Source organism: Pseudomonas sp. o96-267 (assembly GCF_003935465.1).
Lineage (GTDB): Bacteria > Pseudomonadota > Gammaproteobacteria > Pseudomonadales > Pseudomonadaceae > Aquipseudomonas > Aquipseudomonas sediminis.
Genome location: NZ_RHQP01000021.1, coordinates 1 through 89,005 on the forward strand (window position 1 = coordinate 1; position 89,005 = coordinate 89,005).

An 89,005-nucleotide genomic window follows, 5' to 3' on the forward strand; every position below is an offset into this window, starting at 1 on the left:
GGCGCAGCGGACGGGACTCGAACCCGCGACCCCCGGCGTGACAGGCCGGTATTCTAACCGACTGAACTACCGCTGCGCGTCGGTGGACTTTCGTCCTTCTCTCTAAGGCTATGGTGGGTGATGACGGGATCGAACCGCCGACCCTCTGCTTGTAAGGCAGATGCTCTCCCGGCTGAGCTAATCACCCATGTGCCTTAGCGAGGCGCGCACTTTATGCAGGCGGCGATGCTAAGTCAACACCCTGCTTGAATTTTTTCTGAAAAAGGCAGGTTCATTGCCCACCTCATTCCATCTCTCCGCACAGTTCGGCGGCGCGCAGCAGCGCGGCAGTGAGGCTGTGGCGCTCCCAATCGGCCAGCGCGGCAAAACGCTGGTTGAACTCCGGCGGCATCAACGACGGTGCCTGCTGGATCAGCTCACGTCCGGCGGCACTGATCAGTAGCCACTGGCGACGGCGATCCTGGTCATCACGCTGGCGCTGCAACAGGCCGTGCTCCTCGAGACGATCGAGCAGCCCGGAAAGCGTCGCCGCGGTGAGGCTGACGCGACTACTGAGCACGCTCGCAGTCATGCGCGTCTCGCTGGCCAGCACCTGCAGCACCATCAACTGCATGGGCGTCAGCCCGCCAAAACGGGCCAAACGCTTGGCATGCACTTCCCCCGCCTGCTGCAAGCGGCGCAGCGCCTGGAATAGTGGCATTTCAAAGGCCATGACAGATGACAAATCTATTTCACCAGGAACTTTTTTATCACTCATAAGCACCAATACACATTAACCAAAACTTTGACATGAAAGCATTTTCTTGTTTTGGTGTAAAAGGTTCGGCCTGTCCGAGCCACCATCCCCAACGGCAATACCGGTAAGGAACTATGTGCGGAATAGCTGGAGAACTACGTTTTGATCGACGTCCCGCGGACCTGGCGGCAGTCGAGCGCATCACCCACCACCTGGCCCCTCGCGGCCCCGACGCTCACGGCTTTCATAGCCAGGGCCCGATCGCCTTGGGCCATCGCCGGCTGAAGATCATGGATCTGGCCGAAGCCTCGGGCCAGCCGATGATCGACAGCGATCTCGGCCTCTCGATGGTGTTCAACGGTGCCATCTATAACTACCCCGAGCTGCGCGGCGAGCTGGAAGCGCTGGGCTATCGCTTCTTCTCCGGCGGTGACACCGAGGTACTGCTCAAGGGCTATCACGCCTGGGGCGAGGCGCTGCTGCCCAAACTCAATGGCATGTTCGCCTTCGCCGTCTGGGAGCGTGACAAGCAAAGTCTGTTCATCGCCCGCGACCGCCTCGGCGTCAAACCGCTGTACCTGTCGCGCACTGGTGAGCGCCTGCGCTTCGCCTCGTCGCTGCCAGCCCTGCTGCAGGGTGGCGACATCGCCAAGACGCTGGATGCCGTCGCCCTCAACCACTATTTGAACTTCCATGCCGTGGTGCCCGCGCCGCGCACCATCCTGGCGGGCGTGGAGAAACTGCCGCCAGCCACCTGGATGCGTGTCGATGCCGACGGCAAGGTCGAACAGCACACCTGGTGGACGCTGCAGTTCGGCCCGCAAGGCGAGGAAGTGAACTTCGGCTTTGAAGAATGGCGCGACCGCACACTGCAGACCATGCGCGAAGCAGTGGAGATTCGTCAGCGCGCGGCGGTCGACGTCGGCGTGCTGCTCTCCGGCGGCGTCGATTCGAGCATGCTGGTCGGCCTGCTGCGCGAAGCTGGTGTGGAGAACCTGCTGACCTTCTCCATCGGCTTCCAGGATGCCGGCGGCGAACGTGGCGACGAATTCCAGTATTCGGACCTGATCGCCCAGCATTTCGGCACCCGCCATCATCAATTGCGCATTGGCGAGCACGAGATTCTCGAGCAGCTGCCGCAGGCCTTCCGCGCCATGAGCGAGCCGATGGTCAGCCATGACTGCATCGCCTTCTACCTGCTCTCGCGCGAAGTCGCCAAGCATTGCAAGGTGGTACAGAGTGGCCAAGGCGCTGACGAACTGTTCGCCGGCTACCACTGGTATCCGCAAGTCGATGGTGCCAAGGATGCTTTCGCCGCCTACCGCGCCGCTTTCTTCGACCGCGAGCACGACGAATACGCGGCCTGCGTGCAGCCCGCCTGGCTGACCGGCGACATGGCTGGCGAGTTCGTTCGCGAGCACTTCGCCATGCCCGGCGCCGATGCGGCAGTGGACAAGGCCCTGCGCCTGGACAGCACAGTGATGCTGGTCGACGACCCGGTCAAACGGGTGGACAACATGACCATGGCCTGGGGCCTGGAGGCACGCACGCCGTTCCTCGACTACCGCGTGGCCGAACTGTCAGCGCGCATTCCCGCGCAGTTCAAGCTGCCAGAAGGCGGCAAGTACGTGCTCAAGGAAGCCGCGCGCAAGGTCATCCCCAGCGAGGTGATCGACCGGCCCAAAGGCTACTTCCCGGTGCCAGGGCTCAAGCATCTGGAGGGTGCCACCCTCGGTTGGGTGCGCGACCTGCTGCTCGACCCCAGCCAGGATCGCGGCCTGTTCAACCCGACCATGCTCGATCAGTTGCTGACCAACCCGCAAAGCCAGCTCACGCCGCTGCGCGGGTCCAAGCTATGGCAACTGGCAGCGCTCAATCTGTGGTTGAGCGAACAGGGTCTGTAACTCACATGGAGCGGCCCTCGGGCCGCTCCTGCTGGATCAATGGTCATAGCCCGGCAAAGCCGGGATGTGTCGCGACTCAATGACGATCCGGCCAAGACCGGACGTTGTGAACACGGACAGGGATTATTCCATGCGCTCCACTGCCTTCAACCAACGCCTGCTGCGAGGCCAGACACCATCCTACGAGCGTCTGCAGGCCCGCCTGGCCGAGGATCACAGCAGCCAGCCCAGCCAGCCACAAGCCATTCATTGCGGCTGGGGCCGCCTGCTGATCGGCCATACCTACCCCGACGCCACTGTCCTGGCCGAATCCCTGCTGGACGAACAGCCCGGTGAACGTGACATCGCCCTCTACGTAGCCGCCCCGCATCAGGTGCTGGCGCATGCACCGCAGCAACTGTTTCTCGACCCCTCCGACACGCTGCGCCTGTGGTTCACCGACTACCGCCCGGCGCGTCGCAGCTTCCGTGGTTTTCGTATTCGCCGGGCGCAGAACGATGCCGACTGGCAGGCCATCAACTGCCTGTACCAGACCCGCGGCATGCTGCCGATCGACCCGGCCAAGCTCACGCCTTACACCGAGGGCGGCCCGACCTACTGGCTGGCCGAGGACGAAGACAGCGGCGCGGTGATAGGCAGTGTCATGGGCCTCAACCACCAGCGCGCTTTCCGTGACCCGGAGAACGGCAGCAGCCTGTGGTGCCTGGCGGTCGACCCGCAATGCAGCCGACCCGGTGTCGGCGAAGTACTGGTGCGTCACCTGATCGAGCACGGCATGAGCCGTGGCCTGAGCTACCTCGACCTGTCGGTGCTGCACGATAACAAGCAGGCCAAGAAGCTCTACGCCAAGCTCGGCTTCCGCGAGCTGCAGACCTTCAGCCTCAAGCGCAAGAACGGCATCAACCAGCCGCTGTTCCTCGGCCCCGGCCCACAGGCCGAGCTCAACCCCTACGCGCGGATCATCGTCGACGAGGCGCTGCGCCGCGGCATCGAAGTGCAGGTGGATGACGCCGAGGCCGGGCTGTTCACCCTCAGTCACGGTGGCCGACGCATCCGCTGCCGCGAATCGCTGTGCGACCTGACCAGTGCCGTGAGCATGACCCTGTGCCAGGACAAGCGTCTGACCCACCGTGCCCTGTCGCGCGCTGACCTTAGCGTGCCGGCCCAGCGCCTGGCCGCCAGCGCCGAGGACAATGCCACTTTTCTCGCTGAACATGGCTCGGTCGTGGTCAAACCAGTCGATGGCGAACAAGGCCAGGGCGTGGCTGTGGATCTGCGTACACCGGGCGAGGTGCAGGAAGCCATCGAACGCGCCCGCGTGTTCGATCAGCGCGTGCTGCTGGAGAGTTATCACGAAGGTCACGACCTGCGCGTACTGGTAATCGGCTACGAGGTGGTGGCCGCGGCTATCCGCCGTCCGGCCGAGATCATTGGCGATGGCCGCCACAGCATCGGCGAGCTGATCGATGCGCAAAGCCGTCGCCGCCAGGCCGCCACCGGTGGCGAAAGCCGCATCCCCAAGGACGCCGAAACCCTGCGCACCCTGCATGGCGCCGGCCTCGACTACGACAGTGTGCTGCCCGCCGGCGAGCGCCTGGCCGTGCGCAAGACTGCCAACCTGCATACCGGCGGGACTCTGGAAGACGTCACCGCAATCCTCCATCCGACCCTGCGCGACGCTGCCATCAAGGCCGCGCGCGCCCTGGAAATCCCCGTGGTTGGCCTCGACCTGCTGGTGCCCGCCGCTGATCAGCCGGAATACGTATTCATCGAAGCCAACGAGCGCGCTGGCCTGGCCAACCATGAGCCACAGCCGACCGCCGAGCGCTTCGTCGACCTGCTGTTCCCGCTCAGCCAGGTATCGAGCTGACCACTCTCCCCCGGCCCTCTCCCGCACAGGGAGAGGGGAAACCCGAATGCCGAGGAGCTTGCATGCAACAACTACCCGAACCCGATCTCGACTACATGCAGAAGGTGCTGCTGGAGATGCTTGCCATTCCCAGCCCCACCGGTTTCACCGACACCATCGTGCGCTACGTCGCCGAACGTCTCGAAGAGCTGGAAATCCCCTTCGAGCTGACCCGCCGCGGCACCATTCGCGCCACCCTGCGCGGGCGCCAGAGCGAGTACGAGCGGTTCGACCGCGCCGTGTCCGTGCACTTGGACACCATTGGCGCCATCGTCCGCGAAATCAAGGACAACGGCCGCCTGGGCCTGGCCCCGGTGGGCTGCTGGTCGAGCCGCTTCGCCGAAGGTAGCCGTGTCAGCCTGTTCACCGACAACGGCGTGATTCGCGGCAGTGTGCTGCCACTGATGGCCTCGGGGCACGCCTTCAACACCGCCGTCGACACCATGCCAGTGAGCTGGGATCACGTCGAACTGCGCCTGGACGCCTACTGCGCCACCCGCGCTGATTGCGATTCCTTGGGCGTTTGCGTCGGTGATTTCGTCGCCTTCGATCCGCTGCCGGAGTTTTCCGAGAGCGGCCATATCAGCGCCCGTCACCTCGATGACAAGGCCGGCGTCGCCGCCCTGCTGGCGTCACTCAAGGCGATTCGTGATCACGGCCTGCAACCGATGATCGACTGCCACCCGCTGTTCACCATCACCGAAGAGGTCGGCTCCGGCGCTGCTGCCGCGCTGCCCTGGGATGTCAGCGAGTTCGTCGGCATCGACATCGCTCCGGTCGCGCCGGGCCAGCAGTCCAGCGAGCACGCCGTCAGCGTGGCGATGCAGGACTCCGGCGGCCCCTACGACTATCACCTGTCACGTCAGTTGCTGCGCCTGGCAGCCGAACAGGACGTACCGGTACGCCGCGACCTGTTCCGCTACTACCACAGCGACGCGCAATCGGCGGTCACCGCCGGCCATGACATCCGCACGGCGCTGCTGGCCTTCGGCTGCGACGCGACTCACGGCTATGAACGCACCCATATCGATAGCCTCAAGGCCCTCAGCCGCCTGCTCACCGCCTACATGATGAGCCCACCGGTGTTCGCCAGCGATGCGCAACCGGCACAGGGCTCGCTAGAGCGCTTCAGTCATCAGCTGGAGCATGACGCTCAGATGGAAAGCGATACCCGGGTCCCGCCGGTAGACAGCCTGGTTGGCCAACATGATCGGGACGCTTGAAGGCTTGAGCGCATAAAGGCAAAGTGACACACAGAACGACAGGGGAGCATCAGCTCCCCTTTTTCTGGCCTGCAGTCAGTGGCCAACCTTAGGGCCGTCGCCAAGCGACGTTGAACATGACACCCCGGCCATTTTCCTGGCCTTCTGAGGTTCACGGATGCCTCGCGTCTTTCTGGCCTTGCTGTTGCTCTGGCTCGCCTGCCCCAGTTGGGCGCTTACGCCTGCGTCGCTCGACAGCGACGACCTGCGCCTATCCCTGGGCCCTTACACCGGTTATTACGAAGACATAAAGGGCACCCTGAGCATCGAGCAGGTGCAGGCGCTGGATGATGACGCCTTCAAGGCCCTGGGCGGTGAACATGCCAACCTCGGCAAGAACGCATCGGTGTGGTGGTTCAAGGCTCGCCTGGTCAACGCCCTGAACCATGAGCTGGGTGGCTATCTCGAAGTCAACTATCCGTTGCTCGATCATCTGCAGGTGCACCTGATAGATCCGGACGGCAACCGCCTGGAACAGGAAAGCGGCGACAGTTTCGCCTTCTCCCAGCGGCCGGTGCAGGTTCGCAATTTCTGGTTCCCAATGCAGCTGGAGCCCGGTGTCAGTACCTTGCTGATCCGCGTCGAAACCACCAGCACGGTGTTCGTGCCGCTATTCTTCGCCACCTACGGTGCCAGCGCAGCCGCGCAGGAAAACCTGATGGGCTTCAACGGCGCGTTCTACGGCGTGCTGTTCGCCATGTTCTGCTACAACCTGTTCCTCTACCTGTCGCTGCGTGAATCGGCCTACCTCTGGTACCTGGCCTACAACCTCAACGTCGGCCTGCTCGCGGCGTGCTTCGACGGCATGCTGTTCAAGCTGCTGCCCGAGCACGTGGCCTTTCAGTCGGTCAGCATCTACATCCTGATGTACGCGCACTGCCTCACGGCCATCCAGTTCAGCCGTCATTTCCTGCATGCACGTCAGTATTTCCCGCGTCTGGATACCGGCCTGCGCCTGCTGATGTTGGTCTGCGTCGGCTGCCTGCTGTCGATACCGCTGATCGGCTTCGCTGCCTGGAACATCCTGGCCAGCGTCACCGTCTCCCTGGTGTCGCTGATCCTGCTGCTGACCGGCATCTACGTGTGGCGTCGTGGCGTACGTTATGGCTCCTACTACACCCTGGCCTGGGCCATCCTGCTGTTCGCCTTCATCCAGGCCACCACCGGTTCGCTGGGCCTGGAAGTGTTCGGCGTGTTCGGCGCCGCGGCGGTGAAGATCGGCGTGACCATCGAGCTGATCACCCTGTCCATCGGCCTTGCCGACCGCATCAACCTGCTCAAGGAGGAAGGCTTCCAGTCGCGCCGTGCGGCCGAGCAAGCCGCCTTCGAGAACCAGGCCAAGAGTCGCTTCCTGGCCAAGATGAGCCATGAAATCCGCACCCCGCTCAACGGCGTGCTGGGTATGTTGCAACTGCTGCGCGAAACACCGCTGGATCGCAGCCAGCGCTTCTACGTCGACACCATTTCCAGCTCCGGCAGCTCGTTGATGGCGGTGATCAACGACATCCTCGACTACGCCCGCATCGAGTCCGGCAAGCTCAGCCTGGAGCAGATCGAGTTCGACCTGGAAGACATGATTTCCGAGACGCTCAGCCTGTTCACCGGCCAGGCGCTGGACAAACGCCTGCGCCTCTACGTCAGCCTGGAAAACGGCGTACCCCGGCGTATTCAGGGTGATCCGACGCGGCTCAAGCAGGTGTTGATGAACCTGCTCAGCAACGCCCTCAAGTTCACTGCCGAAGGCCATGTGGCCGTCAGCGTCAGCCGCCGCAGCGACAGCCATGGCCGGCCGCATCTGGTGTTCGCCGTCAGCGACAGTGGCATAGGAATCAGTGAGCAGGCGCTGGCGCAATTGTTCGAATCTTTCGCTCAGGGCGACTCCAGCACTACTCACCGCTATGGCGGCAGTGGCCTGGGCCTGGCCATCAGCAAAGAGCTGGTGGAAATGATGGGCGGTAGAATCGAAGTACAGAGCACCCTGGGCCAGGGCACCCGCTTCGCGTTCGACATGCCGCTACTGGCCGAACAGGAAACAGCCGACGAGCTCAGCCGCCTGCTGGCCGGCCGCACCGCCCTGCTCGCCTCTCTCGATGGCCTGGGCCTGGATGCCATGAGCCGTCTGCTCGGGCGTTGGGGCATGCGCACCGAACGCTGCCAGACGCCAGAGCGCCTGCAGGACTATCTGGAGGATTTCGCTGCGCCGCCGTTGCTGGTACTGATGGCGCCCTGGCCAGGAGGCGTCAACCACTGGCTCGACTCGCTCCGGCCCAAGCTGCAGGCGCAACAGCGCGTGCTGCTGGTCTGCCCGCCCGAGGCCTGCCAACATCTGCCGGCGAGCCATGGTCTGCGCCTGCAACACCTGGCCCAACCCGTGGCGATCAACGCGCTGCGCCAGGCCTTGAACGGGCTGTATGAAGAACCCAGAGCACAGGTACATCAGTTGGTCAGAGAAATACGCAGCGACAACAGCGAAGCCCCCTGCATTCTCGTGGCAGAGGACAACCCGGTGAACCAACTGGTGGTTCAGGGCTTTTTGAAGAAACGTGGCTACAGTGTGCGCCTGGTAGGCGACGGCCAGGCGGCGGTGGACGAATACGCTCGCGACCCGGCAGCCGTGCATTTGATCCTGATGGATTGCGAGATGCCGGTGATGGACGGCTTCGAAGCCACACGGCAGATCCGCCGGTTCGAACGCGACCGGCAACTCGCTGCCGTCCCCATCATCGCACTGACCGCGCATATCCTCGACGAGCACCGTCAGCACGGTCTGGACGCTGGTATGGATGATTTCCTCGGCAAACCGCTGGATAGCGCCCTGCTCTACAGCACGCTGGAGCATCACCTCAAGCGGCCCGGCACGATGCACTGAGGAAGCTCGCAGCATGGAGCCCTGTGGCTCTATCATGGGCTCCAATAACTGGAGTCACTCGCTGTGCTGATCCCCGCTGACCTGCTGCAAGCCGACACCCTCACCGCCCTGATCGAAGACTTCGTCACCCGTGACGGGACCGACAATGGCGATGAAACCCCGCTGGAAACCCGCGTGCAACGCGTGCGTCGCGCCCTGGACAAGGGCGAAGCAGTGATCGTCTTCGACCCTGACAGCCAGCAATGCCAACTGGCGATGAAGCGTGACGTGCCCAAGGAATGGCTGGAGGCGTTGCAGCAATCGCTCAGTGATTGACCGTATGCGCCAGCATCACCGATAGCTGACACAGCGGTCGGCCGCTTTCGGCCTGCCACTGGTTGAACGCCGCCTGCACCGCGGCCAGGTCTTTCAAGCTGGTCGGCGCCTTGTCGATCACGTCCTGCGCTTTCAGCGCGGCGACCATGTCATCGGTGGGGATGAAGGTGTCCTTGCCCACCATGCGCAGAAAACGCGGCGCTGACAGACCACCAAGCTGACTGCCATGCTTGGCCAGGTATTTCCACAGACCGACGATGTCGGTCACCGGCCAGTCAGCGATCAGTGCACCAAAGCTACCCTTCTCACGACGCACATCGAGGATGAACTGGGCGTTGCGCGGCACACTTTTCAGCTTGCCCAGGTGGCGGATCAGCCGCGCATCCTGCATCAGGTTCTCCAGGCGTTCGGCGCCCATCAGCACCACCTTCTCCGGATCGAAGCCAAAGAACACCTGCTCGAAGGCCGGCCATTTGGCGTCCACCAGACTGTGTTTGAGGCCTGCGCGGAAGATGCGCAGGCTGATCAGCGACAGATAACGGTCATCACTCAGCGCCCGCAGTTCGGCATCGCTACGCGGCTGCGGCAGCATGGCCTCCAGTGCCTTCGCCGAGCCGAAGCGATTGAGGCAAAACTCGTGCAGCCACTTGTAATCACGCATGAATCAAATCCTTCATGAAACGGATGACAGAGCCTGCACGCAGCGCGTTGAACACTCAAGTCCCACAGCGATGACGCTCACGTAGGGCGGGTGAAACCTGCCAATCTCGAACCAGCGGCTTGCACCCGCCCTACCCACGCAAACGTTCGGCAGCCTGGCGCAACGCAGCCTCGGTACCGCTCCAGCCCAGGCAACCATCGGTGATCGATACGCCGTAACGCAGCTCGCCGGCAAGCGTCTGGCAGCCGTCGAACAGGTGGCTCTCCAGCATCACCCCGCGCAGGCTGTCATCGCCAGCCAGGCGCTGATCGATCACGCTTTCCAGCACCGCCGGTTGACGCAACGGATCCTTGCCGCTGTTGGCGTGACTGCAATCGACCAGAATGCGCGGCGCGATGCCCTGGCGCTCAAGTGCCTGCCGCGCAGCGGCGACGCTGACGGCATCATGGTTCGGTGCGCCGTGGCCGCCGCGCAGTACCAGATGGGTGTCGGGGTTGCCCGCGGTATGCAGCAGGGCCGGATGGCCGAGGTCATCGATGCCGAAGTGCTGATGCGGGTGCGCCGCCGAGCGCATGGCGTCGCAGGCGATGCCGACACTGCCGTCGGTGCCGTTCTTGAAGCCCACCGGCAAATCCAGGCCGCTGACCATCTCGCGATGCACCTGCGACTCGCTGGTACGGGCACCAACCGCTGCCCAGCCGAGCAGGTCGTCGAAGTAGCCGGCGGCCATCGGCTGCAGCAGCTCGGTGGCCAGCGGCAAGCCGCGAGCGAGGATATCCAGCATCAACTGCCGGGACTGTCGCAAACCCTCGGCCATATCACCACTGCCATCCAGATGCGGATCGTACAACAGCCCTTTCCAACCGACGGTGGTGCGCGGTTTTTCCACGTAGGCGCGCATCACCATCAGTAGTTGATCATCGACCTGCGGCGCCAGCTCGGCCAGGCGCTCGGCATATTCGAGGGCGCTGCTACGGTCATGCAGGGAACAGGGGCCGACCACCACCAGCAGGCGCGAGTCGCGGCCATCGAGCACGGCGCGAATGGCGTCACGGTCAGCGGCAATACGTTCGGCAAGTGCGGCGGGTAGCGGCAGGCGTTGACGCAGTACGGCGGGGCTGGGCAGCGGCTGGGCGCTGCGGCGGGCGGGGGTGGTGACGGAGGAGGCGAGTTGAGCGGAGCTGTTCATGATCTGGCGGTTCCTTGGCTGGCGCGGTCGATGCCGCGGCGGCGCTAACTGAGTGTTCGTGGCAAAGGTGTCAGGGCGGTGGTGACGCTGCTAAATCGCCAGTCGTAGCGGTAGTTGCGGTAGTAACGGTTCATCTGTGAGTCCTCGATCTGTGGCCGTTTTTCGGCCGGAAAAAACAAAACCCCCGGTCGGGTTGCCGACCGGGGGTTTTCTGGAAAACGTCTCTGGTGGCGACCCTGGTGTCTCAGGCCGCCTGTGGGGTATCAGGCGCGCCTGTGGCTAAACCAATACCCAAAGAAGTAATACGCCGCAGCCACAAGCGACTGCGCACGAGCCAACGCGGCGCGCGAGGCACCGGCTTGCAGCATGGACAGGAGGTTGAGGCTGGCGGACATGGAATTCTCCAAAGCGATGGCCGAACCATACTCCAGGCCTTTGCAGCCTGGCAAGCGTCGCGGCTAAAGCCCCTCCCACAGGTTCGAGTCACTTGTGGGAGGGGCTTCAGCCGCGATGGCTTACAGGCTCATCACATCGAGAAAGCGCGGTGTGGCGCTGTCGTCGATCTTCAGGCTCTTGAAGTCGAACAGGTTACGGTCGGCCAGCTGGGAGGGGTGCACATTCTGCAGGGCGCGGAACATGATCTCGACGCGGCCCGGGCTCTTGCGCTCCCACTCCTGCAGCATCTCCTTGACCACCTGGCGTTGCAGGTTCTCCTGCGAGCCGCACAGGTTGCACGGGATGATGGGGAATTCCTTGAGCTGGCTGTAGGCCTCGATATCGGCTTCGGCGCAGTAGGCCAGCGGGCGGATCACCACGTTGCGACCGTCGTCGGATAAGAGCTTGGGCGGCATGGCCTTCAGCGTGCCGCCGTAGAACATGTTGAGGAAGAAGGTTTCCAGAATGTCGTCGCGGTGGTGTCCCAGCGCCATCTTGGTCGCGCCGATCTCGTCGGCGTAGGTGTACAGCGTGCCGCGACGCAGACGCGAGCACAACGAACAGGTGGTCTTGCCCTCGGGGATCTTCTCCTTGACCACCGAGTAGGTGTCCTTCTCGATGATGTGGTACGGCACGCCGACGGATTCCAGATAGGCCGGCAACACGTGCTCGGGGAAGCCGGGCTGCTTCTGATCCATGTTTACCGCGACGATCTCGAACTTGATCGGCGCCACCTTCTGCAGATACAGCAGCACGTCGAGCATGGTGTAGCTGTCCTTGCCGCCGGACAGGCAGACCATCACCTTGTCGCCATCCTCGATCATGTTGAAGTCGGTGATGGCTTCGCCGGCCAGGCGGCGAATGCGCTTCTGCAGTTTGTTCTGGTTGACCGAAAGGGTGCCCATGGTGCGTCGAAATCCGAGGGAGTGGGAACGAAAGCGCGACATTTTACGCACAATGGCGCCGCGCCCCCACCCCAGCGACAACTAAATGCTAGGCTCGGCCGATGAACGACGACCTCGACCCCGATCTGGACCTCGCCGAGCAGGTACTGCAACTGCTGCAGGCAGCACCGGACGGCATTGCCGAATACACCCTGATCCAGCAATTGAAAGATCGCCACAGCGGTCATGTCCCCAATCTGCCTCTGGCCGACAAGCTGGTGCTGTTTCGCACTCATTTCCTGCTGTTCAACGCGCTTTATCGCCTGCGCGAGCAGCTATGGCAGAAAAAGAGTCACCTGCTGCAGATCAGCCCGCTGTGTATACGTCTGCTGCCCTATCAGTCAGGCAGTGCGGCGCTCAGTGAACGCGACGCCCTGCGTGACTACTACCTGGACATGAGCAACCTGCAGAGCACCGACGAACGCGACGTCGAGCGCCTGCTGACCAGCTTCTGGACGCGCATGCAAGGCGGCGAAGAGAAGCAGGCTGCACTCGAGTTGTTCGAACTGGCCCATGAACGGACACTCGACCTGCCACGAATCAAGCTGCGCTACCGACAAATGGTCAGCGAGCATCATCCGGACCGAGGCGGCAGCACAGAGCGGTTGCAATCGATAAACCTGGCCATGGAAATTCTTGAGCGCTATTACCACTGACTTCTAGAGAGCGATTTGCTCTAAAGCCAGACACCACGCCTGCTCCAGGCCCTGCCTATACTGCGACATAAGGTCGCATAGATTTGGCCTGACACCCGGTGGCGCTGTACACGCGTCCCGGGCGTTCGCTGGGGGGCGACCGTCATAAGAAAAGGAGGTGTCTGGCATGATCCACCACGTTTGGGGGCTCTTCACCCATCCCGATCAAGAATGGCAAGAAATCCGTGGCGAGGAAGAATCAATCAGCCACATGTACTTGACCCATGTGCTGATTCTTGCAGCAATTCCCGCTATTTCAGCCTACATCGGCACTACCCAGGTTGGCTGGGCGATTGGTGACCGAGCACCGGTAATGCTTACCGAAGGCAGTGCGATGGTGATGACCATCATGTCCTACCTGGCGATGCTCGCCGGGGTAGCCGTGATGGGCGCATTCATCCACTGGATGGCACGTACCTACGACGCCAATCCTAGCCTGACCCAGTGCATCGTATTCGCGGCTTACACCGCCACCCCACTGTTCATCGGAGGTCTCGCAGCGCTCTATCCGCATCTGTGGCTGGGCATGGTCGTGGGCACGGTCGCGATCTGCTACACGGTTTATCTGCTCTATGTCGGCATACCGACGTTCATGAACATTCCTGAAGATGAAGGCTTCATGTTCTCCAGCTCTGTACTGGCGGTCGGCTTGGTCGTGCTGGTAGCGATGATCGCCAGCTCGGTCATTCTCTGGGGCATGGGCGTCGGCCCGGTCTACACAAGCTGACAGCCGATAGTGACAAACCCACAGGCCGCCCTCGGGCGGCCTTTTCGTTGCCATGCACCAGAAAATTTGGGTTGAACCCTACGCTGCAACGGCTGCCGGACATTTAAAGGCAGCCAAGCGGATGGTCACACCATGTATGCGAACCTCTACACCCTTCTCACCCGCCCGGATCGAGCGTGGACGGCCATTCGCCAGGACGAGGAACGCAACAGCGCCAGCTACCTGCCCTACCTGCTGCTTTTCAGCCTGCTGCCAGCAGTTTGCCTGTTCATCGGCACCCACTGGGTAGGCTGGAGCCTGGTAGACGAAGAACGCATTCGCCTGGAGTTCGCCAGCGCACTGCAGTTGAGCGTACTGCTGTATCTGGCGGCGCTGGTCGGTGTCTTCATCATGGGCTACTTCCTGCGCTATATGTCGCGTACCTTCGAGGCCAGGCCCACCTTCAACCAGTGCATCGGCTTCATCGCTTATGCCTGCACGCCCTTCTTTCTCGCCGGGATCGCCGCGCTCTATCCCACGCGCTGGCTGGCAATCAGCGTCCTGCTACTCGCCTGTGCCCATGCCGCCTACCTGATCTATATCGGGCTGCCACGTTTCATGCGCATCGACAACCAACAGGGTTTCCTCTACGCCTCCTCGATGATTGGCGTGGGGCTGCTGGTGATCGTCACCATTCTGGTCAGCATGATCCTGTTCTGGACCTACACCCTGGAGCCGGAGTATCAGCGCACGGTGCAGCAGGATCAGAGCCGCGGCACGCAGGAACAGCGCATGCAGGCGCCAGTAGACGAGTGATACCTGCGCTGGTTGCTGGCTTGCGGCATAATTCCCGCTCAGCCTGCACCAGCGCCTGTCCATGCCCGAACAGATTCAAGCCCGCGTCGAAGCCTGCTATCAGCAGGCAGAAACCTTCTTCAAGCAACGCTTTGCCCGCCCCGAGATCAGCTTCAAGCTGCGTGGGCAGAAGGCTGGCGTCGCACACCTCACGGAAAACAAGCTGCGCTTCAACCTGCAGCTGTACCGGGCCAACCATGAGGATTTCCTGCGCCAGACCGTGCCTCACGAAGTCGCTCACATGGTCGCCCACCAGCTATTCGGCCCGCGCATCCAGCCGCATGGTGAGGAGTGGCAGTTGATCATGCGCGGCGTCTACGAACTGCCGCCACATCGCTGCCACAGCTATGAAGTCGAACGGCGCAAGGTCAGTCGCTTCATCTATCGTTGTAGCTGCGCGGACGGTGAATTTCCCTTCTCCGCCCAGCGTCACGCTCTGGTCGCCAAAGGCCGCCGTTACTACTGCCGGCGCTGCAAGGTGACGCTGACCTTCAGTGGCGAGCAGCGCCAGGAGTGATGGGGAAACTCTCATAGCCCCTTGGTGCGCGCGGCGCACCCTACGCCAGTATCGAAGCCCCGCAGGGTGCGCTGTGCGCAGCGACATTGCCAGACAGTGAGCCGTTCGACTCAACCCAGCGCCCTAGCACTCCTCAACGCCTCGATCTGTTCGGCGTCGTAGCCCAGCTCAGCCAGCACCTCGGCGGTATGCGCGCCAACTGCCGCACCGACATGCCTTGGCGGTGGTAACCCTTCGGAGAACTTCAGTGGACAGGCCAGTTGCGCCTGCGCCGGCAAGCCTTCGCGCGGCACCTCGACGACCAGTTCGCGCGCCCTGATCTGCGGATGCTGCACCGCTTCGGACAGCGGCAGCATCGGCTCGACGCAAGCATCCAGCTCGGCGAATACCGCGCACCATTGCGCGAAATCGCGCTTCTCGAACTCGATCTCGATCTCGCGCTTGAGCGCGCGCTGGTACTCGGGCTTTTGCGACAGACCACGCGCCGCCAACTCGGGGCGGCCGATGGCGACGCAGAACTGCTGCATGAACTGCGGCTCCAGGCTGCCAACGGAGAACCAACGACCGTCGCGGGTACGGTAGTAGTCGTAAAAGCTGCCGCCATTGAGCGCCTGGTTTTCCATGTCAGGCTCGACGCCGGCACCCAGGTAGCCAGCCCCTGCCATGCCGTGCAGGCTGAACGCACAGTCGGTCATGCTCACGTCGACCTGCTGCCCCAGGCCGGTAACCTGGCGCTGCACCACGGCCGCGAGCAGGCCGATCACGCCATGCAGCGAGCCACCTGCCAGGTCGGCCAACTGCACGCCAAGCGGTAACGGGCCACTGTCGCGGCGCCCTGTATAGCTGGCGATGCCGGCCAGCGCCAGGTAGTTGATGTCATGCCCGGCACGGTCACGGTACGGCCCGCTCTGGCCGTAGCCGGTGATCGACACGTAGATCAGCCGCGGGTTGATCGCCTTGAGCGCCTCGTAGCCGACACCCAGCTTGTCCATCACGCCGGGGCGGAACTGCTCGAGCACGATGTCGTACTCGCCAACCAGTTGCTTGACCACCTCAACGGCCTCTGGCCGCTTAAGGTCCAGGGCGATGCTGCGCTTGTTGCGGTTGAGGTAGGCGTGACTGGTGGAGGTTCCGCCGTCGTGCGGCGGCAGCACGCGTACCAGATCCATGCGCGTGGGCGACTCCACCCGCAGCACCTCGGCGCCCATGTCGGCCAACAGCAGCGACGCGAACGGCCCAGGCAGCAACGTGGAAAAATCGAGAATCTTCAGCGATGACAACGGGCCGGACATGGTGACTCCAAATGCGATGTTTGGCGTAGTGCTGGCAGGTTCGTACCCGCCCTACGAGGGTAGATGAAAGGCTCGCCTACAGCTTCATCCCGCGACTGATGATCTCCTTCATGATCTCCGAGGTGCCGGCGAAGATGCGCTGAATGCGCGCATTCGCGTACATCTTGCAGATCGGGTACTCCCACATGTAGCCCCAGCCGCCGTGCAGTTGCACGCCCTCGTCGACCACCTTGCCGAGCAGTTCGGTGGTGAACAGCTTGGCTTCGGCAGCCACTTCGGGAGTGAGCTTCTTCAGGTTGTGATCCATCACGCAGCGGTCGGTGAACACCTGCGCCACGTCGACCTGCGTGCGCATTTCCGCCAGCTTGAAGCGGGTGTTCTGAAAATGCGCCACCGGGCGGCCAAAAGCGTGGCGTTCCTTGACGTATTCGATGGTGGTCTGCAGCGCCGCCTCGGCGCCGGCCACTGCGCCACAGGCATTGGTCAGACGCTCCTGGGCGAGCATGTTCATCAGGTAGAAGAAGCCGCCCTTGGCGTCGCCCAGCAGGTTGTCCTTGGGCACCTTGACGTCGTTGAAAAACAGCTCGGCGGTGTCCTGGCTGTGCATACCGAGCTTCTTCAGTTTCTTGCCGCGCTCGAAACCGGGCATGCCGCGCTCCACCAGAAACAGGCCCATGGCGTGCTTGTTGGCCGGGTCGGTCTTGGCCGCGACGATCACCACATCGGCCAGATAGCCATTGGAGATGAACACCTTGGAGCCGTTGAGCAGCCAGTGGTCGCCCTTGTCCACCGCTGTGGTGCGCATGCCGGCCAGATCCGAGCCGGCAGACGGCTCGGTCATCGCTACCGCCAGGATGGTTTCACCGCTGATGATGCCCGGCAGCAGGCGCGCCTTCTGCTCGGCATTGCCGTACTCGGCGATATAGGGGCCGCACAGCGCCGAGTGCAGCGGGATCATGAACCCCGGTTCGTTGATGCGCGCCAGCTCCTCGCACATGATCTGCTCGTAACGAAAGTCCTTGAGCCCGGCACCGCCGTACTCCTCGTCCGCCCAGGGCAGCAGAAAACCCATCTCGCCGGCTTTGCGCCACACGCTGCGATCCACCACCCCAGCCTCTTCCCAGGACTCCTGATGCGGCACCACCTCTTTATCGAGAAACGCAGCGAAGGCGTCGCGGAACAGGTTGTGCTCGGTGTCGAAATGGTTGCGTTGCATGGGGCGGGTCCTCCGCTGTTGTTATGTCCTTGAGGTTAAGGGCCGCTCCGCCGCCCCTCAATGACCCATGCGCTCAGCCTCGGTTGACCCAATCGCTCGGCTGGCTTGCCCTGGCTGGGAGCAACTGCCTACCATCGACCACCCTCGCTTTCGGAAACCCAGCATGCGCGAACGCACCATTGCCAGCCACTTCGTCCGCGCCGCCCTGCGCGGTGCGGACCGCCACGGCCTGGCCTGCGACCCAATACTGCGTCAGGCTGGCATCCAGAGCGCCGTGCTGGTCGAGCCGCGCGCACGCATCGCCCCGGAGCAATTCTCCCGGCTGATGCAACTGCTGTGGGAAGCGCTGGACGACGAATACCTCGGCTTCGGCCGCCAGCCGAGCAAACGCGGCACCTTCGCCATGATGGGTCACGCCATCATCCACTGCCGCAGCCTGGAAAAAGCCCTGAGCCGTGGCGCAATGTTCTACGGCCTGTTTCCCGACGCACCGAGCATCAGCCTGCAACGCGAAGGCGACTGGGCGCGGCTGAGCGTCGACGACAGCACGCTGTGGGACCCGGATCATTTTCTCGTGGAGAGCCTGCTGGTGATCTGGCATCGCCTGGGCAGTTGGCTGATCGGCCAACGCATCCGTTTGGAAGAAGCCACCTTCGCCTACCCCGAACCCGCGCATGCCACCGAGTACGAACTGCTATTCCCCTGCAGCCGGCGCTTTGCCGCCGGACAAACCAGCCTGCTGTTCCATTCCCGCTACCTGGCCATGCCGCTGCTGCAGGACGAACGCACCCTCAAGCAGTTTCTCCAGCACTCCCCCGCCGACCTGTTGGCCCGCCCCGACGGCGGCGACAGCCTGATCAGTCAGATTCGTCGCCGGCTCGGCCGCGACTGCCGCACCTGGCCGGACCTTGAACAGGTCGCCCAGCACCTGCACACCAGCCCACAAACCCTGCGCCGCCACCTGCGCGAAGAAGGCACCAGCTTCCAGGAGCTCAAGGATCACCTACGCCGCGATCTGGCCATCTACCACCTGGGCCGCGACGAATTGGCGATTCAGGACATCGCCGAACAACTCGGCTTCTCCGAACCCTCGGCCTTTCACCGCGCGTTCAAGAAATGGACGGGGCTCACGCCGGGGACTTATCGGGCGCAGGAAGGTTAAGCCACACGAACCTAGACCGAATCAGTAGCAGGAGAGTTCGAATGAGAGCTCGTGTAAGCGTTATCACCCTGGGAGTAGAGGATCTTGAGGCTTCACTGCGTTTCTATCGTGATGGTTTGGGCTTCGCGACAGAAGGCATAGTCGGCCAGCAATTCGAACATGGCGCAGTGGTTTTCATCGACATGCAGGCGGGCCTGCGTCTAGCGCTGTGGCCGCGCGCCAGCATTGCGCATGACACCGGCCTAGCCGTGCATCCCAGCAGCCCTACCGAGATGACGCTTGGTCACAACGTGGCCAGTGCAGAAGAAGTCGATACGCTCATGACACAGGCCAAGGCGGCGGGCGCGGCGATCATCAAGCCGGCCCACACAACATTTTGGGGTGGCTACTCCGGTTACTTTCAGGACCCGGACGGTCACGTCTGGGAAGTAGTGTGGAACCCGCAATGGGTCTCTTGAGCCGGTCACGACTCAGTCGTACAACCGCACCCTGAAACAGGCGCCGCCCAGTTCGGAGTCTTCCAGGCTCAGCTCACCGTCGTAGCTTTCGACGATATCTTCCACCACCGCCAGGCCGATGCCCTGCCCCGGGTTCTGCGCGTCCAGACGCTCGCCGCGCTGTAGTACGCGCTCACGCTGCTGCTGCGGCACGCCAGGGCCGTCGTCCTCGATGGTGATCAGGCAGCCGCCAGCCAGGGGTTGCAGCCTGACACGTACGCGATGCAGGCAGAGGCGGTAAGCGTTCTCCAGCAGGTTGCCGAGCAGCTCCATCAGCGCGCCACGTTCCATGGTGATCTGACTGTGCTCGGGCACTTCCAGCGTCGCTTCGACACGTTTGTCGCGGTAGACCTTGTCCAGCGAGCGGCACAAACCGTCGAGCACCGGCCAGACCTGCTCGCGATGGCGTACCAGGCCGCTGCGACGCAGGCTAGCGCGCTGCAACTGATAGCCAACCTGCTGACTCATGCGTTCGATTTGCGCCTGCATCAGTTGCGCCTGCTCGCGATTCTCCTGCTGAGCGGCAAGGGTTTCACCTATGCCTTGCAACACGCTGAGTGGTGTTTTCAAGCTGTGGGCAAGGTCTTCCAGCGAGTCGCGATAACGCTCGCGCTGACGCCGCTCGCTGTCGAGCAGGCGGTTGAGGGAATTGGTCAGGCGCAGCAGTTCGCGTGGGTGTTCGTCACTCAGGCGCTGGCGGGTACCGGCCTCCACCCCATCGAGCTCGTCGCTGAGGCCACGCAGGCTGCGAAAACCCCAGGTCAGGCCAAACCAGAGCAGGCCCAGCAATACCAGCAGGGCGATGCCCAGCCACAGACGCAACTGCCAGGCAAAGCCGTTGAACAGCCCCTGGTATTCGCGCGTCGGCTGCATGGTCACGATGCTCAGCGCGGTCTGGTCGCCGCGCAGCAAATCCACTTCCACGTCGTATACGAAGTATTCCTGGCCGCTGTCGTCGCGAATGCGGATGAACTCGTGACCACGACCATCGTAGCGCGGCAGGTAGCGCACCAACTCGTCGATGGAGGAGCGTGAGCGCCAGATCATCTGGCCTTCACGGTCGAAGATGAAACCCAGCAGGTGCGAATCGAGGTTGTCGAATTCCTCGTCGGGCATCTTGTCCGGCATGTGCAACTGGCCGTCATGGATGCGCGCAGCAGATATCAGTGCAGCCGCATCGGAGGCCAGACGTTTCTCCACGGTCTGCTCCAGGGCCATGAGAAATACGCCCTGCAGCACGGGCATCAGCAACAGCATGAACAGCATTGCCAGTGCGGCACTGGCCAGCATCAGGCGCAGGCGTAGCGAGCCGAAACGCATGCGCAATTTGCGCAACGCGGCGCGCGCTCGACTCACTTGCAGCGCTCGTTGAACATGTAGCCCTGGCCACGCACGGTTTCTATGGGTTTACCGCCGAGCACACCTTCCAGCTTGCGTCGCAAGCGGCCGACCAACACCTCTATGACGTTAGGGTCGCGCTCGTCGTCGCCCGGATAGAGCTGCTCCATCAGGCGTTCCTTGGCCACCACCTGCTGGTGATGCAGCATGAGGTATTCGAGAATGCGGTACTCGTAGGCCGTCAATTGCAGCGACTGCTCATCCACTGTGGCCTGCTTGCGATTAAGGTCCAGCACCAGCGACCCCGCCTCGATGGTCGATTTGGTGAACCCGGAAGAGCGTCGCAGCAGCGCGTTCAGCCGTGCCTCCAACTCTTCGAACTGGAACGGTTTGACCACATAGTCGTCAGCGCCGCAGGAAAGCCCTTCGACCTTGTCCTGCCAGTTACCGCGCGCGGTGAGGATCAGAATTGGAAAGTTCTTGTCCTGGCTGCGCAGCTCACGGATCAGGTCGATACCGCTCATACCGGGCAGACCGAGGTCGACCAGGGCTAGGTCATGATTGAAGGACTCAGCTCGGTACAAGGCTTCTTCGGCGGTGCGCACGGCATCCACCACATGCCCGTTTTCACTGAGGCGAGTGAACAGATGGTGACGCAACAACGCCTCATCTTCCACCACCAGCAATTTCATGAGATTTCCCCTATTAAGTTGTGCGAAGGCCGGGCAAATCAGTCAGCGTGAAAACTACTGCGCTCGGCCATGCTGCGTTAAAACCCGGCTCAGAATGCTCATTTACAAGTCGTAAACTGCGCTTCTTCGCCGGCTTTTGCCTTGCCTGACCTTCGCTCGCTACGTTTTCACTCGGACTGATGCCCGGCCTGATAACGCTAAGCCGCCATTAGAAGGCGAAGTTGGCGCCGAGGTAGAGCTGCGAACTGCTATGCAGATCCAGCGACCCGGCCTTGCCCTCACCACGCGGTGCCATTTCTGTGCTGGCGTTGGTACGCAGATAACGATAGCCGGCTTCGATCGAGGTATTGCTGTTCAGTTCCTGCAGGATACCGGCCTGCAGACCCGCAGCAAATCCAATGTCGCTGTCACGGGAGAAGCCGCGGCTCTCCTGCTCGAGTTTGACCAGGCCGGCGGTTACACCACCGAACAGCTTGGTGTTGTTGCTGCCCAGCGGGGCGAACATGTCGCAGCTACCGAGCAGATTCTGCTGACGCAGTTTGTAGCCATTGTGACTGTCGGAGACATTCTCGTAGGTCGCGTAGTAGCGACCGTCAGCAGTCGTCTGGCCGGCGCGGACACCCCAGGTGCCCTCGCCATCGATCACTTTGTCCAACTTGGGGTTGCCGAGGTTGGCATTCAGCGCGTTGGATTTCTGGATGTTGTTGTCAGTCTGACCCCAGGTCAGGCCGACGAAATTGTCGTTGGCCTGGGCAGCGGTTGCGCCCAGGGCCAGGCAGGTGGCGAATGCGATACGGTTCAGGGTGATTTTCATTGAATCATTCCTCTCGTTGCAGTTTTGATCAACTCGGCAACAAGTCTGCGGGAAGACTACTGAATCCCTCCTGAACCCTCCTTGAACATGCACTGAACGAGCGGCAAACAGCCTAGATACGCCGTACCAGAGCGCTGGCGAGGATAAACAACGAGGCCAGAACGCCGAGTAACGCCAGCCAGCCGGCGTGCTCCCAGACATAACCACCAACGTAGCCCACCAGGCTGGAACCGAGGTAATAGGCACACAGGTACAACGCCGAGGCCTGCGCTTTGGCCCCCTGCGCATGGATACCGACCTGCCCGCTGGCAACCGCATGAGCCGCGAAGAAACCCAAGGTGAACAGTGCCAGCCCCACCACCGCAGCGCTCAGCCAGGGCGCAGCGCACAGGGCTACCCCCAACAGCATCAGGCCGATGCCGCCATGCAACACCTGGCGTGCGCCGAAGCGTGGCACCAGGCGCCCGGCCCAGCCAGCACTGAGAATGCCGAGCAGATAGACAGTGAACAGCAGGCCGATGACCGTCGCCGACAGGTTGAATGGCGCACCCGCCAGGCGAAAGCCGACATAGTTGAACAGCGCAACGAAGCCGCCCATGAGCAGGAAGGCCAGAGCGAACAGCACGCGCAAGCGCGGGTTGCTCAGATGCAGGGCGAAGTTGCGCAACAGGCCGCGCAAGGACAACGGCTGGGCGGTGAAATGCCGCGACGGCGGCAGCAGCCAGAGAAACAGCCCCAACGCCAACAGGCCGAGCCCGGCAATGCCGCCAAGGGCCCAGGGCCAACCGCCCAGGTCACTGAGCAGGCCGGCCAGCAAGCGCCCGAGCAGACCGCCCAGCGCCGTACCGCCGATATACAGCCCCATCGCTGCCGGTAGCGCTTCAGGGTCGAACTCCTCACCGACATAGGCCATGGCCAGCGCCGGCAAACCGCTCAGCGCCAGTCCCAGCAGCGCACGCAAAATCAGCAGGCTGCTCCACTGCTCCACCAGCGCACAGGCGATCCCCAGTAGCGCGGCCAGGCCCAGCGCCGCGACCATCACCGGCTTGCGCCCCCAGCTCTCGGCCAGTGCACCGGATACCAGCAGGCACAGGGCAAGGCTCAGGGTAGTCAGCGAAAGCGCCAGGCTGCTGCTGGCCGCAGACACGCGAAAGTGCGCAGCCAACAACGGCAGCAGGGGTTGCACGCAGTAAAGCATGGCGAAGGTGGCGAAACCGGCGCAGAACAGCGCCAGGGTGGCACGCCGATAACCGGCGCTGCCACGGCTCAGATGAGTCACGGACATGGGTGGACTGGCTCACGAAGCTGGATGCAAGCGATAGCCGGAACATGCCGCAAGACCGAACCGGGTGACGCCTGCAGGTGAATGAAACCAGACGAAATATTAGCACGCTATCGATAATCGCGAGCGCGTGCCATTACCGCTCGTGCAATTCCTTTTCCTTGATCCAGCTCAACAGACTTTGCCCTTACTAACGTTAGGGTCTAGCCTCAATTGCGAACGCAACGGAGAAGAGCGAATGGCTACCCCGCCCGAACGCAGCGCCATGAAAGGCAAGGAAACTCGCCTGTTCGTCTTTCTCGTGGTCTGCCTGTTCCCCATCCTTTCGGTCGCGCTGGTCGGCGGCTACGGATTCATCATCTGGTTCATGCAGATGCTACTCGGCCCACCTGGCCCACCCACCTGATCCTTCCTTACCTACGGAGCCACGGAACATGGCCGCCTCTATGCATATTTCCAGTCTGCTGGTGCACGTACGGCCCGAATGGCTGGCTGCGGTGAAAGCCAACCTGCGCCAGCTGGAAGGCCTCGAACTGCATCAGGAAAGCCCGCAAGGCAAGCTGGTGGTGGTGCAGGAAACCGAACACGAGCGCCACATCCTCGCCCGCCTCGAACAGATCAACGCGTTGCCAGGCGTGCTCAATGCCGCTCTGGTTTACCACGAACTCCTCGACACAGAAGGAGACTCAGAATGAAGCTTTCCCGCCGTGAATTTGCCAAGGCCAACGCTGCTGCCATTGCCGCCGCTGCCGCCGGTCTGCCGTTGGTGACGACCGCCAGCAACCTGATCACCGAAGCGGACATGACCCGCCTGGACTGGAACAAGGCGCCCTGCCGCTTCTGCGGCACCGGCTGCAGCGTGATGGTCGCCACCCGCGACAACCGCGTGGTGGCCACCCACGGCGACGTCAAGGCCGAGGTCAATCGCGGCCTGAACTGCGTCAAGGGCTACTTCCTGTCGAAGATCATGTACGGCGTCGACCGCCTCAACCAACCGCTGCTGCGCATGAAGAATGGCGTGTACGACAAGCAGGGTGAATTCCAGCCGGTGAGCTGGGAGCAGGCCTTCGACATCATGGAACAGAAGACCAAGGAGGCGCTGCGCGAGCATGGCCCCGAGGCCGTCGGCATGTTCGGTTCAGGGCAATGGACGGTGTGGGAAGGCTACGCCGCCAACAAGCTGATGAAGGCCGGTTTCCGTTCCAACAACATCGACCCCAACGCGCGCCACTGCATGGCTTCGGCGGTGATGGGCTTCATGCGCACCTTCGGCATGGACGAGCCAATGGGCTGCTACGACGACATCGAGGCCGCCGACGCCTTCGTGCTGTGGGGCTCGAACATGGCAGAAATGCACCCCATCCTCTGGAGCCGGGTCACTGATCGTCGCCTCAGCCATCCGAACACCAAGGTCGCCGTGCTGTCCACCTTCGAGCACCGCAGCTTCGACCTGGCCGATATCCCGCTGGTGTTCAAACCGCAGACCGACCTGCTGATCCTCAACTACATCGCCAACCACATCATCGAAAGCGGCGCGGTGAACAAGGACTTCGTCGGCAAACACACCAAGTTCGCCCGCGGCGCCGACGACATCGGCTACGGCCTGCGCGCCGACAACCCGCTGGAGATGCAGGCCAAGAACGCGGCCAAGGCCAATACCTGGGAGGACATGTCCTTCGAGCAGTTCGCCGCCTTCGTCAAACCCTACACCCTGGAGCGCACCGCCAAGGAAAGCGGCGTGGCGGTCGAGCGCCTCAAGGCCTTGGCCGAGCTGTACGCCGATCCCAAGCGCAAGGTCATGTCGTTCTGGACCATGGGCTTCAACCAGCACACCCGTGGCGTCTGGGCCAACAACCTGATCTACAACCTGCACCTGCTCACCGGCAAGATCAGCGAACCGGGCAACAGCCCCTTCTCCCTCACCGGCCAGCCCTCGGCCTGCGGCACCGCGCGCGAGGTGGGCACTTTCTCCCATCGTCTGCCCGCCGACATGCTGGTGGCCAACCCCAAACACCGTGCAACCGCCGAGAAGATCTGGAAGCTGCCGGCCGGCACCATCCAGGAAAAGCCCGGCTTTCATGCCGTGGAGCAGAGCCGCAAGCTCAAGGACGGCGTGCTCAAGGTCTACTGGACCCAGGTCAGCAACAACATGCAGGCCGGCCCCAACGTGATGCAGGAGATCCTCCCCGGCTGGCGCAACCCGCAGGCCTTCGTCATCGTCTCCGATGTCTACCCCACCGTCTCGGCCCAGGCTGCCGACCTGATCCTACCCAGCGCCATGTGGGTGGAGAAGGAAGGCGCCTACGGCAATGCCGAGCGCCGCACGCAGTTCTGGCATCAACTGGTCAAGGCACCGGGCGAGGCCAAGTCCGACCTGTGGCAACTGGTGGAGTTTTCCAAGCGCTTTACCACCGATGAAGTCTGGCCTGCCGAACTGCTGGCCAAGGCCCCGGAATACAGGGGCAAGACGCTGTACCAGGTGCTGTTCGCCAACGGCCAGGTCGACCAGTTCCCCCGCGAACAGATCGAGGCCGGCTATGCCAACGACGAGGCCGAGGCCTTTGGCTTTTACCTGCAGAAGGGCTTGTTCGAGGAATACGCCCAGTTCGGTCGCGGCCATGCCCATGACCTGGCGCCCTTCGACAGCTATCACGCCGAGCGTGGCCTGCGCTGGCCGGTGGTTGACGGCAAGGAAACGCGCTGGCGCTATCGCGAAGGCCTCGACCCCTACGTGGAAAAAGGCAGCGGCGTGCAGTTCTACGGCTACCCGGACAAACGTGCGCTGATCTTCGCCCTGCCCTATGAGCCACCAGCGGAGGCACCGGATGACGACTTCCCGTTCTGGCTCAGCACCGGCCGCGTGCTCGAACACTGGCACACCGGCAGCATGACCCAGCGCGTCGAGGAGCTGCACGGCGCCGTGCCCGATGCCCTGGTGTACATGCACCCGGACGATGCCAAGGCACTCAAGGCGCGACGCGGCAGCGAGGTCAAGGTGATCAGCCGACGTGGGGAAATCCGCGCGCGCATCGAAACCCGTGGTCGCAACAAGCCGCCGCGTGGCCTGGTGTTCGTGCCCTTCTTCGACGCCAACAAACTGATCAACAAGGTCACCCTGGACGCCACCGACCCGATCTCCAAGCAGACCGACTACAAGAAGTGTGCGGTGAAGATCGAACTGGTCAGCCTGGCCTGAGGAGAACCGTCATGACTCTGCGTTTTCTGCCTCTGTTACTGCTCGCCGCCTTTGGTCTGGCCATCGCCGGCGAGCTCAATTACCCGCTCGACGCTCCGGCACCGGACGGTCGCCGCCCTGGCGGCACCCTGAGCCAGAGCCTACCGGCGCCCGTGCTCGGCAATGAAGAGAACAAGGATATCAAGCGCGAGCGCAATTACCCCGAGCAGCCGCCGACCATTCCGCACAGCATTCGCGGCTATCAGGTCGACGCCAACGGCAACAAGTGCCTGACCTGCCACAGCCGCGCCGGCAGCGCCCGCAGCCAGGCGCCGATGATCAGCATCACTCATTACATGGATCGTGACGGCCAGGCCCTGGCGGCGGTTTCACCACGGCGCTACTTCTGTACCCAGTGCCACGTCACCCAGCAGGAGGTCAAACCTCTGGTCGGTAACGCCTTCCGCAATATCGACCAGTTGCTCGGCGACGAAGCCGCCGGCACGGCAAAACCCTGAGGAGGCCTTTCATGAAGTCGTTAATGGCCCTACTCAAGGAGTACTGGGGCATCCTGCGCCGCCCAAGCGTGCATTACAGCCTGGGTTTTCTCACGCTTGGCGGCTTCATCGCCGGGATCATTTTCTGGGGCGGTTTCAACACCGCGCTGGAGGCCACCAATACCGAGCAGTTTTGCATCTCCTGCCATGAGATGCGTGACAACGTGTACGTCGAGCTGCAGGACACCATTCACTACAGCAACCGCTCCGGGGTGCGCGCCACCTGCCCGGACTGCCACGTACCGCATCAGTGGACGGACAAGATCGCGCGCAAGATGCAGGCGTCCAAGGAAGTCTGGGGCAAGATCTTCGGTACCATCAGCACCCGCGAGAAGTTTCTGGAAAAGCGTCGCGAACTGGCCGAACACGAATGGGCACGGCTCAAGGCCAACGATTCACTGGAATGCCGCAACTGCCACAACTTCGACTACATGGACTTCACCAAACAGAGCCCGCGCGCCCGCCAGATGCACTCCAGCGCCCTGGCCAGCGGCGCAGCCACCTGCATCGATTGCCACAAGGGCATCGCCCACCAGCTACCGGACATGAGTGGGGTGCCGGGTTGGTAAGCGCCATGACTTCCCCGCACGGGGTGACAGGGCGCACCCTGCGCGTTTCTAGTTCTGGCGCAGTTGCTGCAAATGTTCGAGCAGGCCGGCGGCCGTCTGCTCGCCTACCAGGCGCTCACGCAGCCTGCCATCGGCGTCGACAATGTAGGTCACCGGCAGCACGTCATTGCGCGGCAGCTCAAAGCGCGCCGCCGGGTCCTGCGCCAGCACGGTGAAACGAATGTCGAAACTGTCCGCGGCACGCTTGAGGTCATCGCCCTGCAGGGCATCGAAGTTGACGCCGATCACCCGCGCCGACTGGGTTTTCAGCTGTTCTTCCAAGGCGTTGAGTTCGGGAATTTCCGTGCGACACGGCGCACACCACTCAGCCCAATAATTAATGACTAGCCACTGGCCATCCAGGCTCTCAGCCGTTACCTTTCGTCCATGCTGATCAAGGCCGTAATCTTCGGCACAAGCCGTCAGCAGCAGACCGGCGCAGATACCCATAACAGCCTTGCCGAAACTCCGGAGCCCTAAGCCCATGTACTCGATCCTCGCCCACCCGGGGTTGATATGACGCTGGATGCCCTGCGCCTGGAAGTACCGGACATCCGCGAGGACAACAGCGTATCGCCAGCGGAAATCGCTCAACGACTCGCGGCAGCTCGCCATCTGGAGCCGGAAAATGGCCTGCAACAAGTGCTGGGCCTGTTGTTTTCGCTCAATCGCAGCGCTCTGACCTTACTGGAAAGGCAGCGTGCGCTGCAAAACTTCAGTGACGAGTACCGCCATTACGCCAGCCTTGCCAATCGCCAGCATCCGCCAAGCACGCTGTTCGTGCGTTTCTGCGGCGAGTTGGCGATCGGCTTCAAACGCCTGCTGCTGCAAATCCTGCAGGGTCGCCAGCCGTCGATGCCGCACCTGGCCTGGTGCCTGTACATGGCCCAGCATTTCCTTGCCCAGCAGTTGCTGCGCCACTACCAGCTGTACCAGGAGCCACCTGCAGCGCTCTGGCGCGACAGCCACTTGCTGTACTGGATCGGCGAGCACCAGCAGTGTCTGGACGAACCAGTGGCGGCGGCCTTCGAGCCGAAACCGGCCAGTACCCTGCGCGGCCTTTACCAGCAGATGCTGCTCTTGGCCCTGAGCAATCCCTTCCATCTCGATGAAGGCGAATGCCTGACTCTGTTCAGCGCGCTGGCACCTCTGGCGGCGCTGGCCAGGTTGCAAGCCTGGGACGAGGAAGACGACGCCGAAGGCCCGGTAGTCGACCTCAGCGAATCACAGGCCTGCCTGAGTTTCGAACAGCGTATCGAAGGCAAAACCGCCAACCTGCGCCGCTTCGAACTGGGCGCGCTGCTGATCGCGTTGCATGAGCCAGCACCACTGCAAAGCATGCAGGAGCGCCAGTTGCTCGAACGGGTACGCCAGCACTGGCTGGGGCGCCAGCAACGCCGCCATGAACGCGCCGAACTGGACGGACAATGCAGCCTGCTGGTGGGCCTGCCGGCCATTCATGCGCAACTGCTGGACAAGCTGCCGCAGCGCACCGAGGCGCAGCTTCTCGATGCCAGTCCGGGTGGCGCGCGCCTGCTGTGCAACGCCAACGAGGGCGGACAACTGCAGGTTGGGCAACTGGTTCTGCTGCTTACCAATGCCACACCGACCCTGGCATTGGTGCGCTGGCGTCATCTCAATAGCGAAGGCTTGCACCTCGGGCTGCGCTATCTCAAAGGTCTGCCACGTCCGGTCTGGCTACGACGCGCCCCCAATGCGCAAACTCACCCAGGCGTGCTGCAGAGCACCCCGGCCCCCGGCAACGGCTGGCACCACGGCCTGTGGCTGCCCAATGGCCAGTTCAGCTCCGGCGAGCACCTCTGGCTGCAACTGGCCAGTGTGCATAACCAGGCGATCCTGCCGCTGCCCGACAGTAACCTGCAGACCTCATCGGTTACCCGCCACCCGCTGCGCCTGGCCTGATATGCGAAACTGCGACTCCAGTCACGCGGCCTGTCCGCCGAGTGCACAGTTTCGCCAGCAGGTGGCTGCTTATAATTCCTGGCACTCAAGTCTCACCCAGCCTGGAATTTCACCATGTCCCAAGCGCAAGACAAGCTGATTGGCTCCGTGCCCTCGCGCATCGTCGACGTCGCTCACCTGCTGGTCACGCCCTACGAGGGGCGCGTAGCCGAATACAACGTCGCCACCTGGCTGCAACTGCCGGGGCTGGCCAATCTGCCGGTGTCGCTGCTGGTGAGTTACCGCGACGGGGACAAGCGTCGCGAGGTGAATGTCGACCACGGCAAGGTCAATGCCCATGGCAAGATCCTGCTCTCCGGGGTCGCTCGCATGCCGGTGCGGCTGAAGATCGAAGACATGCAGGTGCGCCTGCGCTCGGCGGTGCCGGCGCAGAGCCTGGTAGTCGAGGAGTTCTTCGTTCAGGCCGTCGAATTGGCCAACAGCGAAAGCCGCCAGGCCATGGCCTGAACCAGAACGGCAACATCGAACCCCGCGCATCGACGCGGGGTTTTGCTTTCAGCCGGAGGAAACTCCAGGGCTGGGCGCGGCCTGTGGACTTGAATCGTCAGCGTCTGGCTGCAGGTTTTCGGCAGCCACGTGCTCGAGCAGCGACTTCGGCCAGCGTGCAAAGTGCAGCCCGGTGATTCGATTGAGCCGCGTCAGCGCTTCCTGCGGATCGCGTCGATGAAGGTGGATTACCCTGTTTTTAACCGTCATTACTGCCTGCATCCTCAGCGATCCCTGCCCTGCTGGCAGTTCGATAGCAACTGACCTTGCAGTTGCTAGAAGCGTGCCAGGCCTTCTGTAACGCATCCATTGACGCCTGCCCCTGCGCCCAGATCACAGCAGGCCTGGGCAACGCCTGAAACTGACGTTTTTTGTCACCCCTTTTCGGCGCCCTCTCTCATTCACCGTCGCCCACAATGTCGCGCAAGTGTGCTCAGCCCTTCCCCGGTAACCAATCCGCCAGACTGACTCCGAACTGCTCCTCGCGCTCCGCTTGCAGCCGCTCCAGTCCCTCGCGCAATGCCGGATACCAGGGTTCGTCGAGCTGAGCCGGTAGTTGCGACAGAGTCGGCAACGGCCAAGGGCTGCACTCGAGCAACTGATGCAGGGAGAAGTTGTGCAGATCGCGGCACAACACCCACCCTCCGCCATTGGCCTTGCATGCCAGGTGCTCGCGCTCGAGAAAATCCATCACCTGCGCCCACTCGTCTTCGGGCAACCGCCAGCCCGCACGTTGCATGTCGCCGTAATGCAGAGCCTCGCCCTTCTGCTGACGTTTGAGCAAAAGCCGCAATACCACCAGCACAATCAGCCCCTTGGGGATAGGCTCGCGGCGCCAGTGCCGCGGTTGCGACAGGCCATACACCAGCTCGGCGCCCAGCAGCACGATCAACCAGGACAGATAGATCCACACCAGAAACAGCGGCACCGTGGCAAAGGCGCCGTAGATCAGGTGATAACCGGGAAACAGCCGCACATAGAGGCCGAACAGCGCCTTGGCAACCTCGAACAGCACGGCGCTGAACAGGCCGCCCAGCAGAGCATGAGACAACGGCACCCGAGTGTTGGGGACCGCGGCATAGAGCAAGGTAAAGGCCGCGATGCTCGATAACAACGGCGTGAAAGCAAGCAGCGTCTTGGCGCCGATTACTGCGTCCGGCCCGGAGATCAGTGACAGCGAGGCGATATAGGTACTGACCGCGAAACCGGCCCCCAGCAGCAGCGGCCCAAGGCTGAGAATCGCCCAGTACAGCAGGAAGCTGGACATCCCGCGGCGTGGCTGACGTACCCGCCAGATCACGTTGAAGGTCTTCTCGATGGTCACCAGCATGAGGAAGGCGGTAACGGCCAGCAGGCCGACGCCGAACCAGGTCAGCTGCCGCGCCTGCGTGGTGAACTCACGCAGATACTCCTGCACCGTCTCGCCCGTAGAGGGTACGAAGTTGTTGAAGATGAACCCCTGGATTTCCTCGCCCACACCCTGGAACGCCGGAATTGCCGACAGCATGGCGAAGGTCACGGTCATCATCGGCACCACGGCGAACAAGGTGGTGTAGGTCAACGCCGCTGCGTTGCCTGCGCCGCGGTTATCCACGAAACGCTGATACAGGCTGAGCCAGAACCCCATCCAGTCCTTCAAACGACGCAGCATGACCTCTCCTTAGCCCTCAAACCTAAACAGACAGACAATGCGCCGCGTAAAAAGGTCGCAGCAAAGCTGCCCCAGCGATTTGCGTGCATCCTCGCATCAGGCGGTTAGAATAGCCGCCACTTCAAGCCGGATGCGAGCCACCATGACCGACCTGACCCTCTACCACAACCCGCGCTGCTCGAAATCCCGCGGTGCTCTGGAGCTGCTGCAAGCCCGCGGCCTGCAACCGCAAGTCGTGCGCTATCTGGAAACGCCACCCAGCGCCAGCGAGCTCAAGAATCTGCTCGGCAAACTGGGTATATCTGCGCGCGACCTGCTGCGTAGCGGCGAGGACGAATACAAGACGCTGGGTCTGAGCGATACCAGCTTGAGTGAGGCGCAACTGATCGAGGCCATGGTCACGCATCCCAAGCTGATCGAGCGCCCGATCCTCATCGCTGGCGAAAAGGCCGTGATCGGCCGACCACCGGAAAAAGTACTGGAGCTGCTGGCATGAGTGCGCCCTACATACTGGTGCTCTACTACAGCCGCCATGGCGCCACCGCGCAGATGGCCAAACAGATTGCCCGTGGCGTCGAGATGGCTGGCCTGGAGGCGCGCCTGCGCACGGTGCCTGCGGTATCCAGCGAATGCGAAGCCGTTGCGCCGAGCGTGCCGGCGGACGGCGCCATGTACGCAACCCTGGATGATCTGAAGAACTGCTCGGGTCTGGCCCTGGGCAGCCCGACCCGTTTCGGCAACATGGCGGCGCCACTGAAATACTTCATCGATGGCACCAGCAATCTGTGGCTCACCGGCGAACTGGTCGGCAAGCCGGCTGGCGTGTTCACCTCCACTGCCAGCCTGCATGGCGGCCAGGAAACCACCCTGCTGTCGATGATGCTGCCGTTGTTGCACCAAGGCATGCTGCTCTGCGGCCTGCCTTACAGCGAAGCGGCGCTGCTCGAAACCCGCGGCGGCGGTACGCCCTATGGCCCCAGCCACCACGCTGGCAGCGACGGTAAGCGTGCGCTGGACGAACATGAAATCACCCTGTGCCGTGCTCTGGGTCAACGCCTGGCGCAAACCGCCAGCAAACTGGAGCGCTGAACGTGGCCCGAGCGAAGAAACCCTTGCCCAGCCTCGAGTGGCTGGAGCCACGGGTCAAACTCAGCCGAGCGCTGAGCCTGTTCAGCTTCATCGCCCTGCTGACCCTGCTACTGGTATGGAATCTGGCCTTCGCTGACCTGCATGGCGCGCGGGTCGGGGTTGTATTGGCGATCCAGTTGCTGCCGCTTGCACTGCTCGCTCCCGGTATGTTGCTGGGTAACGCCCGCGCACATGCCTGGGCCTGCTTCGTGGTCAACATCTACTTCATCCAGGGCGTACTCGCCGCCATCGATCCGGCGCGTGCACTGTTCGGCGCACTGGAGGCCGTGATCAGCTTCGGCCTGTTCTGCTGCGCACTGCTCTACACCCGCTGGCGTTTTCAGTACGACCGCAAGCTGGCTGGGGAAACCTGATGCGCCTGGTGCTGCTGCCCGGTCTGAACGGCAGCAGCCACCTCTTTGCGCCATTGCTCGACGAGCTTCAGGACATCGATTGCCAGGTGCTGAGCCTGCCAGCGCAAGGGCCACAGGACTATCACAGCCTGAGCGAAGCACTTTATCCGCAGCTTGGCAGCACGCCTTTCGTCCTGCTGGGTGAGTCGTTTTCCGGCCCACTCGCTTACCAGCTCGCCCTGCGCCAGCCAACAGGAATGCGCGGCATGATCTTCGTTGCCTCGTTCCTGACCCGCCCTAATGTCGCCCTGCCGCTGCTCAGACACCTATCCGTGCCGCTGACATTGGCCACGCAGCCCAAGCTGCTGCGCGCACTGTGCCTGGGCAACACGGCAGAAGAAGACATCCTGCAACGGGTACGAAGGGAAATTCGCCGACTGGATCAGACACTGCTGCGCGCCCGCCTGGGAACCCTGGCCGCATTACAAGCACCAGCGCAAACCCTGGATCTACCCTGCCTGCACCTCTGGCCACAACAGGATCGCCTGGTTGCCAACACCGCGGCCCAGCGACTGCCCCAGTTTTGCAGCGACATCCGCCAGCATCGCTTAGATGGCCCGCACTTCATCCTGCAGGCGCGGCCAAAGGTCTGTGCCCAAGCAATCGCTGCGTTCATGCAGGAAATAGGCGCGAATAGAAAGCCTTTGGATCTGTAGGAGCGAGCTCTGCTCGCGAAGCTCTTGTGCAGCTAAAAGTTCGCGAGCAGAGCTCGCTCCTACACATGATTTCCCCAGAGAGCCCGTAGTCCGGATCACATTCGGGGATGCTATGCAGGGATTCCCGGATTGCATCCGAGTTACGCTCTTGCTGGCAGCTTGAGGCCTGCCGCCCCTACCAGCCCAGGGTTTCCTTGAGAAAGGGAATGGTCAGCTTGCGCTGGGCTTGTAGCGAGGCCTGATCCAGGCGTTCCAGCAGCTCGAACAACGCGCTCATGCTGCGTTCGCCACGGGTGAGGATGAAGCGGCCGACTTCATCGCTCATCTGCAGGCCACGACGCGAGGCGCGCAGCTGCAGGGCGCGCAGCTTGTCCTCGTCGGACAGTTCATGCAGTTGGAAGATCAGCGAAAGGGTCAGTCGCGACTTCAGATCAGGCAGTTGAATCGGCAACTCGCGCGGTGACATGGTGCCTGCCAGCAACAAGCGCCTGCCGCTGTCACGCAGACGGTTGAACAGGTGGAACAGCCCTTCTTCCCAGTCGCTGCGCTCGGCCACGGCATCGAGATCATCGAGGCAGACCAGCTCGCACAGCTCAAGGTTGTCGAGCAACTCCGGGCCGTGCTGCACCACTTCGCTGAGCGGCAGATACACCACCGCTTCGCCACGCTGTTCGAAACGCAGGCAGGCCGCCTGCAGCAGGTGGCTGCGCCCGACGCCTTCGGCGCCCCACAGGTAGATCAGGCTTTCCGTCCAGCCGGCGTCGGCCTCGCACAAGCGCTCGACATAGCCCAGGGCCGCAGCATTGGCGCCGGGGTAGTAATTGGCGAAGGTGGCGTCATCACGCAGACGCACCCCCAAGGGAAGCTGGATGGGTTTCATGTGGGGGGCTCGTGGGAACCGCTGCTCTCTCCGTAAAGGCCGGAAAGTTTATACAAATCATGGGCATGGCGCAGCAGAACCATGATCACGGCAGCAACTGGCAAGGCCAGCAGCACGCCGGTAAAGCCAAACAGCTGGCCACCCGCGAGAATGGCGAAGATCACCGCGACCGGGTGCAGGCCGATGCGATCGCCCACCAGCATGGGCGTGAGGACCATACCCTCTAGCAACTGGCCGATCATGAACACCACGCCGATACCGATCAGCGGATAGGGCTCGAGACCGAACTGGAACAGCGCAGCGGTCAGCGCCGCACCGATACCGACGATAAAGCCCATGTACGGCACGATACTGGCCAGACCCGCCAACACACCGATCAACAGCCCCAGCTCCAGCCCCACCGACATCAGGCCAACCGAATAGATGACGCTCAGCGCCAGCATCACCAGCAATTGGCCGCGCAGGAAGGCGCCCAGCACTTCATGGCATTCGCCAGTCAGTTTGACGATCAATCCTTCGCGCTGGCGTGGCAGCAGGCGGCGCACGCGCTCGACCAGCAGATCCCAGTCGCGCATCAGGTAGAAGCTCACCACCGGAATCAGCATCAGGTTGCCGAGCCAGGCCAGCAGTGCCAACCCCGAGGATGTCGCCTGGGCCAGCACCGCCTTGAGCACATCGGTGGTTTTGCCGATGTTGTCGGTAAAGACCTGCTTGAGTTGATCGACCTGCAGCAGGTCATCCTGCAACCCCAGATGCGACTGCGACCACGGCAAGGCCGTGCCTTGCAACCAATCGAGCATTTCCGGCGCCAGCTGATATAGACGCACCAGCTGTCGTCCCAGCATGGGCACCAACACCAGCAGCAGGATCAGCAATACCAGAGCGAACAGAGCGAATACCACCACCACGCCCCCCGTGCGCGACAGCCGATGCCGCTCAAGGCGGTCGACCAGCGGGTCGCCCATGTAGGCCAGCAGGATACCGATCAGGAACGGGGAAAGAATCGGGTGCAACAGGTACAGCAGCCAGCCGAGCAGAAACAGCCCAGCCATCCATAGCCAACGGGTGGAATCGGTCATGCTCGCGTCCTCGATGCGAAACGGCGCCAGGAAGGCGCCGCGTAACTGGGCTGTGGTCTACCCGGCGCAGATTCTACCAGCGAAAGCGCAATTGATCGGTGCGCGGCTTCACCTGCGGCGCCTCGGTTGCAGCGGCCTCCGGATTCTCTACTGGCTCAGCAGCATCGAGCGGCTCACTGACTTCCTGCAGTTGCCCCAATGCCAGTTGCGCGCGCAGCTGCTCCGGGCTGGCGCTGACCTGATAAACCAGGCGCTGGCCGTCGATTTCCTGCAAACGCGCGGCGAAGGGTTCGAGCAAGCGCTCCAGTGCCGCGAAACGGCCCAGGTCTGCGCCCTCGATCACCAGCGTCAGGCTCTGCGCAGCACCCGGTTTGACCAGGAAACGCGGCGCCAGGCGCTCGGCCACGGCCAGCAGCACTGCATCGGCCAGCGCAGCCTGATCGGCGGCCTCTGCCTTGCCCTGCTCGCGCTCGTCACCCAGCCACAGGCGCCAGGTCGCCTGCCAGCTGCCGCCGCTTTCAGTCGCCTGCACGGCCAGCAAGGCATCGGCGCCGTAGCGCTCGGACGCCTCGCGCAGGGCTTGTGGATCGTTGGCCAGCAGCACATCGGCAGTACCCAGCGCCTGCTCGCTCAGGTCCGCCAGCGGCAAACGCAGTGGCAAGCCACGGTGTTGCGCGGCATCGCGTAGCAGTGCCGATGCGCTCTGGCTTTCACCAACCAGTTGGCTGCCTTCAGGCGACTCGTTGAGCCACCAGGTCAGGATGGCCGGGCGATTGGCCCCCCACAGAGCCAGGCCGGCCTGCCGCAACTGGCGCTCGGTACTGCCCGGATCGAACTCGACCAGCAGCGCGTCGCCTTCATAACCGTACTGGCTGACGATCTGTTGCGGGTCCTTGCGCAGCCCTTCAAGCCCGGCACTCTGCAACGCCTTGGCGTCGCCGGTCAGGCGTAGCACCAGCGTCTGCAGGGCTTTCTGCATGGCAGCGTCGCGAGTTTCCGGCTGTTGGTCGGCCACCGGCTCGCGCACCTGGTACAGACCGGTAACCGGCGCGGCCAATACCGGCAGGCTCAGCAGCGACAGACAGAGGAACAACAGGCGGATGGGCAAACGCATTGGGGTGGACTCTCGCAAGGGATGGCCGCACGGCGGGCGGGCACAAAGGCCTATACCTTAAACAGCCGCTCAAGCCCCGGCAACCAGAGCCAGTGCCTGCGACGAAGCGCATGCACACGAGTGGCCGCTACCGGGCAAGCCTGATAAAATCGCGCGCCTTCGCCAGCCGGTACGCGCGCCGGGCTCCTTGGATGAGCCTGCGCCACGTCGGCGCCTACACGAACTCCCCATCCAAAGGCCCGGATCTATGAGCAAGCAACCCTCCATCAGCTACAAGGACGCAGGCGTCGACATCGATGCCGGTGAAGCCCTGGTCGAACGCATCAAAGGCGTCGCCAAGCGCACTGCGCGTCCGGAAGTCATGGGTGGCCTGGGCGGCTTCGGCGCCCTGTGCGAGATCCCGGCCGGCTACAAGCAACCGGTACTGGTATCCGGCACCGACGGTGTCGGCACCAAGCTGCGCCTGGCACTGAACCTGAACAAGCACGACAGCATCGGCCAGGACCTGGTCGCCATGTGCGTCAACGATCTGGTGGTCTGCGGCGCCGAGCCGCTGTTCTTCCTCGACTACTACGCCACCGGCAAGCTCAACGTCGACGTCGCCGCCACCGTGGTGACCGGCATCGGCGCTGGTTGCGAACTCGCTGGCTGCTCCCTGGTCGGTGGTGAAACCGCCGAAATGCCGGGCATGTACGAAGGCGAAGACTACGACCTGGCCGGTTTCTGCGTCGGCGTGGTGGAAAAGGCCGAGATCATCGACGGCTCCAAGGTCGTAACCGGCGACGCTCTGATCGCCCTGCCTTCCTCCGGCCCTCACTCCAATGGCTACTCGCTGATCCGTAAGATCATCGAAGTTTCCGGCGCCGACATCGAACAGGTGCAACTGGGCGGCAAGGCTCTGGCCGACCTGCTGATGGCGCCGACCCGCATCTACGTCAAGCCGCTGCTCAAGCTGATCAAGGACACCGGTGCGGTCAAGGCCATGGCTCACATCACCGGCGGCGGCCTGCTGGACAACATCCCGCGCGTACTGCCGCAGGGCGCACAGGCCGTGATCGACGTGGCCAGCTGGAATCGCCCGGCCGTATTCGACTGGCTGCAGGAGCAAGGTAACGTCGACGAGCATGAAATGCACCGCGTGCTGAACTGCGGCGTCGGCATGGTCATCTGCGTCGCTCAGGATCAGGTCGAAACCGCCCTGGCCAGCCTGCGCGCCAGCGGCGAGCAACCTTGGGTCATCGGCCAGATCACCGCCGCAGCAGAAGGCGCAGCCCAGGTTCAGTTGAACAACCTGAAAGCCCACTGATGCCCTGCAATGTCGTCGTCCTGATCTCCGGATCAGGCAGCAATCTGCAAGCGCTGATCGACAGCGTCGGCCACGACGGCAATCCGGCCCGCATCGCCGCGGTTATCTGCAACCGCGCCGATGCCTATGGCCTGGAGCGGGCGAAACAGGCCGGGATCGCCACCGGTCTGCTCGACCACAAGCAGTTCGATGGCCGCGACGCCTTCGATGCCGCCCTGATCCAGACCATCGATGCCCACCAGCCTGACCTGGTGGTGCTGGCTGGCTTCATGCGCATCCTCACGCCGGGCTTCGTTCAGCACTACGCAGGCCGCCTGCTGAATATCCATCCGTCACTGCTCCCCAAGCACAAGGGGCTGCATACCCATCAGCGCGCCCTGGAAGCCGGCGACAGCGAACACGGCTGCAGCGTGCACTTCGTGACCGAGGAACTCGATGGTGGCCCTCTGGTCGTACAAGCTGTGTTGCCGATCAAGGCAGACGACACGGCCGAAAGCCTTGCTCGCCGCGTGCACCAGCAGGAACACCAGATCTATCCGCTGGCAGTACGCTGGTTTGCCGAAGGCCGCTTGCGTCTTGGCGCTCAAGGCGCAATGCTGGATGGCCAGCCGCTGCCTGCCAGCGGCCACCTGATTCGAACCTAGGAGACTCTATGCGTCGTGCCCTGCTGTTCGCCCTGACACTGTTCAGCCTGTCCGCCTTTGCCGAGGACCTGCAGCCCTTCTCCGCCAGCTACACCGCGGACTGGAAGCAGCTGCCGGTCAGTGGCAGCGCCGAGCGCAGCCTCAAACGTGAAGACGACGGCCGCTGGACCCTCAACTTCGAAGCCTCGATGCTGGTCGCCGGCCTCACCGAAGAAAGCACCTTCCGCGTCGACAACGGCGCCCTGCTGCCACTGACCTACCGCCTCAATCGCAGCGGCCTGGGCAAAGGCAAGAAGGTCGAGCAGGACTTCGACTGGGAGCAGAAGCAAGGCATCGGCAGCGACCGTGGCGATGCCGTGCGACTGCCGCTCAACCGTGGCCTGCTGGACAAATCGACCTACCAGGTTGCCCTGCAAGAGGACGTTGCGGCCGGCAAGAAGAGCGTGAGCTACCAGGTGGTCGACGGTGACGAGATCGAAACCTATGACTTCCGCGTGCTGGGCGAAGAAGTGGTACGCACCAAGGCGGGCCTGATCGACGCAATCAAGGTCGAACGCGTGCGTGACCCCACGCAAAGCACCCGCAAGACCGTGCTGTGGTTCGCCAAAGACTGGGGCCACCTGTTGGTGCGCCTGCATCAGGTGGAAACCGACGGCAAGGAATACCAGATCATGCTCAAGGAAGGCACCGTCGCCGGCAAATCGGTAGAAGGTCGTCGCGACTGATCTACAACTGAATAAAAAACCGGGCCATTGCCCGGTTTTTTATTGCCCGCCGTAAACGCTGGCAAATAACGCCAGCCCTGGCCTCTCAATCCTGACTCACCGCACCGATCTTGTGAATCGACAGGTCAGCACCGTTGTATTCCTCTTCCTGACTCAGGCGAATACCCAGCGACACCTTGAGCAGGCCATACACCACGAAGCCACCGAGCAGCGCGACCACAACCCCCAACGCGGTGCCGATCACCTGGCTGGCCAGGCTCACGCCACCCAGGCCGCCGAATGCCTCCAGGCCGAAGATGCCGCAGGCGATGCCGCCCCAGATACCGCACAGGCCATGCAGTGGCCAGACGCCGAGCACGTCGTCGATCTTCCACTTCACCTGCGTCGCGGTGAATGCCCAGACAAACAATGCGCCGGCAATCGCGCCAGTGACCAGAGCACCGATCGGATGCATCAAGTCCGAGCCGGCGCAGATCGCGACCAGACCAGCCAGCGGGCCGTTATGCAGGAAGCCTGGGTCGTTGCGCCCTACCAGCAGCGCGGCGACGGTACCGCCAACCATGGCCATCAGCGAGTTGACCGCCACCAGGCCACTGACGCCCTCGAGCGTCTGCGCGCTCATCACGTTGAAGCCGAACCAACCGATGATCAGGATCCACGAGCCCAGTGCCAGGAACGGAATGTTCGAGGGCGCCATGGCCACCAGCTTGCCGTCGCGATAACGCCCGTTGCGGCGCCCCAGCAGCAGCACGGCGCCGAAGGCCAACCAGCCGCCCATGGCATGCACCACCACCGAACCGGCGAAGTCATGGAAGCCGGCACCGAAGCGAGCCTCGAGCCAGGCCTGGAAGCCGTAGTTGCCGTTCCAGATCATGCCTTCGAAGAAGGGGTAGACGAAGGCTACGATCAATGCCGTGGCGCACAGCTGCGGGCCGAACTTGGCACGTTCGGCAATACCACCGGAGATGATCGCCGGAATTGCCGCGGCGAAGGTCAGCAGGAAGAAGAACTTCACCAGGCCGTAGCCATGGTTCTCCGTCAGCACCGCAGCCGGCTCGAAGAAATTGATGCCGTAGGCGATCCAGTAGCCGATGAAGAAATATGCCAAGGCGGAAATAGCGAAATCCGAGAGAATCTTCGATAACGCGTTGACCTGGTTTTTCTGCCGCACCGTGCCCACTTCGAGAAAGGCAAAGCCGGCATGCATGGCCAGGACCATGATGGCACCCAGCAGGATGAACAGGGTATTGGAGCCGTGGATCAGGGTGGCCACGGCACTGTTGATGTTTTCCATCGAGAAAGAAAACTCCGGAGGCAGAAGAAAAGGCACCAAACAAAGGCACAAACCCGAAAACGCGCACCACAATGCAGCCAGACACAGTGAGGCGCCCTCGAAAAGTGCCGTCGAGTGGCCCTAAAATAGCGCCACCATATGTCGACATATCGATGCTTATTTCTTGTTAATCAAATGGTTATGCGCGAAATGGACCATCCTGAGCCGCCCCGAAAAAGCCCCATCACAGGGCATTTCTCGACCTTCGCGCACCAGCAAAATGCAATCGCTATACCAAACGCCAGGCCGGTCACTTCCCGACTATTCTTGCGGAACCCTCACGCTGCAGAGCAATCGTAAGTAGCACATACCAACGCAGAGGACTGCTCACTATGCCCCGCAAAGCCGCTACTCCAAGCACCAAGGACGCCCTGCTGGATGAATTCCAGGCTCTGGTCAGCGATACCGAGAAGCTCCTGCAACATTCCGCCAGTCTCGCCGGCGAACACGCCGAGGCCCTGCGTGATGACATTCGCGGCAGCCTAGATCGTGCCCGAGACACCCTGCACAAAGCCGAGTCTGGCCTGCGCGAGCAGGGCAAGATCGCCGTCGACGCCACTGAAGACTATGTGCACAAGCACCCATGGCAGGCACTGGGGTTGTCGGCCGCTATCGGCCTGGTGCTCGGCCTGCTGATCAGCCGCCGTTGACAGCGCCAATGTCCAATGGACCATCGCCACGGCGCCTGGGGGCGGCCCTACTGGGCCTCCTCCAGGGCCATGTGGCGCTGCTGGCCCATGAACTCGAAGACCAACGCAACCAGGCACTGCGCGCGCTGGTTCTGGGCGGCCTGTGCCTGGCCTTCGCCCTGCTTCTGCTGATAGGTCTGTCCGCACTGCTGCTAATCGTCTACTGGGACAGCCACCGCCTGGCGGTTGCTACGGGTCTTTGCCTGTTCTACGGTTCTGGCCTGGTAGGGTGTGCCACCTGGCTGCTGATCAGTCTGCGCAACGCCGAAACACCGTTCAGCGCCAGCCTGGAAGAACTGCAACGTGACCGCGAGCAACTGCTGCCATGACGTCCAACTTGCCACCAGGCGCCTCGCGCCGTCAGTTGCGTAAAGCCGTGCTGCGCATGCGCCTGGAGATGCACCGCCAGGAACTGCGCCATGAAGTGCTGCAAATCAGTCAACCACTCAAGCAGGTACGCGAGTTTGGCCAACGCCTGCGCCAGGGTAATGCACCCTTTTTGCTCACTGGCGGCGCATTGGCACTGGCCGGACTCCTCGGTGGTAAACGCGGTTGGCGTCGCTGGTTGCGCCTGGCATTGATCATTGCGCCACTACTTCGACGTCGGCAAAGCGGTATCGACTGAAACGCCGATTGGTCTAGACCTGGCCTGGCCGCGATCTTGCTTGGTTGAGTAACCCAACCGCCATCAGGCGGCTCAACCGCTCAGCGCTAAGGACAAACCAGGTGATCGACGGACTGCCTTTTGCCGTCTTCCAACCCTTTATCGACACCGCCACCGGTCGTATCGCCGGTGTCGAGGCGCTGGCTCGGCTGCGCGATGACAAAGGCCAGGCGCGCTCGGCCGGGCCGCTTTTCGCCGACCCGAAAACCCCACCCGCCGCCCTGCGCCGCCTTGATCGACAGGTCCGCGAAGATGCCCTGCAGCGCTTTCATCAAGCCCCGTCGGACTGGTTCCTGAGCCTGAACATTTCGCCACGCTGGATCAGCCGCTTGCGCCCGGCGCAACCTCTGCCCAGCTTGATCCAACTACAACGCAGCGGTATCGACCCGACGCGCATCGTTTTCGAGATCACCGAACTCGGCGGCGCCAGCCAACGCCTGCCCGACGTGGTATCGCGCTACCGCGACGCCGGTGCACGCATCGCCATCGACGATTTCGGCGCCGGCTATTCACAGCTCGACCGCGTACTGGCGCTGCAACCGGACATCCTCAAGCTGGATATGCGCCTGTTTCAGGAAGCCGCCCGTGGCGGCCCCAGCGGTGAAGTGGTCAAGGCCCTGGCGCAAATGGCCGAAAAAACCGGCTGCTGGATCATCGCCGAAGGCGTGGAAACCGAAGCCGAGCTGAACTTCGCACTGGAGTGCGGCGCCCGCTATGTGCAGGGATTCTTGTTCGCCAAGCCGGAAGAGGAGCTATTCGCCAGCGATGCCTTCGTCGGCCGCTTCGCGCGCCTGCGTGACAACTACGTGCAACAGAAACTTGCCGAACGCGCACGCCTGGTCAACCTGCGCCAGCAACTGGCCGAGCTGATGTCCGAACTGAGGTTCTGGGCCGAAAGCGGTGCCCCGACAACGAGCCTGAAAGCACCGGACAACTATCCCTGGCTGTTGCGCATCTATCAGTGCGACCGCCACGGCACCCAACTCACGCCAAACCTGGAATGGCGCCAAGGGGCTTGGCAGGCCGATGATCGCTACCTCGGCCACAATTGGTCATGGCGCCCCTACTTCTATCAACTGCTGGCCGAAGGCTGGGAAGAACGGCGCCTGACGCTCTCCACCACCTACCGCGACGCCACCACCAACCAATATTGCCTGACCGCCGGCCAGTTCATCGATAACGGCCGCCGGCTGCTGCTGGTGGATATCGACGCCGCCGGCCTGTAACCAACCGGGGTTGCAGCCGGCGGCATGAACACCCAAGCTAGGGGCCCGGATCAACCTGGCGAGGATAGGCCTTGGATTGGCACACCCTGCTCACCCGTGAACGTCTCGGTAAACCTGCGCCCAGCTCGGCAGAGCTAGGTCGCAGCCCCTTCCACAAGGATCATGACCGCATCATCTTCTCCGGCGCATTTCGCCGCCTGGGACGCAAGACGCAGGTGCATCCGGTTTCGAGCAACGACCATATCCACACCCGCCTGACCCACTCGCTGGAAGTCAGCTGCGTCGGCCGCTCACTGGCCATGCGTGTCGGTGAGATGTTGCGTGACGACCTGCCCAACTGGTGCACACCGAGCGATCTGGGCATGGTCGTGCAGTCTGCCTGCCTGGCCCACGATATCGGCAACCCGCCGTTCGGTCACTCCGGCGAAGACGCCATTCGCCACTGGTTTCAGCAGGCCGCCGGGCGCGGTTGGCTGGATGCGATGAGCGATGCCGAACGCGGCGACTTTCTCAATTTCGAAGGCAACGCCCAGGGTTTTCGCGTGCTCACCCAGCTGGAATACCACCAGTTCGATGGCGGCACACGGCTGACCTACGCCACCCTCGGCACCTATCTCAAATACCCCTGGACCGCTCGCCATGCCGACGCTCAGGGCTACAAGAAGCACAAGTTCGGCTGCTACCAGAGCGAGCTGCCGTTGCTCGAACAGATCGCCGCCAAGCTCGAGCTGCCGCAACTAGAGGCGCAGCGCTGGGCACGCCACCCGCTGGTCTACCTGATGGAGGCCGCGGACGACATCTGCTACGGCCTGATCGACCTGGAAGACGGCGTGGAGATGGAACTGCTCGACTACACCGAAGTGGAGGCATTGCTGCTCGACCTGGTGGGCGATGATCTGCCGGAAACCTATCGCCAGCTCGGCCCCAAGGACTCACGCCGACGCAAGCTGGCGATCCTGCGCGGCAAAGCCATCGAGCACCTGACCAACGCCGCGGCCGGCGCCTTTGTCGAGCAACAGCACGCCCTGCTGGGTGGTGGCCTGCAGGGCGATCTGGTCGAACACATGCACGGCGCGGCCAAGCACTGTGTGCAGAGCGCGAAATCCCTGGCGCGCGAGAAGATCTTCCACGACAAGCGCAAGACGCTGCATGAAATCGGCGCCTACACCACGCTGGAAATCCTCCTCAACGCCTTCTGCGGTGCAGCACTGGAGCTGCACAGTGGTCGTGCGCTGTCGTTCAAGCATCGGCGCATCCTCGACCTGCTCAGCTACTACGCGCCTGAACCCGGCTGGCCCCTGTATCGCTCGTTCATGCGGGTGATCGATTTCATCGCCGGCATGACGGACAGCTACGCTACGGAAATGGCGAGGGAGATGACCGGCCGTTCGAGCCCGATCTGACGAAAACAGCGCATGAAGAACCTGATTCGTAACAGTTTCACCTGGCATGCCGGCCCGCCGGCCTGGGGCCCTGCCGTGGTCGCGGTGCTGGGCTGCGCCCTGCCGCTGGTGCTCGGCCTGTTCACTGCTCACAGTGGTTTTCTCTGGGCCTCGGCAGGTGCTTTTCAGGCCGCCCAGGCCAACCCGCTGCACCGCTTCGGCATGCTGCGCATGCTGCTGCTCACCGGCCTGGGTGCCTGCAGTGCCGGCCTGGGTTTCTGGGCGGGTAGTCACCCCCTGCTCAGCTTGTGCATTTTTGCAGCGTTCGGCCTGCTGTTGGCCTGGCTGCAACGCTTCGGTAGCGAAGCCGGCAAGCTGGGTATCGGCCTGAGCATCTGCCTGTGCCTTGGCCAGGGACAGTTCGGCATCGGCAATCTGCACAACCCCTACGCAGTGGCCACGCTGTTCATCCTCGGCGGGCTCTGGGTCATGCTGCTGGCCTTCGGCCTGCGCGGCCTGCATGGTCTGCGCATGTGGCCGTACATGCCGCGCTTTCTCGCCATTCTCAAGGTGCTCAAGCGTCACGCGCAGCGCCTGCCGCGCCAACAGTGGCGCCTGCACGCCCTGGCCTGCATGCTGGCTTTCGCCGCCTCGGGGCTGATCGTCAACCTGGCCTGTCTGTCGCGCGGCTATTGGTTGACACTGACCGTCATCAGCACGCTGCAACTGGAATTCCAGGGCAGCCTGGTGCGCGCCCTGCAGGCCAGCCTGGCCAGCCTCGCCGCAGCCGGCCTGCTGATCATCTTCGGCCACAGCCTGCAGAGCCCACCGATGATGGTGATGACCCTGCTGGCGCTGGTGTTTCTCAGCCGCGCACTGCAGGCCAATCACTATGGCCTGTTCGTGCTGCAGACCAGCCTCTGCTTCGTGCTCCTGGCCGAGAGCCTGTCGCATGACTGGCACCTTGCCGAGGTTCGCCTGCTCAACGCACTGATCGGCGTCGCCCTGACCCTGACGATCGCCTTGCTGGTGCATGGCCTGCGCCTGCAACTGAACAAACCGGCCAAGACCGAAGAGAGTTCGCAACAGCCTTTATAACGCTTAGGCAGATTCGCCCACACTTCACTATGCTGTTGGAGCCTGCAGCGCCAGCAAGGAGTGAAGTGCGATGCCCAATACAGCGGTTGCGCGCGAACGCCGTTTTCCCCTGCATGTTCACATCAGCGTCCTGTTCACCTTGCTACTGCTGTTCACCGGCGTGGTGCTGGGGCTATTCAACTATCAACAGACCAGCCGACTGATCTTCTCCAGCAGTTCGACCCTGTTCGAGCGCATCCAGTACGACGTACAGAAAGATCTGGATAGCACCTATCGCCCGATACGCCATCTGCTCAGCCTGCTGGCGCTGCACCCCGCCACCCAGGCCGATACGCTCGACGAACGCCTGGAAATGCTGCCGCTGTTCGTTCAGGCCCTGCGCGACAACCCCAAGCTGGCCTCGATCTACCTGGGTTATGAAGATGGTGATTTCTTCATGGTCAGACCGCTGCGCAGCGACATGCTCAAGCAACGCTTCGACGCACCGGACAAAGCCGCCTACCAGGTCTGGGCCATCGACCGCAGCAGCGTCGGCACCGACAGCGACTACCTGTTCTATGACGGCTCATTGAACCCGCTCAGCCGCCGGCAGAACCTCAGCGAACCCTATGACCCGAGGCAACGCGAGTGGTTCAAGCGCGCCCGCGGCGACGGTGGGCAGATCACCACCGCACCCTATCTGTTCTTCTCCACCCAGGAAATCGGCACTACCCTGGCCAGGCGCAGCGGCCTGACCACGGTGATCGGCGCAGACCTGACCCTGGATGATCTGTCCGCCACCCTGGCCAGCCATCGCGTCACCCCCAACACCCAGGTGGTGCTTGCCGACAGCGATGGCAACGCCGTGGCCTACCCCGAGAGCAGCCGTCTGCTCAAGGATGTCGACGGCAAGGTATCGCTGGTCAAGGTCAGCGAGCTCAACCCTGCCCTGGGTGAACTGCTGGCCAGCCAGTTGAACGAACAGGACGCAGGCGTCATCGAGCTGGCCAAGCAGCGCTGGGCCATGGCCCATCGGCACATTCAGGAAGGAGGCCCGCAAGGTTTGCATCTGGCGCTGCTGGTCCCCGAGCAGGAACTGCTGGCCGAGGCATACCGCATACGCTGGCAGGGTGCCCTGATCACCCTCACCACCTTGTTGCTGTGCCTGCCCCTGGGCTGGCTGACCTCGCGCCTGGTGGTCAAACCGCTGCGCAGCCTGGTGCAGGAGGCACAGGCCATCCGCCGCTTCGACTTCGCCTATCCGGCCAGCGGGCGCTCGCCGATTCTCGAGGTCGACCAGTTGGCGGTGTCCATGAGCAGCATGAAGGACACCCTGTCGAGCTTCCTCGACATCGCCGCCAGCCTGTCTGCGGAAACCCAGTTCGAAGCACTGATCAAACGCGTGATGGACGCTACCGTCTCCATCAGCGAGGCCCAAGGCGGCCTGCTCTACCTGCTGGACAACGACAGCGACCGTCTGGAGCCCCATGGGCTGATCATCGACGGTCAGAGCCGCAACCTCGCCGACCTCGGCATCCACGGCCTGGCCCATGACGACCCAACCCTGCCCACCTGGTTACAACGCCCAGCCAGCGGTGGTAACAGCATCGCCACCTCCATCGGCTTTGATCAGGCGGGGAAATTCCAGGGGCTGCTGTCGGCCATGGATAGCCCGCGCCTGCACCTGATCGCGGCCGGCCTGCACAACCGTCAGGGCGATACCGTCGGCGTGCTGGTGCTGCTGCAACGTGACACCGGCGAGAACAGCGAGAGCATGCTCAGCCCCGACCGTGTCGCCTTCGTAGATGCCGTCTCAGGCAGTGCAGCCCTATGCATCGAGAGCCAGCGTCTGCTGGCCAGGCAGAAGCAATTGCTCGATGCCTTCATCCAGCTGATCGCCGGCGCTATCGACGCCAAGAGTCCCTATACCGGCGGCCACTGTCAGCGCGTACCGGAAATCACCCTGATGCTGGCGCGCGCCGCTGCCGAGAGCAACGCCCCCGAGTTTCGTGATTACCACCCAAGCGACGAAGAATGGGAGGCGCTGCATATCGCCGCCTGGCTGCATGACTGTGGCAAGGTCACCACGCCAGAATACGTGGTCGACAAGGCGACCAAACTGGAAACCCTGTACGACCGCATTCATGAAGTGCGCATGCGTTTCGAAGTGCTCAAGCGCGATGCCTGGATCGCCTATTGGCGTGCCCGCACCGAAGGTGGCGAGGAGGCGGCGCTGGCCAGGCTGCGTGACCAGTTGCTGAGCGATCTGGACGATGAGTTCGCCTTCATCGCCCGCATCAATCTGGGGGGCGAAGCCATGGCCGATGCCGACCAGGCGCGCCTGCAGCAGATCGCCGGACGCCGCTGGCTACGCACTCTGGATAATCGCCTCGGCGTGTCCTGGGAGGAAGCCAAGCGCCTGGAACGCTCGACACCTGCAAGCCTGCCGGTGGAAGAACCGCTGCTAGCCGACCGCCCCGAGCACCTGATCGAGCGCGTTGGCCAGGAGGTGATCGCACCGGACAATCCCTGGGGCTTCAAGCTGGAAGTACCGCCGTACAAGTTCAACCGCGGCGAGTTGCACAACCTGAGCATCGCCCGCGGCACATTGACGGCCGAGGAGCGCTACATCATCAATCATCACATCGTGCAGACCATCCTGATGCTCGACCGCCTGCCCTTCCCCAAGCATCTGCAGAGCGTCACCGAGATCGCCGGCGGGCACCACGAGAAGATGGACGGCAGCGGCTATCCCAAACGCCTGAAGCGCGAGCAAATGAGCCTGCCGGCACGCATGATGGCAATCGCCGATATCTTCGAAGCACTGACAGCGGTGGATCGCCCCTACAAGAAAGGCAAGACGCTGTCAGAGGCGCTGAACATCATGGTCGGCATGTGCAAGGGCGCGCACATCGACCCGCAGCTGTTCGCACTGTTCATTCGCGCCGGCATCTATCGGCGCTACGCCGAACGTTTCATGCAGCCCGAACAGATCGATCAGGTGGACGAACAGATGGTCTTGGAAAAGGCAGGAGTGCTGTAGGAGAGAGCTCTGCTCGCGAAACGTTGGTCAACGCTTCGACTCGAGAGCAGAGCCGCTCCTGCAGTCAGGTATCAGGCCGTGGCCTGGAGCAGCCAAAAGCTGAGGCGGCGCCTGGGAACCCGGCGCCGAGTAGCGATCAAGCCTGGTTGATCGGGTTTTCCGGGTACCAGACGTCCTGCAGCGGGCTGAGCTCGAACTTCTCCAGTTCGTCACGGCCTTTCAGCCAGGCCTCGACGGCAGCGCGCTGCTCTTCGTTGACCGAGCCACGCTTGGCCAGGCAGACCAGGCCGAAGTCTTCGCCACCGACGTAATCCAGACCATTGCCGGCGATGGCCTGATCGAGGAACTGATCGACGAAATCGTCAAGGGTCTGATCGCTCAGGTCAGCCTTGAAGTTCAGGGTCAGCTCGAAGCCCAGCTCCTGGAATTCATCGACACAGAGCTTCTTGCGCAGACGGCGGGAACGGTTGGTCGCCATGAAACAATCCTCAAAGGTAATAACGCGCGGCACTCTAGCAGTTTCGCAGGCAGAGCGCCTGCTTGTGTCGCCCAGCAGCCCCTCGAACATGTTGAACGCCAGCTGTTTGCAGTGACTGTTTTTAAATAGACGAGGCCGACTGCAAGCCGATTCTTGCTGCATAATGCCAGCAACTTTTCCCCGAGTCGGACTGTCGTTTGTCTGTCTCCCTCGTTACTCCCGCCTGACTGCGGAAGGTTCTTGTCGATGATCCAGCGGTTTCGCCAACTGGCGCTGAGCGCCCTGCTTCTCCCCCTCGCCCTGTCCTGCCATGCTGCTAGCGCCGCACTCCCCGCCAAGGTCGAGCAGGCCCTGAAGGCCAACAAGATTTCCAACAACTCGCTGTCGGTGATGACCGTGCCTCTGGGCGGCCAGGCTGGCGGCCTGCAGTTCAATGCCGATGTTTCGGTCAACCCGGCCTCGACCATGAAGCTGGTGACAACCTACGCGGCACTGGAGCTGCTGGGGCCCAACCATCAGTGGAAGACCGAGTTCTATGCCGACGGCCCGCTGAAGGATGGCGTGCTGCATGGCAACCTCTATCTCAAGGGTGGCGGCGACCCGAAACTGAACATGGAGAAACTCTGGCTGTTGCTGCGCGACCTGCGCATCAATGGCGTGCGTCAGGTCCAGGGCGACCTGGTGCTCGATCGCAGCTTCTTCGTCGCCCCACAATTGCCGGCGTTCAACGACGATGGCGGCGATGCCAACAAGCCGTTCCTGGTGAAGCCCGACTCGCTGCTGGTCAACCTCAAGGCGCAACGTTTCATCACCCGTGCCGAAGACGGCAAGGTGAGCATCGCCATGGACCCGCCCATCGCCTCGATCCGTATCGATAACCAGGTCCGCCTGCTCAAGGCCGCAAAGTGCCCATCCTGGCCCGACATTCGCTACAACGCAGTGGATCAGTTCGATGGCACCACACTGATCGTCAGTGGCCAGTTGGCCGAAGGCTGCAATGCGCAGACCTACCTGTCGTTGCTCGACCACCCCAGCTACGCAGCGGGCGCGGTACGCGGCATCTGGCAGGAACTGGGCGGCAAGATCCTCGGCAAGGACCGCCAAGGCCCCGTGCCGGAAAAAGCCCGCATGCTGGTACGCGCCTTCTCGCCCGATGTGGTGGAGATCGTCCGCGATATCAACAAGTACAGCAACAACACCATGGCACGGCAGTTGTTCCTCAGTATTGGCGCACAGTTCCGTACCGAAGCCGACAAGGATGACTCCATGGCCGCGCAGCGCGTCATCCGCAGTTGGCTGGCACGCAAGGGCATCACAGCGCCACATCTGGTGATGGAGAATGGCTCTGGCCTGTCGCGCGCCGAGCGCATCAGCGCACGGGAAATGGCGCTGATACTCCAGGCGGCCTGGCGCAGCCCTTACGCTGCCGAGTTCCGCAGCTCGATGCCACTGGTGGCCATGGACGGCACCATGCGTCGGCGCCTGCAGCGCACGCCGCTAGTGGGTGAGGCACACATCAAGACCGGCACCCTGAATAACGTGCGCGCCATCGCCGGCTTCAGCCGCGACAGCAACGGCCAGGACTGGGCCGTGGTCGCCATCCTCAACGACCCGAAACCCTGGGGCGCCACCTCGATTCTCGATCAGGTACTGCTCGACACCTACAGCCAACCCAAGCGCTGACGATCACGCAGCCCGGATGCAATCTGGGGGTTTTCATGAACCAGGCCCCGGATTGTGTCCGAACGACGTAATCAGCGGGCGGTGAAGCGCCAGGCGCGATGGATCTTGGGATTACGTGTGAAGTCCGGGTCCAGCGTCTGCGTGCTGATTTCTTCGACCTGATAGCGCGCCACCAGGCTCTCATCCAGCTGGAACTTGCGGAAGTTGTTGGAGAAGTACAGAACGCCGCCACGGGCCAGACGCGCCATGGCCAGGTCGAGCAGCTCGACGTGGTCACGCTGCACATCGAACACACCTTCCATGCGCTTGGAGTTGGAGAAGGTCGGCGGGTCGATGAAGATCAACTCATACTCACCACGATCCTCCCCCAGCCAAGCCATCACGTCGCCCTGCTCCAGGCGGTGCTTGTCGGAAAAACCGTTGAGTGCGAGATTACGGCGCGCCCAGTCCAGATAGGTTTTTGACAGATCAACGCTGGTGGTGCTGCGCGCGCCACCCTTGGCCGCATGCACGGTGGCCGTCGCAGTGTAACAGAACAGGTTGAGGAACCGCTTGCCGGCCGCCTCGCGCTGCAGACGCAGGCGCAACGGGCGGTGATCGAGAAACAGCCCGGTATCCAGATAATCGGTGAGGTTGACCAGCAGCTTGACCCCGCCTTCGTTCACTTCCATGAACTCGCCCTGCGCGGCCTGACGCTGATACTGCTTGGTACCCGCCTGGCGTTCACGACGCTTGATGACCACGCGGTTCTGCGCCACGCCCAGCGCCTGCGGGATCGCGGCCAGGGCATCGAGCAGGCGTGCCTGCGCCTTGTCCGGGTCGATCGAACGGGGCGCGGCATATTCCTGAACATGTACGTAGTCGCGGTACAGATCGACTGCCACGGCATACTCGGGCATGTCGGCATCGTACAGCCGATAGCACTCGACACCTTCGCGGCGCGCCCACTTACCCAGTTGTTTGAGATTCTTCTGCAGACGATTGGCGAACATCTGCCCGCCTTCGGACAGACGCGCCTGTTGCGGCGCATCCTGCGCTGGCTCTTGATCGTCTTCGCGCGCACGCCGCTCACCGGTAACGAACTGCTCGGTCTGCACCTTGATCAACAACAGTTTGCAGGGCAGTGCGCCGTTCCAGAACGCGTACTGCTTGTGGCTGCGCAGGCCCATGCGTTTGCCCAGTTCGGGCGCGCCGGTAAATACCGCCGCTTCCCACCCCAGGCAGGCCTGGCGCAGGCGCTCGCCGAGGTTTTGATAGAGATACAACAGGCTGGCTTCGTCGCCCAGGCGCTCGCCATAAGGCGGGTTGCTGATCACCAGGCCCTTCTGATTCTGGTCCGGGCGCGGCTCGAAACTGCCCAGCTCGCCCTGATAGATTTTCACCCAGTCGGACAGACCGGCGCGCTCGACGTTATTGCGCCCAGGCTGGATCAGCCGCGGATCGGCTTCGTAACCACGAATCCACAACGGCGGCTTGGCCAGACCCGCTGCCGCGCGCTGCTCGGCTTCGGCGTGCAGCTTCTTCCAGATTGCCGGTACGTGGCCGAGCCAGTTGGAGAAGCCCCAGCGCTCACGCTTGAGATTGGGGGCGATATCGGCTGCCATCAACGCCGCCTCTACCAGGAAGGTGCCCACACCGCACATCGGGTCAGCCAGGGCGCCACCCTCAGCGGCAATGCGCGGCCAACCGGCACGGATCAACACCGCGGCAGCCAGGTTCTCCTTCAGCGGCGCAGCACCCTGCTGCAGGCGGTAACCGCGCTGGTGCAGGCTATGACCGGAAAGATCTAGAGAAAGCACCGCCTCACCGCGGTCCAGGCGCAGATGCACGCGCAGGTCCGGGTTGAGCTTGTCGATGCTGGGCCGCTCGCCGCCCGCGGTACGCAACCGGTCGACAATCGCGTCCTTGACCTTGAGTGCACCGAAGTGGGTGTTGTCAATACCTGAACCGTTGCCACTGAACTCCACTGCCAGGCTGCCGGACGGCTCAAGATGGTCTCGCCAGTCGATCGCCTGCACGCCATCATAAAGCTCGTCGGCGTTGTTCATGGCAAAACGCGACAGCACCAACAGCACGCGGTTGGCCAGGCGCGACCACAGGCACAGTCGATAGGCCACCTCGATTTCAGCGTGGCCGCGGATCGCGGCCGTTTGCTCGCGCGCTTCTTCCAGCCCCAGAGCCTTGGCCTCTTCCAGCAACAGCCCTTCGAGCCCCTTGGGGCAGGTCAGCACGATTTCGTAACGATCAGACATGGATGTTCCACTGCCTATGGCAATCAGAGAGGTGCGGCGGCGCACCTCGACTCAAAATAAGTGACAAAAGGTCACAGCGCGACCCTTCGTCGGAATAAGCAAGCACTCTCATTTGCACTAGCAAAATGACGGCATCTGCGTGCATAGCCAGATATGACGGCGCCTGGCCGAAAGAGGCTGGACGTATCACCAGCCCCCTTATGGCCTCACCCGCATTTAGGTTACGCCCTTATGACAAATCGATCATTCACAGGCCCCGGTGCATTCGTTAGAACACTACCTAAGGCTTTCGCTGCAACGGCGAAGGCACAGAAAGTTCGCCACGCCGGCAGCGGACTTTCGCAGGCAGAAGATTCTGCCCGGCCTTGCCACAAGGCCAACGGGACATAACAGTCAACAGTGAGGGCAACACCCTATGAGAAGACTTAAGCGTGATCCGTTAGAAAGAGCTTTTTTGCGCGGCTATCAGTACGGCATCAATGGTAAATCCCGCGAACTTTGCCCCTTTACCCTACCTTCGGTTCGTCAGGCCTGGCTCAATGGCTGGCGTGAGGGCCGTGGCGATAACTGGGATGGGCTGACCGGCACAGCCGGTATTCATAGACTCAACGAACTTCACGCTGTCGGCTGATCAGGAACACACCCGACTTCACCATGCCGACCCCCTCCGGGCGGCGGGCGCAAGCCCAGGGGCTCCTTCGGGAGCCCTATTTATTTACGCAGCTTATTTGCGCAGCGCGGCAATCGCATCAACCGCCTCGCGAATCAGCGCCGGTCCTTTGTAGATGAACCCCGAATAGATCTGGACCAGGCTCGCACCCGCAGCGATCTTCTCCGCCGCATGCTTGCCTTCGGTAATACCGCCAACCGCGATGATCGGCAGACGCCCCGACAACTCACCGGCCAGCACTTTGACGATATGCGTGCTCTTGTCACGTACGGGTGCACCCGACAGACCACCTGCCTCATCCCCGTGGGCCAGCCCTTCGACGCCCTCACGACTGAGCGTGGTGTTGGTGGCGATCACCGCGTCCATATCGGCACCCAGTAACGCAGATGCCACCAACGCGATCTCTTCGTCGCTCATGTCCGGGGCAATCTTGATCGCCAGTGGCACACGTTTGCCGTGCTCCTGAGCCAGATCTTCCTGACGACGACGCAGCGCCTCAAGCAACTCCTTCAACGAATCACCAAACTGCAGACTGCGCAGCCCCGGCGTATTGGGTGAACTGACGTTGACCGTGACGTAACTGGCGTGGGCATAAACCTTGTCCAGGCAAGCCAGATAATCATCCACTGCCCGCTCGACCGGCGTATCGAAGTTCTTGCCGATATTGATACCCAGCACACCCTTGAATTTCGCTGCCTTGACCCGCTCGAGCAAACGATCGACGCCGTGGTTGTTGAAACCCATGCGATTGATTACCGCCTCGGCCTCCGGCAGACGAAACAGTCGTGGCTTGGGGTTACCCGGCTGCGGACGTGGGGTCACGGTGCCGATCTCGACGAAACCGAAGCCCAACTGGGCGAAACCATCGATGGCATCGCCGTTCTTGTCCAGCCCTGCCGCCAGACCGACCGGATTGGCGAACTGCAAACCCATCACGTTTACCGGCAGGCTGGCTGGCGCCTTGGTCAGCAGGCCGTTGAGCCCCAGCCGACCACCAGCACCGATCAGATCAATGGACAGCTCATGGGAAGTTTCCGGGGACAGTTTGAACAGCAGCTCGCGGGCCAGGGAGTACATGATCAGGCTCAGCTCGACAGGTAGAGGGTTGGCAGCCGGCGATTATAGCCGCGCAGGCGGCCTCGGCGCGAGGCAAGTGCGCCAGATCAGTCCAAAGGGCGTAAGCTCAGTAACTCGCCGGAGCTATTGAATTCCAGCACGAAGGAACCAAAGATACCGGCGTGGGTCAGATACGGCCGCAAATGATGAGCCGGCAAACTGACGCGGCGCCCGTCGCGGCTTTGCGCCATAATCCGGTTAGCTTGGCCACGATAGATGGCCTGCAACCGTTCGGCCGATAACGCAATATCCAGCACCAAGCTGGGCATGGAGGCACCCTCGCAAATGAATGCGGCTATTTTGCCACAGACCTGTAACGCGACAGGCACTCACGCGCCGCGCTACGCTATATGGGCAATAGCCATCCGCGTCTGCCACACTGCAGCAGACGCTTCAGGAGCGATCTGCCGGCCATGAGCCTGTCCGAATCCTCAACTCTCAGCAGCCGCCTGGCTGCACTGGCTCAGCGCATGGGCCTGCTCGGCCGCAGCTCACGGCAGATATTCGCCAGGGCCAGCGCTCTGCGCCTGCCATTCAAACCCTTGCCAGCAGCGGTCGAAAGCATTGGCTGGCACGACGGCCCGCAACTGCAGCTTCTGCTCAACCTGCCTCGCGGCGCACTTTCCGGCCCCGTGCAGGAAGACAAAGCACAGGCCCACGCCGCACTGACTCAAGTGGTGGAAGCGCAAACCCAGCAACTGCAATCGTTCGATCTGCGCCTGATCGATGGCTTCGCCTGCCCTTGTCCGGTACCAGGCTACGTGAGTTTCGAAGACTACGCGGCAAGCGAACACTGCAAGCAGGTGCGCATCATCAGCTACAAGGATTTCGTCAAGACCGTCAGCCAGGCGTTGCCGCGCTTTCTCGCTGGCGAGCCGATAGAACTTCGCCAGGCCAACTGGCGCGGCTCGCGCACCTTCTGGTCTGGGGAGATGCACGGCGAAGCCTTCGCCGGAGCAATCGTCTATGCGCGCAGACGCGAACTGGAAGTGCTGCTGCCAGCCAATCTGGTTCGCTATCGTTTGAATGAAGCGGGCTTGGACAACCTGCAAAATCGCTATCACGTACTGGCCATGCCAGAAGCAGCGTGGAGCGATCCCAGCTTCATGGGGCTGCTACTGGACAACGGCATCCCTTATGCACGCCTGTCGCTACTGAAGAAAGCCGGCACCCCGGAGTTCCTCCTCCTGCCCAAAGAGCATCAAGAAGCCACTGCACTTGGCGAGGGGTTGCGCCTGGCCGGCGCACCAGACGTGCCGAGCCATCTACGTCAGTTGGCCATCCAGCCAGCCTGAGCAGACTGACGGGCTATTCATCGCAACCGCGCAACAGACGCCCGATCATATCCAGAGAATAACCACGATAGGCCAGAAACCGGCCTTGCTGAGCACGCTCTCGAGCATCCCCAGGAAGCCGACTGGCAAACTTGCGCTGCCAGGTTTCACGCAACTGCTCGAACCAGTCGATACCACTTTCACGCAGAGCCTGATCGACATCGCTACGCGCAAGCCCACGCTGGCCGAGCTCCTCGCGAATACGCAACGGCCCGTAACCAGCACGCGCACGATAAGCGACGAAACTTTCCAGATAGCGGGCCTCGGATAACAAGCCCTCCTCCGATAGCCGCTGCAAAGCCGCGTCGATCATATCCTCGGGGGCACCACGCTTGCGCAACTTGCGCGTAAGTTCGACACGTCCATGTTCACGCCGCGCCAGTAGATCCATGGCCGCCCGCCTGACGGCGAGCGGGTTATCCAGTACGACGGTCATGCTCTGACGACTTAGAAGTCGACTTCAGCATCAGCCAGATCGGCAGCCGGAGCCTTGGCCGGAGTGCTGCTGACCAGCAGCTTCTCGCGAATGAGACCTTCGATCTCGCGCGCCACTTCCTGATTGTCTTCCAGGTACTTGGCCGCATTGGCCTTGCCCTGACCGATCTTGTTGCCCTTGTAGCTGTACCAGGCACCCGACTTCTCGACCAGGCCCTGTTGCACGCCGAGATCGATGATCTCGCCATTACGGTAGATGCCTTTGCCGTAAAGGATCTGGAACTCAGCCTGGCGGAAAGGAGGTGCGACTTTGTTCTTGACGATCTTCACGCGGGTTTCGCTGCCCACGACCTCTTCGCCTTCCTTTACCGCACCAGTACGGCGGATATCCAGACGAACCGAGGAGTAGAACTTCAGGGCGTTACCACCAGTGGTGGTTTCCGGGCTACCGAACATCACGCCGATCTTCATACGAATCTGGTTGATGAAGATCACCAGGCAGTTGGCGTTCTTGATGTTACCGGTGATCTTGCGCAGCGCCTGGCTCATCAGACGCGCCTGCAGACCTACGTGCATGTCACCCATCTCGCCTTCGATTTCCGCCTTGGGCACCAGAGCTGCCACGGAGTCGACGATGATCACGTCGATAGCGTTGGAGCGCACCAGCATGTCGGTGATTTCCAGCGCCTGCTCCCCTGTGTCCGGCTGCGATACCAGCAGATCATCGACGTTGACGCCGAGCTTGCCGGCATAATCCGGGTCGAGTGCATGCTCGGCATCGACGAAGGCACAGGTGGCGCCCAGCTTCTGCGCTTCGGCGATCACCGACAGGGTCAACGTGGTCTTACCAGAGGACTCCGGGCCGTAGATCTCGACGATACGTCCCTTCGGCAGGCCGCCGATACCCAGTGCGATATCCAGCCCCAGCGAGCCGGTGGAGATGGCCGGAATGGCCTGACGCTCATGGTCGCCCATGCGCATGACCGCGCCCTTGCCGAACTGTTTCTCGATCTGACCCAGGGCAGCCGCCAAAGCGCGCTTCTTGTTCTCGTCCATTACCATCCTCACGTATTAACAAGGGCCCCTAGGGCCGCCAACAACTGTATAAGTAGCCAGTATTATTCCACAGGGCAAGTCGCCCGCCTACCCCATAAGCGGATTTTCCTCCGCCAACAGGCGCAGAAGCCCCGCCAGAGCGGCCTCGACCGTTTGTCGGCGCACCTCATCGCGGTTACCCGCGAACTGCTTGCGCACACTGAAAAGACGCTCGCCGTCGCCCCAGGCCAACCAGACCGTACCGACTGGTTTGTCCACGGAACCACCGCCCGGCCCCGCCACACCACTGACAGCCACGGCATAGCGCGCCCCGCTGTTGGCCTGAGCGCCACGCACCATCGCTTCGACTACCTCACGGCTAACGGCGCCCACACTGGCGAAAAAGTCGGCACACACAGCCAACTGCTTGGTTTTCTGGGCGTTGGAGTACGTCACATAGCCGGCCTCGAACCAGGCCGAACTGCCAGGGATGCGAGTGATTGCCTCGGCAATACCGCCGCCTGTACAGGACTCTGCAGTGGTGACCTGGGCAGCTTGCGCCTGTAATGCTGCACCCAGTTGTTCGGCCAGTTGGCTGATTCTGTCCATATCCACTCCTCGCTCATCGAACGGCAAACCCTACACAGCTTGCACCGCCAGTGGAAACGGCAAATTTCGTCTACTGTTATCACGGCTAGGGTGCGACAGGAGGCATTGCAATGTGGCTGTCACGGAACAAGGAACACAAGGACGCGCAGGATCTGGGAGCGGCGGAGCTACAGGCCATTCGCCAATCGATGGCGATGATCGAGTTCACCCCGGACGGCATCATTCTCGACGCCAACCCAGCCTTTCTCGACGTGGTGAATTATCGCCTGGAGGACATTGTCGGCAAACACCACCGCATGTTTTGCCCCCGAAGCCTGAGCGAGAGCCTCGCTTATCAGCAGTTCTGGCAGCGCCTACGCCAGGGTGAGCACTTCAGTGATCGATTCCCTCGAGTGACGCGAGACGGCAAGGAGGTCTGGCTGGAAGCGACCTACATGCCAATCCGTGACGCCCAGGGCTCGGTGACCAAGGTCATGAAGATTGCCACCGACATCACCCGGCAGGTAGCGGCCGAACATATGCACGAGAGCTATATCAAGGCCATCGACCGCTCCATGGCGGTGATCGAGTTCAACCTCGAGGGTCACGTTGTCAGTGCCAACCAGAACTTCCTTGACCTGATGGGCTATCGTCGAGAAGAGGTGGTTGGCCAACATCACCGGCTCTTCTGCCTGAACGAGGACAGCCACAGCGAGGACTACCATCAGTTCTGGGCTCGCCTGAACAAAGGCGAGTTCATGTCCGATCGCTTTCGTCGAGTGACCAAACAAGGCCGCCAGGTCTGGCTGCGCGCCACCTACAACCCCCTTTACGACGGTAACGGCCGCGTCTATGGCGTCGTGAAATTCGCCAGCGACATCACCGCTCAGGTCGAACGCCGCGACTCGGAGGCTGCCGCAGCCCAGCTGGCTCATGACATCGCCAAGGAGACCGACGTTTCCGCCGATCACGGCACGCGCACGGTAGCCCAGACCGTCGAGGTGGTTGCCGACATTGCCAGCGAACTGGCTCATGTGGCCGAACAGATAGAAGGCCTTAACAAACAATCCGAGCAGATCACCAGCATCGTTCAGGTGATCCGCAGTATCGCCGACCAGACCAACCTGCTGGCACTCAACGCGGCCATCGAAGCAGCACGCGCCGGTGAACAGGGCCACGGCTTCGCCGTAGTGGCCGATGAAGTGCGTCAACTGGCCTCGCGCACCAGCCAGGCCACCCAGGAGATCAACGGCGTCGTTCAACAGAACCAGAGCCTTACGCGCAACGCAGTGGCCAGCATGGCAACCACGCGAGAGCGTGCACGCACCGGCGTAGACCTGGCCAACCAGGCCGGCGAAGTGATTCGTGAGATACGCAGCGAATCGCAGCGCGTGGTTGAGGCTGTGGCCCAGTTCTCGGTGACCTTCACCGACTGACAGGTAATCGCGTCGGATTCGCAGCCCACGTGAGGGACGAAGTATGGGAAAATTCCCGGCTTCGTCACACCCACCGCACGTAAGGCCCGGCATGACCGATCTCTCCGCACACACCCCGATGATGCAGCAGTACTGGAAGCTGAAGAACCAGCACCCGGATCAGTTGATGTTCTATCGCATGGGTGACTTCTACGAGATTTTCTACGAAGACGCGAAGAAGGCAGCCAAGCTGCTCGACATCACCCTGACCGCACGCGGCCAGTCGGCCGGCCAATCGATCCCCATGTGCGGTATTCCTTTTCATTCGCTCGAAGGCTACCTGGCCAAGCTGGTCAAGCTCGGCGAGTCGGTGGTGATCTGCGAACAGATCGGCGACCCGGCCACCAGCAAGGGCCCGGTGGAGCGCCAGGTGGTGCGCATCATCACCCCCGGCACCATCAGCGACGAAGCCCTGCTCGATGAGCACCGTGACAACCTGCTGGCCGCGGTACTAGGCGACGAACGTCTGTTCGGCCTGGCCGTGCTGGATATCACCAGCGGCCGCTTCAGCGTGCAGGAGATCAAAGGCTGGGAAAACCTGCTAGCCGAACTGGAACGCCTGAGCCCCGCCGAGCTGCTGATCCCGGATGACTGGCCGCAAGGTCTGCCCGCCGAGAAGCGCAAAGGCTCGCGCCGCCGCGCACCGTGGGATTTCGACCGCGACAGTGCCTTCAAGAGCCTGTGCCAGCAATTCAGCACTCAGGACCTGAAAGGCTTCGGCTGCGAAAACCTGACCCTGGCCATCGGCGCCGCCGGCTGCCTGCTCGGCTATGCCAAAGAAACCCAGCGCACCGCCCTGCCCCACCTGCGCAGCCTGCGTCACGAGCGCCTGGACGACACGGTGATCCTAGACGGCGCCAGCCGGCGCAACCTGGAGCTGGACATCAACCTCGCCGGCGGCCGCGACAACACTCTGCAGTCGGTGATGGATCGCTGCCAGACCGCCATGGCCAGCCGCCTGCTGGGCCGTTGGCTGAACCGCCCGCTGCGTGATCGCGCTGTGCTGGAGGCGCGCCAGGACGCCATCGCCCGCCTGCTCGATGGATATCGCTTCGAAACGCTGCAACCGCAGCTCAAGGAAATCGGCGACCTGGAACGCATCCTTGCCCGCATCGGCCTGCGCAACGCCCGCCCACGCGACCTCGCCCGCCTGCGCGACGCTCTGGCGGCACTGCCCGAACTGCAGATGGCGATGACCACGCTGGACACCCCGCACCTGCAACAGCTGGCCGGCAGCATCTCCACCTACCCGGAACTGGCCGACCTGCTGGCCCGCGCCATCATCGACAACCCGCCGGCGGTGATCCGTGACGGCGGCGTGCTGAAAACCGGCTACGACGCCGAGCTGGACGAGCTGCAGGCGATGAGCGAGAACGCCGGCCAGTTCCTCATGGATCTGGAAGCTCGGGAGAAGGAGCGTACCGGCCTGGCCAACCTCAAGGTCGGCTACAACCGCGTACACGGCTACTTCATCGAATTGCCGACCAAGCAGGCCGAATCGGCGCCGGCTGACTACATCCGCCGACAGACGCTCAAAGGCGCCGAGCGCTTCATCACCCCGGAGCTGAAGGAGTTCGAAGACAAGGCCTTGTCGGCCAAGAGCCGCGCCCTGGCCCGCGAAAAAATGCTCTACGACGAGTTGCTCGAGCGCCTGATCGGCCATCTGGCGCCGCTGCAGGATAGTGCCGCGGCCCTCGCCGAACTGGACGTACTGAGCAACCTGGCCGAGCGCTCGCTGAACCTTGACCTGAATCGCCCGCGTTTCGTCGACGAACCATGTATGCGTATCGACCAGGGCCGCCACCCGGTGGTCGAGCAGGTGCTGACCACGCCCTTCGTGGCCAACGATCTGGATCTCGACGACAGCCGCCGCATGCTGGTCATCACGGGGCCGAACATGGGTGGTAAATCCACCTACATGCGCCAGACTGCGCTGATCGTGCTGCTGGCCCATATCGGCAGCTTCGTGCCGGCGGCGGCCTGCGAGCTGTCGCTGGTCGATCGTATCTTCACCCGTATCGGCTCGAGCGATGACCTGGCTGGCGGCCGTTCCACCTTCATGGTGGAGATGAGCGAAACTGCCAACATCCTGCACAACGCCAGCGAGCGTAGCCTGGTGCTAATGGACGAGGTCGGCCGCGGCACCAGTACCTTCGACGGCCTGTCGCTGGCCTGGTCAGCCGCCGAGCACCTAGCGCGCCTACGCGCCTTCACCCTGTTCGCCACACACTATTTCGAGCTGACCGTGTTGCCGGAAAGCGAGCCGGTGGTGGCCAACGTGCACCTCTCGGCCACCGAGCACAACGAGCGCATCGTCTTCCTCCACCACGTTCAGCCAGGCCCCGCGAGCCAGAGCTACGGCCTGGCCGTAGCGCAACTGGCTGGTGTACCCGGCACGGTGATCAGCCGCGCACGCGAGCACCTGGCGCGCCTGGAGGCCACCAGCCTGCCGCACGATCTGCCACGCCAGGCGCCCGGCCAGCCGCAAGCGCCGATGCAGAGTGACCTGTTCGCCAGCGTGCCGCACCCACTGCTGGAGCAATTGCACAAGATCAACCCGGATGATCTGACTCCGCGCAAGGCGCTGGAGCTGTTATATACATGGAAGACGCAGATCTAACGTTCAATACAACAAACTGCTAGAATCGCGCGCAATTTTACGACCGCCCGGTTTACAGCCTGAGCCGCGGCCACATACAGAGCGCCTGACAGCCCTTCACAGAAAGGGCCCAGGCCGCCGCCCGAGGAGAGAATCAGACATGACCTTCGTCGTCACCGACAACTGCATCAAGTGCAAATACACCGACTGTGTGGAAGTCTGCCCGGTCGACTGCTTCTACGAAGGCCCGAACTTCCTGGTCATTCACCCGGATGAGTGCATTGATTGCGCCCTGTGCGAGCCGGAGTGCCCTGCGCAAGCGATCTTCTCGGAAGACGAGGTACCAGAGGATCAGCAGGAGTTCATCGAACTGAACGCCGATCTGGCCGAAGTGTGGCCGAACATCACCGAGAAGAAAGATGCACTGCCGGACGCCGAAGAGTGGGATGGCGTGAAGGACAAGCTGCAACACCTGGAGCGCTGAGTTCGCCCTGAAACACAAAGACCCGCCAAGTGCGGGTCTTTTACTTTCAGGCTCCGGGCCGACTGCCCGCCAGGCTGGCGCCACAAACAGCACGCGCAAAAAAAGGGGCGGCTCGCGCCGCCCACTTTTATTCCCTAATCCCTTTATTTCCCAACTCATCATCCTGATGAATCGCTTCTTGCGATGTTCCTGATCATCGTCCTGATGATCTGTGCTTGTCCCTGAGCACGGGTGTGATATTAGCTGTTACGGGCAGCGGCACAACCCGGCCAAAATTTATACCGCCTGTTCACTTATTTTATAAAAACCTTATAAAACAATAATTTAAAAACAAATTCAGTAAAAGAGCTGGGTTTTCAACACAAACACTGACAACACCTGTAAGCGATGACTTACATGGGGTCGCATAAAAAACCCGGCCGGAGCCGGGTTCATGATCGAAGCGAAACCTCACTGGAACAAGGCGTCGCTGGACAAGCCGTTCTTCTCCAGGATTTCCCGCAGACGCTTGAGCGCCTCAACCTGAATCTGCCGCACCCGCTCGCGGGTCAGGCCGATCTCCTGCCCCACTTCTTCAAGGGTACAACTTTCATGGCCGCGCAGACCGAAGCGACGCACAACAACTTCCCGTTGTTTGTCGGTCAGGTCGGAGAGCCACTGATCAATGCTCTGCGACAGATCATCGTCCTGCAACAGTTCGCAGGGATCGGTCGGGCGATCATCGGTCAGGGTGTCGAGCAGCGTCTTGTCCGAATCCGGACCAAGCGAGACGTCCACCGAGGACACTCGTTCGTTGAGGCCGAGCATGCGCTTGACCTCGCCCACCGGTTTTTCCAGCAGGTTGGCAATTTCTTCCGCAGAAGGCTCATGGTCAAGCTTCTGGGTCAGCTCACGAGCTGCACGCAGGTATACGTTGAGCTCCTTGACCACATGAATCGGCAAACGGATGGTTCGCGTCTGGTTCATGATGGCGCGTTCGATGGTCTGGCGGATCCACCAGGTTGCATAGGTCGAGAAACGGAACCCCCGCTCCGGATCGAATTTTTCCACGGCGCGAATCAAGCCGAGGTTGCCCTCCTCGATCAGATCGAGCAGAGAGAGACCACGGTTGACGTAACGCCGAGCGATCTTCACGACCAGGCGCAGGTTGCTCTCGATCATGCGTTTGCGCCCGGCAGGATCGCCCTTCTGCGCCAGGCGCGCGAAGTGCACTTCCTCTTCGGGAGTGAGCAAGGGAGAGAAACCGATTTCGTTGAGGTAAAGCTGAGTGGCGTCTAGCGCCCGGGTGTAGTCGATGTATTTGTGCTGCTTGGAGGGGGTGGCGTTCTTGGCCTTGGTACGTGCGACCGGTGCTTCCACCTCATCGCCCTGAACCTCGCCGAAAACGATGCCTGGCTCCATGAGGAGCAGTTCATCGTCGACGTCAAACTCCGGCGCTTCTTTTTTGATGAGAGCCATTGTTGTTGTCCCTAGCTGAGTTCGACAACAGACTCTGGCGGAACCGTCCTGGCCACACCTGAGCCCGTCCCTCCTACGTGATGGAACGGGTCAGCGACGGATCAACGACGTGGCAGATATTGCAGCGGATCGACAGGTTTACCTTGGCGGCGAATCTCGAAGTGCAGCTTCACCCGGTCGGCCCCTGTGGACCCCATTTCGGCAATACTTTGCCCGGCTTTGACCTGCTGCCCCTCCCGTACCAACAACCTGCGGTTATGACCGTAAGCACTTACGTAGGTATCGCTGTGCTTGATGATGATCAACTCGCCGTAGCCCCGCAAACCACTCCCGGCGTACACCACTGATCCATCAGACGCAGCTAAAACAGGCTGGCCTAATTGCCCAGCGATATCAATGCCTTTATTCAAACTACCGTTTGAGGAAAAACGACTGATCACAGTGCCTTCAGTTGGCCAGGACCAACCGCTGGCAGAACGACTCACTGGAGTGACTGGCGTGGTCGCTGGCGTATTGGCTACCGGCGGGCGAGCGGGCTGAGTTGCAGGCGGCGCAGTCACGGCAACCGGCGGACGACTGGGCACTGGTTGGGTGATAACCGTCGAGGTGGTTGGAGGCGGTGCCGAAGCGACCGGCTGACTGTTACCCACCGGGCGGTTGTCGAAACGGATCGTCTGGCCAACACGGATCACGTAAGGATCACGCAGGCCGTTATGGGCAGCCAGCGCCTTCCAGTCCCAGCCGAAACGAAAGGCAATGGAATAGAGCGTGTCGCCACGCTGCACCACATAGTGGCCACTGCGTACGGGCTGACGCTGTACTACTGGAGCACGCCCCTGGTTCTGTCCACGGTCGACTACCTGCACACCGCCTGGGGGCGAGCTGGCACAGCCGACCAACGCGGAGGCAGCAAGCATGGCCAGAGGCAGGCGAATGGCTGCTACTGCGCGGACTAGCACGTGAAGGACGGTCCAACTCACCCAACAGCTCCCTGAATGATTCCGAGTACGACGCCTATTGTGCCGTATTTATTCAGCGCGACCAGTATCGACTGGCCGACGACTCGCCAGCCACTCCAAACCGAGCACCAGAACGATGCCGCCGATTGCCAGTGCAACGGCAAACAGCAACTGCGGATCCTGACCACTGATTTCGGCAAATTTCCCTGGCAGCAGGTTGCTCTCCAGTAACGGTACCTGCTCGCCCTTACTGTCGATACGCCAGCTCAGGGTCTCCTTCCAGGGCCAGACCTTGTTCAGCGAACCCAGCATCAGGCCAGCGAGAAACGCCAGACTGAGGTCACGCCAACGTGAAAGCAGCCAACTGAGCAGGCGAGCGAAACTGAGAATGCCAACCAGACAACCGCTGGCAAACACCGCCAAGACCATAAGATCGAGCTCTTTCACCGCCCCCAATACCACCGAGTAAAGACCCAGCAGAAGCAGGATGAAACTGCCCGAAATACCCGGCAGGATCATTGCGCAGATAGCGATGGCACCAGCCAGAAACAGAGTCGGCAGGTCACTGCCCCACTGCATGGGCGCCGCGACGGTGATCCAGTAGGCGAAAGCCAGACCGAGCACAAAACTCACCACCCTGCTCCAGTTCCACCGCCCGATCTCGCGCCCCACCAAATAGGTGGACACCAGAATCAATCCGAAGAAAAACGACCACACCGGAATCGGATGATGGTGCAGCAAATAGGTGATCAGGCGCGCGAGCGTCAGGACACTGGTGAGGATGCCGCACAGCAGCACCAGCAGAAAGGTCGCATTGGCCATCTGCCAGGCGTCCTTGATGCGACCACGCAGCAGGAGCAGGAGCGCTTCGGGAATGCTGGCAATAGAGCGCAGCAGCTCGTCATAAATGCCACTGATGAAAGCGATGGTGCCACCGGAAACGCCGGGCACGACATCTGCAGCGCCCATGGCCAAGCCCTTGGCATAGAGCAGAAAATGTTTCTTCATGGATCCTTCCGGAGCGAAAAAGCGATCAGGCCAGCGGCCCGTTGAGTAATGGCACGAAACGCACCGCGTCGAGCACATGCCGGGAAAAGCCCTGCTCTTCGCGTACGATCAGCAACAACTGCTGCACATCGCCACTGCCGACCGGGATGACCAGCCGTCCACCTGGAGCCAGTTGATCGAGCAAGGCCTGCGGTACTTGCGCGGCGGCGGCGGTGACGATGATGCCGTTGTACGGACCGAGCGCGTTCCAACCTTCCCAGCCATCACCCCAGCGAAAGACCACGTTGCGCAGCTTGAGTTCGGCCAGACGCTCCTTGGCGCGATCCTGCAGCACCTGAATGCGCTCCACAGAGAACACCCGCTCGACCAGCTGTGCCAGCACGGCGGTCTGGTAACCGGAACCGGTACCGATCTCCAGCACCTTGTCCAGCGGGCCAGCGGCCAGCAGCAGTTCGGTCATGCGGCCGACCATGTACGGCTGGGAAATCGTCTGGTTATGCCCGATGGGCAGCGCCGTGTCTTCATAGGCGCGGTGCGCCAGGGCCTCATCGACGAACAGATGACGCGGCGTACGGCGGATCACTTCCAGTACCCGAGCGTTCGACAGTCCTTCCTCATAGAGGCGCTGGATCAATCGCTCACGGGTGCGCTGCGAGGTCATGCCGATCCCGCTGCGCTGCATGTCGTCCTGGCCACGCATCAGAAGATGCCCTCCAACCAGCCATCCATAGATTCGAGAGCCTCATTGAACGTGCGATCAAGCCGTAGCGGCGTGATCGATACATAACCTTGCATCACGGCATGGAAATCGGTGCCCTGACTGCCATCCTCGACATCACCGGCTGCAGCAATCCAGTAACCTTCCTTGCCACGCGGGTTGACCACCTTGACCGGAGCCGCCGCGCGCGCGCGCGGGCCAAGGCGGGTCAGCTGCACGCCACGAATATGTTCCAGCGGCAGATTCGGCACGTTGACATTGAGCACGGTACGCGGCGGCAGTTCGAGCCGCTCGTGCGCCTCGACCAGTTTACGAGCGAAATAGGCAGCGGTCGGCAGGTTGTCGGGAAGACGCGACAGCAGCGAGAAAGCGAACGCTGGCTTGCTCAGGAAACGTCCTTCGAGCGCGGCGGCGACGGTGCCGGAATAGAGCACGTCATCACCCAGGTTAGCCCCCAGATTGATGCCAGAGACGACCATGTCCGGCGTCTGCTCGAGCAAGCCATTGAGCCCCAGGTGCACGCAATCGGTCGGCGTGCCATTGAGGCTGATGTAGCCATTGGCCAAGGCCATGGGATGTAGCGGACGATCGAGCGTCAGTGCGCTGCTGGCGCCGCTCTTATCTTCGGTAGGCGCGATCACTACGCACTCGGCATAGTCGGCCAGCGCTTGGTGCAACGCAGCGATACCGGGTGCGTTCACCCCGTCGTCGTTGGAAATCAGAATTCGCATGGAGTATCCGTCTGCCCTGCTGGCACCAGATCGAGCAATTCGCGCACCACCACGGTGGCGAAACACCCGGCCGGCAGGACGAATGCAAGTTGCAGAATATCGGGTTCGGGATAATGCCATGACAGGCCGCCGATGGGGAGGCGCAGAATTCGCCGTTCGTGCGCCATGTCCGCCTTGATCAGCCATTGCACCAGTTGCCCGGCCTCATCGGCCACCGCCTGCTCCAGCTGCTGGGTCTCACCAGCGGTCGGCAACGGACCGTCCCCCCAAAGCGGGCCGGTGGGATGCAGATCGAGAATAGCCAGGCGCGGGTCAACACACTCGGCCTCGCCAGCCATGAAGAAACTACGACTGGCAGTGAAGGCCAGCAGGTCGCCGACCTGCGCCTGGTTCCAGGTGCCGGCAGCCACGCGCTTGGCCAGCACCTGATTGAACAGGTAACTGCGCGCCGATGAGAGCAGGCGCGAACGCAGATTGCGTTGCACCGGCAACTCCTGGCGCGAGGCAAAATCACGCGCCTGCTCGACGTTGCCGCCATCGAAGCCAAAGCGCTGCAAGCCGAAATAGTTGGGCACGCCTTGCTCGGCGATACGCTGCAGGCGCTGCTCCAGCGCATCGCGGTCCGCCTCCAGGGCAGTCAGGCGCAAGGTGAAACCATTGGCGGCATGGGCACCACGCTGCAATTTGCGGTTGTGTCGCTGGCTGCGCAGGATGACCAGATCATCGCCCTGCGCAGCGACCAGATCAGGGTCGGCCTTGCCCGGCAGGTGCAGGCTGAACCACTGTCGGGTCAGCGCCTGGCGATCCTTGAGCCCCGCGTAACTGACCGCCTTGAGCGGCAGGCCGGCAGCGCGGGCGATACGCCGGGCGGCTTCCTCGGTATTCAGGCCGCGCTTTTCCACCCACAACCACAGATGCTCACCCTGGCCAGTGAGCGGGATATCCAGTACTTCATCGACCTGAAAATCCTCGGCAGTGGCCTTGAGTACCGCACGACCACAGGCCTCGCCATGGGCGCGCGGCCCCAGCAGTTGCAGCTCGTTCATGCCTTGACCAGCAAGGCGACGGCATGCACCGCGATACCTTCCTCACGCCCGGTGAAACCGAGCTTCTCGGTGGTGGTGGCCTTGACGTTGACCTGATCCAGTTCGATACCCAGATCCTCGGCAATGCGCTCGCGCATGCTCTGGATATGCGGCGCCATCTTCGGTGCCTGAGCGATGATGGTGGCATCGACGTTACCCACCGCGTAGCCCTTGCCACGCACCAGGCCCATCACATGGCGCAGCAGCGCACGGCTATCGGCGCCTTTGAAAGTCGGATCGGTATCGGGGAAATGTTTGCCGATATCGCCCAGCGCTACTGCACCGAGCAGGGCATCGCTAAGCGCGTGCAGCAGCACGTCGCCGTCGGAATGAGCGACAAGACCAAACTTATGGGGAATCCGTACGCCGCCGAGGGTGATGAAATCGCCCTCGCCGAAGCGGTGTACGTCATAGCCATGACCGATACGCATAAAGAACAACGCCCTGAAAAAGTCAGGGCGTGATTCTAACCGCATTGCCCCGTAACCCGGATGAAATCCGGGAAATTCGCGCCCCGGATTTCATCCGGGTTACGCCGGGAGCAAAGCGGCTGCATGGTGACGCAGGTGATCGTCGATGAAGCTGGCGATGAAGTAGTAGCTGTGGTCATAGCCTGGCTGCATGCGCAGGGTCAGCGGATGAGCAGCGGCCTTGGCCGCAGCCTGCAGTACCTGCGGTTTGAGCTGGCCGTCGAGGAAATCATCACGATCACCCTGATCGACCAGGATCGGCAGCTTCTCGCCAGCCTCGGCGATCAGCACGCTGGCATCCCACTCGCGCCAGCGCGAACGCTCCTCGCCCAGGTACAGGGAAAAGGCCTTCTCGCCCCAAGGACAGTTCATCGGATTGCTGATCGGTGAAAAGGCCGATACCGACTGATAACGTCCCGGATTCTTCAGCGCGCAGATCAGCGCACCGTGGCCACCCATGGAATGGCCGGCGATACCGCGCTTGTCCGATACAGGGAAATTGGCCTCGATCAATGCCGGCAGCTCCTGCACCACGTAGTCGTACATGCGGTAGTGGCGGGCGAAGGGTTCCTGGGTGGCATTGACGTAGAAACCTGCGCCGAGGCCGAAGTCATAGGCACCATTGGCGTCGTCGGCCACGCCTTCGCCACGCGGGCTGGTGTCAGGCGCGACGATGATCAACCCGAGCTCGGCCGCCATGCGCTGGGCGCCGGCTTTCTGCATGAAGTTCTCGTCGGTACAGGTCAGGCCGCTCAGCCAATACAACACTGGCAGCTTGGCACCCTGTTCGGCCTGGGGTGGTAGGTAGACGGCAAACACCATGTCGCAGTTGAGACTGCTGGAACGATGGCGATAGCGCTTGTGCCAGCCGCCAAAGCTCTTGTTGCTGGAAACGATTTCGAGGGTCATGAGCCGCTCCGTAGGGTGCGCCATGCGCACCAAGGGGTTGCGGTGCGCACAGCGCACCCCGCGAGGATCCGCGCAGCCATGAGGCCGCACGGTGTTTCATCAGAAATGAATGACGGTGCGGATGCTCTTGCCTTCATGCATCAGCTCAAACGCCTCGTTGATTTCTTCCAGCGGCAGGTTGTGGGTGATGAAGGTGTCCAGCGGAATTTCACCGCTCTGCGACTTCTCGACATAGCTGGGCAGCTCGGTACGACCCTTGACCCCACCGAAGGCGCTGCCACGCCAGACACGACCGGTGACCAGCTGGAACGGACGGGTGCTGATCTCGGCACCAGCTGGTGCCACGCCGATGATGGTCGACTCGCCCCAGCCCTTGTGGCAGCACTCCAGCGCAGCGCGCATCAGTTGCACGTTGCCGATGCACTCGAAGCTGTAGTCGACGCCGCCATCGGTCATCTCGACGATGACCTCCTGAATCGGCTTGCTGTGCTCCTTCGGATTGACGAAATCGGTGATGCCCAGCTCACGCGCCACAGCTTCCTTGGCCGGGTTGATATCGATGCCGATGATGCGCGAAGCCTTGGCCATCTTGGCGCCGATGATCGCCGCCAGACCAATGCCACCCAAACCGAAGATGGCCACGGTGGAGCCCTCGGTAACCTTGGCGGTATTGAGCACGGCGCCAATACCGGTGGTCACGCCGCAGCCAAGCAGGCAGACCTTCTCCAGCGGCGCCTCCTTGGGAATCTTCGCCAGAGACACTTCCGGCAGCACGGTGTACTCGGAGAAGGTCGAGCAACCCATGTAGTGGTAGACCGGCTCGCCGTTGTAGGAGAAGCGGCTGGTGCCATCGGGCATCAGCCCCTTGCCCTGGGTGGCGCGTACCGAGCTGCACAGGTTGGTCTTGTTGGATTTGCAAAATTTGCACTCGCCGCATTCAGCGGTGTACAGCGGAATCACGTGGTCGCCGACCGCCAGCGAAGTGACGCCCTCACCCACCGCCTCGACGATACCGCCACCTTCGTGACCGAGAATGCAGGGGAACACGCCCTCGCTGTCCTGGCCGGACAGGGTATAGGCATCGGTGTGGCAGACGCCGGTAGCGACAATACGTACCAGCACCTCTCCGGCCTGAGGTGGCGCGACATCGACCTCGACGATTTTCAGGGGCTCATTCGGGGCGAAGGCAACGGCGGCGCGGGACTTGATCATGGCAGTTCTCTCCAGGGAGCGTGGACAATGGCAGGCAGTCTAGTTCACGGCCATCAAGAGATAATCAGCGAAATAGCAAAACATTATTGCCACACAGAAATAATGTTAGCCTTCCCGTACAAAAGCAGGCCTGTCGCCGGCTGCACTCGGATCACGCACAGCGAGCTCCCAAAGGCGCAGCACGAATGCAATCAGGTACACGGGAGAAGGGGTGTCGATGAATCGCTGGGAAGGACTCGACGAATTCGTCGCCGTGGCCGAGTGCGGGCAGTTTAGTGCGGCGGCCGAGCGCTTGGGATTGTCCACTTCGCAGGTCAGCCGCCAGGTCGCACGCCTGGAAGAGCGCCTGCAGAGCCGTCTGTTCTACCGCAGCACCAGGCGGGTAGCCCTGACCGAGGCCGGCCAGTTGTTTCTGCAACACTGTCAGCGCCTGCAGGATGCCCGCGAAGAAGCGTTGCGTGCAGTCGGCGATCTTGGCGCCGAACCCAAAGGGCTGCTACGCATGACCTGCGCCGTGGCGTATGGCGAGCGCTTCATCGTGCCACTGGTCAATGACTTCATGGCGCGACATCCACAATTGCGCGTCGAGATAGAACTGTCCAACCGCCCGCTCGACCTGCTGCACGATGGCCTGGACCTGGCCATCCGCCTGGGGCGCCTGCAGGACTCACGGCTCATGGCCGCACGCCTGGCCCCCCGCGAGATGTACCTGTGCGCGGCACCCGAGTACCTGCAACGCTACGGCCGCCCTCATTCGCTGTCGGAGCTGGCGCGCCACAATTGCCTGATCGGCAGCAGCGAGACCTGGAGCTTCGCCGAAAATGGCCGGGAAACCCAGGTGCGGGTGCAGGGCAACTGGCGCTGCAACAGCGGCCAGGCAGTGCTCGACGCTGCGCTACGCGGTTTTGGCCTGTGCCAGCTACCCGATTACTACGTCCTCGAACATCTGCGTAGCGGGCGGCTGACCTCTCTACTGGAGCAGCATCGCCCACCCAATACCGCAGTTTGGGCACTTTACCCACAGCAACGTCACCTTTCGCCCAAGGTACGCCAGTTGATCGACGCCCTGCAGCAAGGACTCAGCCAACGCTCCGAATACCTCACTCCCGCCTGAGATTTTGCAACAACCTTGTCACCCAGCTGAACAGTCATGGAATGTCACAAGTCAGGGCGAAACTCGGGCGAGACGACCGCGTCACAACCTATGCACCCCGCTCAAACGGGGCCTCACGAACTCAGCTACATGAGGACATGGTTATGCAGGTTCTGGTCAACAGTGGTAAGCACGTCACCTTCTCGATGGACTTCAAGGACGACATTCGCGGTCGCGTCCGGGACAAGCTCCAGCGCTACGAGGACCACCTCACCCGGATCGAAATTCATCTCTCCGACGAGAACGCGCTCAAAAGTGGCCCGCAGGACAAGCGCTGCAAAGTCGAGGCGCGGATGAAAGGACGCGACCCGCTGACGGTTTCCCACGATGCCAGCGAACTGCAGCAGGCAATCGACGGTGCCATGAACAAGCTGACCAACGCGCTGGATCGCAACCTGGGCAAAGACGCCAAGCGCTGGACGCACTGATGCTGCGGATCGCTCAGCGACTCTCGCGCCAGATACGTTGTAGATAATGCAGATCTTCCGGGCGGGTGACCTTGAGGTTGTCCGCCCGGCCCTCGATGAGCCGGGGCGACTGCCCTGCCCACTCCATGGCCGAAGCTTCATCGGTCACTGCCACACCTTCTTTCAGCGCTTGCGCCAGAGCCTCGCGCAGCGCGCCCAGACGAAACATCTGCGGCGTGTAAGCCTGCCAGATCACGCTACGGTCCACAGTCTCCAACACCCTGCCATCACTTCCGGCACGCTTGAGCGTGTCGCGCGCCGGCACTGCCAGCAGGCCGCCAACCGGGTCATTGGCCAGGCTGTCCAGTAGTCGCTCAAGGTCTTCCCAGGCCAGATTGGGTCGTGCCGCGTCATGCACCAGCACCCAATCCTCGCTGTCCGCGCCCCCTGCGAATAGCGCTTCCAGCCCTGCCAATACCGAGTCGGCGCGTTCGTGACCGCCAGGCGCCCGACGGATACGCGCATCGTTTGCCACAGGCAGTTGCGGCCAGAACGGGTCATCCACGGCCACGCACACCACAGCTCCCAGCAGACCGGGATGGTCAAGAAAACAGTGCAGAGTATGTTCAAGAATGCAGCGGCCGGCGATCTGCAGGTACTGCTTGGGCCGGTTGGCGGCCATCCGCGCGCCGACACCGGCAGCTGGAATCACCAGCCAGAATTTCGTGGTCATTCAGTCAGCAGATAGAGGGTCTCACCCTCTTTGAGCATGCCCAGCTCCTGACGCGCCCGCTCTTCCACGGTTTCCATGCCGCGCTTGAGCTCCATAACTTCGGCCTCGAGGATACGATTGCGCTCCAGCAAACGCTCGTTCTCGCCCTTCTGTTCGGCGATCTGCTGTTGCAGACGGCTGGCAGCAGCCAGGCTGCCGTCGCCCACCCACAGACGATACTGCAGGCCAGCCAACAACAGGATCAGCACGATAAACAGCCAATACGGACTACGCATGGAGCGGCTCGCAGATTGAGTCATCGGCATGGTAGGGGCTGCGTTCATGCTTGAAAAGAAGCCGTCTGATGAGTGACATGGGGTTTCGGTACCTGCATCCGTGCATTGGTTCCCAGAGATCGACGAAGCGTCCACGAAAAAGGCCATGCCCGCAATGACGCAGACTTTGTAGGAGCGGCTTCAGCCGCGAAAAATCGCGGATAAATCCGCTCCTACAGCATGCAGCGCAAACGCTGGAATAACCACGAAAAAGGGCGACTTGCGTCGCCCTTTCATACCACGCAGTGCTTAGCCGCGGAACTCGGCGCGGCCTTTGTACGGGGCCTTGCCAGCCAGTTGCTCTTCGATGCGCAGCAGCTGGTTGTACTTGGAAACACGGTCGGAACGGCACAGCGAACCAGTTTTGATCTGACCGGCGGCAGTACCTACAGCCAGGTCGGCGATGGTGCTGTCTTCGGTTTCACCGCTGCGGTGCGAGATCACGGCGGTGAAGCCAGCGGCCTTGGCCATCTGGATGGCTTCCAGGGTCTCGGTCAGCGAGCCGATCTGGTTGAACTTGATCAGGATCGAGTTACCAATCTGCTCGTCGATGCCGCGCTTGAGGATCTTGGTATTGGTGACGAACAGATCGTCGCCAACCAGCTGTACCTTGGCGCCAATCTTGTCGGTCAGAACTTTCCAACTGGCCCAGTCGGACTCGTCCATGCCGTCTTCGATGGAGATGATCGGGTAACGCTCGGTCAGGCCAGCCAGGTAGTCGGCAAAGCCTTCACCGCTGAATACCTTGCCTTCGCCGGCCAGGTCGTATTGACCGTCCTTGTAGAACTCGCTCGATGCGCAGTCCAGCGCCAGGGTCACGTCGTCTCCCAGCTTGTAGCCGGCGTTGGCAACGGCTTCGGCGATGGCGGCCAGGGCATCTTCGTTGGAAGCCAGGTTCGGCGCGAAGCCGCCTTCGTCACCCACAGCGGTGTTCAGGCCACGGGCCTTGAGCACCGCTTTGAGGTGATGGAAGATCTCGGCGCCCATGCGCAGGGCGTCGGCGAAATTCTTGGCGCCAACCGGCTGCACCATGAATTCCTGGATGTCGACGTTGTTGTCGGCATGCTCGCCGCCGTTGATGATGTTCATCATCGGTACCGGCATGGAGTAGACACCCGGGGTGCCATTCAGATCAGCGATGTGCGCGTACAGCGGCACGCCCTTGGCCTGAGCAGCGGCCTTGGCGGCAGCCAGGGACACAGCGAGGATGGCGTTGGCGCCCAGAGTCGCCTTGTTCTCGGTACCGTCGAGCTCGATCATCGCGCGATCCAGAGCTTTCTGGTCGACAGCGTCTTTGCCCAGCAGCAGGTCACGGATCGGGCCGTTGATGTTGGCGACGGCCTTCAGCACGCCCTTGCCCCGGTAACGGCTCTTGTCGCCGTCACGCAGCTCCCGCGCTTCGCGCGAGCCAGTGGAGGCGCCGGACGGAGCGCATGCGCTGCCGACGATGCCGCCTTCCAGAATTACATCCGCTTCCACGGTGGGGTTACCACGGGAGTCGAGAACCTCACGACCCTTGATGTCGACGATCTTTGCCATTCTTGATAACGCTCCAAAGGTTGACGATAAGCCGGCAGCAGCAGGCTGCACTGGGCCGTCGCTGCCCGAGGGCAGATCGACGGCTCACACTGACTCACGGGTCAGGGGGATTTTTCTCGGGCGGCACTTTACCGGATTACAACCGGCTCAGGCAGTCTCGATCGGAGGAAAACTCTTGATAAGGTCATCCAGCTGCTTGAGCTGAGTTAGGAACGGCTCCAGCTTGTTCAGGCGCAGGGCGCATGGACCGTCGCACTTGGCGTTTTCCGGATCCGGATGCGCCTCCAGGAACAAGCCTGCCAGGCCCTGACTCATGCCGGCCTTGGCTAGGTCGGTAACCTGAGCGCGACGACCACCAGCAGAGTCGGCGCGACCACCCGGCATCTGCAGGGCGTGGGTCACGTCGAAGAACACCGGGTACTCAAACTGCTTCATGATGCCGAAGCCGAGCATGTCCACTACCAAGTTGTTGTAACCGAAGGAGGAACCACGCTCGCAAAGAATCAACTGATCGTTACCGGCCTCTTCGCACTTGGCCAGGATGTGCTTCATTTCCTGCGGAGCGAGGAACTGCGCCTTCTTGATGTTGATCACCGCGCCGGTCTTGGCCATGGCCACTACCAGATCGGTCTGCCGCGACAGGAAAGCCGGCAACTGGATGATGTCGCACACTTCGGCCACGGCAGCCGCTTGGTGCGGCTCATGCACATCGGTGATCACCGGCACGCCAAAAGTCTTCTTCAGTTCCTCGAAGATCTTCATGCCCTCTTCCAGGCCAGGGCCACGGAAGGAGGTGATGGAAGAACGGTTGGCCTTGTCGAAGCTGGCCTTGAACACGTAGGGAATGCCGAGCTTCTCGGTCACCCGTACGTACTCCTCGCAGGCCTGCATGGCCAGGTCGCGCGACTCGAGCACGTTGATACCACCGAACAGCACGAAAGGCTTGTCGTTAGCGATCTCGATGTCGCGAACCTTGATGATCTTCTGTGCCATGCCTTAAGCCTTCTTCGCTTTCTGCGCCAGGGCAGCATTGACGAAACCGCTGAACAGCGGATGGCCGTCACGCGGCGTGGAGGTGAACTCAGGATGGAACTGGCAGGCGACGAACCACGGATGATCCGGCGCCTCGACCACTTCGACCAGTGCACCGTCGCCAGAACGGCCGGTGACCTTCAGGCCAGCCTCGGTCAGCTTCGGCAGCAGGTTGTTGTTCACCTCGTAACGGTGACGGTGACGTTCGACGATCACGTCCTTGCCATAGCAGTCGTGTACCTTGGAGCCGCTCAGCAGTTGGCAATCCTGCGCACCCAGGCGCATGGTGCCGCCCAGGTCAGAGCTTTCACTGCGCTGCTCGGTGGCGCCAGTTGCGTCCTGCCATTCGGTAATCAGGCCCACCACCGGATGAGCACTGGCCATGTCGAATTCGGAAGAGTTGGCGTCAGTCCAACCCACGACGTTACGGGCGTACTCGATGACCGCTACCTGCATGCCGAGGCAGATGCCCAGATAGGGAATCTTGTTCTCGCGAGCGTACTGCACGGTCTTGATCTTGCCTTCCACGCCACGCAGACCGAAGCCGCCCGGCACCAGGATGGCATCGACGCCTTCGAGCAGGCCAGTGCCCTGGTTCTCGATGTCTTCGGAGTCGATATAACGCAGGTTGACCTTGGTACGGTTCTGGATGCCGGCGTGGCTCATCGCTTCGATCAGCGACTTGTACGCGTCCAGCAGCTCCATGTACTTACCGACCATGGCGATGGTGACTTCTTTTTCCGGATTGAGCTTGGCATCGACGACGCGATCCCACTCGGACAGGTCGGCGCCGCCGCACTCTAGGCCGAAACGCTCGACGACGAAGTCATCCAGACCCTGAGCATGCAGCACGCCCGGAATCTTGTAGATGGTGTCGACGTCTTCCAGGCTGATCACCGCACGCTCTTCGACGTTGGTGAACAGGGCGATCTTGCGGCGTGAGGAGACATCGATCGGGTGATCGGAGCGGCACACCAGCACGTCAGGCTGCAGGCCGATGGAGCGCAGTTCCTTGACCGAGTGCTGAGTCGGCTTGGTCTTGGTCTCACCAGCGGTGGCGATGTACGGCACCAGGGTCAGGTGCATCAGCATCGCGCGCTTGGCGCCCACTTCCACACGCAGTTGGCGGATGGCCTCGAGGAACGGTTGCGATTCGATGTCACCCACGGTGCCGCCGATTTCCACCAGGGCCACGTCGGCATCGCCTGCGCCCTTGATGATGCGACGCTTGATCTCGTCGGTGATGTGCGGGATGACCTGAATGGTCGCGCCCAGGTAATCACCACGGCGCTCCTTGCGCAGTACGTCCTCGTACACACGACCGGTGGTGAAGTTGTTGCTCTTGGTCATCGTGGTGCGGATGAACCGCTCGTAGTGACCCAGGTCGAGGTCGGTCTCGGCGCCGTCGTGGGTGGCGAACACCTCACCGTGCTGGAACGGGCTCATGGTGCCCGGATCGACGTTGATGTAAGGGTCCAGCTTGAGCATGGTGACCTTCAGGCCCCGCGCCTCCAGGATGGCCGCCAGTGAAGCCGAGGCGATGCCTTTCCCCAATGAAGAAACAACACCACCCGTGACGAAGATGTAGCGCGTCATGAAAAACCCTAGAAGTCTGCGTTTAAGCGGTCAATGCCGCCGGGGAAAGCGAAGGAGCGCCATCAATAGCAAAAATGGCAAGCTCGCCAAGCTCCCTGAGGGAGTCGGCAAAAGCTGTATTAAGACGGGAGCGTAGTCTACCGGAAAGGCCTTACCAGCTCAAACCTTGCACGCCGATAGGCGGCGACCACTGCAGACGCGCCCCGCTCGCCTGAATTACTGACGACTGCGTCAGGTTCGCCACCGCCATCAACTCATCACCATCGAACAACAGCGGCAGGCGCGGGCGCACGAATGCCGGCACGCGCAGCTCATTGAGCAGACGCTTGAGATCGCGCCTGCCGCGCCCCGGCACCTGCAGTGACTCACCACCCTGGCGGTAACGCAAATGCCAGCGACTTGGCGGCAACTCACCCTGTAGATGCACACAACCGTTACCGGGCAGCTCGACAGGCTCGGGAAACGAGCTGAAGGAAAGATCGAGTGGCTCAAGCTGCTGCAGCCACTCACCGCTAAGCCACCAGAGCCGACCATCGGCACGGTGCAGTTCACCATCGGCCAACTTCCAGATCGGCGCTGCATCCGTGGCGGCATCACGCAGGTCACACCAGCCAGCCCAATGGTCGCTATCGGGCATACGCGTATAAGGCGCCAACCAGTGACGCAGCAAATTGCGCTGGCGCGCCTCACTCAACGCAGTGACAGCCGGCAGATACAGCGACGGCAACGACAACCAGGCAAACGCTGAGCCGCCATGGGCAGCGGCAAGGTCGATCTCGGCCAATTCATCCAGCAACTGCTGCGCCTCAGACAGATGGCCTGCGCTGCGCACCAGACTGCTCGACGCTTGCGGCCAGCGCTCCGCCAGTAGCGGCATCACTTGTCGCCGCAGGAAGTTGCGACTGAAACGCTCATCGGCATTGCTCGGGTCTTCGATCCAGGCAAGGCCATGACTCTGCGCATAGGTCTGTAATTCCGCCCGAGAACAATCGAACAGCGGCCGAATCAGGTGGCCCTGCCCCAACGCTCGACTGGCCGGCATCGCCGCAAGCCCGCGCGCGCCGGCGCCGCGCAGCAGACGAAACAGCAGGGTTTCGGCCTGATCATCACGATGCTGAGCACTGAGCAACACCTCGCCCGGACCAAGCCGCGCAGTGAAAGCCTGATAACGCGCGCTACGCGCTGCCTGCTCGAGACTGGCGCCTGGCGCCACCTGCACCCTGACGATGTCCAGAGCAATACTCAACCGTGCGCAAACCTGCGCGCAATGCTCTGGCCAGGTGTCAGCCGCCGACTGCAAACCATGATGGACATGAATGGCGGAAAGCGGCGGCAGCTTCTCACGCCGAGCCAGATCAACGAGCAAATGCAGCAGCACGGTGGAGTCGAGACCACCGGAGAAGGCGATACACCAGGCAGGAGCCGTACACCACGGCTGCAGGGCCTGGCGCAGGCGAATAGAGAAATCGGTCATTGGCCAAGCTTAAACAACAACGGGCCCGAAGGCCCGTTGAGATAGACGCAGAACGAACTCAGGCGATGCCGTAGCTCATCAGGCGATCGTAACGACGCTTGAGCAGCGCGTCAGTGTCGTGCTTCTGCAGGCTGGCCAGTTGCTTGATCAGCTCCTGACGGATCGACTCGGAAGCTGCGGCCGGGTCACGGTGCGCACCACCCAGCGGTTCAGCGATCACCTGATCGACGATACCCAGATCCTTCAGACGCTCGGCGGTGATGCCCATGGCTTCGGCGGCATCCGGCGCTTTCTCGGCGGTACGCCAGAGAATCGAGGCGCAGCCTTCCGGCGAGATCACCGAGTAGGTGGAGTACTGCAGCATGTTGAGCTGGTCACAAACACCAATGGCCAGTGCACCACCAGAACCACCTTCACCGATGACGGTGGCGATGATCGGCGTTTTCAGACGCGCCATCACGCGCAGATTCCAGGCGATGGCCTCGCTCTGGCCACGCTCCTCGGCATCGATACCTGGGTAGGCACCGGGGGTGTCGATGAAGGTGAGGATCGGCATCTTGAAACGTTCGGCCATTTCCATCAGGCGGCAGGCCTTGCGGTAGCCTTCCGGACGCGGCATGCCGAAGTTGCGGCGCACCTTCTCGCGCACTTCACGGCCTTTCTGGTGGCCGATGATCATCACCGGCTGGTCGCCCAGGCGAGCAATGCCACCGACGATAGCGGCGTCATCAGAGAAGTGACGATCACCGTGCAATTCGTCGAACTCGGTGAAGATGTGCTGGATGTAATCCAGGGTGTAAGGGCGACGCGGGTGGCGCGCGAGCTGCGCGATCTGCCAGCTGGTCAGATTGCCGAAGATGCTTTCGGTCAGGGAGCTGCTCTTGTCCTGCAGGCGGGCAATTTCATCGCCGATATTCAGCGAGTTGTCGTTACCAACCAGGCGTAGCTCTTCGATCTTGGCTTGCAGGTCGGCGATCGGCTGTTCGAAATCGAGGAAATTCGGGTTCATAGTCATCCGTCTTGCGTCGACGGCCAAGTGGCCGGGGAGCTGTATCCATTAGGCGCCCTACCTTAAGGGATAGGGCGCAGCGGGTCGACACCCTCGGGTGCCTTTGCTGCCACGAAGAGGAATTTTCCTCTCGTATATCAGCGGTAGTGCAAAAAGACGTTGTCGCGCCCGAACTGGTCACGCAATGCCTGAATCAAAGTGTCGGCCGGGTCGATTCGCCAGGCATCGCCGAATTGAAGCAAGGCCCGTGCCTCCTCGCCACTGTAGTCGACGGTCACCGGGCAAGCGCCCTTGTGCTTGCTGCACAGTTCGGCCAGCCAGCGCAGGCGGTCGCCCTTCAATGCCTCACTGGCCACCTTCACCCGCAGGCTGTCGGCCAGGCCGGTGCGCGCTTCTTCCAGGCTCATCACGCGCTTGGCGCGCAGGCGCAGGCCACCGGAGAAATCGTCGTTGCTGACCTCGCCCTCGACCACCACCAGCGCATCGTTCTGCAGCAATGCCTGGTTGCTGGCGAAGGCGTCGGCGAACAGTGAGGCTTCGATGCGCCCAGAGCGGTCATCGAGGGTGATGAAGCCCATCTTGTCGCCCTTCTTGTTCTTCATCACCCGCAGGTTGACGATCATCCCAGCGATGGTCTGGGTATCGCGCGCCGGCTTCAGTTCGACGATGCGCTGACGGGCGAAACGGCGAATCTCGCCTTCGTACTCGTCGATGGGGTGGCCGGACAGGTAGATGCCCAGGGTGTCCTTCTCGCCTTTCAGACGCTCCTTGATCGGCAGTTCGCGGGCCTTGCGGTGGTTGGCGTAGACATCCGCCTCAGGCTCGGCGAACAGGCCGCCGAACAGATCCATATGGCCGCTCTCGGCGCTGCGCGCAGTCTGCTCGGCGGACTGTACCGCTTCTTCCATGGACGCCAGCAGCACGGCGCGGTTCTTGTCGACACTGGCCTGGTAGGCCTTGAGCTCGTCCTGATAGTACGGGCCGAGACGATCCAGCGCGCCGCTGCGGATCAACGCCTCCAGAGTGCGCTTATTGATGCGTTTGAGGTCGACGCGATTGCAGAAGTCGAACAAATCCTTGAATGGCCCACCTTCGGCGCGACATTCGACGATGGCCTCGACCGGCCCCTCGCCCACGCCCTTGACCGCACCTAGACCGTAGACGATACGACCGTCGTCGTTGACGGTGAACTTGAATTCGGAGACGTTCACGTCCGGCGGATCGATGCGCAACTTCATGTTGCGACACTCTTCCACCAGGATCACCACCTTGTCGGTGTTGTGCATGTCCGCCGAGAGCACCGCGGCCATGAACGGCGCCGGGTAATGCGCTTTCAGCCAGGCAGTCTGGTAGGACACCAGACCGTAAGCGGCCGAGTGCGACTTGTTGAAGCCGTAACCGGCGAACTTTTCCACCAGATCGAAGATGTTACCCGCCAGGTTGGCGTCGATGCCATTGCTGGCACAACCCTCGATGAAGCCGCCGCGCTGCTTGGCCATCTCCTCGGGCTTCTTCTTGCCCATGGCGCGACGCAGCATGTCCGCACCACCGAGGGTGTAGCCAGCCATCACCTGAGCGATCTGCATCACCTGTTCCTGGTACAGGATGATGCCGTAGGTGGGCTTGAGCACCGGCTCCAGGCCAGCGTACTGGTAGTCCGGATGCGGGTAGGACAGCTCGGCACGACCGTGCTTACGGTTGATGAAGTCGTCCACCATGCCCGATTGCAGCGGGCCAGGGCGGAACAGCGCCACCAGTGCGATCATGTCTTCCAGGCAGTCGGGCTTGAGCTTCTTGATCAGCTCCTTCATGCCGCGCGATTCAAGCTGGAAGACCGCAGTGGTTTCCGCCTTCTGCAGCATGTCGTAGGTTTTCTTGTCATCCAGCGGGATGAAGTCGATGTTGACCAGATCCTCATCCGGCGCGCCGTCGCGCTTCTGGATACGGTGGATAGTCTCCATCGCCCATTTGATGATGGTCAGCGTACGCAAGCCGAGGAAGTCGAACTTGACCAGGCCGGCCTGCTCGACGTCATCCTTGTCGAACTGGGTCACCAGGCCGCCGCCCTCTTCGTCACAGGCGATCGGCGAAAAGTCGGTCAGCTTGGTCGGCGCGATCACCACACCACCGGCGTGCTTGCCGGTACCACGTACCACGCCTTCGAGCTTGAGCGACATGTCCCAGATCTCCTGGGCTTCCTCGTCGTTTTTGAGGAACTCGCGCAGCGGCTCCTCCATCTCGAAGGCCTTCTCCAGGGTCATGCCAACTTCGAAGGGGATCATCTTCGACAGACGGTCGGCCAGGCCATAGGACTTACCCTGCGCCCGCGCCACATCGCGCACCACCGCCTTGGCCGCCATCGAGCCGAAGGTGATGATCTGACTCACCGCATTACGCCCGTACTTCTCGGCCACGTAGTCGATCACCCGGTCGCGGCCATCCATGCAGAAGTCGACGTCGAAGTCGGGCATGGAAATCCGTTCCGGGTTGAGGAAACGCTCGAACAGCAGGTCATAGGCCAACGGATCGAGGTCGGTGATCTTCAGCACGTAGGCCACCAGCGAACCGGCACCCGAACCACGGCCCGGGCCAACCGGCACGCCGTTGTTCTTGGCCCACTGGATGAAGTCCATAACGATCAGGAAGTAACCGGGGAAACCCATCTGGATGATGATGTCGAGTTCGAAGTTGAGGCGATCGATATAGACCTGCTTCTTCGCCTCGTAATCCGGCGTGTCCTTGGGCAGCAGCACTTCGAGACGCTCTTCCAGGCCCTCGAAGGAGGCGTGGCGCAGGTAATCGTCAATGCCCATGCCGTTTGGTGTGGGGAAGTCCGGCAGGAAATACTTGCCAAGCTGCACGTCGATGTTGCAGCGCTTGGCGATCTCGACCGTGTTCTCCAGTGCCTCGGGCAGGTCGGAGAACAGCTCCCACATTTCGTCGGCGCTTTTCAGGTACTGCTGATCGGAGTAGTGCCGCGGCCGGCGCGGATCGTCGAGGGTACGGCCTTCACCGATGCAGACGCGGGTTTCGTGGGCCTCGAAGTCACCCTGCTTGATGAAGCGCACATCGTTGGTCGCCACCAGCGGTGCCTCGACACGATCGGCCAGCGCCACGGCGGCATGCAGGTATTCCTCGTCACCGACCCGGCTGGTGCGCTGCACTTCCAGATAGAAACGGTCCGGGAATACTGCCATCCATTCGCGCAGACGCGTTTCGGCCAGGGCTTCGTCACCGGCCAGCAGCGCCTGACCCACTTCGCCCTCACGGGCGCCGGACAGCGCAATCAAACCTTCTGCCGCATCCTTGACCCAGTCACGCTGGATAATCACCAGGTCGTTGCTCTGACCTTCGGACCAACCACGAGAGATCAGCTCGGTGAGGTTGCGATAGCCCTTGGCATTCATCGCCAGCAGGGTCAAGCGCGTCAGCGGGCCGTCTTCCTCGGCGCTGGCCATCCAGATATCGGCGCCGCAGATCGGTTTGACCCCAGCGCCCATGGCCGTCTTGTAGAACTTCACCAGCGAGCACATGTTGCTCATGTCGGTGACCGCCACAGCCGGCATGCCGGCCCCGGCAACGGCCTTGATCAGCGGTTTGACCCGCACCAGGCCATCGACCAGGGAGTATTCGGTGTGCAGACGCAGGTGGACGAACGCTTGAGTCATGGGCGGCCTTGCAGGTGAAAACGACAAAGCGCGGATTGTAGCCTAAGAGGGTCTGGCTGAGGGCCAGAGGTTCAACAGGCGTGGCATTTCCCGGCTTGCATCCGGGTCATGCAGCTACACGCCTTCGAGCAAAGCACGTACCGGGGCGAAAGAGCGCCGATGAATCGGCGTAGGCCCCAGGCGTATCAGCGCTTCGAGATGAACGGGCGTGGGGTAACCCTTGTGACCGGCAATTCCGTAGCCGGGATAGAGACGGTCCATTTCGAGCATTTCGCGGTCGCGGCTGACCTTGGCCAGGATCGAAGCGGCGGCGATAGCCGGAACCCGACTGTCGCCCTTGACCACCGGCGCACTCGGCACGGCCAGCTTGGGGCAACGGTTGCCGTCGATCAGTGCCAGCCTCGGCGTTACGCTCAGGCCCTCGACGGCCCGCTGCATCGCCAGCATGGTGGCATGCAGGATATTCAGGCGATCGATCTCCTCGACCTCGGCGCGGGCGATGCACCAGGCCAATGCCTTCTCGCGAATCTCGTCGAAAAGCGCTTCACGGCGCGCCTCGGAGAGTTTCTTCGAGTCGTTCAGGCCGAGAATCGGCCGCGCCGGATCGAGGATCACCGCAGCCGTCACCACGGCACCGCAGAGCGGGCCACGGCCAACCTCGTCAACGCCGGCGACCAGCTCTTCGACCAGGGTAAAGTCCAATCCCAGCTGCATCAGACTCGCCCAGCGAGCTTGAGAACAGCATCAGCCGCAGACAGCGAAGCATCGCGACGCAGCGCACGGTGAATGACGTCGAAACCTTCGGTCTGCACTTGCCCACCATCGATCAGCGGTGCCACGGCCTGGGCCAATGCCTCAGGCGTCGCGGCATCCTGAATCAGCTCAGGCACCAGCAAACGCTCGGCCAGCAGATTAGGCAGCGAGATATAGGGGCTCTTCACCAGGCGCTTGAGGATGCGATAGGTCAGCGGCGCTACGCGGTACGCCACCACCATCGGCCGCTTGTACAAGAGCGCTTCCAGGGTCGCAGTACCCGACGCGATGAGCACTGCATCGCAGGCAGCCAGCGCTTCGTGGGATCGACCGTTGAGCAACGTCAGCGGCAAATCACGCCCTGCCAGCATCTGCTCCAACTGCTCACGGCGCTCGGGGGTGGCGCAAGGCAGGAGGAAACGAACACCCGGGCGAAGCGCACGCAGTCGGATCGCCGCCTCGAGAAACAGCTCACCCAAGCGCGCGACCTCGCCACCACGGCTACCTGGCATGAGCGCGACCACGGGCTCGTCTTGCGGCAGATCCAATGCCTCGCGCGCGGCGGCACGATCAGCTTGCTGGGGAATCGCATCGGCCAGCGGATGACCGACAAAGCGCACCGGCACCTGATGTTCATCGTAGAACTGCGCCTCGAACGGGAACAGGGTCAGCATCAAGTCGCAGGCTTCGCGAATCTTCAGCACACGCTTCTGCCGCCAGGCCCAAACCGAAGGGCTGACGTAATGTACGGTCTTGATCCCAGCACGGCGCAGCTTTAGTTCCAGGCCCAGGTTGAAATCAGGGGCATCGATGCCGATAAACACATCCGGCTGCGCGGCGATCAGATCGCGCGCCAACTGGCGGCGACGGCCAAGCAGTTCGAACAAACGACCGAGCACCTCGACCAGGCCCATCACGGCCAGGCGCTCCATCGGGAAGTAGGATTTCAGGCCCTCGGCTTCCATGCGCGCACCGCCAACGCCGATGAACTCGGTATCTGGATAACGCTGCTTGATGGCCTGCATCAGGCCGGAGCCGAGAATGTCACCGGACGCCTCACCGGCGACCAGTGCGACGCGAATAGGTCTGTTCATAGGAATCAGCGCGTGATGCCGCGCGTGGAGGCCTGGATCGAATCGCGGAAGATCGCCACTTCAGGGAATTGAGCAGCAGACTCGGCCAATTCGGCCAGTGCTTGCTCCACGGTCAGTCCCTGGCGATAAACCTGCTTGTAGCCCTTGCGCAATGCGGCAATGGCTTCGGCTGAGAAACCACGACGACGCATGCCCTCAAAGTTCATGCTGCGCGCCTCGGCCGGGTTACCGAATACGGTAACGAAAGCAGGCACATCCTTGCCAATCGCGGTGCCCATGCCCGAGAAGCTGTGCGCGCCAATGCGGCAGAACTGATGCACCAGGGTATAGCCGGACAGAATCGCCCAGTCGTCGACCCAGACATGACCAGCCAGTGCCGTGTTGTTGACCAGAATGCAATGGTTACCGATCACGCTGTCATGGCCGATATGGGTATAAGCCATGATCAGGTTGTGGTCGCCAATGGTGGTTTCACTGCGATCCTGTACGGTGCCGCGGTGAATGGTGACGCCTTCGCGAATGGTGTTGTGATCGCCGATCACCAGGCGAGTGAGCTCACCTTTGTACTTCAGGTCCGGCGTATCTTCACCGACCGAAGAAAACTGGTAGATGCGGTTGTGCTTGCCAATCACGGTCGGTCCCTTGAGCACTACGTGCGGACCGATGACTGTACCCTCGCCAATTTCCACATCGGCACCAACAATGCTCCAAGGGCCAACGACAACGTCGTCAGCCAATCTGGCACTGGGGTCGATGATCGCGCGTGGGTCAATCAAACTCATAGCTTGCGTTCCGCACAGATGATTTCAGCGGAGCAGACTTCCTTGCCATCGACAGTGGCGCGGCACTCGAATTTCCAGATGCTGCGACGATCGCTCAGATACTTGGCTTCCAGCGTCAGTTGGTCACCCGGCAACACCGGCGAACGGAAACGCAGCTTGTCGGAGCCAACGAAGTAATACAGGGTGCCATCAGCCGGCTTCACGCCCATCATCTTGAAGCCGAGGATACCGGCAGCTTGAGCCATCGCCTCGATGATCAGAACGCCCGGCATGATCGGGTGCTCGGGGAAGTGACCGTTGAAGAACGGCTCATTGATGCTGACATTCTTATAGGCGCGAATCTGTTTGCCTTCGACGTCCAGGTCCACCACACGGTCCACCAGCAGGAACGGATAGCGGTGCGGCAAATATTCACGAATTTCGTTGATGTCCATCATGTCCGGTTAAGCCTGTAAGAAAAGAAAAGAGCACGGCCACGCCGTGCTCAGGCATCAGATGAGACGTTTGCCGTCTGGGTCACGGCGGCCAGCTGTTTTTCCAGCTCACGCAGTCGCTTGGCCATCTCGTCCAACTGACGAATACGGGCCGCACTCTTCTTCCACTCGCCCGCCGGCTGCATGGCGGTACCGGAAGAATAGGCGCCCGGCTCGGTGATCGAACGGGTCACCATGGTCATGCCGGTTACGAACACGTTGTCGCACACTTCGATATGACCAACCATCCCCACACCGCCAGCGATCATGCAGTTCTTGCCGATCTTGGTGCTGCCGGAAATACCGCAGCAACCCGCCATTGCGGTGTTGTCACCAATCTGCACGTTGTGCGCGATCATGATCTGGTTATCGAGCTTAACCCCATTGCCGATCAAGGTATCAGACAGCGCACCACGATCTACCGTGGTGTTGGCGCCGATCTCGACGTCATCACCGATGGTCACTCCACCGATCTGCGCGATCTTCTGCCAGACGCCCTTCTCATTGGCGAAACCGAAGCCCTCACCGCCGATCACGGCACCGGATTGAATCACCACACGCTTGCCGATCTGCACGTCGTGATAGAGCGTCACGCGTGGCGCCAGCCAGCCGCCATCACCCACCACACTACGCGCACCGACTACACAATGGGCACCGATGCTGACATCAGCGCCGATACGTGCACCGCTTTCGATAACCGCAAAAGCGCCAATAGTCGCACTCGGATCGACCTGAGCGTCTTCGGCGATCTGTGCCGTGGCATGAATACCCGACGCAGCCTTGGGCTTGCGATCGAACACATGCGACAGCTGGGCATAAGCCAGGTACGGGTTGGTAACGATCAGGGCATCGCCAGCGTAGCCTTCAGCATCGGCGGCGGTCAGAAGCACGGCACCGGCCTGAGTCTGCGCCAGAAACTTGCGGTACTGGGCATTGGCCAGGAAGCTCAACTGTTCGGGCCTGGCCTCCTGTAAGGTGGCCAGGCCCGTGATGACCTTCGCTTCGGCGCCCCCCCAGGTGGCGCCAAGCCGCGCAGCCAATTGGCCGAGGGGAACGGTGACGGTGATTCATCTGTGGCTTATAAACAACTGACGCAGCCGACGAGTCAACCTGAGTAGATAACGGTGGTCGAAGTAACATTTAAAATCAGAGTTTTTGCTGGATGGGGTG

General features: G+C 62.0%; 87 protein-coding genes and 2 tRNA genes. 40 read left to right on the plus strand and 49 right to left on the minus strand.

Features of this window, described 5'->3' with window-relative positions:
• Positions 1-2: 2 nt before the first annotated feature.
• From EGJ86_RS15145 to EGJ86_RS15155, 3 genes are all read right to left on the minus strand, one after another.
• A tRNA-Asp gene (locus EGJ86_RS15145) sits at positions 3-76 on the minus strand.
• A 35-nt stretch (positions 77-111) separates the two neighbouring features.
• A tRNA-Val gene (locus EGJ86_RS15150) sits at positions 112-187 on the minus strand.
• A 96-nt stretch (positions 188-283) separates the two neighbouring features.
• Complete coding sequence (locus EGJ86_RS15155; RefSeq protein ID WP_037000023.1) at positions 284-757, minus strand: MarR family winged helix-turn-helix transcriptional regulator; 474 nt, start codon at positions 755-757, stop codon at positions 284-286.
• Positions 758-870: 113 nt separating this feature from the next.
• On the opposite strand from EGJ86_RS15155, the gene EGJ86_RS15160 reads away from it, so the two are divergent.
• From EGJ86_RS15160 to EGJ86_RS15180, 5 genes are all read left to right on the plus strand, one after another.
• Positions 871-2,640, plus strand: coding sequence for an N-acetylglutaminylglutamine amidotransferase (locus tag EGJ86_RS15160; protein WP_125835690.1), 1,770 nt, complete (start codon positions 871-873; stop codon positions 2,638-2,640).
• A gap of 130 nt (positions 2,641-2,770) precedes the next feature.
• A complete protein-coding gene (ngg, locus tag EGJ86_RS15165; protein WP_106735542.1) occupies positions 2,771-4,510 on the plus strand; it encodes an N-acetylglutaminylglutamine synthetase in 1,740 nt (579 codons plus the stop codon).
• Between the two features lie 62 nt (positions 4,511-4,572).
• Complete coding sequence (locus tag EGJ86_RS15170) at positions 4,573-5,772, plus strand: osmoprotectant NAGGN system M42 family peptidase (protein WP_106735543.1); 1,200 nt, start codon at positions 4,573-4,575, stop codon at positions 5,770-5,772.
• Between the two features lie 157 nt (positions 5,773-5,929).
• On the plus strand, positions 5,930-8,680 hold the full coding sequence (locus EGJ86_RS15175) for a hybrid sensor histidine kinase/response regulator (RefSeq protein ID WP_125835691.1): 2,751 nt from the start codon (positions 5,930-5,932) through the stop codon (positions 8,678-8,680).
• Positions 8,681-8,743: 63 nt separating this feature from the next.
• Positions 8,744-8,995, plus strand: a complete 252-nt coding sequence (locus EGJ86_RS15180) for a YheU family protein (protein WP_037000031.1) — start codon at positions 8,744-8,746, stop codon at positions 8,993-8,995.
• Here the strand turns inward: EGJ86_RS15180 and EGJ86_RS15185 are convergent.
• The 4 genes from EGJ86_RS15185 to ttcA form a co-directional block, all read right to left on the minus strand.
• On the minus strand, positions 8,985-9,656 hold the full coding sequence (locus tag EGJ86_RS15185) for a DNA-3-methyladenine glycosylase I (RefSeq protein WP_106735545.1): 672 nt from the start codon (positions 9,654-9,656) through the stop codon (positions 8,985-8,987). The two genes, EGJ86_RS15180 and EGJ86_RS15185, sit on opposite strands and share 11 nt — an antisense overlap.
• Before the next feature lie 130 nt (positions 9,657-9,786).
• Positions 9,787-10,845 (minus strand): 3-deoxy-7-phosphoheptulonate synthase, encoded by a 1,059-nt coding sequence (locus tag EGJ86_RS15190; protein WP_125835692.1) that lies wholly within the window; start codon positions 10,843-10,845, stop codon positions 9,787-9,789.
• Between the two features lie 263 nt (positions 10,846-11,108).
• On the minus strand, positions 11,109-11,240 hold the full coding sequence (locus EGJ86_RS25360; RefSeq protein WP_256672454.1) for a hypothetical protein: 132 nt from the start codon (positions 11,238-11,240) through the stop codon (positions 11,109-11,111).
• 120 nt (positions 11,241-11,360) lie between these two features.
• Entirely contained in the window at positions 11,361-12,185 is an 825-nt protein-coding gene (gene ttcA, locus EGJ86_RS15195; RefSeq protein ID WP_099523313.1) for a tRNA 2-thiocytidine(32) synthetase TtcA, read from the minus strand.
• A gap of 101 nt (positions 12,186-12,286) precedes the next feature.
• Here ttcA and EGJ86_RS15200 point away from each other — a divergent pair, with 101 nt between their 5' ends.
• From EGJ86_RS15200 to EGJ86_RS15215, 4 genes are all read left to right on the plus strand, one after another.
• Positions 12,287-12,880: a DNA-J related domain-containing protein gene (locus tag EGJ86_RS15200; RefSeq protein ID WP_125835693.1), complete on the plus strand. Its 594-nt coding sequence runs from the start codon at positions 12,287-12,289 to the stop codon at positions 12,878-12,880.
• 166 nt (positions 12,881-13,046) lie between these two features.
• Positions 13,047-13,646: a Yip1 family protein gene (locus EGJ86_RS15205; protein WP_099523316.1), complete on the plus strand. Its 600-nt coding sequence runs from the start codon at positions 13,047-13,049 to the stop codon at positions 13,644-13,646.
• Between the two features lie 132 nt (positions 13,647-13,778).
• Positions 13,779-14,441 (plus strand): Yip1 family protein, encoded by a 663-nt coding sequence (locus tag EGJ86_RS15210; RefSeq protein WP_125835694.1) that lies wholly within the window; start codon positions 13,779-13,781, stop codon positions 14,439-14,441.
• A gap of 61 nt (positions 14,442-14,502) precedes the next feature.
• On the plus strand, positions 14,503-14,997 hold the full coding sequence (locus tag EGJ86_RS15215; protein WP_106735555.1) for a SprT family zinc-dependent metalloprotease: 495 nt from the start codon (positions 14,503-14,505) through the stop codon (positions 14,995-14,997).
• A gap of 110 nt (positions 14,998-15,107) precedes the next feature.
• Here EGJ86_RS15215 and EGJ86_RS15220 read toward each other — a convergent pair whose 3' ends face one another.
• Both EGJ86_RS15220 and EGJ86_RS15225 read right to left on the minus strand, forming a co-directional pair.
• Positions 15,108-16,289 carry a CaiB/BaiF CoA-transferase family protein gene (locus EGJ86_RS15220; protein WP_125835695.1) on the minus strand — a complete coding sequence of 394 codons (1,182 nt, stop codon included), beginning with the start codon at positions 16,287-16,289 and terminating at the stop codon, positions 15,108-15,110.
• Between the two features lie 76 nt (positions 16,290-16,365).
• Positions 16,366-17,505: an acyl-CoA dehydrogenase family protein gene (locus EGJ86_RS15225; RefSeq protein WP_125835696.1), complete on the minus strand. Its 1,140-nt coding sequence runs from the start codon at positions 17,503-17,505 to the stop codon at positions 16,366-16,368.
• Between the two features lie 163 nt (positions 17,506-17,668).
• On the opposite strand from EGJ86_RS15225, the gene EGJ86_RS15230 reads away from it, so the two are divergent.
• Together EGJ86_RS15230 and EGJ86_RS15235 are read left to right on the plus strand one after the other, a co-directional pair.
• Positions 17,669-18,667, plus strand: coding sequence for an AraC family transcriptional regulator (locus EGJ86_RS15230; protein WP_125835697.1), 999 nt, complete (start codon positions 17,669-17,671; stop codon positions 18,665-18,667).
• Positions 18,668-18,708: 41 nt separating this feature from the next.
• A complete protein-coding gene (locus EGJ86_RS15235) occupies positions 18,709-19,125 on the plus strand; it encodes a VOC family protein (protein ID WP_125835698.1) in 417 nt (138 codons plus the stop codon).
• Between the two features lie 12 nt (positions 19,126-19,137).
• On the opposite strand, the gene EGJ86_RS15240 is transcribed toward EGJ86_RS15235, so the two are convergent.
• The 4 genes from EGJ86_RS15240 to EGJ86_RS15255 all read right to left on the minus strand — a co-directional run bounded on the left by EGJ86_RS15240 (position 19,138) and on the right by EGJ86_RS15255 (position 23,293).
• On the minus strand, positions 19,138-20,520 hold the full coding sequence (locus EGJ86_RS15240; protein ID WP_125835699.1) for an ATP-binding protein: 1,383 nt from the start codon (positions 20,518-20,520) through the stop codon (positions 19,138-19,140).
• Positions 20,517-21,194: a response regulator transcription factor gene (locus tag EGJ86_RS15245; protein WP_099523335.1), complete on the minus strand. Its 678-nt coding sequence runs from the start codon at positions 21,192-21,194 to the stop codon at positions 20,517-20,519. Before EGJ86_RS15245 ends, EGJ86_RS15240 begins: the two co-directional genes overlap by 4 nt.
• 208 nt (positions 21,195-21,402) lie before the next feature.
• On the minus strand, positions 21,403-22,008 hold the full coding sequence (locus EGJ86_RS15250; RefSeq protein WP_125835700.1) for an outer membrane beta-barrel protein: 606 nt from the start codon (positions 22,006-22,008) through the stop codon (positions 21,403-21,405).
• Between the two features lie 112 nt (positions 22,009-22,120).
• Positions 22,121-23,293, minus strand: coding sequence for an MFS transporter (locus EGJ86_RS15255; protein WP_125835701.1), 1,173 nt, complete (start codon positions 23,291-23,293; stop codon positions 22,121-22,123).
• 235 nt (positions 23,294-23,528) lie between these two features.
• Here EGJ86_RS15255 and napE point away from each other — a divergent pair, with 235 nt between their 5' ends.
• The 5 genes from napE to EGJ86_RS15280 are packed head-to-tail and all read left to right on the plus strand — an operon-like array spanning position 23,529 to position 27,591.
• Positions 23,529-23,696: a periplasmic nitrate reductase, NapE protein gene (gene napE / locus EGJ86_RS15260; RefSeq protein ID WP_039964770.1), complete on the plus strand. Its 168-nt coding sequence runs from the start codon at positions 23,529-23,531 to the stop codon at positions 23,694-23,696.
• Positions 23,697-23,724: 28 nt separating this feature from the next.
• A complete protein-coding gene (locus tag EGJ86_RS15265; protein WP_125835702.1) occupies positions 23,725-23,985 on the plus strand; it encodes a chaperone NapD in 261 nt (86 codons plus the stop codon).
• Positions 23,982-26,486: a nitrate reductase catalytic subunit NapA gene (gene napA / locus EGJ86_RS15270; RefSeq protein ID WP_125835703.1), complete on the plus strand. Its 2,505-nt coding sequence runs from the start codon at positions 23,982-23,984 to the stop codon at positions 26,484-26,486. The genes EGJ86_RS15265 and napA overlap by 4 nt, the downstream gene beginning before the upstream one ends.
• Before the next feature lie 11 nt (positions 26,487-26,497).
• Positions 26,498-26,983 carry a nitrate reductase cytochrome c-type subunit gene (locus EGJ86_RS15275; protein WP_092376465.1) on the plus strand — a complete coding sequence of 162 codons (486 nt, stop codon included), beginning with the start codon at positions 26,498-26,500 and terminating at the stop codon, positions 26,981-26,983.
• 11 nt (positions 26,984-26,994) lie between these two features.
• Positions 26,995-27,591, plus strand: a complete 597-nt coding sequence (locus EGJ86_RS15280) for a cytochrome c3 family protein (protein WP_003461527.1) — start codon at positions 26,995-26,997, stop codon at positions 27,589-27,591.
• 48 nt (positions 27,592-27,639) lie between these two features.
• Here EGJ86_RS15280 and EGJ86_RS15285 read toward each other — a convergent pair whose 3' ends face one another.
• Positions 27,640-28,116 (minus strand): TlpA disulfide reductase family protein, encoded by a 477-nt coding sequence (locus EGJ86_RS15285; RefSeq protein ID WP_106735014.1) that lies wholly within the window; start codon positions 28,114-28,116, stop codon positions 27,640-27,642.
• 30 nt (positions 28,117-28,146) lie between these two features.
• Between EGJ86_RS15285 and EGJ86_RS15290 the strand changes: the two genes are divergently transcribed.
• Positions 28,147-29,553 (plus strand): PilZ domain-containing protein, encoded by a 1,407-nt coding sequence (locus EGJ86_RS15290; protein ID WP_125835704.1) that lies wholly within the window; start codon positions 28,147-28,149, stop codon positions 29,551-29,553.
• Positions 29,554-29,667: 114 nt separating this feature from the next.
• Positions 29,668-30,060: a hypothetical protein gene (locus EGJ86_RS15295; RefSeq protein WP_017679001.1), complete on the plus strand. Its 393-nt coding sequence runs from the start codon at positions 29,668-29,670 to the stop codon at positions 30,058-30,060.
• Between the two features lie 48 nt (positions 30,061-30,108).
• Here EGJ86_RS15295 and EGJ86_RS15300 read toward each other — a convergent pair whose 3' ends face one another.
• Together EGJ86_RS15300 and EGJ86_RS15305 are read right to left on the minus strand one after the other, a co-directional pair.
• Entirely contained in the window at positions 30,109-30,321 is a 213-nt protein-coding gene (locus EGJ86_RS15300) for a hypothetical protein (RefSeq protein ID WP_256672455.1), read from the minus strand.
• Positions 30,322-30,532: 211 nt separating this feature from the next.
• On the minus strand, positions 30,533-31,750 hold the full coding sequence (locus tag EGJ86_RS15305) for a YihY family inner membrane protein (protein ID WP_125835705.1): 1,218 nt from the start codon (positions 31,748-31,750) through the stop codon (positions 30,533-30,535).
• Positions 31,751-31,892: 142 nt separating this feature from the next.
• On the opposite strand from EGJ86_RS15305, the gene arsC reads away from it, so the two are divergent.
• The 4 genes from arsC to EGJ86_RS15325 are packed head-to-tail and all read left to right on the plus strand — an operon-like array spanning position 31,893 to position 33,947.
• Positions 31,893-32,246, plus strand: a complete 354-nt coding sequence (gene arsC, locus EGJ86_RS15310) for an arsenate reductase (glutaredoxin) (protein ID WP_125835706.1) — start codon at positions 31,893-31,895, stop codon at positions 32,244-32,246.
• Complete coding sequence (gene wrbA, locus EGJ86_RS15315; protein WP_125835707.1) at positions 32,243-32,839, plus strand: NAD(P)H:quinone oxidoreductase; 597 nt, start codon at positions 32,243-32,245, stop codon at positions 32,837-32,839. Before arsC ends, wrbA begins: the two co-directional genes overlap by 4 nt.
• Before the next feature lie 2 nt (positions 32,840-32,841).
• A complete protein-coding gene (locus EGJ86_RS15320; protein ID WP_106735010.1) occupies positions 32,842-33,252 on the plus strand; it encodes a DUF2069 domain-containing protein in 411 nt (136 codons plus the stop codon).
• A complete protein-coding gene (locus EGJ86_RS15325) occupies positions 33,252-33,947 on the plus strand; it encodes an alpha/beta fold hydrolase (RefSeq protein WP_125835708.1) in 696 nt (231 codons plus the stop codon). Before EGJ86_RS15320 ends, EGJ86_RS15325 begins: the two co-directional genes overlap by 1 nt.
• 175 nt (positions 33,948-34,122) lie before the next feature.
• On the opposite strand, the gene hda is transcribed toward EGJ86_RS15325, so the two are convergent.
• The 3 genes from hda to EGJ86_RS15340 form a co-directional block, all read right to left on the minus strand.
• A complete protein-coding gene (hda, locus tag EGJ86_RS15330) occupies positions 34,123-34,827 on the minus strand; it encodes a DnaA regulatory inactivator Hda (protein ID WP_125835709.1) in 705 nt (234 codons plus the stop codon).
• Positions 34,824-35,906, minus strand: coding sequence for an AI-2E family transporter (locus EGJ86_RS15335; protein WP_125835710.1), 1,083 nt, complete (start codon positions 35,904-35,906; stop codon positions 34,824-34,826). The genes hda and EGJ86_RS15335 overlap by 4 nt, the downstream gene beginning before the upstream one ends.
• 73 nt (positions 35,907-35,979) lie before the next feature.
• Complete coding sequence (locus tag EGJ86_RS15340; protein WP_125835711.1) at positions 35,980-37,020, minus strand: DUF2066 domain-containing protein; 1,041 nt, start codon at positions 37,018-37,020, stop codon at positions 35,980-35,982.
• A 247-nt stretch (positions 37,021-37,267) separates the two neighbouring features.
• Here EGJ86_RS15340 and purM point away from each other — a divergent pair, with 247 nt between their 5' ends.
• From purM to EGJ86_RS15355, 3 genes are read left to right on the plus strand one after another with little or no spacing between them, the layout of a single operon-like run.
• Positions 37,268-38,326 (plus strand): phosphoribosylformylglycinamidine cyclo-ligase, encoded by a 1,059-nt coding sequence (purM, locus tag EGJ86_RS15345; protein WP_125835712.1) that lies wholly within the window; start codon positions 37,268-37,270, stop codon positions 38,324-38,326.
• Positions 38,326-38,970 carry a phosphoribosylglycinamide formyltransferase gene (purN, locus tag EGJ86_RS15350; RefSeq protein ID WP_106735007.1) on the plus strand — a complete coding sequence of 215 codons (645 nt, stop codon included), beginning with the start codon at positions 38,326-38,328 and terminating at the stop codon, positions 38,968-38,970. The genes purM and purN overlap by 1 nt, the downstream gene beginning before the upstream one ends.
• A gap of 8 nt (positions 38,971-38,978) precedes the next feature.
• Complete coding sequence (locus EGJ86_RS15355; RefSeq protein ID WP_125835713.1) at positions 38,979-39,695, plus strand: DUF3108 domain-containing protein; 717 nt, start codon at positions 38,979-38,981, stop codon at positions 39,693-39,695.
• An 85-nt stretch (positions 39,696-39,780) separates the two neighbouring features.
• Here the strand turns inward: EGJ86_RS15355 and EGJ86_RS15360 are convergent, their stop codons facing one another.
• Entirely contained in the window at positions 39,781-40,989 is a 1,209-nt protein-coding gene (locus EGJ86_RS15360; protein WP_125835714.1) for an ammonium transporter, read from the minus strand.
• A 371-nt stretch (positions 40,990-41,360) separates the two neighbouring features.
• Here EGJ86_RS15360 and EGJ86_RS15365 point away from each other — a divergent pair, with 371 nt between their 5' ends.
• The 7 genes from EGJ86_RS15365 (at position 41,361) to EGJ86_RS15395 (ending at position 49,109) form a co-directional block, all read left to right on the plus strand.
• Positions 41,361-41,678 carry a YqjD family protein gene (locus EGJ86_RS15365; RefSeq protein WP_099523377.1) on the plus strand — a complete coding sequence of 106 codons (318 nt, stop codon included), beginning with the start codon at positions 41,361-41,363 and terminating at the stop codon, positions 41,676-41,678.
• Positions 41,679-41,686: 8 nt separating this feature from the next.
• Positions 41,687-42,046 (plus strand): phage holin family protein, encoded by a 360-nt coding sequence (locus EGJ86_RS15370; protein ID WP_125835715.1) that lies wholly within the window; start codon positions 41,687-41,689, stop codon positions 42,044-42,046.
• Complete coding sequence (locus EGJ86_RS15375) at positions 42,043-42,342, plus strand: hypothetical protein (protein ID WP_125835716.1); 300 nt, start codon at positions 42,043-42,045, stop codon at positions 42,340-42,342. The genes EGJ86_RS15370 and EGJ86_RS15375 overlap by 4 nt, the downstream gene beginning before the upstream one ends.
• A 101-nt stretch (positions 42,343-42,443) precedes the next feature.
• Positions 42,444-43,607 (plus strand): EAL domain-containing protein, encoded by a 1,164-nt coding sequence (locus EGJ86_RS15380; RefSeq protein ID WP_125835717.1) that lies wholly within the window; start codon positions 42,444-42,446, stop codon positions 43,605-43,607.
• Positions 43,608-43,678: 71 nt separating this feature from the next.
• Complete coding sequence (locus EGJ86_RS15385; RefSeq protein WP_106735000.1) at positions 43,679-45,010, plus strand: deoxyguanosinetriphosphate triphosphohydrolase; 1,332 nt, start codon at positions 43,679-43,681, stop codon at positions 45,008-45,010.
• Between the two features lie 12 nt (positions 45,011-45,022).
• Positions 45,023-46,087 (plus strand): FUSC family protein, encoded by a 1,065-nt coding sequence (locus EGJ86_RS15390; RefSeq protein ID WP_125835718.1) that lies wholly within the window; start codon positions 45,023-45,025, stop codon positions 46,085-46,087.
• Between the two features lie 70 nt (positions 46,088-46,157).
• Positions 46,158-49,109 carry an HD domain-containing phosphohydrolase gene (locus tag EGJ86_RS15395; RefSeq protein ID WP_125835719.1) on the plus strand — a complete coding sequence of 984 codons (2,952 nt, stop codon included), beginning with the start codon at positions 46,158-46,160 and terminating at the stop codon, positions 49,107-49,109.
• 136 nt (positions 49,110-49,245) lie between these two features.
• On the opposite strand, the gene EGJ86_RS15400 is transcribed toward EGJ86_RS15395, so the two are convergent.
• Entirely contained in the window at positions 49,246-49,587 is a 342-nt protein-coding gene (locus EGJ86_RS15400; protein WP_045735171.1) for a YggL family protein, read from the minus strand.
• A gap of 246 nt (positions 49,588-49,833) precedes the next feature.
• On the opposite strand from EGJ86_RS15400, the gene dacB reads away from it, so the two are divergent.
• Positions 49,834-51,270: a D-alanyl-D-alanine carboxypeptidase/D-alanyl-D-alanine-endopeptidase gene (gene dacB / locus EGJ86_RS15405; protein WP_125835720.1), complete on the plus strand. Its 1,437-nt coding sequence runs from the start codon at positions 49,834-49,836 to the stop codon at positions 51,268-51,270.
• Between the two features lie 71 nt (positions 51,271-51,341).
• On the opposite strand, the gene rlmKL is transcribed toward dacB, so the two are convergent.
• Positions 51,342-53,522 carry a bifunctional 23S rRNA (guanine(2069)-N(7))-methyltransferase RlmK/23S rRNA (guanine(2445)-N(2))-methyltransferase RlmL gene (rlmKL, locus tag EGJ86_RS15410; protein WP_125835721.1) on the minus strand — a complete coding sequence of 727 codons (2,181 nt, stop codon included), beginning with the start codon at positions 53,520-53,522 and terminating at the stop codon, positions 51,342-51,344.
• 415 nt (positions 53,523-53,937) lie between these two features.
• Here rlmKL and rmf point away from each other — a divergent pair, with 415 nt between their 5' ends.
• A complete protein-coding gene (rmf, locus tag EGJ86_RS15415) occupies positions 53,938-54,153 on the plus strand; it encodes a ribosome modulation factor (RefSeq protein WP_003244273.1) in 216 nt (71 codons plus the stop codon).
• A 93-nt stretch (positions 54,154-54,246) separates the two neighbouring features.
• Here the strand turns inward: rmf and EGJ86_RS15420 are convergent, their stop codons facing one another.
• Together EGJ86_RS15420 and EGJ86_RS15425 are read right to left on the minus strand one after the other, a co-directional pair.
• Positions 54,247-55,269, minus strand: coding sequence for a quinone-dependent dihydroorotate dehydrogenase (locus tag EGJ86_RS15420; RefSeq protein ID WP_125835722.1), 1,023 nt, complete (start codon positions 55,267-55,269; stop codon positions 54,247-54,249).
• Positions 55,270-55,355: 86 nt separating this feature from the next.
• On the minus strand, positions 55,356-55,577 hold the full coding sequence (locus tag EGJ86_RS15425) for a DUF2835 domain-containing protein (protein ID WP_106734994.1): 222 nt from the start codon (positions 55,575-55,577) through the stop codon (positions 55,356-55,358).
• 144 nt (positions 55,578-55,721) lie between these two features.
• Here EGJ86_RS15425 and EGJ86_RS15430 point away from each other — a divergent pair, with 144 nt between their 5' ends.
• Positions 55,722-56,603, plus strand: coding sequence for a DUF6685 family protein (locus EGJ86_RS15430; protein ID WP_125835723.1), 882 nt, complete (start codon positions 55,722-55,724; stop codon positions 56,601-56,603).
• Between the two features lie 13 nt (positions 56,604-56,616).
• Here EGJ86_RS15430 and recX read toward each other — a convergent pair whose 3' ends face one another.
• From recX to EGJ86_RS15445, 3 genes are all read right to left on the minus strand, one after another.
• On the minus strand, positions 56,617-57,078 hold the full coding sequence (gene recX, locus EGJ86_RS15435) for a recombination regulator RecX (protein ID WP_125835724.1): 462 nt from the start codon (positions 57,076-57,078) through the stop codon (positions 56,617-56,619).
• Between the two features lie 11 nt (positions 57,079-57,089).
• The gene (gene recA, locus EGJ86_RS15440; protein ID WP_106734992.1) at positions 57,090-58,133 is read right to left on the minus strand and encodes a recombinase RecA; all 1,044 of its coding nucleotides are present in this window, start codon (positions 58,131-58,133) and stop codon (positions 57,090-57,092) included.
• 87 nt (positions 58,134-58,220) lie between these two features.
• Positions 58,221-58,721, minus strand: coding sequence for a CinA family protein (locus EGJ86_RS15445; protein WP_125835725.1), 501 nt, complete (start codon positions 58,719-58,721; stop codon positions 58,221-58,223).
• A gap of 110 nt (positions 58,722-58,831) precedes the next feature.
• Here EGJ86_RS15445 and EGJ86_RS15450 point away from each other — a divergent pair, with 110 nt between their 5' ends.
• The 3 genes from EGJ86_RS15450 (at position 58,832) to fdxA (ending at position 63,258) form a co-directional block, all read left to right on the plus strand.
• Positions 58,832-60,136, plus strand: a complete 1,305-nt coding sequence (locus tag EGJ86_RS15450; RefSeq protein WP_125835726.1) for a PAS domain-containing methyl-accepting chemotaxis protein — start codon at positions 58,832-58,834, stop codon at positions 60,134-60,136.
• A gap of 91 nt (positions 60,137-60,227) precedes the next feature.
• On the plus strand, positions 60,228-62,795 hold the full coding sequence (gene mutS, locus EGJ86_RS15455; protein WP_125835727.1) for a DNA mismatch repair protein MutS: 2,568 nt from the start codon (positions 60,228-60,230) through the stop codon (positions 62,793-62,795).
• A gap of 139 nt (positions 62,796-62,934) precedes the next feature.
• Positions 62,935-63,258 carry a ferredoxin FdxA gene (fdxA, locus tag EGJ86_RS15460; protein WP_013716392.1) on the plus strand — a complete coding sequence of 108 codons (324 nt, stop codon included), beginning with the start codon at positions 62,935-62,937 and terminating at the stop codon, positions 63,256-63,258.
• 450 nt (positions 63,259-63,708) lie between these two features.
• Here fdxA and rpoS read toward each other — a convergent pair whose 3' ends face one another.
• From rpoS to EGJ86_RS15505, 9 genes are all read right to left on the minus strand, one after another.
• The gene (gene rpoS / locus EGJ86_RS15465; protein ID WP_004424060.1) at positions 63,709-64,716 is read right to left on the minus strand and encodes an RNA polymerase sigma factor RpoS; all 1,008 of its coding nucleotides are present in this window, start codon (positions 64,714-64,716) and stop codon (positions 63,709-63,711) included.
• 101 nt (positions 64,717-64,817) lie between these two features.
• A complete protein-coding gene (locus EGJ86_RS15470; protein WP_179544462.1) occupies positions 64,818-65,696 on the minus strand; it encodes a peptidoglycan DD-metalloendopeptidase family protein in 879 nt (292 codons plus the stop codon).
• Between the two features lie 48 nt (positions 65,697-65,744).
• Complete coding sequence (locus tag EGJ86_RS15475; RefSeq protein WP_125835728.1) at positions 65,745-66,683, minus strand: DUF368 domain-containing protein; 939 nt, start codon at positions 66,681-66,683, stop codon at positions 65,745-65,747.
• Between the two features lie 25 nt (positions 66,684-66,708).
• Positions 66,709-67,344 carry a protein-L-isoaspartate(D-aspartate) O-methyltransferase gene (locus EGJ86_RS15480; RefSeq protein WP_166432394.1) on the minus strand — a complete coding sequence of 212 codons (636 nt, stop codon included), beginning with the start codon at positions 67,342-67,344 and terminating at the stop codon, positions 66,709-66,711.
• A gap of 38 nt (positions 67,345-67,382) precedes the next feature.
• Positions 67,383-68,132: a 5'/3'-nucleotidase SurE gene (gene surE / locus EGJ86_RS15485; RefSeq protein ID WP_125835729.1), complete on the minus strand. Its 750-nt coding sequence runs from the start codon at positions 68,130-68,132 to the stop codon at positions 67,383-67,385.
• Positions 68,120-69,178, minus strand: a complete 1,059-nt coding sequence (truD, locus tag EGJ86_RS15490) for a tRNA pseudouridine(13) synthase TruD (protein ID WP_125835730.1) — start codon at positions 69,176-69,178, stop codon at positions 68,120-68,122. Before truD ends, surE begins: the two co-directional genes overlap by 13 nt.
• Entirely contained in the window at positions 69,175-69,648 is a 474-nt protein-coding gene (gene ispF / locus EGJ86_RS15495; RefSeq protein ID WP_004424049.1) for a 2-C-methyl-D-erythritol 2,4-cyclodiphosphate synthase, read from the minus strand. Before ispF ends, truD begins: the two co-directional genes overlap by 4 nt.
• 99 nt (positions 69,649-69,747) lie before the next feature.
• Positions 69,748-70,596 carry an S-formylglutathione hydrolase gene (fghA, locus tag EGJ86_RS15500; protein WP_125835731.1) on the minus strand — a complete coding sequence of 283 codons (849 nt, stop codon included), beginning with the start codon at positions 70,594-70,596 and terminating at the stop codon, positions 69,748-69,750.
• 99 nt (positions 70,597-70,695) lie between these two features.
• Entirely contained in the window at positions 70,696-71,808 is a 1,113-nt protein-coding gene (locus EGJ86_RS15505; protein WP_125835732.1) for an S-(hydroxymethyl)glutathione dehydrogenase/class III alcohol dehydrogenase, read from the minus strand.
• A gap of 217 nt (positions 71,809-72,025) precedes the next feature.
• On the opposite strand from EGJ86_RS15505, the gene EGJ86_RS15510 reads away from it, so the two are divergent.
• Positions 72,026-72,922: a LysR family transcriptional regulator gene (locus EGJ86_RS15510; protein ID WP_125835733.1), complete on the plus strand. Its 897-nt coding sequence runs from the start codon at positions 72,026-72,028 to the stop codon at positions 72,920-72,922.
• 143 nt (positions 72,923-73,065) lie between these two features.
• Entirely contained in the window at positions 73,066-73,389 is a 324-nt protein-coding gene (locus tag EGJ86_RS15515; protein ID WP_125835734.1) for an HPF/RaiA family ribosome-associated protein, read from the plus strand.
• A 13-nt stretch (positions 73,390-73,402) separates the two neighbouring features.
• Here EGJ86_RS15515 and ispD read toward each other — a convergent pair whose 3' ends face one another.
• From ispD to lpxD, 13 genes are all read right to left on the minus strand, one after another.
• Positions 73,403-74,101 carry a 2-C-methyl-D-erythritol 4-phosphate cytidylyltransferase gene (ispD, locus tag EGJ86_RS15520; RefSeq protein ID WP_125835735.1) on the minus strand — a complete coding sequence of 233 codons (699 nt, stop codon included), beginning with the start codon at positions 74,099-74,101 and terminating at the stop codon, positions 73,403-73,405.
• Complete coding sequence (locus tag EGJ86_RS15525) at positions 74,098-74,376, minus strand: septum formation initiator family protein (protein ID WP_106734981.1); 279 nt, start codon at positions 74,374-74,376, stop codon at positions 74,098-74,100. Before EGJ86_RS15525 ends, ispD begins: the two co-directional genes overlap by 4 nt.
• Before the next feature lie 288 nt (positions 74,377-74,664).
• Positions 74,665-75,954, minus strand: a complete 1,290-nt coding sequence (eno, locus tag EGJ86_RS15530) for a phosphopyruvate hydratase (protein WP_125835736.1) — start codon at positions 75,952-75,954, stop codon at positions 74,665-74,667.
• Positions 75,955-76,101: 147 nt separating this feature from the next.
• Positions 76,102-76,947, minus strand: a complete 846-nt coding sequence (gene kdsA / locus EGJ86_RS15535; RefSeq protein WP_125835737.1) for a 3-deoxy-8-phosphooctulonate synthase — start codon at positions 76,945-76,947, stop codon at positions 76,102-76,104.
• Between the two features lie 3 nt (positions 76,948-76,950).
• The gene (locus EGJ86_RS15540; protein ID WP_125835738.1) at positions 76,951-78,582 is read right to left on the minus strand and encodes a CTP synthase; all 1,632 of its coding nucleotides are present in this window, start codon (positions 78,580-78,582) and stop codon (positions 76,951-76,953) included.
• A gap of 151 nt (positions 78,583-78,733) precedes the next feature.
• Positions 78,734-80,056 carry a tRNA lysidine(34) synthetase TilS gene (gene tilS / locus EGJ86_RS15545; protein ID WP_125835739.1) on the minus strand — a complete coding sequence of 441 codons (1,323 nt, stop codon included), beginning with the start codon at positions 80,054-80,056 and terminating at the stop codon, positions 78,734-78,736.
• Positions 80,057-80,114: 58 nt separating this feature from the next.
• Entirely contained in the window at positions 80,115-81,065 is a 951-nt protein-coding gene (locus EGJ86_RS15550) for an acetyl-CoA carboxylase carboxyltransferase subunit alpha (protein WP_099523456.1), read from the minus strand.
• Positions 81,066-81,202: 137 nt separating this feature from the next.
• The gene (gene dnaE / locus EGJ86_RS15555; RefSeq protein WP_125835740.1) at positions 81,203-84,733 is read right to left on the minus strand and encodes a DNA polymerase III subunit alpha; all 3,531 of its coding nucleotides are present in this window, start codon (positions 84,731-84,733) and stop codon (positions 81,203-81,205) included.
• A 114-nt stretch (positions 84,734-84,847) separates the two neighbouring features.
• Positions 84,848-85,447 carry a ribonuclease HII gene (gene rnhB / locus EGJ86_RS15560; RefSeq protein WP_125835741.1) on the minus strand — a complete coding sequence of 200 codons (600 nt, stop codon included), beginning with the start codon at positions 85,445-85,447 and terminating at the stop codon, positions 84,848-84,850.
• Complete coding sequence (gene lpxB, locus EGJ86_RS15565; protein ID WP_125835742.1) at positions 85,447-86,580, minus strand: lipid-A-disaccharide synthase; 1,134 nt, start codon at positions 86,578-86,580, stop codon at positions 85,447-85,449. Before lpxB ends, rnhB begins: the two co-directional genes overlap by 1 nt.
• A gap of 5 nt (positions 86,581-86,585) precedes the next feature.
• Positions 86,586-87,362, minus strand: coding sequence for an acyl-ACP--UDP-N-acetylglucosamine O-acyltransferase (lpxA, locus tag EGJ86_RS15570; RefSeq protein ID WP_125835743.1), 777 nt, complete (start codon positions 87,360-87,362; stop codon positions 86,586-86,588).
• Positions 87,359-87,799, minus strand: a complete 441-nt coding sequence (fabZ, locus tag EGJ86_RS15575; protein WP_003244215.1) for a 3-hydroxyacyl-ACP dehydratase FabZ — start codon at positions 87,797-87,799, stop codon at positions 87,359-87,361. The genes lpxA and fabZ overlap by 4 nt, the downstream gene beginning before the upstream one ends.
• A gap of 47 nt (positions 87,800-87,846) precedes the next feature.
• The gene (gene lpxD / locus EGJ86_RS15580) at positions 87,847-88,902 is read right to left on the minus strand and encodes a UDP-3-O-(3-hydroxymyristoyl)glucosamine N-acyltransferase (protein WP_125835744.1); all 1,056 of its coding nucleotides are present in this window, start codon (positions 88,900-88,902) and stop codon (positions 87,847-87,849) included.
• Between the last annotated feature and the right edge of the window lie 103 nt (positions 88,903-89,005).

Coding starts and splice junctions, on each gene's coding strand:
- EGJ86_RS15155 (WP_037000023.1), bottom strand. CDS start 757: ATGAGTGATAAAAAAGTTCCTGGTGAAATAGATTTGTCATCTGTCATG.
- EGJ86_RS15160 (WP_125835690.1), top strand. CDS start 871: ATGTGCGGAATAGCTGGAGAACTACGTTTTGATCGACGTCCCGCGGAC.
- ngg (WP_106735542.1), top strand. CDS start 2,771: ATGCGCTCCACTGCCTTCAACCAACGCCTGCTGCGAGGCCAGACACCA.
- EGJ86_RS15170 (WP_106735543.1), top strand. CDS start 4,573: ATGCAACAACTACCCGAACCCGATCTCGACTACATGCAGAAGGTGCTG.
- EGJ86_RS15175 (WP_125835691.1), top strand. CDS start 5,930: ATGCCTCGCGTCTTTCTGGCCTTGCTGTTGCTCTGGCTCGCCTGCCCC.
- EGJ86_RS15185 (WP_106735545.1), bottom strand. CDS start 9,656: ATGCGTGATTACAAGTGGCTGCACGAGTTTTGCCTCAATCGCTTCGGC.
- EGJ86_RS15190 (WP_125835692.1), bottom strand. CDS start 10,845: ATGAACAGCTCCGCTCAACTCGCCTCCTCCGTCACCACCCCCGCCCGC.
- EGJ86_RS25360 (WP_256672454.1), bottom strand. CDS start 11,240: ATGTCCGCCAGCCTCAACCTCCTGTCCATGCTGCAAGCCGGTGCCTCG.
- ttcA (WP_099523313.1), bottom strand. CDS start 12,185: ATGGGCACCCTTTCGGTCAACCAGAACAAACTGCAGAAGCGCATTCGC.
- EGJ86_RS15200 (WP_125835693.1), top strand. CDS start 12,287: ATGAACGACGACCTCGACCCCGATCTGGACCTCGCCGAGCAGGTACTG.
- EGJ86_RS15205 (WP_099523316.1), top strand. CDS start 13,047: ATGATCCACCACGTTTGGGGGCTCTTCACCCATCCCGATCAAGAATGG.
- EGJ86_RS15210 (WP_125835694.1), top strand. CDS start 13,779: ATGTATGCGAACCTCTACACCCTTCTCACCCGCCCGGATCGAGCGTGG.
- EGJ86_RS15215 (WP_106735555.1), top strand. CDS start 14,503: ATGCCCGAACAGATTCAAGCCCGCGTCGAAGCCTGCTATCAGCAGGCA.
- EGJ86_RS15220 (WP_125835695.1), bottom strand. CDS start 16,289: ATGTCCGGCCCGTTGTCATCGCTGAAGATTCTCGATTTTTCCACGTTG.
- EGJ86_RS15225 (WP_125835696.1), bottom strand. CDS start 17,505: ATGCAACGCAACCATTTCGACACCGAGCACAACCTGTTCCGCGACGCC.
- EGJ86_RS15230 (WP_125835697.1), top strand. CDS start 17,669: ATGCGCGAACGCACCATTGCCAGCCACTTCGTCCGCGCCGCCCTGCGC.
- EGJ86_RS15235 (WP_125835698.1), top strand. CDS start 18,709: ATGAGAGCTCGTGTAAGCGTTATCACCCTGGGAGTAGAGGATCTTGAG.
- EGJ86_RS15245 (WP_099523335.1), bottom strand. CDS start 21,194: ATGAAATTGCTGGTGGTGGAAGATGAGGCGTTGTTGCGTCACCATCTG.
- EGJ86_RS15250 (WP_125835700.1), bottom strand. CDS start 22,008: ATGAAAATCACCCTGAACCGTATCGCATTCGCCACCTGCCTGGCCCTG.
- EGJ86_RS15255 (WP_125835701.1), bottom strand. CDS start 23,293: ATGTCCGTGACTCATCTGAGCCGTGGCAGCGCCGGTTATCGGCGTGCC.
- napE (WP_039964770.1), top strand. CDS start 23,529: ATGGCTACCCCGCCCGAACGCAGCGCCATGAAAGGCAAGGAAACTCGC.
- EGJ86_RS15265 (WP_125835702.1), top strand. CDS start 23,725: ATGGCCGCCTCTATGCATATTTCCAGTCTGCTGGTGCACGTACGGCCC.
- napA (WP_125835703.1), top strand. CDS start 23,982: ATGAAGCTTTCCCGCCGTGAATTTGCCAAGGCCAACGCTGCTGCCATT.
- EGJ86_RS15275 (WP_092376465.1), top strand. CDS start 26,498: ATGACTCTGCGTTTTCTGCCTCTGTTACTGCTCGCCGCCTTTGGTCTG.
- EGJ86_RS15280 (WP_003461527.1), top strand. CDS start 26,995: ATGAAGTCGTTAATGGCCCTACTCAAGGAGTACTGGGGCATCCTGCGC.
- EGJ86_RS15285 (WP_106735014.1), bottom strand. CDS start 28,116: ATGGGCTTAGGGCTCCGGAGTTTCGGCAAGGCTGTTATGGGTATCTGC.
- EGJ86_RS15290 (WP_125835704.1), top strand. CDS start 28,147: ATGACGCTGGATGCCCTGCGCCTGGAAGTACCGGACATCCGCGAGGAC.
- EGJ86_RS15295 (WP_017679001.1), top strand. CDS start 29,668: ATGTCCCAAGCGCAAGACAAGCTGATTGGCTCCGTGCCCTCGCGCATC.
- EGJ86_RS15300 (WP_256672455.1), bottom strand. CDS start 30,321: ATGCAGGCAGTAATGACGGTTAAAAACAGGGTAATCCACCTTCATCGA.
- EGJ86_RS15305 (WP_125835705.1), bottom strand. CDS start 31,750: ATGCTGCGTCGTTTGAAGGACTGGATGGGGTTCTGGCTCAGCCTGTAT.
- arsC (WP_125835706.1), top strand. CDS start 31,893: ATGACCGACCTGACCCTCTACCACAACCCGCGCTGCTCGAAATCCCGC.
- wrbA (WP_125835707.1), top strand. CDS start 32,243: ATGAGTGCGCCCTACATACTGGTGCTCTACTACAGCCGCCATGGCGCC.
- EGJ86_RS15325 (WP_125835708.1), top strand. CDS start 33,252: ATGCGCCTGGTGCTGCTGCCCGGTCTGAACGGCAGCAGCCACCTCTTT.
- hda (WP_125835709.1), bottom strand. CDS start 34,827: ATGAAACCCATCCAGCTTCCCTTGGGGGTGCGTCTGCGTGATGACGCC.
- EGJ86_RS15335 (WP_125835710.1), bottom strand. CDS start 35,906: ATGACCGATTCCACCCGTTGGCTATGGATGGCTGGGCTGTTTCTGCTC.
- EGJ86_RS15340 (WP_125835711.1), bottom strand. CDS start 37,020: ATGCGTTTGCCCATCCGCCTGTTGTTCCTCTGTCTGTCGCTGCTGAGC.
- purM (WP_125835712.1), top strand. CDS start 37,268: ATGAGCAAGCAACCCTCCATCAGCTACAAGGACGCAGGCGTCGACATC.
- purN (WP_106735007.1), top strand. CDS start 38,326: ATGCCCTGCAATGTCGTCGTCCTGATCTCCGGATCAGGCAGCAATCTG.
- EGJ86_RS15355 (WP_125835713.1), top strand. CDS start 38,979: ATGCGTCGTGCCCTGCTGTTCGCCCTGACACTGTTCAGCCTGTCCGCC.
- EGJ86_RS15360 (WP_125835714.1), bottom strand. CDS start 40,989: ATGGAAAACATCAACAGTGCCGTGGCCACCCTGATCCACGGCTCCAAT.
- EGJ86_RS15365 (WP_099523377.1), top strand. CDS start 41,361: ATGCCCCGCAAAGCCGCTACTCCAAGCACCAAGGACGCCCTGCTGGAT.
- EGJ86_RS15370 (WP_125835715.1), top strand. CDS start 41,687: ATGTCCAATGGACCATCGCCACGGCGCCTGGGGGCGGCCCTACTGGGC.
- EGJ86_RS15375 (WP_125835716.1), top strand. CDS start 42,043: ATGACGTCCAACTTGCCACCAGGCGCCTCGCGCCGTCAGTTGCGTAAA.
- EGJ86_RS15390 (WP_125835718.1), top strand. CDS start 45,023: ATGAAGAACCTGATTCGTAACAGTTTCACCTGGCATGCCGGCCCGCCG.
- EGJ86_RS15395 (WP_125835719.1), top strand. CDS start 46,158: ATGCCCAATACAGCGGTTGCGCGCGAACGCCGTTTTCCCCTGCATGTT.
- EGJ86_RS15400 (WP_045735171.1), bottom strand. CDS start 49,587: ATGGCGACCAACCGTTCCCGCCGTCTGCGCAAGAAGCTCTGTGTCGAT.
- dacB (WP_125835720.1), top strand. CDS start 49,834: ATGATCCAGCGGTTTCGCCAACTGGCGCTGAGCGCCCTGCTTCTCCCC.
- rlmKL (WP_125835721.1), bottom strand. CDS start 53,522: ATGTCTGATCGTTACGAAATCGTGCTGACCTGCCCCAAGGGGCTCGAA.
- rmf (WP_003244273.1), top strand. CDS start 53,938: ATGAGAAGACTTAAGCGTGATCCGTTAGAAAGAGCTTTTTTGCGCGGC.
- EGJ86_RS15420 (WP_125835722.1), bottom strand. CDS start 55,269: ATGTACTCCCTGGCCCGCGAGCTGCTGTTCAAACTGTCCCCGGAAACT.
- EGJ86_RS15425 (WP_106734994.1), bottom strand. CDS start 55,577: ATGCCCAGCTTGGTGCTGGATATTGCGTTATCGGCCGAACGGTTGCAG.
- EGJ86_RS15430 (WP_125835723.1), top strand. CDS start 55,722: ATGAGCCTGTCCGAATCCTCAACTCTCAGCAGCCGCCTGGCTGCACTG.
- recX (WP_125835724.1), bottom strand. CDS start 57,078: ATGACCGTCGTACTGGATAACCCGCTCGCCGTCAGGCGGGCGGCCATG.
- recA (WP_106734992.1), bottom strand. CDS start 58,133: ATGGACGAGAACAAGAAGCGCGCTTTGGCGGCTGCCCTGGGTCAGATC.
- EGJ86_RS15445 (WP_125835725.1), bottom strand. CDS start 58,721: ATGGACAGAATCAGCCAACTGGCCGAACAACTGGGTGCAGCATTACAG.
- EGJ86_RS15450 (WP_125835726.1), top strand. CDS start 58,832: ATGTGGCTGTCACGGAACAAGGAACACAAGGACGCGCAGGATCTGGGA.
- mutS (WP_125835727.1), top strand. CDS start 60,228: ATGACCGATCTCTCCGCACACACCCCGATGATGCAGCAGTACTGGAAG.
- fdxA (WP_013716392.1), top strand. CDS start 62,935: ATGACCTTCGTCGTCACCGACAACTGCATCAAGTGCAAATACACCGAC.
- rpoS (WP_004424060.1), bottom strand. CDS start 64,716: ATGGCTCTCATCAAAAAAGAAGCGCCGGAGTTTGACGTCGACGATGAA.
- EGJ86_RS15475 (WP_125835728.1), bottom strand. CDS start 66,683: ATGAAGAAACATTTTCTGCTCTATGCCAAGGGCTTGGCCATGGGCGCT.
- EGJ86_RS15480 (WP_166432394.1), bottom strand. CDS start 67,344: ATGACCTCGCAGCGCACCCGTGAGCGATTGATCCAGCGCCTCTATGAG.
- surE (WP_125835729.1), bottom strand. CDS start 68,132: ATGCGAATTCTGATTTCCAACGACGACGGGGTGAACGCACCCGGTATC.
- truD (WP_125835730.1), bottom strand. CDS start 69,178: ATGAACGAGCTGCAACTGCTGGGGCCGCGCGCCCATGGCGAGGCCTGT.
- ispF (WP_004424049.1), bottom strand. CDS start 69,648: ATGCGTATCGGTCATGGCTATGACGTACACCGCTTCGGCGAGGGCGAT.
- fghA (WP_125835731.1), bottom strand. CDS start 70,596: ATGACCCTCGAAATCGTTTCCAGCAACAAGAGCTTTGGCGGCTGGCAC.
- EGJ86_RS15505 (WP_125835732.1), bottom strand. CDS start 71,808: ATGATCAAGTCCCGCGCCGCCGTTGCCTTCGCCCCGAATGAGCCCCTG.
- EGJ86_RS15510 (WP_125835733.1), top strand. CDS start 72,026: ATGAATCGCTGGGAAGGACTCGACGAATTCGTCGCCGTGGCCGAGTGC.
- EGJ86_RS15515 (WP_125835734.1), top strand. CDS start 73,066: ATGCAGGTTCTGGTCAACAGTGGTAAGCACGTCACCTTCTCGATGGAC.
- ispD (WP_125835735.1), bottom strand. CDS start 74,101: ATGACCACGAAATTCTGGCTGGTGATTCCAGCTGCCGGTGTCGGCGCG.
- EGJ86_RS15525 (WP_106734981.1), bottom strand. CDS start 74,376: ATGCGTAGTCCGTATTGGCTGTTTATCGTGCTGATCCTGTTGTTGGCT.
- eno (WP_125835736.1), bottom strand. CDS start 75,954: ATGGCAAAGATCGTCGACATCAAGGGTCGTGAGGTTCTCGACTCCCGT.
- kdsA (WP_125835737.1), bottom strand. CDS start 76,947: ATGGCACAGAAGATCATCAAGGTTCGCGACATCGAGATCGCTAACGAC.
- EGJ86_RS15540 (WP_125835738.1), bottom strand. CDS start 78,582: ATGACGCGCTACATCTTCGTCACGGGTGGTGTTGTTTCTTCATTGGGG.
- tilS (WP_125835739.1), bottom strand. CDS start 80,056: ATGACCGATTTCTCTATTCGCCTGCGCCAGGCCCTGCAGCCGTGGTGT.
- EGJ86_RS15550 (WP_099523456.1), bottom strand. CDS start 81,065: ATGAACCCGAATTTCCTCGATTTCGAACAGCCGATCGCCGACCTGCAA.
- dnaE (WP_125835740.1), bottom strand. CDS start 84,733: ATGACTCAAGCGTTCGTCCACCTGCGTCTGCACACCGAATACTCCCTG.
- rnhB (WP_125835741.1), bottom strand. CDS start 85,447: ATGCAGCTGGGATTGGACTTTACCCTGGTCGAAGAGCTGGTCGCCGGC.
- lpxB (WP_125835742.1), bottom strand. CDS start 86,580: ATGAACAGACCTATTCGCGTCGCACTGGTCGCCGGTGAGGCGTCCGGT.
- lpxA (WP_125835743.1), bottom strand. CDS start 87,362: ATGAGTTTGATTGACCCACGCGCGATCATCGACCCCAGTGCCAGATTG.
- fabZ (WP_003244215.1), bottom strand. CDS start 87,799: ATGATGGACATCAACGAAATTCGTGAATATTTGCCGCACCGCTATCCG.